The sequence below is a fragment of the Nocardioides sp. NPDC006303 genome, assembly GCF_040613175.1.
Classification (GTDB): Bacteria; Actinomycetota; Actinomycetes; order Propionibacteriales; family Nocardioidaceae; genus Nocardioides.
Map to the genome: position 1 here is coordinate 1 of NZ_JBEXRR010000018.1, position 110,231 is coordinate 110,231.

Genomic DNA, 110,231 nt, shown 5'->3' on the forward strand with positions numbered 1-110,231 from the left:
GTCAACACCCGCCTCCAGGTCGAACACTGCGTCTCCGAGGAAGTCACCGGCATCGACCTCGTCCGCGAGATGTTCCGCATCGCCGCCGGCGAAGAACTCGGCTATGACGACCCCGAGGTCCGCGGCCACTCCATCGAGTTCCGCATCAACGCCGAAGACGGCGGCAACAACTTCATGCCCGCCCCCGGCACCCTCACCCAATGGGCACCCCCGGCCGGCCCCGGCGTACGCCTCGACGGAGGCTATGAGAAGGGCGAGACCATCCCCGGCGCGTTCGACTCGTTGATCGCCAAGCTGATCGTCTCCGGCCGCGACCGCACCCAGGCCCTGGAGCGCTCCCGCCGTGCCCTGGAGGAGTTCCAGGTCGACGGGATGCCCACCGTGATCCCCTTCCACCAGGCGGTCGTCACCGACCCCGCCTACACCGCGGAGAACGGGTCCTTCGAGGTCTACACCACCTGGATCGAGACCGACTTCGACAACCAGATCACCCCCTACGCCGGCACCCACGGTGAGCCGGCCGAGGATGGCGAGCGGCAGACCGTGGTGGTCGAGGTCGGCGGCAAACGCCTCAACGTCTCCCTGCCCGCCGGACTCGGCGGGCTCGCGGTCGGTGGCGGTGCGGGTGCTGCGAAGAAGCCGAAGCGGTCGGCGAAGAAGGCCGGGGCTGCGGCCTCCGGCGACTCCGTGACCTCGCCGATGCAGGGCACCATCGTCAAGATCGCCGTCGAAGAAGGCCAAGACGTCACCGAGGGCGACGTCGTGGTGGTCATCGAAGCCATGAAGATGGAACAACCCCTCAAAGCCCACAAGAGCGGCACCATCACCGGCCTCAACGCCACCGTCGGCGAGACCGTCGCCAACGGCGCCGTCATCGCCGAGATCAAGTAGCTGAAGGGATCCATGATGACACCAGCGCCGGCAACTCTCCCCAGGCCTCAGTCACGTGGCGCCGTGGGCATGCAGTGGCTCGCGACGGCGCCTCAGACACAACCGCGGCACTCTCGCCACCGACTGCCGTGGGGCACGGTCCACATCCGAAGGAACGGCGCCCAACGAACGGCCTGCGGAGAACCGACAGCGCTCTGGTACACCTTCTGGGAGCTCCCCGTCGACATGACGTCTCCCGAGACGTGCCGTGCCTGTGCGCAACGTGCCGCCGGCGATCACAGGATCATGGGGGACGTCTGATGCGGATCATCATCATGGGCCCGCCCGGCGCTGGTAAGGGCACCCAGGCCAAGCACCTCGCCCAGCACTTCGGCATCCCGGCCATCTCCACCGGCGACATCTTCCGCGCCAACGTATCGCTGGCCACTCCACTCGGTCTGGAGGCCAAGCGCTACCTGGACGCCGGCGAGTACGTGCCGGACGAGGTCACCAACAACATGGTTCGCGACCGGATCGGCGAGCCCGACGCGACCAACGGCTTTCTTCTCGACGGCTATCCCCGCACGCTCGCACAGGTCGAGGAGCTCGACGGGATGATCAGCCCCACGGGCCACGACCTCGACGTCGTCATCAGCCTCGTCGTCGACGAGGACGAGGTGGTCGAGCGGCTGCTGCAGCGTGCCCGGATCGAGGGCCGCGCCGATGACACCGAGGACATCATCCGACGCCGTCAAGAGATCTACCTCGAGCAGACGGCGCCGCTCATCGACGCCTACCGCAACCGAGGCCTCATCGTCGAGGTCGACGGTCTCGGCGAGGTCGACGAGGTCACCGAGCGGATCCTCAGCGCCTGCGATTCAGCCGCAGACGCCATCTGCTGAGGCGCGAGCTGCGGCCGGGAGCTCGTGCAGCTCAGTGCCCAGCCAGATCCGCGCGGGCCGGCCACGGATTGGCGGCGCAGCCGTCCAGCCCCTTGGTCTGTTGCAGCATCACCGGGGCGGGCGCGGCGTTGCCCGGGCACTTCACGTGCGGGTAGCCGAGGGCGTGACCGGTCTCATGGTTGACCACGTACCGCCGGTAGTCCGCCAGGTTGTCTGCGTAGCTGTCGGCGCCGAAGTGCCACCGCCAAGCGTTGAGTACGACATCGCTGCCGTTGCGGCAGGACAGTCGACCATCGGTCTCGAGCGGCGCACACAGGGCGTCGGTGGTCTCGGGTGTGGCGAGAACGATCCGCAGGTCGGCGTGACCGTCGACGCGTACGAGCCGGTGCTTGGCCGCCCAGCCGCGCTTGTCTGCGAGCGTGGCCTGGATGAAGCGTGCGACCTCGTCGGTCGCGTAGGGCAGTCCCTCTTCCACCTCGACCCGGTACGTCGTCGCGTTCTCGATCGGGCTGGATGGGGCGTCGGCGATGTCGAATCTGCCCGGCCCGCGCTCGGGTATCGACACCGACGATGCGGGCGGCTCGCTCGGTCGGGGTACGCGACCCTCGACTGCGGCGACCTCGCCGTTGAGCCCCTTGGTCCCCGGCGTCGGAGACACAGCGGGCGAGGTGACATCCGAGGCGACCGCGACGCGCTCGGTGCTGTCGCTCGGATCGCCGTCCTCCGCCGTCGAGACCAGCGGGACAGCCACGGCCGTTCCGGTGAGGAGGACCGCGAGAACGGCGAAGCCGCCTGCCGTACGTCTTCGACCTCGGCGGCGAGGTGCAGCTCGGTGCTTACTCATCGGCTCGCCGCGACGGGGCAAAGCGCGCGCCGCGTGTCCACGCCGCCGTCCGAAGCTCCTGCACGACCCAGATTCTAGGTGCCCCGACTGCACACCGGGGCCGGTATCGACCCGGTCGCCGCACCCGCTAAAAGCGGGTGGCGAGGGTTGGGCGACCAGGCAGAGTAGTTCGTAGCACTCGCCGTACTCGACCCTCCACCGTCAGGAGACGTGAGATGGACACGACCACTGCGATCGCCCGCTTCGACGAAGTCCGGGCCGACACCGAACGCCTCGCCGCACCCCTCTCCCCCGAGGACCAGACCGTCCAGTCGATGCCGGACGTCTCGCCGACCAAGTGGCATCGCGCGCACGTGACCTGGTTCTTCGAGACCTTCGTGCTGGCGGAGAACGAGCCCGGCTTCACACCGTTCCAGGACAAGTACTGGTTCCTCTTCAACAGCTACTACGAGCAGGTCGGGCCGCGGTACGCGAGGCCGATGCGTGGCGTGATCAGCCGCCCCGGCGCGTACGAGGTCGGCGACTACCGGCGCAACGTCGACGACCGGGTCAGGGACCTGCTCGACCGCGTGGACGAGGGCACCTTCGCCAAGCTCGCCCCGACCATCGAGCTCGGCTTCCACCACGAGCAGCAGCACCAGGAGCTGCTGCTGATGGACATCAAGCACGTGCTGTCTCTCAACCCGCTGCAGCCGACGTACGCCGGGCGCCCGGTCGCGGGTGACGGGACCGACCGGCTGGGGTGGGTCGATCTCGACGGCGGTCTGGTCGAGATCGGGTCCGAGGGCGGTGGGTTCTGCTTCGACAACGAGCTGCCACGGCATCAGCAGTGGCTGGAGCCGTACCGGCTCGCCGATCGGTTGATCACCAATGGCGAATGGCTCGACTTCATGGCCGACGGTGGCTACCGACGCCCCGAGCTGTGGCTCTCGGACGGGTGGGCGCGGGTCAACGCCGAAAGCTGGGACGCGCCCTTCTACTGGCGCGAGCTCGACGGAGAGTGGTTCGAGCACACCCTGCACGGCACCTCACCGCTCGACCCGGGGCTGCCGGTCTGCCACCTGAGCCACTACGAGGCCGACGCGTACGCCACCTGGGCCGGCAAGCGCCTCCCGACCGAGGCCGAGTGGGAGCACGCCGCCCGGACGTACGAGGTGTCCGGCAACCTCGCCGACCGGGACAGCTTCCACCCGCGCGCGGCCGGCCCCGCGACCGGCGGTCTGCGACAGCTCTTCGGGGACTGCTGGGAGTGGACCTCCTCGGCCTACCTGCCCTACCCGGGCTTCCACCCCGCCGCCGGCGCGATCGGTGAGTACAACGGAAAGTTCATGTCGAGCCAGATGGTGCTCCGCGGCGGCTGCGCGCTCACCCCGCCGGGACACACCCGAGCCTCGTACCGCAACTTCTTCCCGCCTGGTGCGCGCTGGCCGGTCACCGGCCTCCGGCTCGCCGACGACGGGCGTCGTGCGTGACCTGGTCGGCTGCCGTCACCTGTGCCCATCGCGGCATCCTCGGACAGGGCCAGACACACGTCGACTGGGCCTGTGATCACGACTACTGCCCCGCTCCGCTGCGGCTCGGTCCATGGACCGCTGCGGTCAGCGGCACCATCGACAACTCGTGGACGCTCATCCTCGACAAGGCGCAGCAGGAAAGCCTGCCGATCGGCTCTGCCGTGGTCCAGGTCGCCAACGAGATAGCAGTCGGCGGCTACTCGGTTCTCCTCAGCGACGGGGAGGACCTCGCCCTGCTGACCGGCGACGAGGGCAGCCACCTGGTCGAGCCGGCGTCCTGGGAGTACGTCGTCAGCAGCCGTCCGCTGGCAGGCGCTCCGTCCACCCCGATCCCGCCGCGCACCATCGGCGTCCTCAGCCCGTGCGGGCCCACCTGGTGGCGGCTCGACCAACCTCATCACAACCCGAAGGAGAACCTCGCGTGACCCTCGACAGCAACGGCCAGACCAGCACCAGCACACCAGCCGGGAGCAGGCTCACCACCCTGTTGACAGCCGAGGACCTGCGCCAGAGCCTCGCGGAGGACGCACGCACCGGCTTGAGCGCGGCGCCGAAGTGGCTCCCACCGAAGTACTTCTACGACGAGCGTGGCTCGGAGCTGTTCGAGGAGATCACCCGGCTGCCCGAGTACTACCCGACCCGCACCGAACGGGCGCTGCTGACCGAGCATGCGCGGGAGATCGCCGAGGCCGCCGATGCCGAGGTGCTTCTCGAGCTCGGATCCGGCTCCTCGGAGAAGACCCGGCTCCTGCTCGACGCGCTGACCCAGACCGGCCGGCTGACGACGTACGTCCCGGTCGATGTCAGCGCCAGCGCGCTCACCCAGGCGATGGATGCGCTCGCCGAGGATCGGCCGGGGCTCGCGCTGCACGGTGTCGTCGCCGACTTCGACCAGCATCTCGGGCAGCTGCCGACCCCGGGACGCCGGCTGATCGCACTGCTCGGCAGCACGCTGGGCAACTACGACCGCCCGGGACGCGAACGGTTCCTGGGATCGGTCGCCGCCGCCATGCAGCCCGGGGAAGGTCTGCTGCTCGGGCTGGACCTGGTCAAGGACCCCGGGCAGCTGGTCGCCGCCTACGACGATTCCGCCGGGGTGACCGCCGAGTTCAACCTCAACGCTCTGCGCGTCCTCAACCAGAGCCTGGGCGCCGACTTCGACCTCGACGGGTTCCGGCACCTGGCGCGCTGGAACACCGACGAGGAACGGATCGAGATGCGACTCGTCGCCCAGGAACCCACCCGCGTGGAGCTGCGCGAGCTCGACCTCGACATCAAGTTCGACGAGGGTGAAGAGCTCCTCACCGAGCTGTCCTGCAAGTTCCGGCGAAGCATCGCCGCACTCGAGCTCACCGCGGCGGGATTCCGCGACCTTCGCTGGTGGACCGATCCGGAGGAGGCGTACGCGCTCGTCCTGGCCAAGCGCTGACGACGACGGTGCCCGGACTTGCAACCTGTACCCAGGTCCGGGTTTACCGTTGTCGGTATGGAGAGCTTGCTGACCACCGACGCGTGCACGATGCCGACCGCCGAGCGCCCGCTACGGCTGGCGGAGTTCGATGCCCTGTTCGCCACGTCGGTCCGCAGCGTTCGACGCCGCGGAAACGACGTACGCCTGCACCTCGCCGGCACGGAGGGTCTCCTCGAGCGGGTCCGCGACCTCGCCGCACGCGAGACCGCGTGCTGCTCGTTCTTCACCTTCACCATCGAGGGCACCGACCAGGACCTCACCTTCGACATCTCGGTGCCGTGCGCGCGCCAGGAGATCCTGGACGCCCTGGCCGAGCGAGCCGCGGAGCTCTCGTCGTGAGCCTGCGGATCAACGACGTCGCTCAGGCCGCCGGCGTCAACAAGGAGACGCTGCGCTACTACGAGCGCCGCGGGCTGATCGATCAGCCGGACCGAAGTCCGGGCGGGCATCGGCTCTATGACGAGCGGGCCGTACAGACTCTGCGGATCATCAAGGCAGCCCAACGGCTCGGGTTCACCCTCGACGAGGTGGCAGACCTGATCGAGGTCGGCCGGCGTCGAGGACGAGACTCCGGGCTCCAGGTGCGCGCTCGAGCCAAGCTCGTCGAGGTCGAGGCTCGGATGGCGGACCTCACCGCGATCCGAGACAACCTCCGCGCCGCCCTCGACGCTGGCTGCGACGACCTGCACGAGTGCGCGAGCAGCGACTGCTGCCCACTGCCGTTCGCAGAGATCACCACCAGATAGACCGAAGCGTCTCTCGGCTCAGGGCGTTTCGTCGTCCAGCAAGGGCTGCAACTGCGCCTGGATGGCCGCGGGCGTGGCCGAGGTGCGTAGGACGACCACTGCGGAGGATGGCTCGAGCCCTGAGGGCTGATAGCGCTCGAGGGCGACCCGCATCGCCTGGTCGAACTCGCTCTCGGGGTCGGAGGTCTGGTCCCGGAGCCAGCGTCGGAGCACGTAGTTGTGGGCGGTCACGAGGTCGGCAGCCAGCAGGTCGGCGCGAAGGTGTCCGTCGGGCAGGTGGGACATCCACTCCCGGAGCCAGCGCGCGAACAGCCGCTGGTACTGCTGGATGCCACCCGTCTCCCGGGCGCGGAGGGCGGGAACCGAGCCGACCAGGCGGTAGCGCGCTCGCGCCAGCTCCCCCTCGTCGAGGTAGTGACGCAGCACCACGCGCGCCGCCTCACTCAGCGCGAGCGCGCGCGTGGCCGGGGTCGCGGCGGCCAGGCGCTCGTCGATGCGACCGAGCAGCAGGTCGTGCTCAGGGAAGATCACGTCGTCCTTGGACCCGAACGCGCGGAAGAAGGTCGTACGCCCGACGCCGGCGCGACGCGCGATGTCCTCGGCGGTCGTCGCGTCGAAGCCGCGTTCCTCGAAGAGTTCGTACGCCGCGGCGACCAGGCGGTCCTTCGTCGTCGCTGATCGAGGCTTCTCGCTCATGACCTGAACCTACTTGTTGGTACGCCGTTCCGTCTATAAGGTACGGCGTACCAACAATAGGAGGCTGCACATGAACGGGTTCAACCGCGTCGGCGTCGTCGGCGCCGGACTGATGGGTGCCGGCATCGCCGAGGTCGCCGCGCGCGCCGGCAAGGACGTCGTCCTCATCGATGCCAACCCCGCGGCTGCCGAGGCCGGCCTCGACCGGCTGCGGGCCTCCCTCGAACGGGCCGAGCAGCGCGGCAAGATCAGCGACGCCGCCGAGGTGCTGGAGCGCATCACCGTCAGCAGCGACCTGGAAGCACTCGCCGACCGCGACCTGGTCATCGAGGCGATCGTCGAGGACGAAGCCGCCAAGACGGCGCTCTTCACCCGGCTCGACGCCATCGTCACCGACCCCGAGGCCGTCCTGGCCTCCAACACCTCGTCCATCCCGATCATGAAGCTCGCCGTCGCCACCGAGCGGCCAGGGCAGGTGATCGGGCTGCACTTCTTCAACCCCGTCCCCGTGCTCTCCCTGGTGGAGCTCGTGCCCAGCCTGCTGACCGCGCCGGAGACGACCGACCGGGTGCGTTCGTTCGTCGAGAACGACCTCGGCAAGCACCCCATCGACTCCCAGGACCGGGCGGGCTTCGTGGTCAACGCGCTGCTGATCCCGTTCGTGCTCTCCGCGATCCGGATGCTGGAGTCCGGGTTCGCGACCGCCGAGGACATCGACCAGGGCCTCGTACGCGGCGCGGCCCACCCCCAGGGACCGCTGGCACTCGCGGACCTCATCGGGCTGGACACGACCAAGGCCGTGGCCGAGTCGCTCTACGAGGAGTTCAAGGAGCCGCTCTACGCCCCGCCGCCGCTCCTCGCGCGCATGGTCGACGCCGGTCTGCTGGGCCGCAAGACCGGCCGCGGCTTCTACCACTACTGACCCAGGAGGCACCATGTCCGACGACTTTCCCTACCTCGAGCTCGCCGACCACCACCTCGACCTACGCGAGGCCGTGCGCGCGATCGCGGTGAACAAGATCGCTCCGTACGCCGCAGAGGTCGACGCAGCCGCCAGGTTCCCGACCGAGGCCTACGACGCGCTCGTCGCCTCCGGGCTGCACGCGGCCCACGTGCCCGAGGAGTACGGAGGCGAGGGCGCCGATGCCCTGGCGACCTGCATCATCATCGAGGAGATCGCCCGCGTGTGCGCCTCCTCCTCCCTGATCCCCGCGGTCAACAAGCTCGGCAGCCTCCCGCTCATCCTGGCCGGCTCCGAGAGCCTCAACCAGCGCTATCTCCCACCGCTCGCCGCAGGCACCTCGACGTTCTCCTACGCCCTCTCCGAGCGCGAGGCCGGCTCCGACACCGCCTCCATGAAGACCCGTGCCGTCCTCGACGGCGACCACTGGGTGCTGAGCGGCCAGAAGTCGTGGATCAGCAACGCCGGCATCTCCGACTACTACACGGTCCTCGCCGTCACCGATCCCAACGGCCGACGCGGATCCAACGTGAGCGCCTTCGTGGTGGAGAACAGCGACGAGGGTTTCACCATCGGCGCCCCCGAGAAGAAACTGGGCATCAAGGGCTCCCCCACCTGCGAGCTGATGTTCGACGCCGTCTACCTGCCCGGCGACCGCATCATCGGCGAACCCGGCACCGGCCTCCAGCTCGCCCTCCGCACCCTGGACCACACCCGCATCACCATCGCCGCCCAGGCCGTCGGCATCGCCCAGGGCGCCCTCGACCACGCCCTGGCCTACGTCCAGGAACGCCAGCAGTTCGGCAAGCACATCGCCGACTTCCAGGGGATCCAGTTCATGCTCGCCGACATGGCCATGAAGCTCGAGGCCGCCCGCCAGCTCGTCTACATCGCCGCCGCCAAGTCCCAGCGGCATGCCAGCGACCTGCCCTTCTTCGGGGCAGCCGCCAAGTGCTTCGCCAGCGACACCGCCATGGAGATCACCGTCGACGCCGTCCAGCTCCTCGGCGGAGCCGGCTACACCCAGGACTTCCCCCTCGAGCGCATGATGCGTGACGCCAAGATCACCCAGATCTACGAAGGCACCAACCAGATCCAGCGTCTCGTGATGGCCCGCCAGCTGCTCGGGACGCGGTAGCCGCGCATCGGTGCCGGCCTTGGTTCAGCTCGCCCAGCAGTCGTCCCACGTCTCGTACGTCCGGTCGTCAGCGTACGTCGTCGACCAGCGGGCTTCCTCGACCGTCTCGACCTTCTCGACCGTGCCGTAGTAGGTCGTCGGCTCGGCGGGAGGCGTGGGCGCCGGGTCCACCTGGACCGTGGCGTTCATGCAGGCGCTGGTGACGGCTCCGAGCAGAACCACGGGGGCGAGAGCTCGTACGCCAGACCACGTCGATGCTGTTCTCATGCTCACTCCTCAAACGGTAGGTCCGTACGCCGCCCCGGTGGGAGGCACTGTCAGGGCACCCCTGCCGCTCAGCCGAGCAGCGGGTCACCCTCGGGTGGCGCGTCGGTGCGCCCGGCCGAACGGTTCATGGCGTGGTCGGGGAGCCAGAGCACGAAGGTGCTCCCGGCTGTGCCGTGGCTGACCAGCACGAGCCGGCCCTCGTGGCTCTCGGCGATCTGGCGGGCGATGGAGAGGCCGAGGCCCGATCCGTCGGTGACCGCGTCGTCGCCGGACGTACCGTTCCCGCGGTAGAACCGGTCGAAGACGCGTTCCTGGTTCGCCTCGTCGATCCCCGGTCCCTCGTCGGCGACCGCGGCCCAGGCCCAGCCGTCTTGGCTGCCCATGCCGACCGTGAGGGTGGAGCCGGGCGGGGCGAGTCTCACCGCGTTGGACAGCAGGTTGGCCATGATGCGCTGCAGCGCGTCGGGGTCGCCGACGACGACCGGTCCACCATGGCTGCGCTCGACCACGCCGAGGCCGCGTGCCTCCGCCGGCAGCCGGTACTCCCGAACAGCAGCGGTGACGGCTCCGGCCAGGTCGACCTGACGGTCGGTGAAGGCCTCCGAACGGCTGCGGGCGATGGCCAGCAGGTCCTCGAGGAGGCGGCGCATCCGGCGAGTCGCCTGGAGCACGACCAGGCTGGCCTCGCGCCGTTCGGGGATCGTGGAGCGATCGTTGGCGAGGACCGCCTCGACGTTGGTGTGGATGAGGGAGACCGGATTGCGCAGCTCGTGAGAGACGTCCTCGACGAACCGGCGCTGGTCGGAGAACGCCCGGTCGAGGCGGGCGAGCATGGAGTCGATGGTGTCGGCGAGCGTACGCAGTTCGTCGTGCGGTCCGGTCGCGCCGATGCGCCGGGTGAGGTCGGAGGCGTTGATCTCCTGGGCGGTGCGGGTGATCGCGCCGACCGGCCGCAGCGCGCGCCCCGCCACCCACCACCCGATCGCCAGGCTGAGCACGAACATCACGATCAGCGCGATGATCGAGTAGTTGCGCAGCGTCTGGAGCGAGGCGTAGTTGACCGCCTCCTGGACATCGGCGAAGTCCGCGGCCTGGAACTCCTGCCCCGGCTTGTAGACGATGTGGCCGTCCTCGGTCTCGAACTTCTTGACCGTCACCGGGTCCAGCGGCGCCGCGCTGATGCTGCTGGAGAGCGCGAGGTAGACCCCGGCGAGGAGCAGCGCGGTCACCCCGAACAGGAGCGAGGAGTACGTCAGGGTCAGCCGCACCCGCACCGTACGGAGCCAGCGGGGCACCCGCATCAGCCGCCCCGAGCGCTCACTCATGCGGTCGCGCCCTGGTCCAGCTCGGGCAGGTCGCGCAGCCGGTAGCCGCGACCGACGACGGTCTCGAGCGCCGGAGCCTCCTCGCCGACGGTCAGTTTGCGGCGCAGGGTGCCGACGGTGACCCGCACGGTCTGGGTGAACGGGTCGGCGTTCTCGTCCCACACGTGCTCCAGGAGCTCCTCGGCCGAGACGATGTAGGCGGGCCGGGTCATCAGGTAGCGCAGGACCGAGAACTCCTTGAGGGTCAGACCGAGCTCCCGGTCACCGCGCCGGGCCAGCTGCCGGGCGGTGTCGAGCCGGATCGGTCCGTGCGTCAGCACAGCGGAGCCATCGCTGCTCGGCCGGCGCAGCAGCGCGCGCAGCCGCGCGGTCAGCTCGGCCAGCTCGAACGGCTTGGTCAGGTAGTCGTCAGCGCCCACGTCGAGGCCGCGGACCCGGTCGTCGAGACGGTTGCGGGCGGTGAGCATCAGGATCCGTGGGGCCTCCTCGCCGGGGATCTCCACCTCCCCCGTACGCAACGCCGCGGCGACCTCGAAGCCGCTGCCGTCGGGCAGGTTGATGTCCAGGACGACGAGGTCGTAGGCGTTCACGCCGAGCTTCTCCAGGGCGTCGGCGACCGACCCGGCCCCGTCGACGGCGTACCCCTCCCGCTGCAGCGCCACCCGCAGGGCGCTGACCAGGCCCGCCTGGTCCTCGACGATCAAGACCCTCACGCTCAAGAACGGTAGCGCGTAGCCAGGCGGGCGCCCATGCGTAGGACGTAATCGCTCGGTATCGGTTCCGCCCAGCTCTTTCGGATCGCTTTCGGTGCCGTTTCCGCTGGTTTTCGCCCTTCTTCGATGTGATCGGTGCTCAGCAGACCCATCCAGGACACAGCCAGCCAGGGAGGTCCCCCATGTGGGAGACAGAGCAGAAGCAGCCGATCACCGAGCCGATCCGGTCCGACATCGGGACCACTGCCGTCCTCGAGCGGGTGCTGTTCGAGGTCAAGCGCGTCGTCGTGGGCCAGGACCTGATGATCGAGCGGATGCTGGTCGGGCTGCTGGCCCGCGGCCATGTGCTGCTCGAGGGTGTGCCGGGCGTCGCCAAGACCCTGGCCGTACGCACCCTCGCCGACGTCGTCGGCGGCTCGTTCGCCCGGCTCCAGTTCACTCCGGACCTGATGCCCTCCGACATCGTCGGCACCCGGGTCTGGCGACCGTCGGCGGAGCAGTTCGACACCGAGCTGGGACCGGTCTTCGCCAACCTCGTCCTCGCCGACGAGATCAACCGGGCCCCGGCCAAGGTGCAGTCGGCGCTGCTGGAGGCGATGGCGGAGCGCCAGGTCAGCATCGGAGGCAACAGCCACCGTCTGCCCGACCCCTTCCTCGTCCTCGCCACCCAGAACCCGATCGAGAACGACGGCGTCTACCGGCTGCCCGAGGCCCAGCGCGACCGGTTCCTGCTGAAGGTCGACGTCGGCCACGTCGACGAGCTCGAGGAGATGACCATCATCCAGCGGATGGGCACGCAGCCGCCGCGCGCCGAGCAGATCCTCGACGCCACCGCGCTGCGACACCTGCAGTCACGAGCGGACCAGGTCTTCGTCCATCACACCGTCGCGCAGTACGCCGTCAAGCTCGTCATGGCGACGCGTACGCCGCATGCCTACGGGCTCCGCCACCTCGAGGGGCTGCTGGCCTACGGCGTCAGCGCCCGCGGCAGCCTCGGCCTCATCACCGCAGGTCGTGCCCTGGCGCTGCTGCGCGGGCGCGACTACGTGCTGCCGGGCGATGTGGCCGACCTGGCCGGCGACATCCTGGCCCACCGGCTGGTGCTCACCTTCGACGCCGAGGCCGACGGGGTCGACCCCCGCGCCGTCGTGGACGCCGTCCTCGCCGTCGTCCCGCAACCGCGGGCGACGCCGAGCGACGACGACTCCGAGACCGCCGAGACGACGCCCGATGCGGAGCTGGCCTCGTGAACGCGACACGACGTTCGCCCGACGGCGCCTTCCGGAGGCTGGACCTGACCGTCCAGCGCCGGGTGAGCGGGCTGCTCCAGGGCGAGACGGCCGGGCTGCGGCTCGGGCCGGGCAGCGACGCCGAGGAGCTGGTCCCCTACTCCCCCGGCCACGACGTACGCCGCATCGATTGGAACGCCACCGCCCGCCTGGGCGATCCGCACGTCTGGCTCACCCAGGCCGAGCACGAGCTCGAGACCTGGGTCCTGGTCGACCGCACGCCCAGCATGGCCTTCGGGACCGCGCTCGCCGAGAAGGTGGAGGTCGCCGAGGCGACCGTCTCCGCGATCGGCATCGTGGCCGACGGTCCCGGCAACCGGGTCGGTCTCGGGATCCTCGATGCCGGTGGCGTACGTTGGCGCCCGCCGACCACCGGGCGCCGGGTCGCCCGCCGGCTGCTGACCACGGAGCCACCCTCGCCGCGTACGTCCGAGGCGGCGACCGCCGGCCCCACCTTCGCCGCAGCGCTGGTCGAGCTCGGCCGGCGCGCCCGGATCCCGGGGCTGCGGGTGATCGTGTCCGACCTGCTGCCCGCGGACGGGATCTGGGAGCGGTCCTTCGACTGGGAGCCGCCGCTGCGGCGGCTCACCGCGCGCCACGACGTGATCGTCGTCGAGATCGTCGACCCTCGCGAGCTCGACCTGCCCGCCGTCGGTCACGTCACGATCCTCGACCCAGAGACCGGCCGTCAGCACGAGGTCGACACCTCCGACCCGCGGCTGCGGGCGGCGTACGCGGAGGCGATGAGGTCGCTGCGCGAGCACAACGCGGAGGCTCTCCGGGCCGCCGGTGCGGACCACCTCCGGGTCTCCACCGACGACGACTGGGCACGCCTGCTCATCCGCCTGCTGCGCCGCCGGGCACGGCATCCCCGACCGGCCCGCTCACGCGCGGCCACGGCCACCCACTGATCGGAAGGAGCCCTCGATGAGACTCACCCAGCCCCTGTTCCTGCTCGCGCTGGTCCCGGTCGCCCTGCTCGCCATCGGCTACCTGGTGATGCAGCGCCGCCGGATCAAGTACGCCCTCCGGTTCGCCACCGCGCCCATGCTCGAGCGCCTCGTCCCCCACCGTCCACGCTGGCGCCGCCACCTCGCCGCCGGCCTGGTCGTCGGTGCCCTGGCCCTGCTGGCGGTCGCCACCACCCAGCCGCAGGTCCGGGCACAGGTGCCGTACGAACGCGCCACGATCCTGGTCGCCATCGACACCTCCGCCTCGATGTCGGCCGAGGACATGCCACCCAACCGTCTCGAGGCCGCCAAGGCAGCCGCCGTCGACTTCATCGAGCAGCTGCCACCGCGCTACAACGTCGGGCTCGTCAGCTTCTCGAGCAGTGCCCGCGTCGTCTCCAGCCCGACCACCGACCATGCCCTGGTCACCCGGAGCGTCGAAGGTCTCGGCCCACCCGACGGAGGCACCGCCATCGGCGAGGCCGTCTACTCCTCGGTCAACGACCTGCGGCAGATCCTGGACGAGGCCGCCGCAGGCGGTCCGTCCGCCTCACCCTCGCCCGACGGCTCCGAGGACTCCGAGGACGGCACCGACGAGAGCGGGTCCCCGGCCCACCTCGTACTCCTCTCCGACGGCGGCAACTCCGCAGGTCGCAACCCGGTGGCCGCGGCCGAGGCCGCCAGTGAGGCGGGGCTGCCGGTCTCGACGATCGCCTACGGGACGGAGGGATCCAGCGCCGCACTGCCCGGCGGACAGTCGGTCGAGGTCCGCGAAGACACGCTGCGCGAGCTCGCCGACACCACCGGCGGCGAGTTCTACCGCGCCTCCAGTGCCGACGAGCTGCGCGAGGTCTACGACGACATCGGCACCCTCGTCGGCTACCACCTCGAATACCGCGAGATCACGGTCTGGATCGTCATCGGCGCCATGGTCCTCGCCTTCGTCGCCGCCGCGCTCTCCCTGCGCTGGTTCGCCCGGCTCATCTAGCCACCCCGAAATCCAGGACTGGAAGGCACTCTCGTGAACGACACCGCATCGCCGGGGCCCGGCCTCGGCCGACCCACCGGACCCCAGCAGTGGACCGTCTCGGCGCCGCCCGCCCGCGCCCTCCGCCCGCTCCAGCCCCCGCCACCACCCCCGATCCGACCAGTCGCACCCCCGCCGGCACCACCGTCCGCGCCGAGCCCGACCCCCCTGTCGGCGCCCCCTCCGGCGCGACGTGTGGTGCGTGACCGCTACGGCAGGGTGCGGCTGGTCGCCCCACCACGCTCCCCCGACGATGCCCCTCCACAGGGCCGGTCGACCGGTGCTCACCCGGAGCCGCCCGCCGCGCTGGCCAAGCGACCGCGACGTACCCGCACCGTTACGCTTACCCTCGCGGCGGCCGTCGTCGCGGGCGCGGCGACCAGCGGCGCGATCACCCTCATCGCTCCCGACCGCGAGCCCGGCGCAGGCACCATCGCCGCGCCGGCCCCAGACCCCCAGGGAGGGGCGCCGACCAACGCCACCGAGGCCGCCGCCCAGCGCATCCTGCCCAGCGTGGTGCAGGTCCGGGCCGGCCGCGGCACCGGGTCCGGGGTCGCCATCGACGGCGTCGGCCACGTGGTCACCAACGCCCACGTGGTCCAGGGCTCCGACTCGGTGAGCCTCGTGCTCGCCGACGGCAGCACCACCTCGGGCCGCGTCATCGGCAGCGACGAGCGCAACGACATCGCGGTGATCGCCACCAGCCCCAATGCCGTACGCGCCGCCACCATCGGTCAGAGCGGCAACCTCCGGATCGGACAGCCCGTGATCGCCGTCGGCTCACCGCTCGGCCTCAACGGCACCGTCACCTCCGGCATCGTCAGCTCACCCCACCGCTCCTCCGGATCGAGGCCCGAGATGATCCAGACCGACGCCGCCATCAACCCCGGCAACTCCGGCGGCCCGCTGGTCGACCTCCAGGGCCGCGTCGTCGGGATCAACACCTCCATCGCCACCCTCGGCGGCCCCAGCGGCAACATCGGCATCGGCTTCGCCGTCCCCATCGACCGCGTACGCACCGTCGCCCAGGACCTGATCAGCCAGGGCTAAGCGCGAAGGCGGGACTAACCGCACAGGAGCGTCGTCTCCGCGGCGCTGTGTGGAGTCTCATCAGCCGGGCCAGACGGACTGCGGCCTCCGGCACGCTCTGCTCCGACGCCGGCCGCGACCACGAGCCCGATCCCGAATACCGCGATGAGGTTGGGCACCTGATGGAGAGCGACGAACCCGATCACCAGCGCGAGCGCCGGCTCGAGCGCCATGAGCGTGCCGAAGGCACCGGCGGTGAGGCGACGTAGCGCCAGCATCTCCAGGGCGAAAGGCACCACCGGCACCAGAAGGGCCAGCCCCAGGCCGGCGAGCACCAGCTCCGGGGTGAGCTTTCCCACGATGCCAGGTCCGACCACGACGGTGGCGACCACCGCCGCGACCGGCATGGAGATCGCGAGCCCACCGATGCCGCTGACCGCATCGCCGATTCGCTGGGTCAGCAAGATGTAGGACGCCCAGCACGCGGCCGCACCCAGGGCGAAGGCGACACCCACCACGTCCACGGCGCCATCCCACGGCTGGGTCAGGCACAGCACGCCACCGGCGGCCACAAGGGCCCACGCCCGGGCGATGCCGCGGCTGCGGAGGACGGCCACCCCGAGCGGCCCCAGGAACTCCAGCGCGGCGGCCGTGCCGAGCGGTAGCCGGGTCAGAGCCGCCATGAACAGCAGGGTCAGGCCGGAGGTAACCACGCCGAGAGCGACACCGGCCAGGAGCGTCTCGCGTCCGAACGACGAGAGACGCGGCCGGACGAGGACGAGAAGCAGCAGAGCCGCCCAGGACAGGCGCAGCCAGGCGACGCCCGTCGGGCCGAGCTGGTCGATCAGGCCCACAGATGCCGCGAGCCCCAGTTGTACGCAGAGCATTGCCGCCATTGCCATGGAGGTGCCGGTACGAGCGGAGCGTGGAGCTGTGGTGGTCATGCCGTCCAGTCGACCCGATGAGATACGTTCGTGTCCACGTGACATTGCTGGACATTACGTTCATGAATCCGAAACGATAGGTCCTGTGGACGTACGTCGGCTCCGGATGTTGCTCGAACTCTCTCGCCTCGGCTCGATGCACGAGGTCGCCGCCGAGATCGGCACCAGTACGTCCAGCGTGTCCCAGGCCATCGCGGCGCTCGCACGGGACGTCGGCACAGACCTCATCGAGCCGGATGGCCGGCGCGTACGCCTCACTCCGGCGGGCCATCGTCTTGCCGAACACGCCGTCACCATCCTGGCGGCAGTCGATGCCGCTCGTCTCGACCTCGACCCGGACGCGGAGCCGGTCGGCGTGCTCAGGGTGGCTGGCTTCGCGACCGCGATCCGGCGCTCCCTCATGCCCGCGATCGACGGTCTCCGGCACGCTCACCCCGGACTCGAGGTGCGGGTGCACGAGCACGAGCCGCCCGAGGCACTGGCACTGCTCGCGCGCGACGACATCGATCTCGCTCTTGTCTATGACTACAACGTCGCCCCGGCCTCCTGGCGCAGCGACCACGACACGGTGGCGCTGTGGGAGGTCGAGTGGGGCCTTGGAGTGCCGGCGCACGAGCCGCGTGCTCCGCTTGCGACCTACGCCGACCGAGACTGGATCGTGAACTCGCGCCACACCGCCGACGAGGAGGTGCTGCGCACGCTGGCGTCGATGGCGGGATTCACGCCCCGAGTCGTCCACCGAGTCGACGCCCTCGAGCTCGTGGACGACCTCATCCTCGCCGGTCACGGACTCGCGTTGTTGCCGCGCGGACGCACCTCCCGGCGGGGCGTCACGGTGCGGCCCTTGACCGACCCCAGAGTGCGACTGCGCGCTTATGCCGTGACTCGCCGAGGTCGCGACCGGTGGCCACCTCTACGTGCGGTCCTGAATCGACTGCCCCACGTCTGACCGGATCTGGCAACGCCACGCCTCATCTCAGCCACACCCGGTTGCCGATCACCGCGGCCAGCTCGTCGGTGCGCTCATCTGTCCATCCCTGGGGCGGCAGGATCTCCGCCCAGGCATGCACCGGTGCGGTGCCGAACTGATGGCCCTGCCCGCGCGGCACCGAGTTGGCCGAGAACTGGTCGACTCCGAGCTGCAGCATCGTCACGCCAGGGATCCAGCGTACGTTCGGGGAGACGCCGCGGCCGCGTTCCTCCTCCAGCCAGTCGGGGCGGTCCAGCGCCAGCGACGGCGACCACCAGGTGATGGGGTCGTTCGCGTGCTGGAGATACCCGATCCGGGTGCCGTCCCAGGCCCCGGGCAGGTCCCACTCCTCGGGCTGGTCGGCGAAGCGTACGATCTCGCCGTCGTCCAGGATCGGCAGCACCTGCGGGGTGCCCGGCTCGCGTTCCTCGGTGAACCGGCTCCAGAGCCGGTTGTCGGCGGTCGGGCCCACGAACAGGGCGCCATCGGTGCGGGTCGCGAGATCCTGCGCTCCGCTGAAGGCGGCCTCGCCGCCGAAGCTGCCCAGGCTCTCCCCGCTCACCACCAGCAGCGGACGTTCTGCCTCGGGGATCTCCAGCCAGCGACCGTAGACGGCGTCGAAGAGCGCCAGGCCGGCATCCTGCGCACGCTGGCGGTCCAGGACGAAGGACATCCAGCTCGGGAGGTAGGAGTACTGCAGGCTGACCGTCGCCGTGTCGCCACCCCACATGAACTCCAGCGCCTGGGCCTGGTTCTCGTTGACCCAGCCTCTGCCCGTGCCGGTCACCACATTGATCACCGCGCGGTCGAAGCCACCGAGCGCGTCGAGCTCGGCCACCGCGGCCTGAGCCTCGTCGCGGATGTCGACGCCTTCAGGACCGGCCCCGATGTAGGCGCGCACCGGCTGCCGGGCAGGCTCCCGGGTGAACGCGCCGATGTCCGCGGCGGTCGGCGCGCTCGCGATGAAGACCCGTCCCTGGCGGCCCAGGTCATCCCATGCCTGGGACGAGGCCGGGCCGGCCGTGAGCTCGGGCTCCGTGGGCGCGGGTACGTCGGTCCTGAACTCCTCGTTGATCGTGGCGAAGCTCGAGTCGAGCGCTCCCAACAGCCGGCTGCCGCCGACCCCGATGGCCAGCTCGTAGATCAGGACTGCAGCGATCAGGCCGCCGATCACGGTCGATGCGGCGGCGGGAAGGAAGCGGCCGACGAACCGGCCGATCGAGCCGCCCAGCGCCCTGATCCCCCGTGACAGTCCGAGCAGCAGCGCGAACAGGACCGCGGTGATCAGCACGGTGAGCACGAGGTGCCAGAAGCCCACCCGGTCTACACCGACCAGGTCGCGTACCTCGTTCTCCCACCGCAACGACAGCCCCAGCACGATCAGGGTGCCGACGACGGCGATGCCGGCGAGAACCCGCCAGGCGATCACCCGTGCCCGGCCGGTCAACCGGCCACCGCAACTGCGGACCAGCCATCCCGCCAATGCGCCCGCGCCGTAGCCGGCCAGCATGCACAGCGCGGTGAGCAGCGCCTGGAAGAGCGCTGTCCGCGGCATCAGTGACGGCGTCAGCGACGCCCAGGAAAGCACCACCGTGCCGGCCGTCGCCGCGAACGGCGCTCGCAGCTGCCTTCGCAACCGCTTCCGCAGCACGTCGACCGCGTCACTTCTCGGGATGAACCATCGCATCGACCGCGACGGTCACGGCCAGGATGAGGGCTGCGTCCTCGCCGGGTGCGACCTCGACACCGTAGGTGTCCCGGACGCGGAACCACTTCTTGGACACCTCGGCGATCTTGCGTCCGTCGGCCTCGATGTCGTACTCGTGGTCGACGATGTTGCCCTGCACCGTCCAGTCCTCACCCTGCTCGCGGTCGACCTTCCAGCGGTCACGCAGGGGCGAGATGAGCGCCTTGTGCACGAGGGCGAGCTTCTCGCCGTCGGCGTCCTCGATCGCCATCGAGTCCCGGATGTGCAGGACCCTGGTCTGGATGCGGCAGATCTTGTTGCCGTGGGCATCCTCGAGATCGAACGTGTCGCGCAGCCTCAACGCCTTGCCGTCGACGCGGAAAATGCGGTCGCCGTCCTCGTTCTCGATCCAGTAGTCGTCACCGATGGAGATCATCTTCTGGCGCATCTGGAAGCGGTGGGCGCTCCCGCCGCGCCCGAAGGCCTCGCGTTCCTCTTGGCGCTTCTCGCGTCGGTCTCGAAAGCCCATCATTGTCTCCCTTCACAGGACCATCCCAGCGTCGTCGCAGGCGAAGCGGGGCGGATCACACGTTCCGGGTGAGGTGGCCGGATCGGATCGGACATCAGATCAAGGGCATGAGTTCTGACTCTGCCACCACCGAGGCCCCCGCTGCAGCGAAGATGAGTCTCCCCACCCTGACCGCGATGGTCGTGGGTGGGATGGTCGGCGCCGGGGTCTTCTCCCTGCCGGCCCGGTTCGGGGTCGCCACCGGCATCCTCGGCTCGCTGATCGCCTGGGCGATCGCGGGCGCCGGGATGCTCATGCTGGCCTTCGTCTTCCAGAGCCTCGCGATCCGCAAGCCCGAGCTCGACTCCGGTGTCTTCATCTACGCCAAGGCCGGCTTCGGCGACTACGCGGGCTTCAACTCCGCGATCGGCTTCTGGGCGAGCTCCATCGCCGGCAACACCTTCTACTGGGTCTTCATCGGCGCCACCATCGGCGCCTTCTTCGACGGGTTCGGTGACGGCGACACGGTGCTCGCGGTTGCGCTCTCGACCGTGGGCGTGTGGCTCTTCCACTATCTGATCGCGCGCGGCGTCCGGGACGCAGCGGTGATCAACCGGATCGTCACGATCTTCAAGGTCCTGCCGATCCTGGTGTTCATCGTGGTCCTCTTCATCTCCTTCGACGCCGGAGTCTTCGCCGACAACTGGGTCGCCACCGGCTACGGCGATCTCGGTAGCCTCGACGAGCAGATCCGCAACACGATGCTGATCACCACCTTCGTCTTCATCGGCATCGAAGGGGCCAGCGTCTACTCCCGGTACGCCAAGAAGCGCGAGGACGTCGGGAAGGCGACCGTGCTGGGCTTCCTCAGCGTGCTGTCGATCTTCGCGCTGGTCACCCTCTCCAGCTACTCCGTCGTCCCACAGCCGGAGCTGGCCGCCACCCGGCAGCCGTCGATGGTCGGGGTCTTCGAGTCGGTGGTCGGCGACTGGGGCGAGGTGTTCATCAGCGTCGCGGTGATCGTGTCCGTCCTGGGCGCCTACCTCGCCTGGACGCTGATGGCCGCGGAGGTCATGTTCGTCCCGGCCCGCGCCGACGACATGCCCGCCTTCCTGGGCCAGGAGAACCGCAACGGCACCCCGATCACCGCGCTCGTGGTGACGTCGCTGGGCGTCCAGGCGCTCCTCGCCCTCACACTGTTCGTCAACGACGCGCTCAACTTCATGCTCGATCTCGCCACCAGCCTGGCGATCCTGCCCTACCTGCTCGCCGCGGCGTACGCACTCAAGCTCGGCCTGACCGGCGAGGCGTACGAAGGGGTGCCGGCGCGCGTACGTCGCAAGGAGACGATCGTGGCCGGCATCGCGACGGCGTACACGTTCTTCCTCTTCGACGCCGCTGGGCTGAAGTTCGTGCTGCTGATGACGCTGATCCTCGCGCCGGCGTCGCTGCTGTACATCAAGGCACGCAGCGAGCATGGCAAGCGGATCTTCAGTCCCACCGAGATCGCGCTGTTCGGCGCGATCCTCATCGGAGCGGCGCTCGCCGTCTTCGGCCTGTGGTCCGGCCGGATCTCCCTCTGACCTCCCGTCCCCAACAGAAAGGCATCTCATGTCCGAGCAGGAGCCCGCGTACGGCGTCCACTCCGAGGTCGGCAGGCTCAGGAAGGTGCTCGTCTGCGCACCCGGCCTGGCCCACCGCCGGCTCACCCCCAGCAACAACGACGAACTGCTCTTCGACGACGTGATGTGGGTCGAGAACGCCCAACGCGACCACGCCGACTTCGTGAACAAGCTGACCCAGCGTGGTGTCGAGGTCGTCGAGCTGCACGACCTGCTGGCGCAGACGCTCGCGGTCGCCGGCGCCAAGGACTGGATCCTCGACCGCAAGATCGTGCCGAACCAGGTCGGTCTCGGACTGGTCGACGACACCCGCACCTACCTCGAGTCGGTCTCGGACCGGCAGCTGGCGGAGTTCCTCATCGGCGGTCTCGCGACCAACGACCTGCCCGGCGACTTCCGCTCCGACTACGTCGGCCTCGCCCGGGAGTCGACCGGTGCCCGCGAGTACCTGATGCCGCCGCTGCCGAACACGCTCTACACCCGGGACACGACCTGCTGGCTGTACGGCGGACTGACCATGAACCCGCTCTACTGGCCGGCGCGCAAGGACGAGACGCTCCTCTACAAGGCGATCTACCAGCACCATCCCGACTACGTCGGCTCGACCGTGTGGTGGGGCGACCCCGAGCAGGAGTGGAAGCAGGCCAGCTTCGAGGGCGGCGACGTGATGCCGGTCGGCAACGGGGTGGTGCTCGTCGGCATGAGCGAGCGCACCTCCCGCCAGGCGATCACCCAGGTCGCCAAGGCCCTCTTCGAGCAGGGAGCCGCGGAGAAGGTGATCGTCGCCGGGATGCCGAAGCTGCGCGCCGCGATGCACCTCGACACCGTGTTCACGTTCGTCGATCGCGACATCGTCACGCTCTATCCGACGATCATGGACGCCGTACACACCTTCACCCTGGTGCCGTCCGACAAGGCGCCCGGGGTCGAGGTGATCGACCACGGCGACGCGGCCTTCGTCGACGTCGTGGCGCAGGCGCTCGGGCTGCCCGAGATCCGGGTGATCGACACCGGCGGGGACGTCTACCAGTCCGAGCGACAGCAGTGGGACAGCGGCAACAACGCGGTCGCGCTCGAGCCCGGCGTGGTGTTCACCTACGACCGCAACACGCTCACCAACACGCTGCTGCGCAAGGCCGGGGTCGAGGTCATCACCATCGTGGGCGCCGAGCTCGGCCGGGGCCGCGGTGGCGGACACTGCATGACCTGCCCGATCAGCCGCGATCCCGTCGAGTTCTGAGTCATCGCGGCCGCGCAGTGAGCACACCGGAAGACCCCGACGTCAGCGACGCCCGCCCCGGACGTCGCGCCTGGATCACCCGAATCGTCCTGCTGGTCGTGGCCGCGCTCAGCACCGTCACCGTCGTACGCCTGGTCGGTCGGGTGGACTGGGAGGCTGCCCGGGACGCGCTGACGCACCTCAGCTGGTGGCATGCCATCGTGCTGTTTGTCGTCGTACTGGCTCGTCAGATCCTGCTGGCGATGCCACTGAGGTTCTTCATCCGCGGCGTGACCTTCTACCGGGCCACCATCAACGACCTCGGCGCGACGCTCATGTATCTCATCGCACCACCACCGGCCGACATCGCGCTCCGGGTCGCGATGTTCAAGTCGTGGGGCGTCAGCCCCGCCAAAGGCCTCGCCGGCACGGTGATGAACTCGCTGACGTTCTACGTTGCGAGATTCTCCGCCCCGCTCGTCGGGTTCGTCCTGCTGCTCGCCATCGGCGAGTCCCCGTCGTTCCGGTGGCTCGAGCTGCTCAGCATCGCGATCGCGGTCGCCGTCCTCGTGACCGTTCTCATGGTCGTACGCAGCGACGGGCTCGCGCGCGCCGTCGGAACCCGCGCCGGACGGATCGTCCGCCGGTTCCGGAAGTCGGTCGACCCCGATCGCTGGGCCGACGTGTGTCAGAACTTCCGTGCCGACATCGCCGAGCGGTTCCACAGCGGGTTCCCCCTGGCGGTGCTCTCTCAGGCCGGCATGATGGTCGTCGACCTCGCGGCGCTCGTACTGTGCCTGCGCTTCGTCGGGGTCACGGCGAACGAGGTGGGCGTCGTCTGGATCGCGATCGCCTACCTGTTCGCCTTTCCGTTCACCGTGTTCCCCCTCTGGGGGATCGGCATCGTCGACGCCCTCATCCTCGCCGCCCTGGTCGAAGCCGGTGGCCTCGAGGTCGAGGCGGCGGCCGTGGCCGGGCTGATGGTGTGGCGGGTGTTCACCGTGGCCGTGCCGGTGCTGCTCGGTGCCGTCGCCGTCGGGGTGTGGCGGCGCGAGGTCGCCGTGGCCGATGCCTCCCCGGGTGCCCCCACGCGTTCCGGGTGAGGCGGAGAGACTGCTACTTCTTGAACTTGTCCTTGACGTCCTCGACGGTGTTCTTGGCCGAGGCCTTGGTCTGATCCATCTTCCCCTCGGCCTGGAGGGAGTGGTCGTTCGTCGTCTTCCCAGCAACCACCTTGGCCTTGCCGAGAGCCTGCTTGGCGGCGTTCTTGGCCTTGTTGATCATGCTCATCGTCGGTCTCCTTCGGTTGTGTCGTAATAGATGGTGAGGGGTTCAGGGGCGCGGTCAGCGCACGCGCACGTTGTACTGTCGCCGAGGTTTGCCGCGCCGGGGCAGATCGCGGCGGCGTCGGTGATCGACGCGGTCGAGACGACGGGGTCGATCCGTCCACGCAGCAGGATCACCGGTCGTGACCGGATGGTGACGACCGCTCCGGTGACGCCGGTGAGGGCAGTCATGTTCCCGAGCCTACCCCCGGAGGTATCGGCGATCGAGCTCTCCTGGGCGATGGCGGTTGCCTCTCCCCCTGGGGGAGGCCCGAGGATGGCCGCATGAGCGACCCACTGATGTCCATCGGGACGTTCTCGCGCGCCGCCAGCCTGTCCATCAAGACGCTGCGCGCCTATCACGCCCAAGGCCTGCTCACCCCGGCCGCCGTGGATCCGGAGACCGGCTTCCGTCGGTACGCCGCCGGGCAGCTCGCGGACGCAGCCGTGATCCGTCGGCTCCGCGCGCTGGAGGTTCCGCTGGCCGACGTCGCCACGATCCTGAGAGCGCGTGACCCGGAGGTCACCGCGGCGACCCTCGCCCGCCATGCCGACCAGATGCGCGAGCGCGCGCGACGGGTCGAGCAGATCGTCCACGACCTGCACGCGGCGCCGCCGGAGTCCTGGACCCCGCCGCGTCTCGCCGAGCTCCCCGCGATGCGCGCGGTCGCGGTGACCGGCGTCGTCCACGACGGCGCCTACGACGACTTCCTGGAGGCGGCGTACGCGCGCCTGGAGCAGGCCTGCCGGGACGCGGGTGTCGAGGTCACCGGCCCGTCGTCAGCCTTGTACGACGCGGAGTTCCTCGACGACGCCGAGCAAGAGGTCACCGCGTACTTCCCCGTGGACGTGGACGTCGCCCCCGCTGGCACGACCCTGCTGCACCTGCCCCCGGTCACCGCCGCGGTCGTCACCCACGCCGGGGACCACGAGACCCTCCCCGACACCTACGGGCTCCTCGGCGCCTGGGTCGCCCACCACGGCACCCCGACCGGGCAGCCGCTCCGGGAGGCGTACGTCGCCAACGTCTCCGACGGCGTACCGCCGTCGGCCTATCGGACCGACATCGTCTGGCCGCTCACCCCTCGAAAGGACACTCCATGACACTGACCCTTGCCGCGATCAGCTTCGACTGCTCCGACGCGCTGCGTACCGCCACGTTCTGGGCCGCCGCGCTGGACCGGAGGCTCGACGAGGGCAGCACCGACGAGTTCAGCTCCATCGGCCTGAAGCAGCCCACGCCCGGCGCAGCGGCATGGCTGTTCGCACGCGTTCCCGAACCGCGCCGGGCGAAGAACCGCGCTCACCCCGACCTCATCGCAGAGGATCGGCCCTCGGAGGTCGCTCGCCTGGTCGAGCTCGGCGCCACGGTCGTCGACGAGCACGACGAGTTCGGCATCCAGTGGACGGTTCTGCGCGACGTCGAGGGCAACGAGTTCTGCGTCGCCACCGCGCACTGAATACCACCCCTCGTATCAGGGCCTGCTGCTACCGCTCCTCGATAGTGAGGCTTCGGCTGTCGTTCTGGAAGGTCCGGAACCTGGAGCCCACAGGGGGAATGATCATGAACAACGAAGATCTGTTCATGGCACAGTCAGAGGCGGTGCCGGACGAGCTCTCGGCCGTGGCCGACTCGAAGGCATCGGCCGAGGAGGACTTGCTCGGCCGGGAGAACGTGGTCGGCGTCGGGGTCGGCCTCAAGATCACGAACGGCGAGCAGACAGAGACACCGAGCGTGATGGTGCTGGTCAGCCAGAAGATGCCGACCGAGCTGATCAGCAGTGCGGACACCATCCCGGACACGGTCGACGGCAAGCCGACCGACGTCATCGAGGTCGGGCACCTGTTCGCCGGCGGGAGCCAGCAGCTCATGGAGACCCAGGAGGTCGACGCCCAGACCTTGGCGACCCGGATCCGTCCGGCTCGACCGGGATTCAGCGTCGGGCACTACAAGATCACCGCGGGGACGATCGGCGCGGGCGCGTACGACCTGCGTACGTTTCCGGGGATCCCGCCGCGCTACTACATCCTGAGCAACAACCACGTGCTCGCGAACTCCAACGACGCCAGTATCGGCGACCCGATCCTGCAGCCCGGCCCGTTCGACGGTGGAACGGCGCCGGCGGACGTGATCGGCCGGCTGGCCCGGTTCGTGCCGATCAGGTTCGACGGCACCTGCAACTCCGTGGACGCCGCGGTCGCGGAGGTTCCGTTCCACGTGATCGACCGCGACATCTACTGGAACGGCTACCCGGCCACGGCTGCCAAGGCGGCGACCGTCGGGATGCTCCTCAAGAAGACCGGCCGCACCACGAACTTCACCACCGGCCGGGTCACCGCCATCGCGGCGACCGTGAACGTCAACTACGGCGGCGGCAAGGTCGCGAAGTTCTGCAACCAGATCATCACCACCAACATGTCGGCCGGCGGCGACTCCGGCTCGATGGTGCTCGACCTGCAGAACAACCCGGTCGGGCTGCTCTTCGCGGGATCGAGCGTGGCGACGATCCTCAACCCGATCGCGCTGGTCCAGCTCGCCCTTCAGGTGCGTGTCTGGCCGTGATCGGCTGAAGGGCCCCGGAGATGCCGTCAGCCCTCGGTTCTGAAGGCGTCTCCGGTCTCCACCCGCACCGGCAGGCCCTCGCACTCCTGCGGCAAGGACCGCACCGCGGCCGAGGCCGGGTCGAGGGCGTAGACCACCACCGCCGGTCCCCCATCCTCGGCGGCACCGATCGCGACACCCGCGATGCCCTCCCCGATCCACTTCTCGGCAACCGTCAGCGCTCGCCGTGACCGCTCATCGAGGGATGGGATCTCGGCATACAGGTCGTCGTCGGCGCTCATACGCCCAGGCTACGCCGCTATCCGGCGCCGCATCGGCAAGGGCGGATACCGCCCGTCCTGGTCCCAATCCGGGTCGGGCAACGCAGGGTCGAAGGTCCCGTCTACCCCAATATGGGGTAGGTGAAGAGAATTCCCTCAACCCGCTGAGACAGCCCCGGGAGACGCTCCTCTCACAGGCCTCGCCGGGGCGGCCCACGCGCCGCACTTGCTCCTCGGTTTCAAGAGGTCCGCACAATCCACCCGAGATCGGCCCAGGCCGACCGCGACAGGCATCTCTGTCCGCCCGCCCGGTCTCGGGTACCTCAGCCCTGCCTGCTCACCCCTGGCACGGACCACAGCGCCCCATGAAGGAACCAACCCATGAACATGCACAACTCCACCAAGATCGGCCTCGCGGCTGTAGCCGTTGCCGGAGTCGCCACGGTCGCGGCAGCCTCTGGGGCTCAGGCCGCGCAGGACTGCAAGACGACCACCGTGACCTCCCAGGTCAAGGTCGCCGACGAGAAGGAGACCACCACCGTCACGCCTGCGGTCACGCACGTGGAGCACACCGATGCGCTGTCCCACGAGGAGTCCCGCTTCTCGAAGATGGTCAAGGGTGAGAGCCACGAGGCTGTCACCGAGGACCAGTTCCGCAACTCGGTCTACGCCCGGACCTACACGCCCGGCACCGACGCGGTGACCAACACCATCGAGCACCCGGCCGAGACCCACACGGTCGTGCACCCGGCCCAGACGCACACGGTCGAGCACCCGGCCCAGACGCACACGGTCGAGCACCCGGCCGAGACCCACACGGTTGTGCACCCGGCCGAGACCCACACGGTCGAGCACCCGGCCGAGACGCACGTCGTCCACCACGAAGCGGTCACCCACGAGGAGACTCGCGTCCAGAACCGTGGCTACGCCTACAGGCAGAAGGAGACCGGCAAGGTCCGCTACCTGAACACGCCTGACTGGAACGGCGAGGACGAGCACGGCGACAAGGGCTGGGTCCGCTTCGCCGGGGGCGACCTGACCGAGACCGTCACCGTCGTGGACCAGGAGGCGTGGGACGAGACGGTCGTCGACAAGGAGGCCTGGACCGAGACCGTCGTCGACAAGGCGGCCTGGACCGAGACCATCGTCGACAAGGAGGCCTGGACCGAGACCATCGTCGACAAGGAGGCCTGGACCGAGACCATCGTGGACAAGGAGGCCTGGACCGAGACCGTCGTCGACAAGGCGGCCTGGACCGAGACCATCGTGGTCGAAGAGGCCACTCCTGCCGTCTTCGGCGCGTGGCAGTGGGACCACTTCACCACCTGGACCACCACGTCGGGCACCCCGGCCGATGAGGACGCTCAGGATGGCGACGACAACCCGCTGAACCTGTCCCAGATCGGCGAGCAGTACGAGCAGACCGTGATCACGAAGGAGGCCTACACCGACCCCGACGTCACGCTCTACTTCGTCGAGGACGGTGAGCCGACCACGAACCTGGCCGACGCATCCTGGACCGCCGAGGAGCCTGAGGGTTGGGACCTGGTCGACACCCGCACGGTGGAGGACAGCCCGGCATCGGACGTCACCGTGGTGGACTCGCCTGCCTCTTCGGTCACGGTCGTCATCCCGCCTGTCTACGAGACCAAGACCAACAAGTCGGAGAAGTGCGCGGCGGTCGTCAAGGACGCCAGCACCAAGGGCGCCAGCACCAAGGCCGCCAGCACCAAGGCCGACTCCGAGGTCCCGACCCGGATCGATGCCGGTCTGGCTGGAAACCTGCCGAACACGGGCGGTCCGAACGGAGTGCTCCTCGCCGTCGGCGGGCTGCTCGCCGGCATCGGCGGCATCGGGGCCTTCCTCACCCGTCGCCGGAAGAACGCCTGACATCGCTCGCCGTTCCGACCCGGCGGGGACCGGGTGGTGGTCACATTCGATGGAAAGTTCCTCGACTACCACTGGTGAGGACCCCTCGCGGCCGGGTGGCCGCTGTTCCGGGCGAACGAATTTTCGTTCGCCTGGAACACCCTTCGGACGCGTACGTCGAAGAGATCAGTGCGCGCCGGCCATCAGCCGCCGGATGGGCCGGTTGCCGATGAGCAGGACGCCGACGACGACCGATGCGAGTCCGATCAGCGGCACCGTGTGCTCACCGCTCGGCATCAGCAGGAAGACCCAGAACGCGATGCGTCAAGATCACCCCGTGCCCGCAATCGCCGACCTCGTGTCGAGGATCACCTCCGTCACCACTCGCCGCCGGCGGGATCTCTGCTGTCCGGACCTCGCCGAGCACCTCGAGTTCGACTGTCACCTCCACCGGGACCCACTCGATTGCGCCGATGCCGTCGTCTTCCGCGACGACAGCGGCAGGATCGGCCTCCCAATCCATGACGGCGGATCCAGCTATATCGCCATTCAGCACTGTCCTTGGTGCGGGAGCCGGCTCTTGAGGCAGCCGGTGGCAAGACCGTCCACCTCAGATCGACGGCATGTCCGCGAGATCAGCTGCCGTGTTCACAGTCCCGAACAACTGCGCCAGATTCTGGAACGGGTCTCAGACTGGGACGGCAGCGACTTCACGGAGATCGAATGGCGCTCCTTCCTTGAAGGCATGGAAGGAGCGGACAATGATCGGGAGTTCAAATACCCGATGGGCGGCTGGTTCGACCTCACGGCGTACGTCGCCACGCCGCCCGATGCTGGACACAGCCGGCTTCGATTCGTCGGCGAGATCGACGACATCCTTGCCGCTCGAATCGAGACGCTGATCGAAGTCCTGGGATGACTCCCCCACTTCGGCATCTCCTGGAAACGATCGGGACCGAAGTTGCGTACCGCTGGACTTCGACCCGCTGGACGTTGCGCGCGTTCCGCCTGCGTGCGACAGGCCGCCATGGCGCGTTCCAGCACCCAGCCCGCACTCCAGTTGCACGAGTACGCCGAAATCCTTCAGCGCCACCACATGGTCATCAACGAGATCTCCGGCAACACTCCGGTCGACGAACTCATCGTGATCGCGACAGACTGGGGGCCCACGTGATCTCGCCGCAGGATGGACGAGGCGACGGCTACCTTCCTCATGGCCTTGGAAGAAGTTCAGCGACCCTGACGATGGCTTCACCAACTACTTCTGGGTCGCATCCCGACTCAGCCGTGCGCAGTTAGATGCCGTCCTCATCGCGGTCACCGACGACGAGGGCCGAGCAATCGTGATCGACATGACGACCACCTGGCTCTACGCCCCTTACGACGGCGGAGCTGATGCGCATCTTCCGACGACTCGTGCGCGCGACGCACTGCAGGATCTACATCCCGACTGGCTCCCTCCAGCGTTCTGAGGCATGCGCTCACGACCACACATCTCGCCCGGACTGCATCGACGGCATGCAACGAAGCCTGGCCTGTGAGCACATTGAGATTGTGGCGCTGGGCCGGGGACAAGCATCATCGGCTCATGCCGGATCTTCGCTGGGACGAGGTCAAGGACGTCTTTGATCCAAAGCTGATGGGAGCTCTCCCAGACCTCTTCGTTCCTGACACGACTGTCGATGATTGGCAGGCCCTCTTGAACTTGGTGACCACGAGCGGTTGGACGTGGAAGTACGAATCGGGCGACACAGAAGAGCCGTTGCCCTCTGCCGATATCGTGCTCGCGCGACCGTCTGACGCAGAGGCGGCCTACCTCAGGGTCTGGCCAGTCCCCGGTGTGCTTGCGATCTTCCGGTTCACGTCTGTGCACGAGATAGATTTCGACGTCGACCTCCGCGAACTCGAAGGCCAGGACGGGGTCGACAGCCTCTGTTCGTTCATCCGTGTAATCGGGCGCGGCCTCGGCAAACCGGTTCTGATGACGAACGAGGGAGGTAGCGAAGAGCATCCGGTTCTTGGCTATGACCCGGTGAAGGACAAAGTGACAATGCTCGCCGACGACTCGGCGGTCGACCCATGAGGCGTTTGACACAGCCAGAGGCCATCGTTCAACTGGAGTGGCTCGCAGATCAGCCGGAAGACGAGCGCATGACGGGCTATTCTCCCGCCAGCTGGGAAGCCGAGACCTGGGTCCTACATTCGATGTACGAGAGTCCCGATCTGCACGGCCTCGGCACTCACGACGACGTACGTCGACGTGCCCTTGAAGGTGGCGAGGCGACACCGGACATCGTCGGGGGCATCAATCTGGATGACGTCACCACGTCGACTGGCACGCCACTTGGTTTCAGCACAAAACCGGGACCTCCTTGGCAGCGGCTGACGTGGTCTTCTTACCTCTCCCGATTCCCAGAGTTCGGCCCGAACCGCTCGTATCCGCCATGCTTCCGATGGTTCCCCGCTGGAAGTTGGCCTGCCGCTATCGAGCCCCCGACGGAAGGATCGCTGGACGAGGACGCACTCCACGCCCTGATAGCGATCCTGGCCGATGCACCTAGCATCACCCCCGAACCTTGGTGTTTCGCGTTCTACGCGGCACTGCCGGCGAGTGACTTCGACGACCTGCACATCTGGCAAGTCCGTATCAACGAGATTCCTTCTTTGCTCAGCGTGTACGGCGGCGACTACGAGTTCACTCCAACGAATCTTTGGTCCCCGGATCGGTCGTGGTTCATCTGGACGGACTACGACCTTCAGGCGACCAGGATCAGTGGCCGCCGAGAACTCGTTGAGCAGGTCGAACAGCACCCGACGCTCGAGTCGACAACCTGGCCCTAATGGCACGTTGACTTTGGGATCTAACCGATATCGCGATAGCGAATGCGGCTGATTCCTTGGAGCTCTCGGGAGAGGCCATCAGCCAGTAGCATGCCGTCGGCAGCGAAACCTTGCGGATCGGACATCTTGGAACGCGACGGATCGCTCCTGTTCAGGCTTGCGTCGTATCGCGCAGCCCACGCATTCAGTTGCTGGACCAAGCGCCTCGTGATCGGGAGCGACTCAGGATCGATGTTCCGCCCTGTCTCGTCATCCCAGGTCGGCCAGCAGTCGTAGTCGGACATCACGCGGATTGCGGCTGGGACATCGAGCGGGTGGTGCCGGTGCCAGACGGTCAGGATCTTCTGAGCGAGCGCCGTGTACTTGGAGGGGCTGCCGGCCAGGTCAGCGTCGAACCAGCGCACGAACTCTTGGTGGACCAACTCACGGAGTTGGTCGAGGTCGTTGACCTCTGGAAGCCGTAGCGCGATCGACTGCGCCTCCGCTGCGTACTCGTCGGTGTTGGTCTCGAAGTTGAGACCGATCGGATCTGCCTCGAAGAGCACAGCCGTGAGTTCATCGACGAGAAGTTCCCGACCGTCGAGTGCAGCAAGTCGGTGCTCCCGTGCCGCTCGCACCTCCGCGGCCACCCGTTCCCATTCCGCGTCTCCGTTGGGCGATGCCTCCGGTCTCCGCCACCAACGCGCCATGAAGAAGCAGCCTGCCATCCAAGGCCCATCGCCGCACGCCGGCCGCGGAAACCGACCCCGCAGATCTCAGGGCAGTCCAGCGGCCGGCGGCGCGCAGGCGAACAGGATCAGTGCACGCCCGCCATCAGCCGCCGGATGGGCCGGTTGCCGATGAGCAGCAGGACGCCGACGACGACGGAGGCGAGCCCGACCCACCAGAAGAAGCCGGTGTCGTCGTTGACGTCGTAGAACTCGGCGAGCCGGCCGGACATGGCGGTGCCGAGGGCGACGGAGAGGAAGAACAGCGCCATCATCTGGGTGCGGAAGCGCTCGGGGGCGAGCTTGGTAGCAAGCGAGAGACCGACCGGGGAGAGCAGCAGCTCGGCGAGGGTGAAGAGCAGCAGGATGAACGCGAGGCCGATCAGCGGCACGGTGTGCTCACCGCTCGGCATCAGCAGGAAGACCCAGAAGGCGATTCCCATCAGGATCGTGCCGATGGCGAACTTCACCGGCGTCGACGGCTGACGGGAGCCGAGCTTGGTCCACAGAGCCGCGAAGACGCCGGAGAGCAGGATGATGAAGACCGGGTTGATCGAGTTGACCCAGGAGACCGGCATCTCCCAGCCGAAGATGTCTCGGTCCAGGCGCTGGTCGGAGTAGACCACCATGACCGTGAACTGCTGCTGGTAGAGCGACCAGAAGACCGCGGAGGCGACGAAGAGGGGCACCATCGCCCACACCCGGCTCCGCTCGATGGCGGTGACCTGGCTGCTGAGCAGGATGACGGCGAAGAGCGCGACCGCAGCAACAGCGCTGATGCCGATCACGATGTTGGCCAGTCGAGGCGCGGTGATGACACCGGTCACGCAGAGCACGACGATCGCCGCCACGGCGGCGACGGCGATGGCGATCCAGCGCCCACGCTCGGCCGCGGGAAGCGGGTTGGGGACCACGCGGCTCTCGGCGGGAAGCCTGCTGCGGCCCAGGGCGTACTGAATCAGACCGAAGATCATGCCGATCGCGGCCAGCCCGAAGCCGACGTGGAAGCCCCACTGCTTCTGCAGCAGCCCGGTCAGCAGCGGACCGACCAGCGCGCCCAGGTTGATGCCCAGGTAGAAGAGAGAGAAGCCGGCGTCGCGGCGCTCATCGTCGGCGGCGTACAGGGTGCCGACCAGGGACGAGGCGTTCGCCTTCACCCCGCCCGAGCCGAGCGCGATCAGCACCAGCCCGACCCCGACTCCGGCGATGCCGGGGATCAGGGCGAGGCCGAGGTGACCGAAGACGACCAGCCAGGCGGAGGCGAAGAGCGTACGCTCCGCGCCGAGCAGGCGGTCGGCGATCCAGGCCGCGATGATCGTGGACAGGTAGACCGCACCGCCGTACGCACCGACGATCCCGAGCGCGACCGTCTCGCTGATCCCGAGGCCGCCCTCGGCCACGGAGTAGTAGAGGTATATCGCCAGGATGCCCTGCATGCCGTAGAAGCTGAACCGCTCCCACAGCTCGACACCGAACAGGTTGGCCAGTACGCGCGGCTGGCCCAGGAAAGACCGGTCGCCGGCTTCGCCCGCGACGGTCTCACTTTTAGCTTGACTCATTACTTCAGGTTCACAAGTCTCCGCTCCCCCGCCCAAATCGCGAACGGCCGATAACCGCCGGATGTGACCACTACCACGCGAGCTGACCGTCCTTGTCCTGGAGCGTTCCGGTGGGGACGTCGAGATCCAGGGTGGCGAGGCGTACGACGGTCTTGGCGCTCTCCGCGGGCGACTGGGCGATGTCCTCGATGCCGAAGCCGGCGGTCATGTCGGTGGCCGTGGGGCCAGGCTCGACGGCGTTGAACCTGATGTCGGTGTTCGACTTGGCGTACTGGACGGTCAGCATGGTCGCGGCGGCCTTGGACGCGGCGTACAGCGGCAGGAACATCCCGTGCTCGACCCGGCCGGGGGTGGTGTTGGCCCAGAACGAGCCGAGGCTGCTGGACACGTTGACCACCCGCGGGTTCTCCGAGCGGCGCAGCAGCGGCAGAGCGGCCTCGGTGACTCGGACGATCCCGACCGCGTTGATGTCGAAGACCCGCAGTGCGGTCGGGCCGTCGAGCGGGTCGGCGACGAGGACGCCGGCGTTGTTCACGAGTACGTCGAGGCGACCCTCGGCCGCCTCGATGGTGGCCAGCGCGGCGGTGACCGAGGCGTCGTCGGTGACATCGAGCTGTACGAAGCGCGCGCCGATCTCGGCGGCCGCCTTCTCGCCTCGCTCGGCGTCTCGTGCGCCGAGGTAGACGTCGTAGCCGGCCTCGGTGAGCTGGCGGGCGGTCTCGAAGCCGATGCCCTTGTTGGCGCCGGTGATGAGTGCGACGGTCATTCCCGTTGTTCCTTTCGTAGGACGGCCCGATCGGACCGTCTTCGACGCTAGGCGCGCCGGCGACCGCCGCCCAGAGTCCTGGTCAGACCGGGGTCTGACAGGACCCCCGCTGTCCGCTCGGGGCCGACCTAGGCTGGAGACATGAGGCTGCACCCATGAGTGAGGTGACGAACCCGCTGGGCGCTTTCCTGCAGGCCAGGCGGGCGCTGGTGACGCCGGAGTCGGCGGGGATCCCGGCCGCGGGCGTACGTCGCGTCCCCGGGCTGCGCCGCGAGGAGGTCGCGATGCTGGCCGGTATCAGCGCGGACTACTACCTGCGCCTGGAGCGCGGCCGCGACCGCAACCCGTCGGCGCAGGTGCTCGGTTCGATCGCACGCGTGCTCCAGCTGGACGACGACCACACCGCCCACATGATGTCGTTGGTCGCCGAGGCACCCCGCCGCCAGCGCCGGCGCCGGCGCAAGGAGACCGTCCCGCCCGGCGCGCTGAAGCTGCTCGACTCGATGGTGCAGCCCGCGTTCATCGAGGGGCACTACTTCGACATCCTGGCGGCCAACGCTCTTGCTCGTGCGCTCTCGCCGCGGCTCGCGGCCGGCGGCAACCAGCTGCGGGACCAGTTCCTCGACCCGGACCAGCAGTCGTTCCACCCGGAGTGGGAGTCGATGACGGAGTGCTTCGTCGGCAACCTGCGCCAGGCGGTGGGCACCGACATCGACGATCCTCGTTTCATCGAGCTGATCGGCGAGCTCTCCCTGGCCAGCCCACGATTTCGACAGCTCTGGGCACGCCATGACGTACGCGCCCAGACCGGCGCCCCGATCAAGATGCTCCACCCGCAGGTCGGCGAGCTCACCCTCAACCGGGAGCGGCTGGCGATCAGCGGCACCGACGACCTGATGCTCGTCGTCTACCACCCCGACGCCGGTTCATCGGACGCGGACAAGCTGGCTCTGCTGGCGTCCGCGGGACTGCCCACACGGCCCGTTGCGTCGGAGGCTCGACTGGCCTGACCGGCTATGACGGTCGGGGCAGCAAACCGGCGTCGCGATGCTCGACCAGCTCGGTGCGCTCGCGGGCGATGCGGTCCATGCCCCAGCGGCCGAGCGGCCCGAGCGCGGCGTTGAGGGTGCGGCCGTGCTCGGTCAGCGAGTACTCCACCCGCGGCGGCACCTCGGCATAGACCTCGCGGTGCACCAGGCCGTCCTGCTCCATCTCACGCAGGTGCTGGGTCAGCATCTTCTCGCTGACCCCGGGCAGGCCGCGGCGCAACTCGGCGAAGCGGCGTACGCCATAGTTGTCGAGCTCCCACAGGATCAGCCCCTTCCACTTGCCGCTGACCACGTCGAGCGCGGCGTCGATGCCGCAGATGTAGGGACCGCTTCGGGCCGGCTTCGTCACGGGAATGCTCCTCACTCACCTTTTGGTAAGTACCCCAGTAAATAGTGGGTACTCCCGCCATCGTACGTAAAGGCCGAGGATTGTCTTCATGAATCAACCTCTCACCGCCGTCACCGTCATCGGCCTCGGCCCCATGGGTCAGGCGATGGTCCACAGCCTGCTCGCGGCCGGGCATCCTGTCACCGTATGGAACCGCACGGCTTCGCGAGCCGACGATGTCGTCGCCGCGGGCGCACAGCTTGCCGACTCGCCGGCGAAGGCCGTCGCCGCCAGCGACCTGGTCATCCTCAGCCTGACCGACTATCAGGCGATGTACGACGTGCTCGGCCCAGCCACCGACGAGCTGAAGGGCCGTACGGTCGTCAACCTCAGCTCGGAGTCGCCGGACGGGACGCGTCGCGGTGCTACGTGGGCCGCCTCGCATGGAGCCGGGTTCCTCACCGGTGGCGTGATGGTCCCGGCCCCGATGGTCGGGACGCCCGATGCGTACATCTATGTCAGTGGTCCGGCCGATGTCCTGTCGCAGCACGAAGATGCGCTGGGTCGGATCGGCTCCGTCCGCTACCTGGGCGAGGATCCGGGGCTCGCGCAGCTGATGTACCAGGCCAACCTGGACATCTTCCTGACCTCCCTCTCCTCCCTGCTCCACGCCGTGGCGCTGCTCGAGACGGGTGGCATCAAGCCGTCCGCCGCTATCCCGGAGCTGATGCAGACCCTCGCCGGCATCCCGCCGATGCTGGCCGCCGGCGAGGACCTCGGCGCCCAACTCGAGGCCGGCCAGCACCCCGGCCACCTGAGCACCGTCACGATGATGGGCGCCACCGCCGACCACCTCGTCGAGGCCAGCGAGGCAGCTGGCATCGACGTCGACCTCCCCCGCGCCGTCCAGGCCCACTACACCTGGGCCCGCTCCCGCGGCCACGGCGGGGAGAACTGGTCGCGCATCATCGACGCCATCAGGCCGTACGCCTGAGGTGAGCTGTCGCCGGGGCGGCCTACCGCAAGGAGGCCGCCCCGGCACAAGCCTGCCGAGAAGTCACGTACGTCGGCCGAGACGTCACACCCGGTCACTCCTCCACCGCGAGTGTCGTCGGCCGGGGCCGCAGGCGGCCTCAGCCCGTGAGGATACGGAGCGCGGCTTGACCGTCGGTCTGTCGATCTGCGGGAAGGGCTCTCCATGCTCGCGCGTTGTCAGGCATCGCTTTCGCGAGCGCCGCCAGGCGCGCCCGGTCCGACCCGGCGAAGTGTTCTCGCTCTGCGTAGGGATCCTCGATCACCGACAACAGGAGCGCCGCATCCTGGAGATGGCGCTCCTTGTCACGTGGGTCGGCCTGGTACGCGGCCGCCTTGAGGATCAGCGCACCGAATGGGGACGGCACGCTTACCGTCGTCGTTCGCCCTGGTGTGATCTGCAGGCGCGCGTTGATGGTTCGCCGCAGTGCTTGTGTCCCGCCTTGGATCGCCATCATGTTCTTGCCGCGCAGTTTCTCAATCACGCGGGGTGCGGCATGGTCGGCCACCAGAACGTCGACGACATCCGTTGCGCTGGCGACGAGATCCACCCGCGACGTGCCTCGGACAAAGCGGTGGGCAATGGTGCTTCGCTCATCGATCGACGGAGCGAACGCGTAGCCGATCGACTCCAACGCGTTCGCCGCTTCGGCAGCGATGCCACGGGTCGTCTCCACATGCAGCACGAGGTCCACGTCGTTCGTCGGCCGTAGCGCGTCGACACCTCGGTGGATGGCGTGGAGCTGCGCCATCAGACCGCCGACGAGCGTCCACTTCTCGTGCGTCAGCACCGCCTCGATCTCGGCGACGTTAGGCCACGGTGCGCCCCAACCACCACCGGGACTCGGCACCTCGATGGTGGTGCGTTCAGCCATGGAAGTCCTCCAGCGCACGGTCGAGCGTGTCAAGGCCGGCCCGCCGTTCGCGTACGTCGAGGGACTCAGCCAGATCCATTGCCGCGAGCAGGATGCCCCGCCCCGAAAGGTCGCGCACCATGTCGAGGCTCATGGTTGTAGCGCGGAGCGTGACACGACCGTCCTCGTCCCGAATCAAACCATGCCGCGACACCACGCCAGCGACGTCTTCGGCCGAGAGGTAGCCATCAATGTCGTTTGTGTCCGCGAGACCAAGCCGGCCCGCCACATCGACCGGATAAACCAGTTCCGCCAGGAGGTACTTCCCGGCGCTGGAATGAGCACGGTATCGAGTTACAACAGCCCTCTCACGGGCGCGCTCGACCAGCTCAACGGCGGAGAGCTCGCGAAGTCGCGCCCTGAGGCGGGACCGCTGCCGCTCCCCCATCCATTCGGCGCCCGCTCCAGACAAGATCGCCACCGCGCCCCATGCCGTGGCCTCCGACCATGCGCGACGCGAGCCACCCCGAACGGTGGCGACCCGTTCAACCGAGGTTTCGTCCACGAGACCGCGCGCGACCTGGCGAAGAGCTCCGCTCGCGACGAGCTGCTGCACCCGCCGCGTGGACACGCCCAGCCGCTCAGCGGCATCGGACACACCCAGGAAGCTCATGACAGATAGTTTCGCATATGCGAAGCTATCTGACCATCTTCCCGCGAGGAGGCCGCCCCGGCGGCAGTTAGGAATGAGCCGTGAGCCAGTCGATCACGTCGGCGGTGATCGCATCGCGGTTGGTCTCGTTGAAGATCTCGTGGCGCGCCCCGGGGTAGAGAGTCACCGTCACATCCTTCACTCCGGCCTCGCGATAACGCTCCCCCAGCAGCTCGACCAGGGCGCCACCTCCGGCTAGCGGGTCGGCGTCGCCGGAGACGACGAGAATCGGCAGATCGGAGCGGATCCCACTGATGGCTGACGGGTCGGCCAGACGCTCGGCGCCGGCGAACAGCTGAGGCACGGCGGTGTCGGGCAGATCGAACCCGGACAGCGGGTCTGCGACGTACGCATCGACCTCGGCCTCATCGCGCGAGAGCCACTCATACCCGGTCCGGTGCTCGAACCCGGCGTTGAACGCCTCCAGCCCGACCGGACCCTCGGCGCTCGAGAGCGCACCAGCGAGTACGTCGAGGGCGGTCGAGCCTGACAGCACCACACCGTCGTACAGGTCGGACCGGTCCAAGAGCACCGTCTGCGCCGCAAAGGACCCCATCGAGTGCGCAACCAGGAACACCGGGATCCCGGAGAAGTCATCGCGCAGCGAGGCACCCATGCCCGCGACGTCGGCCACCAGCGCCTCGAAGTCGAAGTGACCGAGCTGGTCGGCCGACACGACGGACCCGCCGTGACCGCGGTGGTCGACCGCCCGCACGACGAACCCAGCCGCGACGAGAGCCCGAGCGAGCCGGTCGTAACGCTGCCCGTGCTCGGCGATGCCGTGGGCGATCTGGACAACGCCCCGCGGCGCGGACAGCTCCTCTCCCCACGTCCGGATTGCGAGCGCAGTGCCGTCGGTCGGCGAGACGAATGTGGCTGTGGTGGGCATGGAGCCTCCTGATGACGGGGGGCCTATGTTGCCAGTCCTACGGCGATCCCGGCAGGTCATCAGGAGACAGGCGCCGGGCATGGCGTTGCTCGCCCCGTGCGAACGACGTCTCACAGATCCAGTCCTCGACATCCGAGCCCAGCTGCCCGAGCGCATCGAGCAGCGCGGACGGATCCTGAAGGTCCTCCGAGCGCCCCAACCGCCACGCTGCTCCCTCGTTCGTAGGCTGGTACTCGACGTGCACCCACACGTACTCGTGCCCATCGTCGGGGTAGGACCAGGGCGGCTCTCCCGGTTCCCAGAGCGAGCTCTCGAACTCCGTGCCGATCAAGACGTGCACGATGACCGCGGGGATCTCGTGTTCGACCAGCGCGCTCTGAACGAGCGGCCGAACGACCTGGTCACGAAGCTTGCTCACGAACGAAGTCCGGCTCATCCGCGATCAGCGCGATCGCTCGACAACAGCCGCGTGAAACGTGCCGCCGCCTTGTTTCCAGCCCCGACACCGATCGAGATCCGCCCCTCGTCGGCTTCCGATGTTCACCCGAAGGCGTACGAAGCCAGCTCACCGCGCGAGCCGACGAACTCCCCGAACATCCGGCGGTCCGTACCGTGCTCGGTCTCCCGCTCGACGAACCGGCCCTCTTCTACTCTCACCTTCACGCCGCAAGCCTAGTGATCGCGCGCCTGGCCGACGGGCGATCACCCCGTGCCCGTCGATCTCATCTAGGAGGGACTCCGTATGCGACACCCATCCCCAACAGAGGGGATGTACATCCCCAATTCGACGCAAGGTAAACACGCCGTCGATCTGCTGAGCGCGTGACTTTCTTGGAGGAACCTGAGCCAAGCGCCGGGCAGGAGAGGCTCTACGCCGAGGATCTCGCCGACGACGGCTATGTATGGGACCTCACGCGGGTATGGGCACATCAGCCGGAGGCGAAGGAACAGCTCATGAGGCTGTTCGATGCCACGGCCGATGCCGCGGCGCTGACACCGCGCGACAAGGCTGTGATCGTGCTCGCCCAGGCGGCGGAGATCGGCGACTCCTACTGTGCCGTCGCCTGGGGCAAACGTCTGACCGACTGGGCCGACCCGCAGACCGTGATCGCCGCACTCACCGCCAACGACGAACCGTTCAGCGAACGCGAACAGGCACTGGCCGCCTGGGCACGCACCGTCGCCCGCTCCCCCGGCAGCAGCACACCGCAAGACATCCAACGCCTGCGCGACATGGGTTTCAGCGAGCCACAGATCGTGGCCCTGACCATTTACGCAGGGTTGCGCACCGCCTTTTCCAGCATCGACAGCGCCCTAGGCGCCCGCCCAGATATCGCCCTCGCGGAGGCCCTCGATCCGGCCGTGCGCACGGTCATCACCTGGGGACGTGCGCCAGGGTGACGGGGATGGTCAGGCCGCTCCACACCGCCCAGATAGACACGGCATCCGCTCAAGACACGTCCTCGCCACAAAGTTGTCGCAGCACATCGGACTGGTATAGGCATCCATGGCTCGGAAGACCCGCTGACGTGGCATCGCCCCGCAACTTGGCTGACGGGGCACAGGCAATCTACGCAGCCCCGACTCGGGCTTCGAGGTGGCCTGCTTCGCTGTCTGTCAGTGGCCGTCGTTGGCGCACCAGTCGCGGACGTACGGCGACGGGTCGCGCTCGACTCCGAGCCAGCTAGTCGAAGACGTGTGACCCAGCCGGACGACGCGGACACCGGGGCCGTCGTACTTCTTACTTATTCGCCGAAGACCCATCGTGGAGGTGAACGACGTGCTGGTCGGCCTGTGCTTGCTGAACGCGTCACGACCCAAAACGAAGTCGGCAGTGGCCTTGCCGATGCACATGACGACTTCGATACCGAGGCTCTTGATGACGTGCTCGTGGAACGGCCAGCACTCCTCCTTCCACTGCTGCATCAGTTCTGCGCGGTGGTGATCGGCGCGCAGACTGCGAGCGAAGAACAAGTTCGACGCCGGAACCAGATTCGGGTCATACCCGAGGTTGCCGAGGACGTGCCGAACGCTGGCCTGCATGGATGTTCCCCAGCGGGGCTCGTTGACCGGATTGCCCTCCGTCACGTATGCCGAGTACCGGTCGTGCTGAAGAATCGTCTCGGTGTCATCCATGACGGTGCCGGGATCGTTTGCGTCGCCACCTGGGTTGTAGCCGATCAGATAAATGCGCGACGGCTTGGCCCACGCCGCGCGTCCTGAGTAGAATGCGCGGCCGCTGCGTTCGCGCTGCGACTCCGGAATCAGGTCGATCAACTCGGAAAGCAATTGGTCGGACAAGGTAACTCCTTCGGTTGGTTCAGCCGGAGACACGTCAACTTCGCCCAGATTGTCGCTGGATGGCCTGCACGGCGATCACTTCGCGGCTACCCCGCTTCCACGAGGCGAACTCGCTTCGCCCGGGCGCCTTTCGACGTTTGGCCGGGTTCAAAAACGCACATCGCGCCCTCGAACATGGCCTCCCAATCTGCGCGATCACGGAGGTCACTGACGTGGAAAAAGTACCTCGCTGCATCGGCGGCCTTCACGAAGCCGAAGCCCTTCTCAACGACAAGCGCATCAATCACGCCCGTCTTTCGTTTCGATGGGGTAGCACCGCCCTGGCTCAGCACTGAATCGATCCGGATAGAGAACTGTGCGGCCTGCTTGGCCGCATAGTCGACGCTGAGTTCCGCGAGGTTGCGAGCAGTGTCCGCCAAGGCGACCAACCGATCAGCCGCCTCACCGTCGACCAACCGCTTGTCAACGCTCTCGGCAAGCTCGACTGCTGGCTCCACGAACTCGACGGCCTCGTCGAACTGCTGCGCAACTATCAGTTGCGCGACGGCCGATTGCGTAGCTCGGAACGCGAGAACGCATGCCGCCTTCCGGTGAAAACTGCTGGCCGTCCTCATCGATGCAACGCTGGAACTCGCTGAAACAGCGGCACCTTCGTCTCCGAGGCAGTGATGCGCCCATGCGATTTGAGCAGCGACCTCCGGGCTTTTCGGCTCGATCCGTGCGGCGCGCTGTAACAAGTCCAGAGCTCCCTGCGGGTCCCCAACGTCGTTCAGTAGGAACTCTCCGAAATGAAACAACATCACCGGCGAATCCGGCGCAAGTTCAAGTGCTCGATCATATGCCGCGTGAGCTGCACCTTGATCGCGACTAAGCGTTCGGACAAAGGCCTCAACTCGCCAGGCCTCGTAGTAACTCGGCGCAAGCAACTGCGCCTCGACACACTGGTCTAGGGCAGCGCCAGGGTCACTAAAGGCCACCGCGATGGCAGTTCGCAATAGCCCCGCAGCATGGAAGTCTCCCGAACCCCGCACGTGGACACTGGTCGAGGCGAAAGGCGAAGCCGTGTTTGCGGCTGCCATCTCAATCCCGAGGTCGCGAAGTTCCTCGCTTCTGTTGAGGAGCCAGGTGCGTTCCTCAACAGCCACAGGATGGTGCTTGTCAAGATACTGTCGAGCAAACTCGGATAGTTCGTATCCGGTGTCAAGTGTATCGCCGGACATCTGGTTAGACATCCGGGTGAAGTTTGTCGTCAAGAGTTCAAGCAGCGCGGACTGGGTCTGTGATGCAGTGAAGTCGTTTAGGAAAGCCAGTTCTGCTTGATTCTTTGCTCCAGCAAGAACCTGCATCGACCGCAGAGCAGACGTGGCGTCGTCCGAGAGGTAGTCATAGACGTTCGACATGCAATAGTCGAGCAGTAGTTCATTGTTGCCGAGAAGATCCTCCGGACGCTTTCCCGCTTGCACCCCTGCCACAAACCATCGAATGTAGGCTGGATGTCCTGCCATCTTTCGGGCCAGTGACTCGATTGAGGATTGCCCGAGAGAGACCAACTGACGGACATCGCGAATCCGTGCAAGCGCACGTAGGAGACGAGTCGATTCATCGTCAGTCAGCGGCGCGAGTTGCACGGGATTTTCAATTCCCAAACCGATTCGGCTGGTCACTATTACCTTGCTGCCCATCGGTAGTTCGAGCAGGAACTCGCGCAGTCGACCGTCCAGCACTGTCTCAAGGTTGTCGAGCAGTAGGAGAATTCGAAAATTCTCCATGTAGGCAAGCACTTCAGCGATCGGATCCATCGCCTCGACACCTGACAACTCAAGCGCAGCAGTCCCAATGAGGCCTAACGACGTTTCGATCGCGCCGTTGATCCGTCGGATTTCGTTCGGCGTCAGAATAGTCGCTTTGGCGGTGACCCATACGAAGGCGTCGAAGGGCTGGGTAGGATCCTCCAGCAGTTCGTATGCAGCCTTGAGCGCGATCGAGGTCTTTCCGATTCCGCCATCACCGAGGATCGAGACGACGGGGTATGCCCCCTTGATCGCCTTCATGATCCGTCGAAGTTCCGCTTGCCTGCCAAAGAACCCCGTCTCGTCGAAGTCAGGAACCGGGAGGTTGTGCTGCGGACCGGTCTCGGGGTCCGCTGGCAGGTCGATGGTCAACCCAAGCACAAACGATGGATCCGAATTCAAGCGATCGAGGACGGACGACAACTCCTCCCAAAGTCCGCCGGATGAGGCGGCAAGCGCCTTCGTTGCGTCCACGAGGAAGGACGAGTCGTCAATCTCCATCGGCCTCGTGTGAGCGACACGATTGCGGATGGCGATCGTACGCCCCACCGATGGACCAAGACCCTTGAGGCTGGCCTGAAATGCTGGGGGCAGTTCCTTTGAAGCGGAAGCCAGCAGCTCGAAACTCTCGCCGAAATCCAAGTACGCCAGCAATCCTGGGAGGTCTGCCGTCTCCGGGAGACCGTCCTTGACTCGGCGACCGTTCGCTCTCGTGACCCGGTCTGCTGGTATCAGATCCTCTGCTGCCCGGTCACCTAGGTAATCCTGAATCGCGGAACGCATGTCCTGCTCCATGGCGGCGAGCAGAGCGAAGCAGGTCAGCCTCGTGGCGCTAAAGCTCATCATCTACTCCATCTCAACGGAGCAAGGCCCGCCCAAGGCAACCGAGGACGGTGGTCTGGGGCCTCGAGACGGAGGCGGTCCGCCGTTATTCTTTACCATGGCGCGAACCGTAGGTTTCGGCACATCAAGCAACCTTCGAATCCGGGGGTCTGTCCCCTAGATCAGGTACGTCATTGCACCGACGTTCGACTCCGAGCGCAATGGGATGTTTAACCTTTGAATGCACCCGCGTCACTGCGCCGCCTATGACACAGGTGGTGTGGAAGGATCCCGATGCATGATTCGGGCGGTGGTGTTCGATGTCGGCGAGTGCCTGGTTGACGAGACCCGCGAGTACGGGACTTGGGCGGACTGGTTGGGGGTGCCGCGGCATACGTTCTCGGCGGTGTTCGGTGCGGTGATCGCTTGCGGGATGGACTACCGCGAGGCGTTCCAGGTGTTCCAGCCTGGGTTCGATCTGACTGAGGAGCGACGGAGGCGGGAGGAAGCGGGAAAGGCCGAGCGGTTCGGAGAGGATGACATCTATCCCGATGTCCGACCTGCTTTGAAGGCCTTGGCCAACGACGGGTTGTGGTTGGCATTGGCCGGGAACCAAACGGTGAGCGCGGGGCGGACCCTGCGGAGGCTGGACTTTCCGGTGGACATGGTCGCAACCTCCGACGACTGGGGCGTGAGCAAGCCGGATCTGAGGTTCTTCGAGCACGTCATCGAGGCCGTTCCGTACGCAGCGGAGGAGATCCTCTACGTCGGTGACCGGCTCGACAACGACATCCGGCCGGCCGCTGAGTCCGGGCTGGCGACGGCGCTGATCCGACGAGGGCCGTGGGGCGTGATCCAGGAACACGACCCGGAGGCGGACGACATCGCAACGCTCCGGATCTCCTCGCTCACCGAGCTTCCCAAGTGGATCGCGACCCTCAACGAGGGTTGACTAGAGGGCCGCTAAGTTAATCGTCATGGCCGAGCGCAGCGCGACCCAGTGGATCATCCATGGCGAAGAGATCGTCGACGACAAGCTGAAAATGGTGCTCAGCCGGGCGAGCATTGAACTCCCGGACGGGACTCTCTTCGATCAGTGGGTGATGCGGATCCCCGCGGCAGTTCTGGTGCTCATGGTCGATGACTCCGAGCGCGTGCTGATGATGTGGCGGCATCGGTTCATCCAGGACCAGTGGGTGTGGGAGCTGCCGGGTGGCTACCTCGACGACGGCGAAGAGCTGCACGTCGCTGCGCTGCGTGAGGCCGAGGAAGAGACCGGTTGGAGGCCACGCACGATCGAGAAGTTCCTCGAGTTCCAGCCGTTGGTCGGGACCGTGGACCAGCCGAACATCATCTACCTCGCGCGAGGAGCCACGGACACCGGCGGGGCTCCCGATGTGAACGAGACCGACACGGTCCGCTGGATCCCCCTGGACGAGATCGAGGGGTTGATCGCCGAGGGCAAGATCATCGGGGCTGGCTCGGTCGCGCCGTTGTACAAGTTGCTGCTGGCTCGCGCCGAGGGGAAGCTTCGGGCTCAGGAGGCCTGAGCAGGCGCCAGGAGATGCATGAACTCCTGAACCGTCGTCAGCCCCGCGTGAGGTGCGAGCCTGCTGGCGAGGTCGCGCAGGTAGTCGCGCGACCGCTCTGACTTCAGATCGACCGCTGCCTTCGCGGCGTCGACGGCGATCTCGGCGGCTTGCTCGACCTCGCCTGCCTGATGGTGAGCGCGGGCCAGGAGCGCCAGGTTGAACTGGCGGCCCCTGGCATAGGCACTGTCCATGTCCAAGGAGCGTTGCGCGAACGGTAGCGCGAGGTCTCCGCGGCCAAGCGCTGTGAAGCATTGGCCGAACTTCGCCGCCAGGTACGACTGGTCGAAGTAGCCCAGCCACTGAGGCGTGGCACTGTTCTCAGCCTTGTCGAAGGCACGTTCGGCACGGTCGAGAGCGACGGCACTCGCCGCCTGGTCACCGAGAACGGCATGTCCCTGCGCCTCCAAGACCGCCGCCTCCGCAGCGAGGGCTCCGATACTCGAATCTGTAGCAGCGCGTTCGGCAGCACGGGCAAGGTCGACCGCTTCCATCCCGTTTCGGAGATAGGCCGCCTGATGGCTCATCGCGGCGAGGATCTCCGCCCCGAGCGGACGGTCGTCCGCGGCAGCTGCCATCCGAAGCGCCTGGATGAGATAGCGCTGCGCCGTAGCGTGCCGGCCGATGTCGTAGGAGGTCCACGCCGCCAGCTGTGTCACTTGGGCCGCGACCGAGAGGAGGCGACTGCCCACCGCACGGTCGTAGCGTCCTTGGAGCAGGGCAGCGACGTCGGTGCTGAGGAAGCGTACGACGGCATCACGGACCTGGCCGCCACCGAACCTGTTGTCCACCTCGCGGAAGGCTCGCAGCATCTGGTGCACAAGCTCGACATCCGGTGTGCCGACGACTCGGGCGCCTGTGCCGACGGGGTCTGCGGCTGGCGGGGCGGTGAGCCATCTGAACGCTGGGATCGTGTACGCCGAGGCGCTGAAGCCTGCTCCCAGGAGGAAGTCACGGCGGTTCACGTCTTGCTGCCACATCGTCATCGCCTCGCCCAAGCTCAAGGACCAGTCGGGGTGGAAGTCGAGACCGTTGGTGGCGTGCCCGACCAAGGCGGGCGAGGTCGCCGACGCTCCAGGTCGAGCGAAGAGAGCCTGCTCGGCTCGGGACAGGTGGGTGAGGTCCAGGGCGTCGACCAGGTCCGCAGGAACACAGCCGTGACCGAAGGCGACCGCGAGACCGGCGAGCGCCTCGGGTGTCGGCTTGGTGCCGCCATAGGGCCAGTTCTCCCATTCGGAGATGCGGCTCTCGGTGACCGCGAGGCCCGGGTTGGCGACGCGGAACTCCTGGGCCAGACGCCATTGCGGCCAATCCAACGCGTATCGCCACGCGAGGCGTGGCCGCAGCCCGAACCGGTCCGCCATCCCAGCAGCCACCGCTGGCACCGAGAGTCCGGCGGCGAGCAACTCGTCGCGCACCCGGTCCCGCGATGCCTTCGCGCTTCGCGCAGCCATGTCCACCTCCCGAGCGCTGGCCGCCACCACTTCGTCCCTTGCACCTGGATGGAGGCTACCCGGGGTCAGCTCCATCGGGCGGCCCCAGAAGTCGCGGAAGGCAGATCTTCCATCGCCTGGAAGTTTCTGCGGAAGGTTCCGGAGAGAGCAGGGTCTTTAGGCCCGGTCCGAGTCAAGACTCGACTCATCCGGGCGGACGGATGGCCCTCGAAGCCACTTTCCGCCCGGACTCCAGCCACATCGGAAGCGACAGAGAGACTCGGATGTCATCGCTCAGCAAGGTCCGACCAGGCAGACCACGACTCATCCCGGACATCGGCGTGGGTACACCGCGCGAGCAAGTCTTGGAGGCGGCCGCACGCTTGTTCACGAGCAAGGGGTTCGCCGCGACCTCGACCCGTGAGATCGCCGAGACGGTCGGCATCCGGCAGGCATCGCTCTACTACCACTTCGCAGGCAAGGACGAGATCCTCGAAGCGCTGCTTGCCACGACGGTGAGGCCGACCCAGATGGTGGTCGAGGAGATCGTTGCCCTTGTCCCACCCGAACGCGTCGAGACCGCTCTGTGTCTGCTCGCACTGATCGACATCGACACCCTCGCGCAGGTGCCGCACAACGTGGGCGTTCTGTACCAACTGCCTGACGTCGTTTCGGCGACCAACCTCGACTACGCCAGCTTCCGTCAGGCCCACGGCGAGCTTGCTGAGGCGTACGCCGATCTCGGGTCCCGGGTTGCTGCCCGACACGGAGTGACCACCTCTCCCCCGGTGCTTGGCTCGATGTTGATCCAGCAGGTGGAGGGCGTCATCACCCTGCGTACTGACGGCAACGACGTCGACGGCGACCGCGCCATCGAGATCGCTGCCGGCTGCCTTCGTCTGTGCGGCTGCGATCCGACTGAGGTCAACGACGCCGTACGACGAGCGGCAGACATCCAGTCCCGCAACTCGCTGCATGATCGACGATCAGGCACGTGGCCGGAGTTGGACTGACAACTCCTGGAGAGTGCGGTCGAGGTCCTCGAGGATCTCGGGCCAGGTGGTCTCGCTCGATGGGTCGCTGTGGGCGAAGGTGCCGGCGAGCTCGAGGGTGATGTAGCCATGGATGAGGCTGGACATCAGGCGGACGGCGTACGTCTCGTTGGTCTTGGCGATGCCGTAGCTGCGGACGACGGCGAGGGCGAGGTCGGCGTTGCGGCGGCCGGCGGTGATGGCGGCAGTGACCGAGTTCGGGTCGTCTGCTGCCGGATCGGAGACGGGTGGGATGCGCTGGCGGGTGGTGGCGTCGTAGCGGCCGGGTGAGCGGCGGGCGAAGTCGCGGATGGCGTCGGCGTACGCGACGAGGAGGTCGCGGCCCTCCCCCGCGGCCATCGCGGTGCTCGTGGTGTCGGCGAGCTCGTCGAGGACGCACGCGGTGACGGCGGTGCGGAGGTCGGTGGCTCCGGAGATGTGGGAGTAGAGCGTCGGCGACCTGACTCCGAGATGCCGCGCGAGGACCGAGATCGTGACGGCGTCGAAGCCCAGCTCGTCGGCCAGGTCGGCGGCGGCCGCGATCACGGCGCTCCGGTTCAGCCCCGGACGGCCCATCAACAATCTCCCCAATAACGAATTGCCTAACTGTTGTAGGAAACCTAGCATGGTTGGCATGAAGCCGCTGACCGAGACCGACGTACGCGCATCGTTCGTCAACCTCACCAAGGGTGCGACCAAGCGTCTCAACCTCCCCGCTGACCTGGCCGAACGGCCGTGGGAAGACCTCGACTACCTCGGCTGGCAGGACCCGAAGGCGCCGCAGAACCACTACCTCGTCACCGAGCACGAGGGCCGGCTCTGCGGCATTGCCCTCCGCGCCTCGCGAGAGTCGCGAGGGCCGCGGAAGACGATGTGCGCGCTGTGTGCAACGGTCGGTGACGTCGCGCTGCTGGTCGCCTCCCGCGCCGGCCGCTCCGGGCAGGATGGCAACTCCGTCGGCACCTACATCTGCGCCGACCTCGACTGCTCCCTCAAGGCGCGCAACAAGCGCAAGCTCGACACCCCGGTCATCCACGAGACCCTCAGCGCCGAGCAGAAGGTCGATCGGCTGGTCGGCAACCTCGACTCGTTCGTCGCGCGGGTGCTCCGGCCTGCCTGACAGGCTCACCCCGAGCGTGTTCAGCTCTTTGGGTGTCGAGTGGCCCTGCTGGTCGAGCCGCCGGAGCCGCTAGGCGTAGGCGTGTCGAGCGTTGTATCGAGCTTGTCGAGATGACCAACACAGTCCCCTGTCGCGCTGGATGGGACTGTGTTGGTCTCGACACGCTCGGCCGCGGGCGGCCTCGCGGCTCGACCAGCGGGGCGATCAAGGCCGCGCGGTTCGACCACCGAGGGGCTCAGCACTCGATGACGTTGACCGCGAGACCGCCGCGGGAGGTCTCCTTGTACTTGACCTTCATGTCGGCGCCGGTCTCGCGCATGGTCTTCAGCGCCTTGTCGAGGCTGACCTTGTGGGAGCCGTTGCCGTTGAGGGCGAGGCGGGCGGCGTTGATGGCCTTCACGCTGGCTATGGCGTTGCGTTCGATGCACGGGATCTGCACCAGCCCGCCGACCGGGTCGCAGGTGAGGCCGAGGTTGTGCTCGATGCCGACCTCGGCGGCGTTCTCCACCTGCTCCGGGGTGCCGCCCAGCACCTCGCAGAGCGCACCGGCGGCCATCGCGCAGGCCGAGCCGACCTCGCCCTGACAGCCGACCTCGGCGCCGGAGATCGAGGCGTTCGTCTTGCACAGGATCCCGATGGCGGCCGCGGTGAGCAGGAACCGGACGATGCCGTCCTCGATCGCGGCCTCGTCGAGCCCGGCGGCCGGCGCCACGAAACGTACCCAGTAGTGCAGGACGGCGGGCACGATGCCAGCCGCGCCGTTGGTGGGAGCGGTGACGACCCGGCCGCCCGAGGCGTTCTCCTCGTTCACCGCCAGGGCGAACAGGTTGACCCAGTCCATGACCCGGAACGGGTCCTGGGCGCCGGCTCCGGACGCCAGGTCGCGGTAGAGCAGCGGTGCCCGGCGCGGGACCCGCAGACCCCCAGGAAGTACGCCGTCGCTGACCGGATCACGGTCGCAGCCGGCCTGCACGCAGTCGGCCATGACCCGCCAGATCTCCAGGAGACCGGCGCGGACCTCGTCGTGCGTACGCCAGGTCAGCTCGTTGGCGCGCATGAGGTCGGAGACCCGGAACCCTTCGCGCTCGCAGGTGCTGAGCAGGTCGGCACCGGTGGTGAAGGGGAACCGGACGCTCGAGTGGTCGGGCACGATCCGGGCTGCGCCGGACGCGTGCTCGTCGATGACGAAGCCGCCACCGACGGAGTAGTAGGTCCGCTCTCGGCTCACCTGCCCTGAGGCGTCGTAGGCGCTGAACACCATGCCGTTGGGGTGGCCCGGCAGGCTCTTGCGTCGATGCATCACCAGGTCGGTCTGGCTATCGAAGCGGATCGGCCGGTGACCGCCCAGCGACAGCTCCCCGCGCTCGCGGATGGCCGCCACCCGCCCGGACGAGGCCCGCGTGTCGACGGTCGCCGGCTCCTCCCCCTCGAGGCCGAGCAGCACCGCGCCCTCCGAGCCGTGCCCGTGCCCAGTCGCGCCGAGCGACCCGAACAGCTCGGCCTTCACCCGCGTGACCGCCTCCAGATGTCCGTCCTCGACCAGGCCGTCGACGAAGATCTTCGCGGCCCGCATCGGTCCGACGGTGTGCGAGGAGGACGGCCCGATCCCGATCGAATACAGGTCGAAGGTGCTCAAGGTCATCGCCACGACCTGGGTCGAGACGCCGCTGAGGTCAGCGGTCACGACGGTTCACTCCTCGATCAGAGCGTCGTACGCCGCGGCGTCGAGCAGCTCGGGAGCGCCCGAGACACGCATCTCGAAGAGCCAGCCGGCGCCGAACGGGTCGCTGTTGATCAGCGCGGGATCCTCGACGACGGCCGAGTTGATCTCGAGGATCTCGCCGTCGGCGGGCGCGAAGAGGTCGCTGACGGACTTCGTCGACTCCAGCTCACCGCAGCTCTCTCCCTCGGTGATCTTGCTGCCCACCTCGGGCAGCTCGACGAAGACGATGTCGCCCAGCGCCTCGGTGGCGAAGGCGGTGACACCGACGCGCGCGAGGTCGCCGCGGGTCTCGATCCACTCGTGCTCGGCGGTGTACGACAGGTGGGACGGGTTGCTCATGGCGGTGCTCATTTCTTGGAGTAGAAGGGAAGGTCGACGATCTCGGCGTCCTCGCGGCTGCCGCGCACGTCGACGTGGACCTTGGTGCCGGCAGCAGCGAGGTCAGGCCTGACGTACGCCATCGCGATGGGACGTCCGAGAGTCGGCGACGGGGATCCGCTGGTGACGGTGCCGATCTCGTCGCCGGTGGCAGGGTCCACGACGGCGTAGCCGGCGCGCGGGGAGCGGCGCCCGGCGGCGACCAGGCCGACGAGTACGCTGCGCGGGCCCTCGTCGCGGCGTACGGCCAGGGCTGCATCGCCGACGAAGCCGTCGGGCTTGTCGAAGGAGACGACCCGGCCGAGGCCGGCCTCGAAGGGCGTCGTCTCGCGGCTCAGCTCGTGACCGTAGAGCGGCATGCCGGCCTCGAGCCGGAGGGTGTCGCGACAGGCGAGCCCGGCAGGCACCAGCCCGAGCGGCGTACCGGCCTCGGTGATCGCCGCCCAGACAGCAGCGGCCAACGAGGGCGAACAGTAGATCTCGAAGCCGTCCTCCCCGGTGTAGCCGGTGCGCGCGAGCAGGACCTCGACCCCGGCGACCGTGCCGGCGTCGATGGCGTAGTACTTCAGGGAAGGTACGTCCAGGTCGGTCAGGGCCGCGACGATCGCCGCCGAGGCGGGCCCCTGGACCGCGATCAGCGCCCAGTCCGCGGAGGCGTCGCGGACCACGGCGTCGTACCCCTCGGCACGCTCGACCAGAGCCGGAGCGACCACATGGACGTTGCTCGCGTTGGCGACGACCAGGTAGCGCTCCTGCTCGAGACGGTAGACGACCAGGTCGTCGATGATGCCGCCGTCCTCGGCGCAGACCATCGAGTAGCGGGCACGGCCGATGCCGATCTTCGACGGCCGACCGACCAGGGCGCGGTCGAGTGCGCGTCCCGCCTCGGGGCCGGTCACCTCGATCTCGCCCATGTGGGACAGGTCGAAGAGGCCCGCGGTGGTGCGTACGGCATGGTGCTCGGCGGTCTCCGAGCCGTAGCGGACCGGCATGTTCCAGCCGGCGAAGTCGGTGAACGAGGCGCCGAGCGCCTGGTGGATCTCATGCAGAGGGGTAGGGACGGGTGAGGTCATTGTGCGGGAGGCTCCCTGCTGATGGGTGCCGTCAACCGCGGCACCCGTGGACGGGTGACCTCCCCGCTCTGTCATCGCTACCTGAGAGCTTCACCGCCCGAAGGCGATTTGCACCGTGGGTGCAGGATCCAGCGGATCCTGTCTTTCCAGAGGTCGCCTCACCACAGCGGTCATTGGGCCTGAGAGATTCTGGGGAGGTTTGCTCCTTCGGCGCCTCACCCGGGATGGGCAAGGACTCTCCCGCTGCGGTTCAAGTGGCGGATGTGAAGTTGTGCGGCAAACCTAGGTCTGCCCACCTCGGCCGTCAAGATCTGACGACCTACGATGGCCCGATGCCACCGACCAGCGCCAGCACCCGGGTCCCCGTGGTCATCCTCACCGGCCATCTCGGGTCGGGCAAGACCACGCTGCTCAACCATCTGCTGCGCCAGCCCGGCGCACGGGTGGGCGTGGTCGTCAACGACTTCGGTGACATCAACGTCGACGCCGGCCTCGTCACCGGGCAGGTCGACGAGCCGGCCTCGATCGCGGGCGGCTGCCTCTGCTGCCTGCCCGACGCCGGCGGCCTCGACGACGCGCTGGAGAAGCTGACCCACCCGCGGCTCGCGCTCGACGTCGTCATCGTCGAGGCCAGCGGGATCGCCGAGCCCGGGACGCTGGCCCGGCTGGTTCGGTTCAGCGGCGTCGAGCGGGTACGCCGCGGTGGGCTCATCGAGGTCGTCGACGCCTCGGCGTACTTCGACACTCTCGATGACGGCCGGGGCCCCGCGCCGGTCCGGTTCGCGGCCGCCTCCCTGGTCGTGATCAACAAGACCGACCTGGTGCCGGCTGATGACCGGGACGCGGTCCTGGCGCGCATCGAGCAGCGCGTGCGGGAGCACAACCCCGAGGTCCATGTGGCGTACGCCGTGGGTGGCCGGATCGACCCCCGGCTCGTCTACGACGCCGCGGTGCCCGAGGACCCGCCCGACGAGCTCCCGATCGCCGCGCTGCTGCGCGAGGCGGCCGCCTCGCACGAGGCTCATCAGCACGCCCGGGCGGTCACCGTGACGACCCCGGGCACCATCGAGCCGGCTCGACTGGTCGACCTGCTCGAGGAGCCTCCGGCGACGGCGTACCGGGTCAAGGGGACCATCGCGGTCGCGACCGGCCAGGGACCGCGCAGCTACCACGTGAACCTGGTCGGCCGCAGCGCCCATGTCGCCGCGGCCAGGCAGACACAAGACGCGACGAGCGAGCTCGTTGCCATCGGCCTCGATCTCGAGACCGACTCAGTCCGGCTGGACCTCACCCACGCCCTCGCCCCGGCCGAACGACCGAGCACCGAAGGTCTTCGCCGGCTACGCCAGCTGGTCCGGGTCAGTCTCTGACACCGAGCTCCATCCTCGGACCCGGTGGACGATCGCCGTCTTCGGGTGGAATCCGGAGGGCGGCCCGATCTCGAAGAGGTCGATCATCAGGAACAGCGGGTAGGTCGGAGCCTGGGGAAGACGTCGTACGACGAGGCCTTCGCAGCCGATGACGGTCTCCTGCCCGTCCCAGATCGCCGTCCAGGTGTGGGCCCGGGTCACATCGAACGGGACGGTGACCTCTGCCATGTCGGTGGTCAGGCGTGGGTCGTGGTGCGCCTTGACCCCGGAACGGGCGACCGTGGTCGCGCCGATCGCGTCCGCATCGATCTCGAAGATGCAGATCTCTCCGGAATCCTCACCGGCGAGATGCTCGGTGCCGATCAGCCATGCCGCGAGCATGCAGCCGTCGTCCCGGCCGGCGGCGACGGTCACGTCGACGCGACCGCGAGCAGGCGCGAACAGGAGCCGTTGCGGCGTCTCGGTCCGGACCAGGAGTCCGTCCTCCCGGTGACGGTGCGTTCCGCGTGCGGAGCCGACCGGACCGGAGTACGCGCCGGTCTGCAGGTTCGAGACCCTCAGGGGCGCGTCCTCGGGTCGCCAGTCGAGCTGGTCGGCCTCGATCCGCAGCTCGAGCGCACCCTGGACAAGCCGGTAGCGAGCCTCGGACCGCTCCGGCGTCGTCCAGTGCGGCAGATAGTGCGGGATCCACCACTGCTCGGACAGTCCGCCGGAGAAGTCTTCGTCGAGATCCGGCCGCCGGGCCGGCTGCAGAGGCAGCTCATCGTGCGGCGAGACCATGCTCGATGGTCTCACCCCGACGAGCAGAGCTCACCCGGCTCGGCGGACGATCCGTTCCATGTCGGTGATGATCACCGAACGAGACTCCAGCCGTACCCATCCCTTGGCCGCGAAGTCGGCGAGCGCCTTGTTGACCGTCTCCCGAGCCGCGCCGACGAGCTGCGCGAGCTCCTCCTGGGTCAGGTCGTGGCGTACGTGGAGGCCCTCCTCGGTCTGCTCCCCGAACCTCTCGGCGAGGTCGAGCAGAGCCTTCGCCACCCGGCGGGGCGCGTCAGCGAAGACCAGGTCACCGATCACGTCGTTGGCCCGGCGCAGGCGACCCGACAGCAGGGCGAGCAGCCCACGGGTCACGCTCGGGCGCCCGTCGAGCAGGCGCAGCAGGTCGTCGTGCGACAGCGAGGCGAGCTCGACCTGGTCGGTGACGGCCGTGACCGTGGAGGAGCGCCTACCGGGGTCGAAGAGCGACAGCTCGCCGAACACCTGGCCCGGCCCGAGGATCGCCAGCAGGCTGTCCTGCCCGTTGGCCGCGGCACGGCTCAGCTTCACCTTGCCGTCCACGACCGCGTAGAGCCGGTCGGCGGCGTCGCCCTCGTGGAACAACACCTCGCCGCGCCTGAGGCGTGTCTGATCCATCATCGCGAGCATCGCCGTCATCGACTCGTCGTCCAGCTCGCTGAAAAGCGGTGCGTGCCGAAGCACGTCTTGATCCATTACCCAGCCGCTCCTGTCATCCTTTTACCGAAGACATCAGCCTAGCCAGATCCGGGCCTTTGACAGCGGATGTGTGTCCCGCATCGCAGGCGCTTGGAGTGCGTTCTTCGCCACACTCGGCTCCCTCACACATGAGCATGCGATCAGGCGGGCCGCGGAGCGGCGGTGGTTCGACGTACCACCAGCTGGGTGTCCACCGTGACAGACAGCGCAGTGTCTTCCTCCTGCCGAAGCAGGCCGAGGAGCATCTGGGCGGTCAGCACGCCCTGCAGACGGGCGTCCTGCTTGATCGTGGTCAGGTGCAGGAGGGCGGCGTGTGGATGGTCGTCGATGCCGATGATGGAGATGTCTTCGGGAATCCGCAGACCGGCGTCCCGGATGGTGCGCATCGCACCGAAGGCGACTTCGTCGGAGTGGGCATAGACGGCGGTCGGGAGCTCAGCCACAGAGAGCAGCTGGGCCATCGCCGCAGCGCCCTGCTCGCCGCCCCAATCGGTGGTGACCACCAGCGATGGGTCGGGCTTGATCCCCGCGTCGGCCAGAGCGAGATGGTAGGCACGGCTTCGCCCGGAGGGTTGGCGGGGCTGGTCGGGGTCGATCGCCTCGATCATCGCGACCCGCTTGTGGCCGAGCCCGAGGAGATGTCCCATCGCCTGCCCGCCGGCTCTGAGGTCGTCGATGCAGACGTGCGGATACACCTCGTGCTGGCCGCCTGCGGCGACGACCTGGACGCCGAGCATCAGCTCGAGGCTTCGGCGCTCAGCCTCCTCGACGGGGAAGCCCACGACGATGACGGCGTCGACCTTCCGCCGGGCGGGCAGGCGCTCGAAGAAGGACGTGCGGTCCTCCAGGTTGCCGACGTGATAGAGCAGCACATCGAACTGGGACTCGCGCAGCACCGACTCGATGCCTTCGAGGATCGCACCGAAGAACCAGCGCGAGAGATGCGGCGCCACGACCGCGACCCGACCCGTGGAGCCCTTCTTGAGCCTCGAGGCGTCGGGGGAAACGACGTAGGCATGCTTCTTCGCGACGTCCAGCACCTTCTGCCGCGTCGCAGGAGAGACGTTGGGCATGCCGCTGAGCGCTCGTGAGGCGGTCCCGAGGCCCACCCCCGCTATCCGGGCGATGTCGGCCAACGTCAGCTCGCGTGGCTGCTCAGAGTCCATGTCGAGCATGGTACGTGATCCGCTGGCAACGTTTCCACCCAACTGGGCGGGTTGCGTTCACGCTCCGCACTCGGGCCTTGACAAGTCCTGGTGACCGGGATCACAGTTGTGACTGGAAACGATTCCAGGCCATGCAGACAGGAGTAGACATGAGGCTGATGCGCAGACTTAGAGCCCTGGGGGCGACAGCTGCGATCGTCGCGGTGGCGTCGGTGTCGGCGTGCGCCGGGCCAGGTGGCGAGGCGCCTGCGACGGATGCGAGTCCGACGAACGTACGAACCGACGTCGGCGAGCAGGAAGCGACAGTCACGCTCTTCACCGCGGCCGGGCTCGAGGACTACCAGCAGGCGCTGGCCGACGCCTTCATGAAGAAGCATCCGGCCATCACGGTGGAACTCCAGGTCGAGGCCGACAACAACTACAACACCGTGCTGCCCAGACTGCTCGCGTCGGACAGCCCGCCGGACCTCGCTCTCGTCGGCGACCTGAGCGGCGCGGTCCGTGACGGGCTCGTCACCAACCTGGATGCCTACGACGCCGCGTACGGGTGGAGCGAGAAGGTGCCGGCCAGCGTGCTGGACGCCGGACGCGTCCAGGGTGGCGAGATCGGCTCGGGCTCCCTCTATGTCGGTGGCGGTGCCGCCGGTCCGCTGGCCGGGGTGTTCTACAACCGGGATCTTGCCGAGAAGGTGGGGATGACGAAGATCCCGCAGACCCTCGACGAGTGGGAGGCCGTGATGGCGACGGCCAAGTCGATGGGAATCACGCCGATCGTCGCGTCCAACGCCGACGGTCTCATCGGGCACCTGTACAACCTGCTGCTGGGCGACTACATGGGGGCGCAGTCGGTTCTCGACGTAGCGTGGCGCAAGCCCGGTGCCTCTCTCGACACCACGGAGGCGACCGAGGCCACCGCCCGCCTGCAGAAGTGGGCGGACGCCGGCTACTTCAACACCGACGCCAACGCGATCAACCAGGACGCCTCCTACGGCCGGTTCGCCGCTGGCGAGGGACTGTTCATGGTCCAGGGCACCTGGATGACGCAGTCGCTGCCGAAATCCTTCGATGGCAAGTACGGCGTCTTCCCGATCCCGCCCGTCGAGGCCGGCGGTCCGCCCATCAGCATGACCGCCAACACGCTGGCGTTCTCCATCGCGGCCCGCTCGGACCACAAGGACTCGGCCGCCCTGTTCCTGGACTTCCTCACCTCGCCCGAGGCCGCCGCGGTCGCAACCGACAACGGTTACCCGGCAGCGAACGCGACCGATCAGGACCCGCTGACGCTGGACGCCGACGTCGAGAGCCAGGTCCAGGCCGGGTACGCCGCCGTCACCGCGTCCGACGGGTTCTTCACCTGGATCCAGAACTCCGTCCCTGCGGTGAACACCGACCTGCCAGCGCAGCTACAGCTGCTGATCAGCGGCAAGGCCGAGCCCGAGGACGTGGTCGAGCACCTTCAGAAGTCCTACCAGAGCGGCTTGTAGGAATGATGATGACCGACGTCAGCACATCCATCCCGCCAACGCCGTCGCCGACGATCTCCGAGCCGGGAAGACGGCCCCTCTCCCGCCGGCGGATCCGGTCAGCGGCCCGGCGCTGGAGCGGCTGGCTCTTCGCGCTGCCCGCCCTGGCCTTCTACGGATTCTTCAATCTCCGCGCGGTCGCCCAGTCGGTCTGGTACTCGCTCTACGACTGGAACGGCATCGGTCCGTCCACCTGGGTCGGCCTGGACAACTACGTCGCCATCCTCACCGACCCCGAGCTGCTCGAACCGTTGCTCCACGCGCTCGTGCTGATCCTGTTCTTCACGGTCCTCCCGGTGTGCTTCGGCCTGGTGGCGGCCGCGACGATGCAGTCGATCCAGGGCCGGTTCACCGGGGCGTTGGCGCGCACCGTGTTGTTCCTCCCCCAGATCATCCCCGGTGCCGCGGCGGGCGTGGCCTGGACCTGGATGTACGCCGACAACGGCGTCGTCAACCAGGTCCTGCGCCTGATCGGCCTCGGCGGATTCACCCGTGCCTGGCTGGGCGACTTCGACTGGGCACTGGTGGCGGTCGGGTTCATCGGCACCTGGCTGTCGACCGGTTTCTGCACGCTGCTGCTGATGTCGGGCGTGGGCAAGATCGGATCCCACCTGTACGAAGCAGCACGTCTGGACGGAGCCGGCGCGGTCGCACGCTTCCGCCACATCACCGTGCCCGGTCTCAAGCAGGAGATCGGGGTGTGCACGACGGTGACGATCATCAGCGCGCTCGCCAGCTTCGACGTGGTCTACCTGGCAACCCATGGCGGCCCCGGCGGCGCCACCATGGTCCCGGGGGTCAAGGTCTACGACCTCGCCTTCAGCGAGAGCCGGCTCGGTGACGCCTCCGCCCTCGCCGTGGTCCTGGCGCTGCTCATCATCGCCATCATCCTGCCGCTCCAACGTCTCTTCCGAGAGGACTGACCCGTGGCCGTCGTATCGCCGTCCGTAGTCCGCGCACCTGCCCTGCGTCGCCGGGGACCCGGAATCGCACTGATCCTCATCGCAGGCGTCTACTCCATCGTCCCGCTGGTCAGCATGCTCTCGGCGGCTCTGGCGCCGCAGGGAACGATCCCCGACGGTCTGTCCTGGCCGACCGATCCGCAGTGGCACAACTTCATCGATGCCTGGACCGTCGCCAACGTCACCACGCTGCTGAAGTCCAGTGTTCTCATCGTTCTCGGCGTGGTCCCGCTCTCCGTGCTCATCGCGACCATGGCGGCGTACGCCATCGCCGTGCTCAGGATCCCGTTGGGCCGGGCGTTCTACCTCCTCCTGCTGCTCACGCTCACCCTCCCCTACGAGATCGTGATCGTGCCGCTCTACCAACAGGTCAACCAGCTGGGTCTGCTCGACAGTCAGCTCGGCCTCATCCTGCCTCTGGTAGGTCTCAACATGCCGTTCGCCGTGTTCTGGATGCGCGCGCACTTCGTGAACGCCCCGGCGGAGCTGACCGAGGCCGCCTCGCTCGACGGCGCCGGGCCGTGGCGAGCACTGACACATGTCCACCTGCCACTGGCCACGCCGGCCGTGACCTCACTGGTGCTGCTGATGTTCCTGTCGACCTGGAACACCTTCCTGCTCGCTCTGGTCCTGGTCAACGACCCCGAAAAGCGCACGATGGCCGGCGCCCTGCAGGCGTTCCAGTCGAAGTACAGCACCGACATCGTGCTGCTCAACGCCGGCGCCCTGCTCCTGATGGCGCCCACGATCATCGTCTTCCTGCTGCTCCAGGGCCAGTTCACCAAGGCCCTCCTCCAGGGAGCCACCAAGGGATGACGTTCCACCACCTCAACCACGCAAGGACCACTGCCATGACCTCCGACTGGTGGGCTGATGCCGCCGTGTACCAGATCTATCCCCGAAGCTTCGCCGACTCCGGCGACGACGGCCTCGGCGACCTCCGTGGCGTCACGTCCCGCGTCCCCTACCTGAGCTCGCTCGGCATCGACGCGGTCTGGCTGAGCCCGTTCTACCCCTCGGCTCTTGCCGACGGCGGCTACGACGTGGACGACTACCGCGACGTGGATCCGCGACTGGGCACCCTGGACGACTTCGACGAGATGGTGGCCGCGCTCCACAGCGCGGGCATCAGGGTGATCGTCGACCTCGTCCCCAACCACACCTCCGACAGGCATGCCTGGTTCACCGAGGCCCTGGCCGCACCCAAGGGCTCGCCGGCTCGTGACCGGTACGTCTTCCGCGACGGCACTGGCCCGGACGGGGCCAGCCCGCCGTCGGACTGGCAGTCGATCTTCGGCGGGTCCGCCTGGGCTCAGGCCCCGGACGGGCAGTGGTACCTGCACATGTTCGCGCCCGAACAGCCCGACCTGAACTGGGACAACCCCGAGGTCCGTGCCGACTTCCTCACCACGCTGCGGTTCTGGGCCGACCGTGGGGTCGACGGGTTCCGTATCGACGTCGCTCATGGCCTCACGAAAGACCTGACCGAGCCGTACACGCCCACGGCGGAGCTCCCCGACCTGGCCGATGCTGACGGCTCCCACCCGCTGTGGGACCGCGACGAGGTCCACGACATCTACGCCGAGTGGCGCCGCGTCTTCGACGAGTACGACCCGCCGCGGATGGCTGTGGCCGAGGCCTGCGTGGCGCCGTCGCGTAGGCACCGGTATGTAGGCGTCGACGGGCTCCACCAGGCCTTCAACTTCGATCTCCTCGAGGCCGCCTGGGACGCCGAGGAGTTCCGCGCCCGCATCGACCGGCAGGTCGCCGACACCGAGAGCGCCGGCACCTCCGCCACCTGGGTCCTGTCCAACCACGACGTCGTACGGCACGCGACTCGTTACGGCCTGCCCGGGGCCGAGGACAACCCGCGAGAGACGGCCGCCGCTTGGTTGCTCAGCGACGGCACCGAGCCTGCGCTCGACCGTGATCTCGGGCTCCGGCGCGCCAGGGCTGCCACCCTGCTCACCTTGGCCCTGCCCGGCTCCGTCTACCTCTACCAGGGCGAAGAGCTCGGGCTCCACGAGGTCGGCGACCTCCCGACGGAGCTCATCCACGATCCCGAGTTCCGCAGGTCAGGTGGCACACGGAAGGGTCGGGACGGCTGCCGTGTGCCGATTCCTTGGACCAGCGATGGGCCGTCGTTCGGGTTCTCGCGCGGGACTCCACATCTGCCACAGCCCGAGTGGTTCGCCGACTACTCGGTCGCCGCCGAGGAGGCCGACCCCCACTCCACCCTCGAGATATACCGACGCGCGTTGGCGCTCCGGTCGAAGCTGCGAGGTCGTGGCTTCGCGTGGCACGACGAGACCCGACCTCAGGTGCTCCACTTCGTCCGGCCCGAAGGCTGGGACTGCATCACCAACTTCGGTTCAGAGCCGGTGCAGCTGCCCGAAGGAACGATCCTCTTCGCCAGCGCACCGATCGACGCTCACCAGCTGCCGCCGAACACGACCGTGTGGTTCCTCAGCGGCGAGACACCGACCTGATCGATACGGGCCGGGAAGTGTCGGGGGTCCGGCGTGGTTGAGGCTGTTGTGAAGCTCTCCATGCTGGACCGGTCCCGCACGCGGGTGGGGTACGCCGAGGGCGCTGCGCTGACCCACACGATCGAGCGCGCGGTGGCTGCCGAGCGGCTCGGCTACCACCGGTTCTGGGTCGCCGAGCACCACGCGGTGCCCGGGATCGCGTCGGGGTCCCCGCCGGTGCTGATCGGTGCGCTCGGCGCGCACACCTCCACGATCAGGCTCGGGTCGGGCGGGGTAATGCTGCCGCACCACCAGCCGCTGGTCGTCGCCGAGCAGTTCCTCATGCTCGACGCGCTCTATCCCGGCCGGATCGACCTCGGCCTGGGACGTACGTTGGGCTTCACCGCGCCCGTACGCCGCGCCCTGCGGCAGGATCTCGACGATCCGGACACGTTCGCCGAGGACATCGCGGAACTCCGCGACTATCTCGACCGCACCGCGGCCGTCACCGCCCGGCCGGCCGCCGCCCACCAGATCCCGATGTTCGTGCTCGCGACTGGGAAGGGCGTCGCGCTCGCTGCTCGGCTCGGGCTGCCGGTCGTCGTGGGCGGTCCGGTGCTCTACAGCCCGCGGCTGAACGAGGTCTTGGGGGCGTACCGGAAAGACTTCCGGCCCTCCCCACGGGCGCAGGAGCCTTCAGTGATCGTCTCCGTCGACGTGCTGGTCGCCGACACCGACGCCGAGGCCGCCGAGCTCGCTCTGCCGGAGGCGTGGGCGATGGCCAGGTCGCGGCAGACCGGTGAGTTCGGCCCGCTCGAGCCGGTCGCGGCGATCCGGGACCAGCCCTGGTCGAACCAGGTGCGCGAACGGGTCGAGGCGCATCTGGCGCGTACGACCGCGGGATCGGCCGAGACCGTCCGGCGTCGTCTCGACCAGCTGGCCGAGGCCACCGGAGCCGACGAGCTCCTCGCCTTCACCTCCACCTACGACCGCGACGCCCAGCTCGCGTCCGACGCGGCGCTCGGCGGGATCATGACCGGGACGACGAGCCGGAGCTAGTGGTCAGGGTGTGGGCCGTCTCCAGGAGGAGGCGGCCGAGCTCGGCCTGGCGCGGGGGTGCGAGGCGGGCCTCGATGCCGGTGATGCTGAGCGCTCCATAGGGCTGGCCATGGGCGTCGAAGACGGCGGCGCCGAGGCCCCAGCTGCCGACCACGATGAGGCCCGGGTTGACCGCGAAGCCGCGCTCGCGGGTCGCGGCGACGCGTTCGCGCAGGGCGCCGGCGGAGTGCTGCTCGCCGTAGGCGCCGACGAGGTCGGTGCGGGCCAGGTAGGCCTCGCGCCGCGACTCCGGGAGGAAGGCGAGGATCGCCAGGCCGGCCGAGGCGACGCCGAGCGGGAACCGGATGCCTTCGTGGAGCACGTGGGAGCGGATCGGGAAGCTGCCGTCCTCGCGGAGTACGCAGACGGTCTCGTCGCCACGGCGGATCGAGAAGAAGGCGCTCTCCCCCGTCTCCCGGGCGATGCGCAGCACGGCCGCCCGGGCTGCCGGGGTGATGTCGTGGCGGGTGGTCGCGGCGGCACCGAGCAGGAAGCACTCCGGGCCGAGGTGCCAGGTGCCGGTGTCGTTGTCGCGCTCGACCAGGCCCTCCTCCTGAAGCGCGCTGAGCAGCCGGTGGGCGGTCGGGCGCGGGATCGCGGCTGTCGTCGCGAGATGGGTGGTCGTCGCGCCCTCCGGCTCGCGCGCGGCGAGCAGTCGCAGCAGGTGCGCGCTGCGGCGGATCACGCTGGGCTGTCGCGCTCCGGGGCCGGGTTCCATGGGACGTACGATAGGCGACGTCCACTCAGTGAACGCATCTGCGGCAGCGGGGTCGGTCAACGAAAGATCGAGCGTGAACTCGCGCTCATCTATTGACCGGACGGCCGACCCACCCTTGACTGATCATCATGGACAAGGTCATCTCCTCAGCCGCCGAGGCGGTCGCGGACATCCCGAACGGAGCGACCCTCACGGTCGGCGGTTTCGGGCTGTGCGGCATCCCGTCGGTGCTCATCAATGCTCTGCTCGAGGCCGGTGTGACCGACCTCGAGGTCGTCTCCAACAACGCCGGCGTCGACGACTGGGGGCTGGGCCTGCTGCTCGGCGCCGGACGCCTGCGGCGGGTCGTCGCCTCGTACGTCGGTGAGAACAAGGAGTTCGCGCGGCAGTACCTCTCCGGCGACCTCGAGGTCGAACTGACCCCGCAGGGCACGCTCGCTGAGCGGATGCGCGCCGGCGGCTCCGGCATCGCCGCGTTCTACACCCGCACGGGCGTCGGCACGCAGGTGGCGCAGGGCGGGCTGCCGTGGAAGTACGACGACGCCGGCAACGTCATCAAGACCTCGCCCGAGAAGCCGGTGATGACCTTCGAGACACCTGACGGCGAGAAGGAGTTCGTCCTGGAGGAGGCCATCGTCGCCGACTTCGGCATCATTCGCGCGTGGAAGGGCGACCGCCACGGCAACCTGCTCTTCAAGGACTCCGCCCGCAACTTCAACCCGCTGGCCGCGATGGCCGGACAGATCACGATCGCGGAGGTCGAGGAGCTCGTCGAGCCCGGCGAGATCCCGCCGAACGACGTCCACCTCCCCGGGGTCTACGTCCACCGCGTGCTCCCCCTGACCCCCGAACAGGCCGCCGACAAGCGCATCGAGAAGAGGACGGTCCGCTGACATGGCATGGACACGTGAAGAGATGGCCGCCCGCGCCGCCGCGGAGCTTTCCGACGGCGACTACGTCAACCTCGGCATCGGGCTGCCGACGCTGGTGCCCAACTACGTCCCCGACGACGTCGAGCTGGTGCTGCAGAGCGAGAACGGCATCCTCGGAACCGGCGCCTACCCGACCGAGGACGCCGTCGACCCGGACCTGATCAACGCCGGCAAGGAGACGGTCACCGTACGCAAGGGGGCGAGCTTCTTCGACTCCGCCACCAGCTTCGGGATGATCCGCTCCGGCAAGATCGACGCCGCCATCCTCGGCGCCATGCAGGTCTCCGCGGCCGGCGACCTGGCGAACTGGATGATCCCCGGCAAGATGGTCAAGGGCATGGGCGGCGCGATGGACCTCGTGCACGGCGCCAAGAAGGTCGTCGTGCTGATGGAGCACGTCGCCCGCGACGGCTCCTACAAGATCGTCAACGAGTGCTCGCTGCCCTACACCGGCCTCGGCGTCGTACAGCGCATCATCACCGACCTCTGCGTCCTCGACATCACCCCCGAGGGCCTGCGCCTCGTAGAGCTCGCACCGGGCGTCACGCTCGGTGAGGTGGAAGAGAAGACCGAGCCGCCCGTCCTCCGCTGACGGCGAGAGGTCAGTTTCTGACTGCGAGAGGTCGAATTTTGACGCCGAGGCGTCGCGTACGTCGGTCGAGATGGCACTGGTGTGACATCTCGGGCGGCGGGCGTGACGCCTCGGCTGTCGTGCCTGACGCTTCGTCCGGCGTACGTGACGTCTCGACGCCAAAAACTGACTTCTCGCGCTCAATAACTGACGTCTCGGCGTCAGGTTCTGACTTCTCGGGGTGTCTGCGACAATGTGCGGCGTGGAATTGAGGGTGGTGCGGCCTACGCGTGGGAGCGTGTGGCTGGCGCTGCTCGCGGCCATCGAGATCACCACCGGATCGAGCCTGGCCCACTTGGCCGGCGGCGGGGAGCTGCCGGACGCGTTGTGGCTGGTGGCGACCGGGTTCGCCGCCTTCGGTGCCGGGGTCGTCGTGCTTCAGCGACGGGTCGGGATCGTCTTGGGGGCGCTGCTCGCCGGCGCGGCGCAACTGGGGATGCACGAGGCGTTCGAGGCGTACGCGGCCCCTGCCGCCCACATGCACAACAGCGGCTCGGGCGACACCTCGATGCTGGTCGCGCACACCGCGGCAGCCGTGCTCACCGTCGCAGTGTGGCTGCTGCACCGCCGGGCCTGGCAGGTCATCTCCCGGGCGCTCACCACGACCCGGAACCCGATCCCGTTCCGGCTGCCGGTCCAGGCGCAGCCGGTCGTGCCGCGCACCGGGCTGTGGACGTACGTCGCTGCCGGACGGGGTCCGCCGGTCCTCGCCTGAGGACCCGACCCCATCAGCAGACACTCCACAGAAAGCAACAACCCATGTCTCGACGTACCCTCACGCGCCTCGGCGCGCCCGCCGCCGCTGCTGCGGCCGTCATCTTCCTCGTCGCCGCTCCGGCCTCCGCGCACGTCACGGTCACCCCGACCGAGACGGCGGCCGGCGCGTACACCGTGCTGACCTTCAGCAACGGCCACGGCTGCGAAGGCTCGCCGACCAAGCAGGTCACGATCCAGGTTCCCGAGGGGATCAACGACGTGACGCCCACGCGGCAGCCGTTCTACGACGTCAAGGTCGTCACCGAGAAGCTCGCCGAGCCGATCGAGGACGCCCACGGCAACAAGATCACCGAGCGCGACTCCACCGTCGTCTATACCGCCAAGACGCCGCTGCCCGACGGTCAGCGCGACGCCTTCGAGGTCTCCCTGCAGCTGCCCGAGAAGGAGGGCACGCTCGCCTTCCCGGTCATCCAGACCTGCGTGAAGGGTGAGACCGCGTGGGTCGAGGAGGCTCCCGAGGGCGCCACCGAGGAGCCGGAGAACCCGGCGCCGTCCTTCGAGGTCACCGCGGCCGAGTCCGAGGACGGTCACGGTCACGGTGCCGAGGAGTCGGCCGAGAAGGCCGAGCCGGTCGCCGCGGATATCGAGGACGGCGATGACAGCAACCTGTGGGGTGCTGTCGGTGCCGGCGCCGGCATCCTCGGCCTGATCGCGGGCACGACCGCCCTCGCGCTGGGGCGTCGTAAGGCGTGAGTGCTCCCCTGACGCGCCGGCCGGGCCTCGACCGGCCGGGTCGGCGCGCCGTGGGGCGGTTGCTGGTGGTGCTCGCTGCCGCTGCGTACGCCGTCCTGCTCGGCATCTCCCCCGCCCAGGCGCACGCCAGCCTCATCGGGACCAATCCCGAGGAAGGTGCGGTCCTGGAGCAGGCGCCGGAGACGATCACCTTCACCTTCGACGAGGCGGTGACGCTGCCTCCGGCGGGCGTGACGGTCTACGACGCGAAGGGCGAGGAGGTCACCTCCGAGGCGACCGCGAGCGGCACTGAGATGGAGGTCGCGCTCGCGGAGGCGAGCAGCCTCGGCGACGGCACCTACGTGGTCGCCTGGCGCGCGGTGTCGGCCGACGGTCACCCGATCTCGGGCTCGCTGACCTTCGCGGTCGGCGCCCCGAGCCTCAGCGTCGCCCCGCCCCCGTCCACGGAGCCGTCCAGGGCGACGGCGGTGATCCACGGGGCGCTCCAGTTCCTCCAGTACGCAGCACTGCTGCTGGTCGTGGGGCTGGTCTGGTTCCGCGCGGTGATCGTAGGCGAGCACCGGATCCCGGACCGCGCCACTGCGCGCGTGCAGCGTGTCGAGGTCCTCGCCGGCATGGTCGCGGTGATCGCGCTGGTTGCGCTGGCCCCGGCCAGCGGCGCGCTGCAGAGCGAGAGCGGCCCAGGGGCGATCCTCACCTTCGACGCCTGGTCACCGGCCTCGGTCGGCAAGGAGTGGCTCAGCGCACTGGTGGGGATCGTGGGCATCGCGGCCGCGCTCGCACTGCGCGAACGGCCCCGGCTGGCCGCGGCCGCGGGACTGGTCGCGATCTGCTCCCCGGCGCTGGTGGGCCACTCCCGGGCGGTCGTACCCGCCTGGCTGGTCACCGCCACCGACGTCATCCACCTCATCGCCGGCGCGCTCTGGCTCGGCGGCCTCGTCGGGCTCGCGCTGACCCTGCCGCTGATCACCCGGCGCGGCACGGTCGCGGCCGAGATCGTCACCCGGTTCTCCACCCTCGCCGCCGCGTCCCTGGCCGCCCTCGCGGTCTCGGGCGTGCTGATGGGCTGGCGGATCCTGGGCTCGTGGGACAACCTGCTCAACAGCACGTACGGCACCCTGCTGATGACCAAGATCGCCCTGGTCGTCGCGGTGGCGGTGATGGCGGCCGGCAACCGGCTGCTGGTCCTCCCCCGCGTCCGTCAGGCGGCCGGCCACGACGACACCGTCGAGGCCGGCTCGATGCTGCGCCGGGCCGTACTGATGGAGACGGGCGTGCTCGTCGTCGTCCTCGGCGTCACCGGCTTCCTGGTCGACCAGCCGCCGCAGGCCGGCGCCGGCTCGACCGGGACCGGCACCGCCACGGTCGCGCAGACCAACACCCAGGCAGCGGAGCTCGGCGACGACCACCGCGTCTACGCGACGCTGACCCCGGCCGGTCCGGGTCCGAACGTGCTCCGGCTGCAGATCCAGGACGCCGCCGGCGAGCCCGTCGAGGCGGCGGCTGTCCCGACCGCCAAGATGAGGTCAGGCGACGTCGACCTGGGCAGCCTGGCCCTGAAGACGGTCGCTGCCGGCACCTGGGAGGCGGACGTCGTACTGCCCAAGGGCGGCGTCTGGGAGGCGACCGTCGGACTGCGTCTGGGTGAGTTCGAGAGCCCGCTGGGGCTGGTGAAGTTCACCGTCGGACAGTGACTCTCAGACGGTGACCGGGAGCCGGAGCGTGTGGATCATCCCGTCGACACGTACCTGCACGAAGAAGACGTAGTCACCCGCCTTCGGCGGCTTCACATGGATGCCGAGGCGGGTGCCGTCCTCGCCGTTCTCGGGTCCGCCGAGCGGGTGCAGGTGGATCACCTCGCCCGTCTCGCGGCTGAACGCGGTCACGTGCGCGTAGACCCCGAGATAGGTGCCGAGGTTGACCGGCTTGCCGGCCGGGTCGGAGATCAGGACACCGATCTCCTGGTCGATCCCGGGCTTCGGGGTCTCCTCCAGCGCAGCGATCACGGTGCCGTCGTCGGAGCCGGGTACGTCCACCTCGGATGCCCCCGCGACCTTCGCCGTCGTGCCGAGCATCGCCTGCTCCCCCTTGCCGTCTGGGGTCTTGGCGGCGAACTCGACGACCACCCGGTAGTTGCCGCCCGCAGGCAGCGTCAGGTCGCCCGACCACTCCCCGGGCTCGCCCTGGGTCGGGTGCAGGTGGCGGAAGACCTCCAGGTCGTCGCGTACGACGTAAAGGTGGAGGTCCTTGGTCTGCTCCTCGATGTAGTCCGTGACAGGGTCGCCGTCCTTGGTGATCGTGAAGCTCACCTTCCCCGGGGTGCCAGCCTCGGCGGGCAGGCGGACGTCACCGAGCGTGTAGCCGCCCGCGGTCGCGGAGGTGCCGTCGGCGCCCTTGATAGCGGTCACCACCGTCGCGACGTTGGCCGACCCGCTGGGGTTCGAGGTCGAGTCGGCGGCCTCCGGTTCACCGCCGCAGGCGATCAGGGTGATCGCGAGGCCGAGGGTCAGGACGACAGCAGCAATTCCGACACGCACGGAGCCAAGGGTGTCATGGTTCTGGTCAGAACCCGACACCAGGATTGAGAATCCCCAGCGGGTCCAGGGCCGCCTTGATCCGATGCTGCAAGTCGATGGAGTCGGCGCCGATCTCCGGCTCGAGCCACTTGCGCTTGAGCCGGCCGACACCGTGCTCGCCGGTCGTGGTGCCACCGAGCTCGATGGCGAGGGCGAAGATCTCGTCACCGGCGAGGGTCTCGGCCGGCGGCATCACCCCCGGGACGTCGTCCGGCGACGGGTCCCAGCCGATGACCGGGTGGAGGTTGCCGTCGCCGGCGTGGGCGAGCGTGTAGGTGCGTACGCCGTGCCGGTCGGAGATCTCGGAGATCCGGTCGACCGCCTCGGCGAGCCGGGACCGGGGCACGCAGATGTCCTCGATGAACCAGGACCCCTCCGCCTCGATCGCGGGCAGGACCTGGCGACGCGTCTCGACCAGCCGGTCGGAGGACTCCTCGTCGACGCCCTGCTCGATCCAGGTCGCCTCCTTGCCGAGGATCGCCGCGATGGCCTCGATCTCCGTCGCCGCCGCGGGCCCGTCGGCCTGGGCGATGACCAACGCATCGCCGCGTTCGGCATACCTGGTGCCTGCGAACCGGTCGACCGCCTCGAGACAGCGCCGGTCGATGAACTCCAGCATCGAGGGCAGTCGCCGGGCGGCGGCGATCTCGGCGCAGGCGCGAGCGGCCGCGGCCACCGAGGCGTACGCAGCCGACGCCGTCAGCGTGGAGACCGGCCGTGGCTTGAGCCGCAGGGTCGCGCCGACGACGATGCCAAGGGTGCCCTCGGAGCCGACGAAGAGGGCGGTGAGGTCGAGGCCAGCGACGCCCTTCATGGTGCGGCGGCCGGTGTGGATCAGGTTGCCGTCGGCGAGGACGACGTCGAGGCCGAGGACCGCCTCCCGGGTGACGCCGTACTTCACGCACCGCAGCCCGCCGGCGTTGGTCGCGACGTTGCCGCCGATCGAGCAGATCGCCGCCGAGGCCGGGTCGGGTGCGTACCGCAGCCCCACCTCCGCCGCCGCCGCGTCCAACCGCGCGTTGAGCACGCCCGGCTCGACGACCGCGATCTCGTCGACCGGGTCGAGCTCGAGGATCCGGTCCATCGCGGACAGATCGACGACGAGGTGGCCGGTGCCGGCCACCGCTCCCCCGGCCAGCCCGGTGCCCGCACCGCGCGGGACCACCGGCACCCGGTGCGCCGAGGCGACCCGCATCGCCGCCTGAACGTCAGCGATGCTGTGAGCCCTCACCACCGCCAGCGGCAGGCCGGCGGCGACCGATCCGGACCGGTCGGTCGAGGCCGCCAGCAGCGAGATGTCGTCGGTCACCACCTCCGGGACCTGGGAGGCGAGGTCGTTCACCAGGGAAATCTGTGCCGCCGTCGTCATCCCTCCATTGTGTCGCCTGGCCGACTCCTCTGGCGGCCGATTGCCAACCCCATCCACGATACCGATACGCTTCACCTCGAGGGGAGTACCTCACCAAGCTCATTCCGGTCAGTACGTCGGTGCCGACACCGTCCCGGAATGACACCTCGATCTCGGGGTGAGGGAGACCTCAGACGTTCATCGACACGCCTGAGGAACCTGCATGCTCGATACCATTGCCACGCCCACCCTGTGGGCCGTGACCATCGCCGCCGTCGTGGCGCTGATCGCCCTCGACTTCGTCCTGACCCGCAAGCCCCACGAGGTCTCCATGAAGGAGGCCATCGGCTGGTCGGCCTTCTACATCGCGCTTCCGCTCGCCTTCGGCGTCTGGGTCTGGAACGCCCACGGAAGCCAGACCGGCTTCGAGTACTACACCGGCTACATCGTCGAGAAGTCGCTCAGCGTCGACAACCTGTTCGTCTTCATGCTGCTGCTCGCGGCCTTCGCGGTACCACGCCACCTGCAGCAGAAGGTCCTGCTCTTCGGCATCGTCGGCGCGCTCGTGCTACGCGGCATCTTCATCGCGCTGGGCGCCGCGGCGCTCTCCCAGTGGGACATCGTCTTCCTGATCTTCGGCGCGATCCTGCTGATCACCGCCGCGAAGATCTTCTCCGAGGCGCTCCGGGGCCACGACCAGAAGGTCGACCCCGACGAGATGCTCGCCGTACGCATCGGCCGCAAGATCGGCCTGAAGCCGATGGCCATCGTGGTGCTCGCCATCTTCGCCACCGACATCGTCTTCGCCGTCGACTCGGTGCCGGCGGTCTACGGCATCACCGGCGACCCCTACCTGGTCTTCGCCACCAACGCGTTCGCTCTGCTCGGCCTGCGGGCCCTCTACTTCGTGCTCGAGGGTGCCCTGTCCAAGCTGGTCCACCTCTCCTACGGTCTGGCCGCGATCCTCGCCTTCATCGGCGTCAAGCTCGGCCTGCACTGGGCCCACGGCATCTGGGACAGCGTCCCCGTCGTCCCGACCTGGCTCTCGCTGGTGATCATCGTCGGCATCCTCGCCGTCACCGTCACCACCAGCCTGATCGCCTCCGCGCGGACGCAGGCCCGTGAGGAGAACGAGGCCCTGGAGGAGACGAACGCGTAAGCGACCGTGTTGGTCTCGACACGCTCGGCCGCGGGCGGCCTCACGGCTCGACCAGCGAAGGGACCGGCGGCTCGACCGACGGGGCGACCCCGTCGGTCGAGCCGGACTCGTGAGGAACGAACGAGTCCGTGTCGAGACCAACACATTCCTAGCCGCGGTCAGTCCAGCGCGAGTCCCTCCGCCGGGCTGACCTTGGTGGCCCGCTTGGACGGCGCCACGCAGGAGACCAGGCCGGCCAGGCCTGCGGCCGCGACCACCGCCACCAGCTGCAGCACCGGCAGCTGGAAGGTGGCGTCGGGCATGATGTCGCCGACCAGGATCTCGCTGCCGCCCCAGGCGAAGAAGACGCCCAGCGCGGTGCCGACGAGGGCTGCCACGGCCGAGAGCAGCACCGCTTCGGCGGCCAGCGTCCGCCGCAGCTGGCGCTTGGTCAGGCCCAGCGCGCGCAGCAGCGCGTGCTCGCGACCGCGTTCGAGCACCGAGAGGCCCAACGTGTTGGCGATGCCGGCCAGCGCGATCAGCACCGAGATCGCCAGGAGCCCGATCACCGCCCAGGTGAACACGTCCAGCTGCAGCTCGACCCACGCGCGCTGACCCTTGCCGTTGGTGAGCTCGGCGTCGGGGGCGATCACCCCGATCGCGCCCGCCAGGTCCTCCGGGTCGGCACCCGCGTCGGCACGGACCCAGACGGCGTACGTCTGCGGGTCCTCGGTCAGCGTCCGCAGCGTGGCCGCGGAGATCTGCGGGGCCCCGTCGATCTCGCGTACGTCCAGGGTCACCGTCGCGGTCCGGTCGCCGACGACCAGCGTGACCTTCTCCCCCGAAGCCTCGAACTCGTCCTCCACGAAGGCCGCGGCGGCCACCGGGGAGATCACCATCGTGCCGGGCTTGACGGTCATGTCCCGCAGGGCGATGTCTCCGCCCGGTGGTGCGATGACCGGCAGCGGAACGGGCTTGCCGTCGGTCTGCACCGATGCCATCGCCCCCGGTACGGCGACCGCGTCCGCGACGCCCGGGACCGCCTTCGCGTCCCCGGCCACCGAGTCCTCCAGCGGCTTGGACTCGGCCTGGAGCGCGATGTCGATCGGGTGCTGCTTCGCCATCTCGTCCAGGGTCGCGCCGCGGATGGTCGCCATCCCGGTGAGCACGCCGGTGGTGAGGGTGACGCCGACGAGCAGCGATGCCGCGGTGGCGGCGGTGCGCTTCGGGTTGCGCCCGGCGTTGGCCGCGGCGAGCTTCGCCGGAGAGCCAGCGACCACAGCCAGCGCAGACCCGGCCAGGCGCACCAGGCCCGGCACCAGCGCGGGGCCGAGGAGCATCACGCCGATGAAGGTGACCCCGCAGCCGAGCAGCACGATCAGCATCCCGGTCTGCGCGTCGTCCCAGCCGACGGCCACGAAGATCGTCGCGATGCCGGCGAGTGCCACGACCAGACCGAGCCCGATCCGGAACAGCCCGGCGCCGCGTACGTCGAAGCCCTCCTGCGGCCGCAGCGCGGCCAGCGGGCTCAGCCGCATCAGCCGGCGCGTCGGCAGCCAGGAAGCGACCAGCGTGGTGAGCACCCCGAGGACGAACGCGCCCACGAGCCACGGCCACTCGAACGAGACGTCACCCAGCGGCGCGGTCTCGGCGAGCTGACGCACCAGCGCGACGATCCCCCAGCCGAGCAGGACGCCGACCACCAGTCCGAGCAACGAGGCGAGAAGTCCGAGGGCGAGCGCCTCGCGGCGTACCGATCGCAGGACCTGACGCTTCGTCGCGCCCATCGCACGCAGCAGCGCGAAGTCGCGCATCCGCTGGGCGAACAGGATCGAGAAGGTGTTGGTGATGACCAGCACGGAGACGAACAGCGCGATGAAGGCGAAGATCAGGACCATGTACGCGACGATGTTGACCTCCTTGTTGAGCTGGGTCTGCAGCTCGGTGAGGTAGTCGTCGGTGTTCAGCCAGCCGTCGTCCGTGTCGCCGGTCCCGGCGGTCATGACGGCCTGGACGTACTGGTCCTCCCAGCCCTGCAGCTCGGGCCCGGTGACGTAGACCGGCGAGGACCACATCGACGGGGCGTCCACCAGGCCGACGACGGTCGTCTCCACCGCGGTCTTGCCGCTGCCGACCTTCAGCGTGTCGCCGATGGCGACCTTGTTGGTCTTGGCGGCGTTGGCGTCGACCACGGCCTCGCCTGCGCGGGTCGGGAACCGGCCCTCCTCGAGGTCCTGCCACTGCCAGCGCTTCTCGGTGGAGACCGCGCCGACCATGATGTCCTGGCCGAGCATGGTCTCGTCGGTGCGGACCGGCTGCATCGAGAGGGCCAGTGCCCAGCCGCCCTTCTCGACGTACTTGTCGGTGACCTCGTCGGACGGGAGGTCGACCGCGCCCACCGCGTTCTGGAACGGCGCGTCGATGCCCGCGAACAGGCCCGACTTCGTCGCCGAGGTGAGGGCGTTGGTCACCACGATCAGCGCGACCGCGGCGACGACCGCCACGACTGCCGCGGCGTACCGGCGGGCGTATGTCCGCAGAGATGCGAACAGCACCGTCCGCATCAGCGCGTCACCCCTTCGATGTGACCATCCATCACGGTGACGATCTCGTCGGCGTACGCCGCGGCGGAGGCCTCGTGGGTCACCATGACCACGGTCTGACCGAGCTCGCGGACGCTGCGGCGCAGGTGGTCGAGCACCTCAGCAGACGTCTCGGAGTCGAGGTTTCCGGTGGGCTCGTCGGCGAAGAGGATCGCGGGCTGGGTGACCAGCGCACGAGCGATGGCCACGCGCTGCTGCTGGCCGCCGGAGAGCTCGGAGGGCTTGTGGCCCAGGCGCTGGCCGATCCCGAGAGTGTCGGCGATCATCTGCGCGCGGGCGCGGGTCTCGTCGGTCACCCGCTTGCCGGCCAGCTCCAGCGGCAGCTGGATGTTCTGCCCGGCGGTGAGCATCGGCAGCAGGTTGAACGCCTGGAAGACGAAGCCGATGTTCTCCCGGCGGAAGATGGTCAGCTGGTCGTCGTTGAGGTTCTGCAGCGGCTGGCCCGCGACCGTCACCTCACCGCCGGTCGGACGGTCGAGCCCGGCCAGGCAGTGCATCAGCGTCGACTTGCCCGAGCCGCTCGGGCCCATGATCGCGGTGAACGCGCCGCTGCGGATCTCCAGGTCGACCCCGCGCAGGGCGTGCACCTCGGTCGCACCCTTGCCGTAGGTCTTGGTCAGGCCCACCGCTCGGGCGGCGGCCGTCATCGTGGGAACAGAGGTCTGTGTCATGCCACCGACCCTCTCGTCGCGAGGCGTCAGCCCGCATCGGGCTGGAGGCTGATCCCGGCGTACGACCTGGGGTGGATCGGCAAGGGTCGGCTCAGGGTCATCCCCGAATGAGGCTCACTCCATCGGCCAGCCGGTAGGGGTTGGTCGCGACCAGGGCGCCGATGGAGCGGCGGAGCCGGGAGACCTCGGCGCGCACGGTGACGATGTGCTCGGCGTCGCCGAAGACGGCCTCACTGAGCCCGCGGGCGGTGAGCCCGGCGGGGCCGGCCCGGTCGACGAGGGTGAGGATCTCGACGTGACGCCGGGTCAGGGTGGTGCGCCACCGGCCTGACTCCGAGACGACCTCGAGGGTGCCGTCGGGGTCGAGCCGGGCCGTCAGGGTGCCTGAGGAGCCGGAGGAGGTCGGCCGGACCAGCCAGCCGCGCTCGCCGACCCGCTCGGGCAGGCACAGCCCCAGGCCTGGGACGGTCAGCATCTTGTCCTGCCGGGGCGCCGCGATCCGGTCGCGGGCGGCCATCCCCGCGTGGTGGGCGACCCAGCCGTCGTCGTCGACGACCAGCAGCGGACCCTCGATGCCGGAGACGACGTGGTCGGTCTCGCGGCGCAGCCGCTCTAGCCACTCCTGATGACGGCGCCACAGCGACATCTCGGCCAGGCGCACCGCGCTCTCGACCAGGGCGCCGATCGCCGGGTGCAGGGTCAGGGCGGGCCCGCTGACGTCGACGACGCCGAGCAGGGCTCCGGTGCGGGGGTCGTGGATCGGGGCGGCCGTGCAGTACCACGGATGCTGGGCCTGCTCGAAGTGCTCCGCGGAGAAGAGCTCGACCGGCGCCGCCTCGGCCAGCGCGGTGCCGATGGCGTTGGTGCCGACCGCGCGCTCGGTCCACAGGGCGCCCTCGACGAAGCCGAGCTGGTCGGCGATCTTGAGCACCCGCGCCGAGCCCGCCCGCCACAGCACCACGCCCTCGGCGTCGGTGACCACCATCAGATACGTCGCCGCATCCGCGGCCGAGGTCAGCACCGCCCGCAGGTCGTCGATCACCATCGCCAGCGGCGAGCGGGCTCTCCTGGTCGCGCACTCGGCTGCCGACGGCGTACGCCTGCCGTTGCTGCTCCCGGGCTCCAGGCCCATGCTCATCACGCGGCGCCAGGAGCGCTCGACCAGGATCCGGGGTGTGCTCGGTGGGCGGGTGCCGGACAGGACGGCGTCGTGGACGCGTACGAGATCACGGGCGAGACGCGGCAGGTCGGCTCCCGCCGGGACTGCTCCGGTCGCTGTCATCTGGCGTCCACCTCCGACTCCGAGGGTAGGTCCTCGCTGTGACCGGCGCCACATGCAATCGGCTGCAACCCTTTCTCCGGCGCCCGCGCGGCGGTGTGCTGGAGGCATGACGCAGACACTCGAACCCCTGACCCCGGCCGTCCAGAGCGGCCCGGCGCAGACCTGGCTCGCCGACTTCGAGGCCGCCCTGAAGGAACGCGACATCCCCCGGGCCGCCGGCCTCTTCGCCACGAAGAGTTTCTGGCGCGACCTGGTCGCCTTCTCCTGGAACATCACCACCGTCGAGGACCCTGCCGGGGTCGCCGACCTGCTCGGGAGCACCCTGGACCGCGTCGACCCCTCCGGCTTCGCGCTCGAGGAGCCGGAGGCGACCGCGGACGGGGTGACCACCGCCTGGTTCACCTTCGAGACCGCGATCGGTCGCGGCCGCGGACTGCTCCGCCTCAAGGTCGAGGACAGCCCAGAAGGTGGGCAGAGCCCGAAGGCGTGGACGTTCCTGACCACGCTCTACGAGCTCAAGGGACACGAGGAGCCCCGCGGCGTACGTCGCCCGAAGGGTGCCGAGCACGGCGTCAACCGTGACCGGGTGACCTGGGCCGAGAAGCGGCAGGCCGAGGCGGAGACGCTCGGCCTGACCGAGCAGCCGTACGCGGTGGTCATCGGTGGCGGGCAGGGCGGCATCGCGCTCGGGGCGCGGCTGCGCCAGCTCGGGGTGCCGGCTCTCGTCATCGACCGCTACGAGCGGCCCGGGGACCAGTGGCGCGGCCGCTACAAGTCGCTGTGCCTGCACGACCCGGTCTGGTACGACCACCTGCCCTACCTGAAGTTCCCCGACAACTGGCCCGTCTTCGCGCCCAAGGACAAGATCGGCGACTGGCTGGAGTCGTACGTCAAGGTGATGGAGGTGCCCTACTGGTCCTCGACCACGGCCACCAGCGCCTCCTACGACGAGGCGGCCGGCGAGTGGACGGTCACCGTCTCGCGCGGCGGGGAGGAGATCACGCTCCACCCGAAGCAGCTCATCATGGCCACCGGGATGTCCGGGAAGCCGAACATCCCCGACCTGCCGGGCATGGACGTCTTCCAGGGCGAGCAGCACCACTCCTCCAAGCACCCGGGGCCGGACGCGTACGAGGGCAAGCGGGTCGTCGTGATCGGGTCCAACAACTCCGCCTTCGACATCTGCGGGGCGCTGTTCGAGCATGGCGCCGACGTCACGATGGTGCAGCGGTCCTCGACCCACATCGTGAAGAGCGACACGCTGATGGACATCGGCCTCGGCGACCTCTACTCCGAGCGCGCGCTCGCCTCCGGGATGACCACGGAGAAGGCCGACCTGGTCTTCGCCTCGCTTCCCTACCGGATCATGCACGAGTTCCAGATCCCGCTCTACCAGCAGATGGCCGAGCGCGACGCCGACTTCTATCAGCGTCTGGAGAACGCCGGGTTCCGGCACGACTGGGGCGACGACGGCTCCGGGCTGTTCATGAAGTACCTGCGCCGCGGCTCCGGCTACTACATCGACGTCGGCTCGGCCGAGCTGGTCGCCAACGGCGACGTGAAGCTCGCCCAAGGGCAGGTCTCCCACCTGACCTCGTCGGCCGTCGTACTCGAGGACGGCACCGAGCTCCCCGCCGAACTGGTCGTGTACGCCACCGGCTACGGCTCCATGAACGGTTGGGCCGCCGACCTGATCAGCCAGGAGGTCGCCGATCGCGTCGGCAAGTGCTGGGGCCTGGGCTCCGACACGACCAAGGACCCCGGCCCGTGGGAGGGGGAGCAGCGCAACATGTGGAAGCCGACCCAGCAGGAGGCGCTGTGGTTCCACGGCGGCAACCTGCACCAGTCGCGCCACTACTCGCTCTATCTCGCCCTGCAGCTCAAGGCGCGCTTCGAGGGGATCGAGACGCCGGTCTACAACCTGGCGCCGGTGCACCACCTCGCCTAAGGGCCTTCGGGGTCAGCGGCCGACCAGGCCGGTCTCGTAGGCCAGCACCACCAGCTGGACGCGGTCACGCGAGCCGGTCTTGGCCAGCAGCCGGCCGACGTGGGTCTTCACGGTGGCCTCGGCGACCACGAAGGTCTCGGCGATCTCGGTGTTGGACAGGCCGCGGCCGACCAGCGTGAGCACCTCGCGCTCCCGCTCGGTCAGCACCTCCAGCCGCCCCTCGATCGCCGGCCCGGCGGTGGCGGGCGCGGAGGCGGCGAAGTGCTCCAGCAGGCGCCGGGTGGTGCTGGGCGCGACGACCGAGTCGCCGGCGTGCACGGTGCGGATCGCGGTGAGCAGGTCCTCGGGGCGGGCGTCCTTGAGCAGGAACGCCGCGGCGCCCGCCCGGATCGCGGCGAAGGCGTACTCGTCGAGGTCGAAGGTGGTCAGCACGATCACCCGGGGTGCGCCCGCGCGCCCGGCGATCAGACCGGTCGCCTCGACGCCGTCCATGCGGGGCATGCGTACGTCCATCAGGACCACGTCGGCCTCGGTCCGGCCCAGCGCGGCGACGGCCTCCTGGCCGTCGCCCGCCTCGCCGACGACGCTGAGGTCGGGCTGGGAGTCGATGAGCATCTTGAAGCCGGCACGGACGAGCTCCTGGTCGTCCACGAGAAAGACTCTGATCGTCACAGGGGCATCCTCGCGTAGACACGGAAGCCGCCGCCGGATGCCGGGCCGGTCTCGAGGGTGCCGTTGTGGGCGGAGATGCGCTCTTGCATCCCGACCAGGCCGAGGCCGCCCGACTGCGCGGTGGCGTCCGCGGCCGCGCCACGGCCGTCGTCGGTGACCTCGATCGTGAGGCTGCCGTCGCCGGCCGTCACGGTGACTCTCGCCGCGGCGCCCGGACCGGCGTGCTTGCGTACGTTGCTGAGCGACTCCTGCACCACCCGGAAGGCGGTCAGCGCGACGCCCTCCGGCACGGCGAGACGGGGCTCGGGAAGGTTCGCGGCCAGCTCCATCCCGCCGGCCCGGGTCTCCTCGACGAGCGTCGCGATGTCGCCCAGCCGTGGCTGCGGACGGGTCAGCGTGTCCCCGTCGCGCAGCAGACCGAGCAGCTGCCGCATCTCGGCCAGCGCCTCACGGGCGGTCTGCGCGACGGTCTCCAGGGCCTTGGGGGCGAGGGCCGGGTCCTGCTCGGCGGCATAGCGCGCGCCGTCGGCCTGGACCACGATCACGCTCAGCCCATGAGCCACCACGTCGTGCATCTCGCGCGCGATCCGCGCCCGCTCCTGGGTCGCCCCGAGCTCGGCACGCTGCTCGGCCTCGCGGCGCAGCTGCTCGTTGCGCTGGATCAGCGAGTCGACGTACGCCGTTCGCGTGCGCGCCAGCGCGCCCAGCGCCCAGGCGGCCACGGGGAAGGTGGCGAGCGAGAGCACGACCGGGACGTAGGTGCTCCAGTTGATCTCGTCCTGGGGCTGGTTGTTGGAGGCGGCGTCGACGGCGCCCAGCCAGTCGTAGGCGCCGAGGACGGACCCGAAGAGGCCCACGGCGAGTGCGGCCAAGCCCCAGCGTGGCCTTGCATAGCGGGCCACTGAGTAGACCGCGATCGGGAAGGAGACCTGGGAGACGAGCGGGTAGTCGAGGAGGAGCACCTGCAGCGCGCACGCGGAGGCCACGACGGCGTAGACGATCACCGGATGCCGGCGGCGCCACAGCAGCGGCACCAGCTGGATCACCACGAGCACCAGGTCGACGACATGGTTGGCGCTGGAGACGTCCTGGGCCGCGCCGCCGCTCAGCAGGGCCTGGATCGCGTAGAACGGAATGATCAGGAACAGGGTGCCGGCCAGCAAGACGTCGAACCACCATCGCCCCCGCGGGCCGAGCCGCCAGGGCCGTACCAACTCCTCCACGCCCCCACCGTAGAGGAGCCGACGCGGCCACGACGTCAGCCCAGGGACGGATGTGCTCCTCAGACCCGGGGCGGACTAGAATCCAGAGGCTGGCGATGGATACTCGCCGTCTGAGGTGCTTGGGAGGGCTCGTGGAGGCAGTGCGCTACGTCGCGATCGGCGACTCGTTCACGGAAGGAGTCGGCGACGAGACTCCTGACGGTCACGTACGCGGCTGGGCCGATCTGGTCGCCCAGGGCTGGGCCGCTTCGGGCGTCCCGGTGGAGTATGCGAACCTCGCCATCCGCGGGCGTCTGATCCGCCCGATCGTCGAGGAGCAGCTCCCCGCCGCTCTCGCGCTCAAGCCGACCCACCTCTCCTTCAACGGCGGCGGCAACGACATGCTCCGCCCGAAGGCCGACGCGAACGCGATCGCGGACTTCCTCCGACCCGTGCTCGAGGCCTGCGACGCCAACGGGATCAAGCTGATCCTGCTCTCCGGCGCCAACCCCTCGGCCCGGCTCCCGCTCGGCAAGGTCTTCCAGCGTCGCGGCGACGAGCTCGTCGGGCTCGTCGAGCAGCGGATCGCCCACCGCGACGACGTCGTACGCGCCTACAACTGGCCCGACACCACCCTCACCGACGGCCGCTTCTGGTCCGAGGACCGCCTCCACATGAACGCTCGTGGCCACCACCGCGTCGCCGCCCGTGTCCTCGACTCGCTCGGCGTCGAGGTCCCCGAGGGCTGGTGGGACCTCGACTTCGAGGCCGCGGCCGGCAAGAAGGGTCTGGCCTACTACCGCGAGTTCGTCGGCCCCTGGATCCACCGCCGCCTCACCGGACGCTCCTCCGGCGACGGCCGTACCGCCAAGTTCCCCTCCTGGACCGCGATCACCAGCTGAAGCCGAAGCGTCACCCGCGCCGGCCGAAGCGTCACGTACGTCGGCCGAGTGTGCAGCGTCGTGCCAACTCGGCCGGCGCCGGTGACTTCTCGGCCGACAGAAGCGACGCTTCAGCGGGAGCGAGCCGTCAGGACCAGTGGCGGCGGATGACGGCGGTGACGTCGAAGGGGTCGGCGCCGCGTTGGGCGGCCAGTACGCCGGCGCCCTCGGGTGAGCCGGTGTAGAGCAGGCCGGAGCCGCCGACCCAGTGCTCCCAGGCGGCGAGGAACGACTTCGCGTCGGCGGCTCGACGGCCGAGGGCGGTGGGGACCGCGTGCCAGGCCTCGGCGTTCGCGGCGTGCCTGCCCGAGACGCCCAGCCACACCCTCTCGAGGGCGTTCAGGTCGCCCACGATCGGGCGGGAGACGAGGTAGCGGGGCGCGGCGATCGGCGCCAGCGCCTCCTCGAGCGAAGCGGCGAAGAGCGCCGACTCCTCCTCGGGGACCCCGGCCAGATGTACGCGGTAGCTGCCGTCGGTGTCCACCGCGATCTCGAGCCCGGCGGCACCGACCGAGGTCTGTCCGGTCGCGTTCAGTGCGTCGGCGACCGCTGCGCCGACCGCGCCGACGCTCGGGCGTCGGCGGAGCTGGGAGGCGATCCGGGTGCCGTCTCGATAGACGTACGCGGCCCACAGCGCCCACAATCCACCGGCCACGCCGCCGACCGCTCCCGCGATCCCGGCGCCGAGAACGAGCGTCAGGACGAGCCCGATGCTCAGCAGCACCGCGGGCGCGAGGACTGGCTTGGCCGGCAGCCGCCACTCCGGCACCCGTCCATCCAGCAGCCGGAACCCAGGTGGCCGGGGAGCGAGCACCATCCCCGACGGCACGCGCAACGCACCCGCCCGGCGCAGCCGGATCCTGACGGTGCGGCCGGCGACGTCGGCGTACGGCTCCCCGATCCGCCACCGCTCCCGGATCGCGGTGCGGTCCTCAGAACGCGCGACCATGCGGGCGTTGACCTCGTCGAAGTCGGACTCGGGCGGGGCGGCGTACGGGGAGAAGGACTCGTCGATGTGGCCGACGCCGTCGACGACGGAGCCGTCTTCGTCGGCGCCGAAGAAGCCGGTGTGCTTGCGGACCAGGCGCTTCCAGTCGTTGTCGCCGCGCGGGTGCTCCTCCTCGACGCAGACGACCGTCCAGTTGACCGCGACCTTGTCGGGCCGAGCGGGATCCGTACGCAGCGAGCGCCCGCGCAGCTGCACGACCGCGGTCGTGGTCGTGGCCGCGGTGAGGTCGACGATCCCGGTCACCGACCGGGCGTCCCAGCCCTCCCCGAGCAGCCCGCGCGTGCCGACCAAGACCCGGCAGCCGCCGGCCTCGAAGAACCGGGTCACGTGCCCCACCCACTGTCGGCTCCCCCAGCGCCCGGCGAGCGTGGCGTACGCCTCCCCCGGCTCGATCTCCAGGCCCTCGGCCAGAGCGGGGTCCGTCTCGGCGATGTGCGCGACCAGCGCGGCAAGGGTCGCCGCGGGTCCGGCAACGGTCGCGCCGGTGACCAGCAAGACGTCATCGTGGGACCCGCACAGCGTCGCGAGCACCGCCCGCGCGGAGCCGGACTGCTCGGCGATCACCCCACGCAGGTCGACCGGCAGCGTGGCCGAGGCCCGCTCGTGGTCGGTGATGACCAGCAGCCGCAGCGAGTCACCGTGCGCCAGACGCTCGTGGTCCACGATGGCCGCGGTCGCCGTCGTCTTCGCCTCCGAGCGCGCCAGCACCCGGTCGACGGGCGAGCGCCCGGCCCGGATGCCACGCCGGGTCAGCGAGTAGCCGACCGCCGGCAGCGCCTGCTTGATCGCGGCCAGCGCCTCCTGGTCGGCCTCCGCGTCGGAGGCGGCCAGATGTCCGCGTACCCAGTCACCGATCAGGGCCACCCAGTCCTCGGCCGACGGGTCGCGACGGTGCGCCTCGGTCAGGGTCGCCCCCTCGGGCAGCGCGAGCAGTCCACGATGATGAACCCGCAGGGCCGCCGTGGCCAGATCGGGCCACGCCTTCGCGAGCTCGGCCCAGGACGGAGCTCCGGCCGGCCGCGACACGTACCGCCGGTCCAGCCAGGTCAGGAACGGCACACTGCCCAGATCGGCCGAGGTCAGCGCGGTGAGCAGCTCCTCGAACCGCTCCGCGCTCCCCCGCAGCCATTCCCGCTCGGCGGGCGTGGGGGCGGTCAGCCAGACCAGGTCCGCGAACGGCGCCAGGTCGCCCTCGCGCACCACGGCCGGGATCGAGGTCGAGAAGACGATCTCCCCGAACAGCAGCCCGACCAGTGCGGACTCCTCCTTCGTCAGCGCCTCGGGCGGAGTCGCGGTCAGCCCCAGCACCCGCGCGTCCGGCAGCAGCAGCAGGATCTCGCCGAGCAGCTCGCCCCAGACCTCGAGCAGATGGTGGCACTCGTCCAGCACGAGCAGCAGCGGCCCGGCCGTACGCAGCGCGGAGACCAGCGCCCGGCCGTTGTCGTGCAGCCTGGCCAGATGGCTCTCCCCGGTCTCCGCCTCGTCGTCGGGGTCGCCGAAGACCGCGACCGACTGGTAGGTCAGCGAGGTCAGCGGCGCGTCCAGATCTCGCGACGAGGACGCCGTGAGACCCAGCGCAGCCGCCTGGCGCAGCCACTGCCCCTGGATGGCCGTGTTGGGGCTGAGTACGACGACCTTCGCCCCGTCCGCGATCGCATCGCGTGCGGTTTCCAGACCGACGAGCGTCTTCCCCGCCCCCGGCGGCAGCACGACCCACGCCCGCGAACGCCCCGCGTCCCAGGCCGCGCCCAGGGCGGAGAGCGCCCGCTGCTGATGGACACGGAGCTTCACTCCGCGAAGCCTAGTCAGCGCCGAGAAGTCGCCCGCGTCGGCCGAGGCGTCAGGTACGTCGGCCGAGCGGGCATCACCGTGCCCACTCGGCCGACCTGAGTGACGTCTCGGCCGACGTGAGTGAGGCCTCGACCGCTAGGCCGCGGTGGCGAAGGCCGCCTCGGACTCCGGGTTGCGGGCGACGGAACGCCGGGCGAGGGTGAACGCGACGGCGCCGAGGACAGAGGTGACCACCATGGTGATCGCCAGCGGGACCGCGGTGTGCTCACCGGCGACGGCGCCGAGCGGGGAGGCGAGACCGCCGCCGAGGAACATGATCCCGCCCATCAGCGCCGAGCCGGCGCCGACCGAGGGACGGGCCTGCTCGATGGCCAGGGCGCCGGTGTTGCCCATGATCAGGCCGACGCAGGTGGTGACGACCAGGATCGGCAGAAGGATGAGCGCCTTCGGCACCGGCAGCAGCGCGACGACGAGCACGAACATCGCGCCGATGGCGAGCACCGGCTGCGCCGAGCGGACGATCTGCGCCGGGTGCACCTGCCGCTTGGCCAGCCGCGCCGAGAAGAGCCCCGCGACCGTCAGGAAGGCGGCGTTGACCGCGAACCCGATGCCGTAGACCGCCGCCGACGTGCCGATCACCGACTGGTAGAGGAACGAGGAGGAGGAGACGTACGTCATCAGGGTGGCGAACGTGAGCGACTGCGTCAGCGTGTAGCCGAGGAAGGCGGGCTTGGCGAGGAGACGGCCGAGGTCGGCGTACTCGACCCGGCTGGTCCGGCGCTCGGCCGGCAGGCTCTCCCGGATCACCAGCAGCACGCAGACGACCTGCGCGACGGCGATCGCGGCCACGATGCCGAGCACCCCGCGCCACGGCACGAACCCGGCGATGGCGCCGCCGATCACCGGGGCCAAGATCGGCGCGATGCCGCTGATCGACATCATGATCGACATCGCCCGCGCGGCGGCGAAGCCGTGGAGTACGTCGGCCACGATCGCCCGCGCCATCACGATCCCCGCCGCGGCGGCGAGCGCCTGGAGGAAGCGGGCCGCGATCAACAGCTCCACGGTGGGCGCCAGGGCGGCCAGCACACCGGCCGCCGCGGCCACGACCGAACCGATCAGCAGCGGCTTGAGCCGCCCGAAGCGGTCGGAGATCGGCCCCCAGGCGATCTGTCCGAGCGCGAGCCCGATCAGGAAGGCGGTGAGGGTCAGCTGCACGTTGCTCGCCGCGGCACCGAGGTCGGTGCCGATCTGCGGGAAGGAGGGCAGGTAGAAGTCGATCGCAAGCGGCGCGGATGCCGAGAGCAGGGCGAGTGCGAGCAAGAGCCGCGGCGGGACTGACGTCACCGAGTGAACCTCCGGAGAGTTTGGTTGAAGAAGACAACCAACCGAACGTCGTAGTCCCGCCCGGCATTCCTCACCAGAGCGTGACGGACCTCTCGAAGATCCCGGTCAGGTCCTCCGCCGACGGCTGCTTCGGCGCGGTGGCGAGCAGCCGCTGCTGCTTGAGCGCACCCTCGACCAGGTCGGGGATGTCGCCGGCGACGTAGCCGACCTCGCCGATCCCGGCCGGGATCCCGATGTCCCGCATCAGGTCGCTGAGCACCCGGGGCAGTACGTCACGCGGCTCCTCCTTCGACTCGTCGAAGCCGGGCGCCAGCAGTCGGGCCGCACGCAGGTGCCGCTCGGGAGCGGCGTCGAAGGTGTAGCGGAAGGCCTCCGGAGCGGTCAGCGAGACGGCCATCCCGTGCGGCACCAGCGCCTCTTCGCCGGGGTAGTCCTTGGGGTGGAAGTCGCGCACCCGTCCGGCGATCGGGTAGGCGCAGGCGTGCGGGATGTGTACGCCGGCGTTCCCGAAGCCCAGACCCGCGAAGGTCGCCGCGAACGCCATGTCACCGCGCGCGAGGGTGTCGTCGCCGTGCGCGACCGCCTGCCGGAACGAGCCCGCCAGCAGCGACAGCCCCTTCTCCGACCACATGTCGGAGATCGGGTTGGCACCGCAGTAGGGCACCCGCTGGGCCGGCTCCTTGCGATCGTAGGACGTGTAGGGACGGGCCGTGTAACTCTCCAGCGCGTGGCACAGGATGTCCATCCCGGACGCGGCGGTCACCCCGGCGGGCTGGGTCATCATCAGGTCGGGGTCGACGACGGCCAGCGTCGGACGCAGGCGCGCGTGCGAGATCCCGGTCTTCACCTTGAGCGAGAGCACGTCGAGCACGCACACGGTCGTCGACTCCGCGCCGGTCCCGGTGGTGGTCGGCACCGCGACCAGCGGCAGCAGCGGGTTGGCCGGCGCGAGTCCGCGACCCACCGGCGCGTTGAGGTAGTCCATCAGGTCGCCGTCGTTGGTGGTCAGCAGGTTGACCGCCTTCGCGGTGTCGATGCTCGACCCGCCCCCGACCGCCACGATCGCGTCGAACGGCCCGTGCTCGCGGGCGAACTCGACCGCCTCGCGCATGCTCTCGTCGGTCGGCTCGACGTGGACGCCGTCGAAGACGACGGCAGTGACGTCGTACGCCTTCATCTGCTCGGCCACGCGCTGCGGCAGCCCGGTCGCGGAGATGCCGGGATCGGTCACCACAAGGGCGCGCCGGGCGCCCAGCGACGCCAGGTCGTAGCCGATCTCGGCCGATGCGCCGGTGCCGAACTTGAGCTGCGGGGAGCCATAGGTGAACACGGTCTCGGGTGTTGCGTGCGTCATGAGCGCACGATATCCACCGACTCCCATTCGCATCATTGTGCGGAGTGCCCAAACGTCTCGTGAGACTCCCGTGGTCTTAAGTCATGTATTTCACTAGACTTTATTCAGATCAAGCCGACGCTGTCAGAGGAGACCACGCATGACCATCACCGAAGCATCCCCCGTCAACGAGCTGACCGTCCACAAGGTCGGTGGCCGGATCGGCGCCCGCATCGACGGTGTCGCCCTCTCCGGCGACCTCCCCGCCGAGACGATCGCCGAGATCCGGTCCGCGATCCTGGAGAACAAGGTCGTCTTCTTCCGCGGCCAGGACCATCTAGGCGACCGCGCGCAGATCGCGTTCGGCGAGCGCCTGGGGCCGCTGACGACCGCCCATCCGACCGTGAACACCGGCAGCGCCCGCGTCCTGACCCTGAAGGCCAACCGCGGCATGGCCGCCAACTCCTGGCACACCGACGTCACCTTCGTCGACCGGCCTCCGGCGTTCTCGATCCTGCGCGGGGCGGAGATCCCCGAGTACGGCGGCAACACCGTCTGGGCCAACACCGTCACCGCCTACGAGCGGCTCCACCCCCAGCTCAAGGCGCTGGTCGACAACCTGTGGGCGGTCCACTCCAACGACTACGACTACGTACGCCCCGACACGCCTGCGTCCACCGACGACGTGGCGGCGCGCAGGCGCGAGGAGTTCGTCTCGACGCTCTACCGGACCGAGCACCCCGCGGTCCGGATCCACCCCGAGACCGGCGAGCGCGCGCTCGTCCTGGGCCACTTCGTCAAGCACTTCACCGGCCTGAACCAGAAGGAGAGCGCGATCCTCTTCAACCTCCTCCAAGACAGGGTCACCGCCCTGGAGAACACCGTCAGGTGGCACTGGCAGCAGGGCGACGTCGCGATCTGGGACAACCGCGCCACCCAGCACTACGCCGTCGCCGACTTCGACGAGCTGCCGCGCGAGGTGCGGCGTATCACCGTCCAGGGTGACGTGCCCGTCTCCATCGAGGGCGAGCACAGCCGGGTGATCGAGGGCTCCGCCGAGGTCTACAACCGCCTCGACGAGCTGATCTCCTGATCTTCGACCGACGTACGTCCGGGAGGTCAGTCGAGCGTGAAGCTGACCTTCCGGGCGACGACGTCGGCCGTCTCCAGCCGCACCTCGACCTCCTCGCCGAGCGGGAGGGCCGTCGCGCCGGTGACCCGGGCCTCGATGGCAGGCTCCTCGACGGTGATCGAGCCCTTCTGCTTGTCCTCGTCGTCGATCTCGACCACCACCGCGGTGAAGGTCTCTCCGACCCGCTTGGACAGCACCCCGGCCTCGACGAGGTCGACGACGCCGCGCTCGTAGGCACCGCTGTTGCGCGAGGAGGCACGCATCGTCTCCGGGAGGGTGGTGAACGCAGCAGTCACCCAGTCCGGGACCGGCTGGTCCGCGCAGAGCGCCAGGCAGACCTCGCCGGCGTAGCGGTCGATCAGCCGGCGCAGCGGCGCCGTCACGTGCATGTACTCGTTCGCCAGCGCCGAGTGCTCGGTCAGCGCGGGCAGCTCGCCGTTGAACGAGGCGTACCCGCTCCCGCGCAGCAGCCGGGTGCACGCGATCGCCATCGCGGCGTGCTTGCCGTTCTTGCCGTCGAGCGAGCGGATGAAGTCGGGGTAGAGCATCTCCGCGGGCCACTCCAGCCCGAGTGCCCGAGCGGTGCGGTGCAGCCGCTGGACGTCTCGGGGGTCGGGTTCGGGGAGGGTCCTGAGGAGCCCGATGCGGGCGTAGACCATCAGGTCTGCCGCCCCGAAGCCGGTGAGCAGCGAGATCTGGGCGTTCCAGTCCTCGACGGGGAGCAGGTCGCGGTACTCCAGCGACCACTGATCACCCTGGACCGAGATCTCCTGGTCGCGCAGCGGCAGGTTGACCCCGCCGCGGGCCGCCTCGAGAGCGATCCGCTTCTCGCCGATCTCCTTCAGCAGCTGGAGCGACTGGGCGTAGTCGGTGTCGCCGAACCCGTCACCGTCGAACATCTTCTGCACGCCCTCATAGGAGAGCTTGGCCCGCGACCTGACCAGCGCGCGCTCGACGAAAGTGTCGGTCCCCTCGCCGGTCGCATCGAGCTTGTGGGTCCACAGCAAGGCGGGACGTACCTGGTCCGGGAGCAGCGAGGCGGCGTCCTCGGAGAGCACCTTGGGGTGGAGCGGGATCTTCGCATCAGCGGCGTAGAGCGTCTCGCCGCGCTTGTTGGCCTCCAGGTCGACCGGGTCGCCAGGCGCCACGAAGGCGGCCACGTCGGCGATCGCGTAGTGCACCACGTAGGCGTCCCCGTCGCGCTCCAGGTGGAGCGCCTGGTCGAGGTCCATCGACGTCTCGGGATCGATCGTCACGAACGGCAGGTCGGTACGGTCCAGCTCCGGGAGTCTGGGGTTGGCCGCGGCGGCGGCCGCCGCTTCCTCGACCTCAGGCGGGAACTCGGCAGTCACCCCCAGCTCGGCCTGGAGCGCGGCGATCCCGTCACGGAGCGTGGTGGCGGCGACACCGTTGTCGGCACTGGCGACCCGGATGATGCGTGCGGAGCCCATGGCCAGAACTGTAGTGGCTACTTCTTCTTCGAGTCCTTGTACTTCCTGTGCAGCGCGGCGGCATCCTTGCCGAACGCCTTCGGGTTGCCCTTGAAGGCGCCGAACTGGTCCCACAGACGCTTCGTGGACCCGTTGTACGCCTTCGCCGACCGGTTGATCTTGGCCACGGCCCGGCGCTGGGAGGAGGTCAGGGACCGTCTCGCCCGGAGGTGCTCCGAGCGCGCCCGGGCCTTCTTCGAGACGTCCTGGATCAGCCAGAACAGCCCGACGATGATGATCACGACCAAGAAGCCGCCGAGGTTGGGCCCGGCGGTGGACTCGGCGGCCAGAACGATCATGACTGGAACGTAAGCTCGCGCGTTCCCCCAGGTCACGGGCGCTTTGAAAGATACCCAATCCTCGATTCGGCCATCCTGGTCCCGGGCGGCACGATAGTCCCGTGCTGATCCTGCTGCCGCCCTCGGAGGGCAAGACCGCGGCCGTACGCGGCAACCCGCTCGCGCTCGACGACCTCCGCCTCCCGGGGCTCAACCCGGCCCGCGCCAAGGTCATCGACGCGCTCGTCGAGCTCTGCACCACGCGCCCGGACGAGGCCGTCGACATCCTCGGCATCCCGAAGACCCAGCCTGAGCTCGTCACCCTGAACGCCGGGCTGAGCGATGCCCCCACTGCGCGCGCCGACCGGATCTACACCGGCGTCCTCTACGACGCCCTCTCCCCCGCGACCCTGTCCCCGGCCGCCAAGCGCCGCGCGACCAGCCGGGTCATGGTGACCAGCTCCGTGTTCGGCCTCGTCGGCCTCGCCGACCGCATCCCTGCGTACCGTCTTTCGGGCGACACCACCCTCCCCGGCATCGGCGGCGTCCAGGCCCACTGGCGCGCCCACCTCGGCGCCGGCATCGCCGAGGCCCTCGGCGACGGCCTGCTCGTGGACCTCCGGTCCGGGACGTACGCCGCCTTCTGGCGCCCCGACGAGGTCGCCGCCCGCACCGCCACCGTCCGCGTCCTCCACGAGCACAACGGCCAGCGCAAGGTCGTCAGCCACTTCAACAAGGCCACCAAGGGCCGCCTCGTCCGAGCCCTCCTGGAGTCCGGCGCCAACCCCCGCACCCCCGCCAAGCTCGCCGACGCCTTCCGCGACCTCGGCTGGACCGTCGAGACCGCCCCCGCCACCAAGACCGGCACCCAGCTCGACATCATCGTCGCCGAGATCTGACCCCGCGCCGAGTCGGCCGTGACCTCGCTCGCTGTCGCGGCAAGCGGTTGCGATAGCGACTGTGTTGGTCTCGACACGCCTCCGCCTAGCGGCTCCGGCGGCTCGACCAACGGTCGCCCCGCTGGTCGAGCCGCGAGCGCCAGCGAGCGTGTCGAGACCAACACAGTCGTCTCCGCGAAACTGTCGGTGGTCGCGCCCAGAATCGGGACATGCCTTACATGTACATTCTCCGCTGCCGCGATCACATGCTCTACGTCGGAAGCACCTTCGACCTGGAGAAACGCATCGCCGAGCACAACGCTGGCCTCGGCGCCGAGTTCACGGTTCGGCGTCTACCGGTCGCCCTTGCGTACGCCGAAGAACATCAGACGATGGTCGATGCCTACCGACGTGAGAAACAGGTCCAAGGCTGGAGCCGGGCCAAGCGCGAGGCCCTGATAGTCGGGGACCTCGACCGGCTGCACGACCTCGCTCGCCGTCGTGGCAAACGGTCGCCATAAGGACTGTGTTGGTCTCGACACGCCTCCGCCTAGCGGCTCCGGCGGCTCGACCAGCGGTTTCTTCGTCGGTCGAGCCGCGAGCGCCAGCGAGCGTGTCGAGACCAACACGGTCACCCGCCGCGTCAGAAGAGGCCAGAGGCGAAGGGGTCGCGGGAGACGGGGAGGCCGTTGAAGAGGCGCATGGAGGCGCGGTCGTCGGCGAAGAAGGAGACGACGGTGACGGAGGCGGGTGAGAGCTCCATGCTGAAGACTCCGCCGATCGGGGCGCCCAGGGCGTGGGCGACGATCAGCTTGATCGGCGAGACGTGCGAGGTGACCACGACGGTCTCGCCGGCGTGGGCCTCGAGGACCCGCGAGAGGCCGTCGAGCACGCGGGCCTGAGCGGAGTCGAAGGACTCACCGCCCGGGGGCGCGACCTCGGTGGCCCCCATCCACGCCTTCATGTCGTCGGGGAACCGTTGGGCGACCTCACCGAAGGTGAGCCCCTCCCACTCCCCGAACTCGATCTCGGCGAAGGCGGGCTCCTCGACCAGCCGGGCGCCGAGCGCACCGGCGACGAGCTCACCGGTCTCGACGGTGCGCAGGACCGGCGAGGTCACGACGGTCGAGACCGAGGACGCGAGCGGCTTGAGCCACTCCGAGGTGAGCATCACCTGCTCGCGACCCTCCTGGGTCAGCGGCGGGTTGTCACCGCCGAGGCCCCCGGAGAACGCCTTGGCGGCGGTGTGCTTGGTGACCCCGTGGCGTACGAGAACCAGCGTCGTCGCGGCCGCGCCGGCTCCCCAGCCCCGCGCGGTCTTCTCGCTCACAGCCCCGACTCAGCGGTGCGGACCAGGATGCGGGAGCACTCCTCGCAGCGGACGACCTCGTCGGCGGCGAGGCCGCGGATGCGGGAGATCTCGGCGGGGTCGAGCTGGAGGTTGCAGCCACCGCAGCGGCGGGCACGCAGCTCGGCGGCACCGACACCCATCTTCTCGCTCAGCCGCGAGTAGAGGGCGAGCAGGTCATCGGGGATGCCCTCGAGCGCGGGCGCCCGCTCCTCGGCGACCGCGGCGAGCTCGCCGTCGATCTTCGAGGTCTCGACGTCGACGGAGTCGACGGCGACCGCGAGCTTCTCGTTGATCTCGGCGAGCTCGGCCTCGAGCCGGGTCACGCTCGCCTGAGCCTCCTCGAGCTGCTCCATGACCTCGAGCTCCTCGTCCTCGAGCACCGAGATCCGGCGGTCGAGGGTGGCCAGCTCGTGCTGCATGCGCTCGAGGTCCTTGGCGCTGCTGATCGCCCCGGAGTCCATCCGCTCCTGGTCGCGCCGGCGGCGGGTCTTGACCGCCTCGACATCGGCGTCGGCCTTCTTCTGCACCCGCTCGAGGTCGTCGCGCGTGATCCGGGCGTCGCGTACGGCATCGTCGGTGGTCTTCTTCGATGCCTGCAGCTCCGCCACGACGGCGGTCTGCGGCAGATGCGCACGGCGGTGGCGCAGCTGGAGCGCACGCGAGTCCAGCTCACACACGTCGAGCAGCTTCACCTGGGCGAACGGGTCGGCTTTCAGCGGATTCTCCTCAGTTGTTCACACACGATTTTCTTACAGACGCAGCGTCCACGGGTCGGTGACGATCTGGCTGACCCGAGTCTCCACCGTATCTCCCAAAGCCTCGTTCAGTCGCCTCGCCAGGACAGGCAGCCAGGTCCACTCCGCCGCCCAGTGCGGGATGTCGATCAGCGCACCACCTTTCTCGAGGAACTCCGAGGCCGGATGGTGGCGCAGATCGCTGGTCACATAGACGTCGTACGCAGCCACCTGGTCGAGCAGGAAGTCGCCCGCGCCGCCGCACAACGCCACCGAGGAGACCGGCCGATCGAGGTCGCCGGCGACCCGGATCCCGGCCGCGGTCGCGGGCAGCGCCGCCGCCACGGACTCGGCGAAGTCACCGAGCGTGGTCGGTTCCACGGTCCCGGCCCGGCCCGTCCCGACATCGTCGGTGAGCCCCGGCACCAGCGGCCGCAGCGAGCTCAGCCCGAGCGCCAGCGCCAGCGACTCCGAGACGCCGCCGAGGGCCTGGTCGGCGTTGGTGTGCGCGGTGAGCAGCGCGCACCGCGCGGAGACCAGCGTCGAGAGCGTACGCCCTTTGGGGGTCGTCGCGGCGAAGCCGTGCACACCCTTCAGGAACAGCGGATGATGGACCACGACCAGGTCCGCACCCCACGCGGCCGCCTCCTCGGCGACCGGCAGGGTCGGGTCGACGGCGAGGAGCACCTTCGAGACGGGCTGCGAGGGCTCTCCCCAGACCAGCCCGACAGCATCCCATTCGTCGGCGGTCGCGGGCGGGTACCAGTCGTCCAGCAACGAGGTGACGGTGGACAGAGTGGGCGGGGTCGGCATGGGGTAAACCCTAGATCCCGAGACCGGGGCCGCACTCAGCGGCGGCGACGTACACGAAATCAAGTTCGTAACCGTTCTTTTACAACTGATTCCGTACTTTTCCCCGGATCCTGTGGTGGAATGCAGCGCTAAGTGAACAATCGACTGGAGCAGCGATGACCACGACAGCTACCCCGGACCAACCCTCCGGCTCGGTAACCATCACCGGCCTGACCAAGACCTATGGCCAGGCCACGGCGGTCGACGGCCTGGACCTGGAGATCCGGGCCGGCGAGTTCATCTCGCTGCTCGGCCCTTCGGGCTGCGGCAAGACCACGACGCTACGCATGATCGCCGGGTTCGAGAAGCCCGACTCCGGCAGCATCATCATCGGCGGCAAGGACGTGGTCAGGCTCGCGCCCTACCAGCGCGACGTGAACACGGTCTTCCAGGCGTACGCGCTGTTTCCGCACAAGTCCGTCGCGGAGAACGTCGCCTACGGCCTGCAGCAGCGCAAGACACCCAGGGCGGAGGTCCGCGAGCGGGTCGTCGAGGCGCTGCGGATGGTGCGCATGCTCGACTTCGCCGACCGCGGACCGGCCCAGCTCTCCGGCGGCCAGCAGCAGCGGGTGGCACTCGCCCGGGCGCTGGTCAACCGCCCTGGCGTCCTCCTCCTCGACGAGCCGCTGGGCGCCCTGGACCGCCAACTGCGCGAGGAGATGCAGCTCGAGCTCAAGCTCCTCCAGTCCCGCCTCGGGATCACCTTCGTCTTCGTCACCCACGACCAGCACGAGGCGCTCGCGATGAGCGACCGGATCGCGATCATGCGCGCCGGGCGGATCGAGCAGCTCGCCGACGCCGAGACCGTCTACAACCAGCCCGCCAGCGCGTACGTCGCCGGCTTCGTCGGGCAGCAGAACTTCCTGCGCGGCGAGGTCAGCGCCGACGGCACCACCGTCGAGACCCCCTTCGTGGTGATCGAGGGTCCCGCGAAGCCCGACGGGAAGCCCGGCGAGGCCCACCAGGCGGCGATCCGGCCCGAGATGATCTCGATCGAGCCCCGGGCCGAGTCCGGGACGGTGACGGCGGGCCTCAACTCCGTCTCCGGCGAGGTCCTCCAGGTCTCCCCCCTCGGCGAGGTGATCCAGTACCTCGTCAAGGTCACCGATGGGCTCAGCCTGCTGATCCGCCGCCCCACCCACGGCGCCGCCCGGCTCTCCCCCGGCGACCCGGTCCTCTGCGGCTGGGCCGCCGAGGACGTACGTCTCTTCCCCCTCGACACTCCGCTCGACCCGTCCACCGCTAGGAGCCCACAGTGAACAAGCCTGTCAACAAGAGTGGCAACGTACGCATCCTGGCCAGCCATGCCGGCGCGCGAGCGATCCGCCAAGAGCTCTCGCGGCGCCACTTCCTGAGCCTGGCCGCTCTCGCCGGTGCCGGCGTCGCGCTGAGCGCCTGTGGCTCGGACGGCGGTGGCGGGGCGTCCAGCGCGGTCGAGCCCGGCGGCGGCGCGACCGGCGGGCCGGTGGAGAAGTCGCTGTCGATCTACACCTGGGGCGACTACGACGCCCCCGAGGTGATCGACGCCTTCAGCAAGACCGGCCCGAAGGTGACCCTCGACTCCTACGGCTCCAACGAGGAGCTGATCTCGAAGCTGGTCGCGGCCGAGGGCACCAGCGGCTACGACATCGTCGTGCCGACCGGGGTCTACATCCCGCAGCTGATCGAGAACGAGATCATCGTCCCGCTCAACAAGGACCTGATCCCCAACATGGCCAAGGTGGACCCGCAGTTCCTCGGCCAGGACTGGGACCCGGAGAACGAGTACTCGGTGTGCAAGTGCTGGGGCACCACCGGGTTCGTCTACGACACCACCGTGATCAAGCGCGATCTGGCGACGTGGGACGACTTCATCGACGCGATGCAGAACGAGGCCTCGGGCAAGACCTCGCTGCTCGACGACCCGCAGGGTGTCGCGGGCCTCTACTTCTGGGCCAACGACATCGACTGGAACACCGAGGACATGGCCGACTACGACGCCTACGAGGCCGAGGCGGTCGAGAAGTGGGCACCGCACATCGCCGGCTTCGACTCCTACCCGGCCACCGGCGCGATGCAGCAGAACACCTTCGCGCTGATGCAGAACTGGAACGGCGACTCCCGCCTCGGGATCCTCGAGCACAAGCAGCCCGACCGCTGGAAGTGGGTCCTGCCCGGCCCGACGACCGAGCTGTGGATGGACAACTGGTGCATCGCGGCCGGTGCGCCCCACCCCGAGGCCGCGCACGCGTTCCTCGACTACGTGCTTGAGCCGGAGAACTCGTTCCTGGAGATGGACTACATCGGCTACAACACCGGCGCGCTGGGCATCGAGGAGATGGCCGCCGAGCGCGGTGTCGAGCTGCCCGAGATGATCTTCTTCACCGACGAGCAGCTCGCCACCATGAAGAACGGCGCCGTCAACGAGGCTCAGGACCGGCGTACGGAGGTCTACGACAAGCTGAAGGCCGCCGCCAGTGCGTAAGCATCTCCCCGGTTTCGTCCTCGCCGTCCCCGCGTGGCTGTGGCTGACGGTCTTCTTCGTGGTGCCGTTCCTGCAGATCGCCTGGTTCAGCTTCGGGGAGAAGCCCGGGATGTTCGGCACCCACAGCAACGCGGTGATGTCGCTGGACCGCTACGCCGAGGCGTTCAGCCCGACCTTCTTCACGATCTTCCGGGCGACGCTGTGGATGAGCGTGCTCGGCACCGTCGCCTGTCTGCTGATCGCGCTGCCGGCGGCGTACTTCATGGCGGTGAAGGTCCCCGCACACCGCCGCGGGCTGCTGGTCGCCCTGGTGATGGTCCCCTACTGGACCTCGTTCCTGATCCGGACGATCGGCTGGAAGGTGATCCTGTCGTCGGAGGGCGCCCTGGCCGGGTTCCTGACCGACGTCGGCCTGGTCGCGGACCCGCACGACCTGCTCAACACCCGCGGCGCGGTGCTGCTCGGGCTGATCTACAACTATCTGCCGCTGATGATCCTGCCGATGTACGTCGCCTTCGACCGCGTCGACAGCGCCCTCGGTGAGGCGTCCAAGGATCTCGGCGCCGACCGGATTCGGACGTTCTTCCAGGTCACCCTGCCGTTGGCGCGGCCCGGGATCATCGCCGGCATCGTCCTGGTCTTCATCCCGATGATGGGCGACTACGTCACCCCGGCGGTCCTCGGCGGCGCGAAGGGCACGATGGTCGGCTCCCTGATCGCCAGCCAGTTCCTGACCGCGCAGAACTGGGCGCTGGGCTCGGCCATGGCGGTCGTCCTCATCCTGCTCACCATGCTCATCGTCGTCCTGGCCATCACGCTGATGTGGGCCGTGGGATGGCTCCTGCACAGGCGCAGCAAGCTGGTCATCGGAACCGTCCCGCCTCCGGACACGAGGCTGCACACCAAGGAGGTGGTGACGGCATGAGCAGACCCTCCGGCACCAATCTCGCGCTCGGCGCGTGGACCACGCTCGTCTTCCTCTTCCTGTTCGCCCCGATCATCGTGATCGGCATCTACTCCTTCAACGGCGGCCGACTGCTCACGGCCTGGGACGGCTTCAGCCTGGAGCCGTTCACCGCGATCATCGAGCGCCCGACCGTACGCCACACCGTCGCCGTCTCGCTGCAGACCGCCGTGGTCGCCGCCCTCCTGGCGAGCGTGCTCGGCACCCTGGCCGGGATGGCGATGGCTCGGTTCCCGGGCCGCTGGGCAGGCCCGTTCACGCTGCTGTTGCTGCTGGTCTCGGTGACGCCCGAGATCGTCGACGGCATCGCGCTGCTCCCCTGGTTCGTGACGCTCGGGCAGGACTGGTCGCTGCTGCCGTTCAACAACGGCTACGTACGCCTCGTGGTCGGCCACTCGCTCTTCGCGACAGCGGTCGTCACCTACATCGTCCGGGCCCGCCTGGTCGGTCTGGACGCGTCGCTGGAGGAGGCCTCGGCGGACCTCTATGCGCGGCCGGTGGCGACGTTCTTCAAGGTCACGATCCCGCTCGTCGGGCCGGCGGTGCTCGCTGGTGGGCTGCTGGCCTTCACGCTGAGCCTCGACAACACGGTGATCTCCTCGTTCATCAACGTCTCCGGCACGACCTCATGGCCGGTCTACGTGCTCTCCTCGGTCCGCTCCGGTCTCAAGCCCGAGATCGCCGCGGTCTCCACGATCCTGCTGGTCCTCACGCTCCTGGTCCTCGGCCTGGTGGCGCTCGTGCTCAAGCGCTCGGGCTCCTCGGTCACCGACACCATGGCCGTCAACTGATGGGCGGTGACGCCCTCCCGGCGGACCTGCTGCTGCGCGGTGGTCGCGTGCTGCGCGAGGGCCGCTGGGAGGATACGGCTCTCGCCGTCCGGGACGGGCGGATCGTGGCCATCGGCGATGAGCTCGACGCTCTGGCCGGCCCTGAGACGGTGGTCGAGGAGCTCGACGGCCGGTGGGTCCTGCCCGCCTTCCACGACTCCCACGTGCACCCGATCCAGGCCGGGCTGGAGATGAACCAGTGCGACCTGACCGGTCTCTCGACCCTCGAGGGCTACCTGGACGCCATCGGGTCCTACGCCGCGGCCGACCCGGGGCGTGCGTGGGTCACCGGCGGTGGCTGGTCGATGGACTCCTTCCCGGGCGGGGTGCCGAGCGCCGAGCCCCTCGACCGGCTCCTTCCCGACCGGCCGGTCTTCCTGCCCAACCGCGACCACCACTCCGCCTGGGTGAACAGCCGCGCGCTCGAGCTCGCCGGCATCGATGCCAGCACGCCCGATCCCGCCGACGGGCGCATCGAGCGCGACTCCGCCGGCCGGCCCACCGGTGCGCTGCACGAGGGTGCGATGGCGCTGGTCGGCTCGCTGGTCCCCGCCCCGACCCCACGCGACCTGACCGAGGCGCTGCTCACCGCACAGCGTCACCTCCACTCCGTCGGCATCGTCGGCTGGCAGGACGCGCTGGTCGGCGCCGGCCTCGGCATGCCGGACTCGCTGCCGACCTACCTCGCGGCGCGCGACTCCGGAGCGCTCACCGCGAAGGTCGTCCTCGCCCAGTGGTGGGACCGCGACCGCGGCCTGGAGCAGCTGCCCGAGCTGATCTCGCGCCGCGCCCTTGCGGCTCAGGCCGGGCTGGACGCGGCCAGCGTGAAGCTGATGCAGGACGGCGTCTGCGAGACGCACACGGCCGCCATGCTCGACCCCTACCTCGACTCCCACGGCCATCTCACCGACAACCGTGGGCTCTCCTTCATCCCGGCCGAGGCACTGGCGACGTACGTCGCGGCGCTGGACGCCAACGGGTTCCAGGCGCACATCCACGCGCTCGGGGACCGCGCGGTCCGCGACAGCCTGGACGCGATCGAGCACGCGCGGGCGCTCAACGGGGCCAGCGGTCTGCGCCACCATCTGGCCCACGTCCAGGTCGTCGACGCGGCCGACGTCCCGCGGTTCGCCGAGCTCGAGGTCACCGCCAACATCCAGCCGCTGTGGGCGTGCCGGGACGAGGCGGTGGAGGTGCTGACCCTGCCGTTCCTGGCACCGGCCGCGCGCAAGCAGCAGTACGTGTTCGGGTCGCTGCTGCGTACGGGTGCCCGGATCGCGTGCGGCAGCGACTGGCCCGTCTCCGACCCGGCGCCGCTGCTCGGCATGCACGTCGCCGTCAACCGCCGCTCCCCCGACCAGCCCGCCGACGCCGTCCCGCTGCTGCCCGAGGAGGCGCTGACGGTCGCCGAGGCCCTCGCCGGCTACACCACCGGCACCGCCTACCTGAACCGTCTCGAGGGGTCCACGGGCCGGATCGAGACCGGGTACGCGGCCGACCTGGTCGTCGTCGACCACGACATCCTCGGCGAGGACACGACCGTGCTCGGCCGGACCCGGGTGACGAACACCTACGTCGACGGTCGCGAGGTCCATCGGCGCTGAGCGCGTGCAAGACTCGTCGGCATGATCATCTTCGGGCTCAAGACCTACACGCGACTGCTGGCCACGCTCTCGCTGGTCTGCCCCCACTGCCGCCAGCAGGCAGCCCAGCGCCTGTTCGAGGTCGTCAACAAGTTCACGCTCTTCTTCATCCCGCTCTTCCCCGTCAGCAAGTCGCGCCGGATGGACTGCACCTACTGCGGCTACGCCTCGAAGCTGTCCAAGGAGCAGGCGGACCAGCTCCAGTCCGCCCCGCGTCCGAGCCTCGGCTGATCCTCCGCGGCTTTCACAGGGACCCCACAGCCGGGGCAGGAGGTCCTCACGGATCCGGACGTCAGAGTCAGGTCAACGCATCAGACAGACGTCAAGGAGAACCGAATGAGCCGCGTACCCGAACCCGAGAACACCTCTGAAGGCCCCGCCTATGAGGGCCGCCTGCTGGCCCGCCCCGAGGAGGAGGTGGTCGACCAGGGTGTCGGCTTCGACATCTCGACGCTGCTGACCCGCCGCCGGGTCCTCGGGCTCGTCGGGGTCGGTGTCGGGGCGGCCGCCCTGGCCGCCTGCGGGGCGAGCTCGTCCGGCTCCTCCAGCACCTCCACGGGCGGCTCCGCCGCCAACACCTCCACGACCGCCGACGGCGAGATCCCGCAGGAGACCAACGGCCCCTACCCGGCCGACGGGACCAACGGCACCAACGTGCTGACCGAGTCCGGGATCGTACGCAGCGACATCACCTCCAGCCTCGACGGCGGCACCACGGTCGACGGTGTGCCGCTCGAGTTCACCTTCACGGTGACCGACATGGCCAACGACAACGTGCCCTTCGAGGGAGTCGCGGTCTACCTGTGGCAGTGCGACGCGCAGGGCCTCTACTCGATGTACTCCGAGGGTGTCGAGGACGAGACGTACCTCCGCGGTGTCCAGGTCGCCGACGCGAACGGCCAGGTGACCTTCAAGACGATCGTCCCGGGCTGCTACGACGGCCGCTGGACGCACATGCACTTCGAGGTCTACCCCGACGCCGACTCCGCCACGACCGGCGAGAACGCTATCGCGACCTCGCAGGTCGCCTTCCCGGAGAAGATGCTGAACAAGGTCTACCAGGACGACGCCTACGAGGGCTCGGCCGAGAACCTGACCAAGGTAAGCCTCGAGAACGACAACGTCTTCAGCGACGGCTACGACCTCGAGATGGGCACGTTCACCGGCAGCCCGAGCGCCGGCTACCAGGGCTCGCTCGCCGTCGCCGTCGACACCACCACCGAGGCCTCGATGGGCGGCGCGCCCGGTGGCGGCGGCGAGGGCGGCGCTCCGCCCGAGCCCCCGACCGAGTAACTCGTCCAGACGATCCCCGCCGAGTCGGCGCTACTGTCCCAGGCTCGCGTGACACCCACACCCGGGTGGCCACGCGGCCTGCGCCCTACCCTGATCGGGTGAACGACGCCCAGAAGCCGAAGGATCCGGCCGGCGACGCCGCGGCCCGCGGGACGCGTCGACGGGAGCGAACCCGCGCCCGGGTGATCGACGCCGCCGAGCAGTTGTTGTCGCGGCACGCCCCTGAGGAGATCCGGGTCGATGACGTCGCCGCCCTGGCGGGGATCTCTCCGGCCTCGGTCTATGTGCACTTCGGCACCAAGGACGGGCTGATGGCAGCCGTCACCGAGCGAGTGCTGACGGTGGCCACCGAGACCCTCCGCTCGGCCTACGCGGCGCGGACGACACCGCTCGAGCGCTTCGCCGGCGTCGGGTCGGCCTACCTGAAGCTGCTGCTGGAGCACCCGACGGTTGTGAAGTACCTGATGGTCACCGGCGAACGAGGCCCCCGGTCGGCGGTGGAGGACCAGGTCGTCGAGCGGTTCAGCGAGCTGCGGGGCGAGTTCGAGCAGAGCATCCGCGATGCGGTGGACTCCGGCGCGATCCGGAAGGTGGATCCGGAGCTGTTGTCCTACTTCCTCTTCGGATCCTGGAACGGGGTGGCCGCGCTGGCATTGCGCCGGGACGCATTGGCGCTGGAGCCCGAGCGCGTCGAGCTGGCCGTGATCGAAGCCGGCCTGGTCTTGCTCGAGGGTCTGATCCAGGCTCCGCCTCCGGCCTGACGGACAGCGGGTCTTGGCGGAACGGGTCGAAACGAGTTAACTGGAGTCCGACTCCAAATAACTGCTCCGAAAGCGACCGGTGATGACGCAGACTGCGACACCCCCCACTCCGGGCCACGAGGTCTACGTCGACACCTGGGACGCTGTGGTGGTGGGCGCCGGGCCGGGCGGCCTCACCTGCGGGGCCTACCTCGCAGCCAACGGCAAGCGGGTCCTGGTGCTCGAGGCCAACCAGGTCGTCGGCGGCAGCACCCAGGTCTTCCGTCGCGCAGGCAACAAGTTCGAGTTCGACGTCGGCACCCACTACGTCGGCGAGTGCGGCCCCGGCGGCCGGATGCAGACCGCGCTGTCCGGCCTCGCGCTGACCGAGCGGATCAAGTGGCTGCGCCAGCGACCCGAGGGCCACTGCCAGGTGATGATCCCTGGCACCACCTTCCAGACGCCGACCGGCTGGGACACGTACCTCGACCGGCTCATCGCGGCCTTCCCCAGCGAGGAGGCCGGGCTGCGCCGCTGCGTACGGATCATGCGGATCATCTCCGCCGGGGAGCAGCCGCGGCTGCACTTCTACCACCTGCTGCGCTGGGGTATCCGGCCGATCACGAAGCTGATGGACGCCTGCGGACTGAGCGCCGACGCGCAGGCCGTGATCCTCGCAGAGAACGGCGACTACACCTGGCCGCCCTACCGCACGCCCACCGCCATGCACGCCGGCTTCCTCCACCACTACCTCCAGGCCGGCGCCTACTACCCGCGCGGCGGCGGGCAGGTCATCGGCGCCCACCTCACCGACGTGATCAGCACGCACGGTGGCCGGGTGCGCACCAAGGCCCGCGTCGAGAGGATCCTCATCGAGGACGGACGGGCGGTCGGCGTACGCCTGGCCGACGGCGAGGAGATCCGCGCCGAGGTCGTCGTCTCCGCCGCGGACTTCAAGAAGACCTGGGCCGACCTGGTCGGCGACGAGCACCTGACCCGCCGCCTGCGGCGCCGGCTCAAGGACCTCGAGATGACGCTGCCGATGTTCGCGGTCTACGTCGCCCTCGACGTCGACCTGCGCGAACGCGGCACACCGCCGTTGGCGTGGGTGTGGCCCACCAACGACGTCGACGGCTACTACCGCGAGGTCGAGGCGGGCCGCTGTCCCGAGCAGATGCCCGTCGGGATCAGCTGCCCCACCGCCAAGGACCCCGAGGGTACGCACTCGGCGCCGGCGGGGTACTCCACGCTCGAGCTGGTCAGCTGGGCGCCGAAGGATCGCGAGTTCTGGAACGTCTCCGAGGACCCCGCCGACGGAGCGTCGTACGGCCGTGACGAGCGCTACCTCCAGCTCAAGGAGCAGCTCACCCAGCGGGTGCTCGACACCGCCGAGCTGATGATCCCGGACATCCGCGAGCGGATGGTCTTCTGCGAGGCCTCCACGCCGATCACCCAGGAGCGCTTCACGTCGACCAGCGACGGCTCCTGCTACGGCATCGCGCCGCTGATCAAGAACCTCGGCCCCTTCCGGCCGCGGGTCACCACCCACATCCCCGGGCTGTTCCTCACCGGCGGCAGCACCGAGCACATGTTCGGCATCAACGCCACGATCTGGGGCGGCATGGGCACCGCCGGTGCCGTGCTCGGTCGCGACCTCGTTACCGAGGTACGCGACGGCGCGGTCTTCGTGGACGAGGCCGACCTGACCCCGATCACCGACGACTTCGACCCGCTCCTGGCCTCGAAGCCGGGCTCGGTGATCCGTCGGGCCGCCCGACGTCGCCCCAGGGCGACGGCCTGAGCGACCCCCCAGATCCTCTAGTTGACCTTGCGCTCGCGGTCGCCCCAGTAGGGCTCGCGGAGCTTGAACTTCTGCAGCTTGCCGGTGGCCGTACGCGCCAGGGAGTCGCGGAACTCGACGACCGTCGGCGCCTTGTAGCCCGCGGCTCGTTCCTTGCTCCAGGCGATCAGCTCCTCCTGGGTCGCTTCCGCGCCCTCGGCGAGGACGACGAGGGCCAGGATGGTCTCACCCCACTTCTCGCTGGGGATGCCGATGACGGCGACCTCGGCGACAGAAGGGTGCAGGAAGAGCACGTCCTCCACCTCCGCGCTCGAGACGTTCTCGCCGCCGGTGATGATGACGTCCTTGATGCGGTCGGAGATGGTGAGGTAGCCGTCGTCGCCGAGGCTGCCGCCGTCGCCGGTGTGGAACCAGCCGTCGGCCAGCGCCTTCTCGGTCTCCTCCGGCTTCTCCCAGTAGCCCTCGAGCACGACGTTGGAGCGGGCCAGGACCTCCTTGTCGGGCGAGATGTCGAGGCTCACCCCGATCGCGGGCGCGCCGGCGCGGGTCAGCTTCGCGGCGCGCTCCATCGGGTCGAGATCGTCCCACTCGGCGCGGGTGCGGTTGATGGTCAGCAGCGGGGAGGTCTCGGTGAGGCCGTAGATCTGGATGAACTCCCAGCCGAGCTCCTCCTGGACGCGGACGACCGTCTTCGTGGGCGGCGGCGCACCGGCCATGATGATCCGGACCCTGTCCCGTCCGGGGATCTCGCCCTCGGTGGCCTGCCACTGCGGGAGCGCGTCGAGCACGGCGGCCGCCACCGCGGGGGCGGCGCACATGTAGGTGACTCCGTGGTCGCGTACGCGGCGCAGGATCTCCATCCCGTCGACCTTGCGCAGCACGATGTGCTTGATGCCGAGCCCGGTCGCCGCGAACGGCATCCCCCAGCCGTTGGCGTGGAACATCGGCAGCGTGTGCAGGTAGACGTCGCGGTCGTTGCAGCCCGCGTGCAGCGCGAAGGTCAGCGCGTTGGTCCAGATGTTGCGGTGGGTGATCTGGACGCCCTTGGGCCGGGCAGTGGTGCCGGAGGTGTAGTTGATCGCCGCGGTCGCGTTCTCGTCCGGCTCCCAAGCCTTGGGCTCGACACCCTCCGCGGCGTAGAGGTTGGCGTCGTCTCCGAGCACGAACCGATGCTTCGCGGTCACGTCCTTCAGCGCCTCGTCGACCTCGGGGTCGACCCAGAGCACCGAGGCACCGGACTGCTCCACGATGTAGGAGACCTCGTCGGGGCGGAGGCGGAAGTTGACGGGCACCAAGATGCGGCCGTAGCCGGAGACGCCGTAGAACGCGGTCAGCAGTCGCGCCGAGTTGTGGGAGACGATCGCGACCCGTTCCCCCACCCCGATGCCGAGCTCGTCGAGCCTCGCCGCCATCCGCTTCGCGAGCGACTTCATCTCGGCGTACGTCACCTCCCCGAGGGAGGCCGCCGGCTGGTCGGGCTCGTCGATGATGCCCACCCGCTCGCCGTAGACGGATGCGGCACGGTCGATGAAGTCGTTGACGCTGAACGGGACGAACACGGGCGTTACCTCCAGGTGCAAGTGGTGACCCGGATCACTGTATCGATGAGAGGTCTCTCATGGACCCCCACATCGGACAGGTGGTCAGGCACTATCGGAGGGTCATGTCCCGCACCCTGAAACTCGTCCTCCCCCTGGTCGTCCTGGTGGCGGTCGGCGTCTACCTCGCCGGCTCCTTCGCCGGAGCCTCCGACAACGACCCGCCGCCGCGCGAGCCCGTCGTGCTGCCCTCGGAGTCAGTCTCGCCCTCCTCGCCCGGATCTCCGGGATCCTCCTCGAGCACGGATCCCTCGGGTGTCCCGGTCGTCACCCCTGGTCCCGTCGACGATGATGATGACGACGACGATGACCGCGACGACCGCCATGACGACGACTGACCCTCAGCCACCCGGGGCCACACCGCCTCCGCGGCGCCGGGGGCTGTCCGTGCGCGCCCGGATCACCGCCTCGGTCGCTCTGCTGGTCACCCTCGCCCTGGCCGGCGCCGGGCTCATCGTCTACGCGGTCGAGCTCAGCCGGGTCGACGCCGCGACCACACGCGAGATGGAGCAGGAGCTCGACGAGTTCTCCAGGCTGCGCACCGAGGGCATCGACCCCGAGACCAGGGCGCCGTACGACGTGGAGGGCCTGCTGCGGACGTTCCTGAGCCGCAACGTGCCCGACGACGACGAGCTCCTCGTCGCCTGGGTCGACGGCCGGCCACGTGCGCAGTTCCCCGAGGACCCGCTGGTCACCTCGCCACGGTTCCACAGCGCCGTACGCGACGTGGTCCGCGACGGTGGGACGACCTATCTCGACACCGCGGACGGCGAGGTACGCATCACCAGCCAGCCGGTGCGGCAGGACAACGCCCGGGGCACCACCGAGGGCGCCCTGCTGGTCGTCTCCTACCTCGACGAGGACCGTGCCGAGCTGCGCAGCACGATGCGCACCTACACGATCGTGGCCGCCCTCCTCGCTCTGCTCGTCACCGTGGTCGCGGCCTGGCAGTCCGGACGGCTGCTGGCCCCGCTGACCAGGCTCCGGCAGGCGACCGGAGCGGTCAACGCCAGCGACCTCTCCGCCCGGCTGCCCGAGTCGGGCAACGACGACATCTCGGCCCTGACCAGGAACTTCAACGACATGTTGGCCCGTCTGGAGCAGGCGTTCACCGACCAGCGCCAGTTCCTCGACGACGCCGGCCACGAGCTGCGTACGCCGCTGACGATCATCGGCGGCCACCTCGAGCTCCTCGACGAGTCCGACCCGGCCGAGGTCGAGCAGACCCGGCGGCTGGCGCTCGACGAGGTCGACCGGATGAGCCGTCTGGTCGGCGACCTGATCCTGCTGGCCAAGCACGACCGGCCCGACTTCCTCACCCTCGAGCAGGTCGACGTCGACACCCTCACCGAGGACATCCTGGCCAAGGCCAGCGCCCTCGCCGACCGCGACTGGCACCTCGACGCGGCGACTCCCGGCACCTGGCGCCTGGACCCGCAGCGGGTCACCCAGGCGATGCTGCAGCTGTGCGACAACGCCGCCGGACACACCGCGCCCGGCGACCGGATCGCGGTCGGCTCGGCGACCGTCGACGGCACCCTGCGACTCTGGGTGCGCGACACCGGACCGGGAGTGCCCGCCGAGGACCGGGACCGGATCTTCGAGCGGTTCGCGCGCGGCGCCGAGACCGGATCCGGCGACCGGCCGGGACTCGGGCTCGGCCTCGCCATCGTCTCCGCCATCGCCACCGCCCACGGTGGCACCGTGGGCGTCGAGGACGCGACACCCTCCGGCGCCCACTTCACGATCACCCTGCCCGCACGCACCGAAGGAGAGGCATGGCCCGCATCCTGATCGTCGAGGACGAGGACCGCATCGCGGCCTTCCTCGCCAAGGGCCTGAGCGCCGACGGCCACCAGGTCAGCACCGTCGCCGACGGCCTCGAAGGGCTCGAGGAGGCGCTCAGCGGCGCCTTCGACCTGATGGTGCTCGACATCGGTCTCCCGACCATCGACGGCTTCGAAGTGCTCGACCAGCTGCGTGCCCAAGGGTCCCGGATGCCGGTCGTGGTGCTGACCGCCCGCGACTCGGTGCACGACACCGTCTCCGCGCTCGAGGGCGGAGCCGACGACTACCTGGCCAAGCCCTTCCGCTTCGCTGAGCTGCGGGCCCGGATCAACGTACGCCTGCGGCAGCAGGACAACACCGACGCCGAGGTGGGCGAGCTCCGCTCCGGCTCGGTGGGCCTGGACCTGCGTACGCGGCGGCTGCGGGTTGACGGTCGCGAGAGCGACCTCTCAGCGCGTGAGTTCGCGCTCGCGGAGGTGCTGCTGCGGCATCCGGGGCAGGTCCTCTCCCGCGCGCAGCTGCTCGACCTGGCCTGGGGCATGGACTTCGACCCGGGCTCCAACGTCGTCGACGTCTACGTCGGCTACCTGCGCAAGAAGCTGGGCTCGGCCCGGGTCGAGACCGTACGCGGCATGGGCTACCGCTTCCAGCCCTGATCTCGACGCCAGGAACGGCTGAGGGCCCGGCGAGTGCCGGGCCCTCAGCTGCAGGGGATGGGAAAAGGGTCAGTGGATCCGCAGGCCGCCCAGCGAGGCCCGCGGAAGGCGCTCGAGCGCGGGCGAGACAGCCTCGGCGATCTCCGCCGGGGCCGGCCGGTCACCGGCGGCCGGGGCGAGGCACGCCTCGATGACCTTGACGACCTCGGGCGGCGTCCGCCTGGGGAGGTCGCCGGGCCCGGAGACGAGCTGCGGGTAGCGCTCGGTGCGGTCCGCGGCCGACGGGTCGCCATGGGGGAACGGCCGCTCGCCGGTGACGGCGTGGAAGAGGGTCGCGCCCAGGGCCCACACGTCGCTGGCCGGGCCGACCTCGCCGCGCTCGCCGGGCAGGCACTGCTCGGGCGCCATGTAGGCGTCGGTGCCGATCTCGTGGCGCAGCGCGGCGGCCGCGGGGACAGGCCGGGCCACGGAGAGGTCGATGAGCCGGGCCGGCGAGCCCATGATCAGGTTGCTCGGCTTGACGTCGAGGTGCACCCAGCCGGAGCGCCGCAGGTAGTGCAGCGCCGAGGCGAGGTCGAGCGCCAGCGGCAGGTACTGCTGCTCCGGGAGGCGCCCGTGACGGCGGATCAGCGTCGAGAGCCGGGGGCCCTCGACGTGCTCCATCACGACGTACGGGCGCTCGCCGTCGAGGTCCTCGCGCAGGCCGCGGACGAGGACCGGATGACGCAGCTGCGTCAGTGCGTCGGTCTCGCGCCGCAGCGCGTTGCGGCTGGTCTCGCTCTCGATCAGGTTCGGTCGCAGGACCTTGGCGACGACCGGCCCGTAGGTGATCTCGTCGAAGGCCAGGAAGGCCTCGTACGACGAGCCGCCCCCGAGCAGCCGCATCGCGGTCAGCTCGGGGGTGATCGCGTCACCCTGGACCAGGCCCCAGGTGTCGGTCATCTTCGACTCAGCCCTGGGTCCGGTCGTTGGTGTTGTCGTCCGTGTCGTTCTTGGTGTTGTCGTTCTTGGTGTTGTCGTCCTTGGTGTTGTTGTCCTTGGTCTGGTCGTCGCGGGTGACCTTGTCGCGGGTGTTGTCCCGGGTGTTGTCCTTGGTCGCCCGGGTCACGCCGGTGCCGTTGGTCGCGGTGTCGTTGCCGGCGGCGTCGCGGGTGACGTCGTCGGCGTCGTTGTCGTCGTCATCGTCGACGGTGTTCACCTGGGTGTTGGACTTCTCCTCACGCTTGGCATAGCCGTCGTCATCGACAGCGGCAGCGCTCTGGTAGCTGAACACAGCGGCCGCGACCACGCCGACCAGGCCGGTACCGAGGATCATCGGAAGCTTCTTCATCATTCGTCCCTTCAGGTTCTGCCCCGGGTGTTCCCGGCGCCATGCAAGAACCATCTCGACCCGCGGTGAGGTGATCGTGAGATGACCATGAGAGCTCTCTCATCCGCGAGCCGGTTCGGGTCCTGGGGCCGGTGGTGATAGGAACGTCCCGTGCAAAGCAGCGAGCGGCGCGAGATCGCGATCAAGGTCGGTGTGCTGCTGCTGGTCGGGGTGCTGATCTCGGTGGCCGGCTACGGCTACTCCCGCTCGCGCTTCCGCGAGCACGCCACCGAGCAGTCCGAGACGGCCGCCAGCCGGTTCGCGCGGACCACGAGCTGGACCACGGTCGAGGCGAAGCCGGAGCTGGTGGCGCAGTGGGCGAAGGCCTGCCCCTCGGTACAGACCCCGCCCACCGAGAAGACGGCCGACGCGCGCGGCCACCTGGAGAAGGTACGCATCACCTCCACCGACCTCACCAAGACGGGCGCCACGGTCGAACTGACCCCCGACGGCGGCCGGTCCGTGTTCACCCTCGTGGTCACCCGCTCCGGCGAGGGCAAGGACGAGGAGTGGCACGTCACCGAGGTCACCTGCAAGGCCAGTTGATCGAGCGCGTGTCACATCCCCTGCCGGTGGGTACCACACCGATATGGACACTGCTGGATTCACCAACCTGTTGACCCGACCCGGGCCGTACGCCACCGTGCTGGCCGATGTCAGCCAGGACTCGGAGAACGCGGCCCACGCCAAGGAGCTGCGGGTGCGCGCCGCCTGTGAGGAGCTCTCCGCCCAGGGCGCTCCCCCGGGCGTCGTCGCCCAGGTCTCCGACCGCTTGGAGGCGAACGTACGCCAGCCGGCCCCGCTCGCACGGGTCGTCGTCGCGACGCCCGAGGGGATCGCCTACGACGAGGTCGCCGTTGCCGCGGTCCCCCACCCGGTCGCGACCTGGGACATGCTGCCCGACCTCGGCTCCTGGATCGCTGCGCGCGAGACGTCGATGCCGTTCGTGCTGGTCCTGGCCGACCACACCGGTGGCGAGATCTCGCTGTGGGACTCGGGACTGCCGCAGCCCACGAGCACGACCACCGTGGAGGGCGACGAGCTCGAGCACGTCCATAAGGTCCACGACAACGTCGGGTGGGCGGCGTTCCGCATGCAGCAGACCACCGACAACGTCTGGCGTCACAACGCCGACAAGGTCGCCGAGGAGGTGACCAGGCTGGTCCGCGACCACGGCCACGAGCTCGTGCTCGTCGGCGGCGACCCGACCACGGTGGGCAGACTGCGCGAGAAGCTCGCCGGCCAACCTGTCGAGGTCGTCGAGCTGGCGAGCGGACAGCGTGCCGAGGACGGCGGCGGCCAGGCCCGCGACGACGCGATCCGTAGCGCTCTGATGGACCTTGTCGTACGCCATCGCACGGCACTGGTCCGGCGGCTCGAGGAAGCCTGGGGCAGGGGCGAACGCGCGGCCACCGGTGTACGCGACGTCGCCGACGCCTTCGTCACCGGCCGCGTCGAGACCCTGCTGATCGACCCCGGCGCGCTGGCCGGCCGCATGCTCGACCCGGCGGATCATCCCGGCCTCACCTTCGGAGAGGCCCCGGTCTCCGGCCCGGTCGAGGCCGGCGAGGCGCTCATCGCCGCCGCGGTCCTGACCGACGCGGAGGTGTACGTCCTGCCCGCCAGCCTGCTCGGCGACGCCCCTGTGGCAGCGCTGCTCCGCTGGGCCTGACCGGGCTCAGCAACACATCAGCGGCGCCATGCCCTGATCCGGTCCGGCTCGGGGTCGGGTGACTCCGTGGCCGCCCAGACCTTGCGCCACTCGGCGATCTCCTCGCCGGCGGGGTCGGGCGTGCCCTCCTCGGCAGCGCGGCGCATCGAGGCGTACCAGTCCGTGGCGTCCTCATCCAGCAGTCTCGCCACCGCCGTCCGGATCCGGGGCGCGAACTCACGGATCGACTCGCCCTCAGCCGGACGGAGCGGCTCCCCGAAGCGTACGGTCAGCTGGCGGCGGCCCCCGGCCTTGTCCTT

At 69.2% G+C, this 110,231-nt stretch carries 113 protein-coding genes and 1 riboswitch (1 of these 114 running past the window's edge); of the genes, 63 read left to right on the forward strand and 50 right to left on the reverse strand.

Annotation, left to right across the window (positions count from 1 at the left end):
- Together ABZY89_RS15295 and ABZY89_RS15300 are read left to right on the forward strand one after the other, a co-directional pair.
- Positions 1–891, forward strand: an 891-nt coding sequence (locus ABZY89_RS15295) for a biotin/lipoyl-containing protein (protein ID WP_355228444.1), incomplete at its 5' end; no start/stop codon positions are given.
- A 299-nt stretch (positions 892–1,190) separates the two neighbouring features.
- Complete coding sequence (locus ABZY89_RS15300) at positions 1,191–1,772, forward strand: adenylate kinase (protein WP_355228445.1); 582 nt, start codon at positions 1,191–1,193, stop codon at positions 1,770–1,772.
- Between the two features lie 31 nt (positions 1,773–1,803).
- On the opposite strand, the gene ABZY89_RS15305 is transcribed toward ABZY89_RS15300, so the two are convergent.
- The gene (locus ABZY89_RS15305) at positions 1,804–2,616 is read right to left on the reverse strand and encodes a DUF3152 domain-containing protein (protein WP_355228447.1); all 813 of its coding nucleotides are present in this window, start codon (positions 2,614–2,616) and stop codon (positions 1,804–1,806) included.
- Positions 2,617–2,831: 215 nt separating this feature from the next.
- On the opposite strand from ABZY89_RS15305, the gene egtB reads away from it, so the two are divergent.
- From egtB to ABZY89_RS15330, 5 genes are read left to right on the forward strand one after another with little or no spacing between them, the layout of a single operon-like run.
- Positions 2,832–4,088 (forward strand): ergothioneine biosynthesis protein EgtB, encoded by a 1,257-nt coding sequence (gene egtB / locus ABZY89_RS15310; RefSeq protein ID WP_355228448.1) that lies wholly within the window; start codon positions 2,832–2,834, stop codon positions 4,086–4,088.
- Positions 4,085–4,555, forward strand: coding sequence for a hypothetical protein (locus ABZY89_RS15315; protein WP_355228450.1), 471 nt, complete (start codon positions 4,085–4,087; stop codon positions 4,553–4,555). Before egtB ends, ABZY89_RS15315 begins: the two co-directional genes overlap by 4 nt.
- A complete protein-coding gene (egtD, locus tag ABZY89_RS15320) occupies positions 4,552–5,559 on the forward strand; it encodes an L-histidine N(alpha)-methyltransferase (protein WP_355228451.1) in 1,008 nt (335 codons plus the stop codon). The genes ABZY89_RS15315 and egtD overlap by 4 nt, the downstream gene beginning before the upstream one ends.
- Before the next feature lie 57 nt (positions 5,560–5,616).
- Positions 5,617–5,940 carry a hypothetical protein gene (locus tag ABZY89_RS15325; protein ID WP_355228453.1) on the forward strand — a complete coding sequence of 108 codons (324 nt, stop codon included), beginning with the start codon at positions 5,617–5,619 and terminating at the stop codon, positions 5,938–5,940.
- A complete protein-coding gene (locus tag ABZY89_RS15330; protein ID WP_355228454.1) occupies positions 5,937–6,347 on the forward strand; it encodes a MerR family transcriptional regulator in 411 nt (136 codons plus the stop codon). The genes ABZY89_RS15325 and ABZY89_RS15330 overlap by 4 nt, the downstream gene beginning before the upstream one ends.
- An 18-nt stretch (positions 6,348–6,365) precedes the next feature.
- Here ABZY89_RS15330 and ABZY89_RS15335 read toward each other — a convergent pair whose 3' ends face one another.
- Positions 6,366–7,043, reverse strand: a complete 678-nt coding sequence (locus ABZY89_RS15335; RefSeq protein WP_355228456.1) for a TetR family transcriptional regulator — start codon at positions 7,041–7,043, stop codon at positions 6,366–6,368.
- Between the two features lie 70 nt (positions 7,044–7,113).
- Between ABZY89_RS15335 and ABZY89_RS15340 the strand changes: the two genes are divergently transcribed.
- Positions 7,114–7,965 (forward strand): 3-hydroxybutyryl-CoA dehydrogenase, encoded by an 852-nt coding sequence (locus ABZY89_RS15340; protein WP_355228458.1) that lies wholly within the window; start codon positions 7,114–7,116, stop codon positions 7,963–7,965.
- A 13-nt stretch (positions 7,966–7,978) separates the two neighbouring features.
- Positions 7,979–9,142 (forward strand): acyl-CoA dehydrogenase family protein, encoded by a 1,164-nt coding sequence (locus ABZY89_RS15345; protein WP_355228459.1) that lies wholly within the window; start codon positions 7,979–7,981, stop codon positions 9,140–9,142.
- 24 nt (positions 9,143–9,166) lie between these two features.
- On the opposite strand, the gene ABZY89_RS15350 is transcribed toward ABZY89_RS15345, so the two are convergent.
- The 3 genes from ABZY89_RS15350 to ABZY89_RS15360 form a co-directional block, all read right to left on the reverse strand.
- Positions 9,167–9,409, reverse strand: coding sequence for a hypothetical protein (locus tag ABZY89_RS15350; protein WP_355228461.1), 243 nt, complete (start codon positions 9,407–9,409; stop codon positions 9,167–9,169).
- Positions 9,410–9,477: 68 nt separating this feature from the next.
- Positions 9,478–10,734 carry a HAMP domain-containing sensor histidine kinase gene (locus ABZY89_RS15355; RefSeq protein WP_355228463.1) on the reverse strand — a complete coding sequence of 419 codons (1,257 nt, stop codon included), beginning with the start codon at positions 10,732–10,734 and terminating at the stop codon, positions 9,478–9,480.
- Positions 10,731–11,447 (reverse strand): response regulator transcription factor, encoded by a 717-nt coding sequence (locus ABZY89_RS15360; RefSeq protein WP_355228464.1) that lies wholly within the window; start codon positions 11,445–11,447, stop codon positions 10,731–10,733. Before ABZY89_RS15360 ends, ABZY89_RS15355 begins: the two co-directional genes overlap by 4 nt.
- A 182-nt stretch (positions 11,448–11,629) precedes the next feature.
- On the opposite strand from ABZY89_RS15360, the gene ABZY89_RS15365 reads away from it, so the two are divergent.
- The 4 genes from ABZY89_RS15365 (at position 11,630) to ABZY89_RS15380 (ending at position 15,763) form a co-directional block, all read left to right on the forward strand.
- Positions 11,630–12,697 (forward strand): AAA family ATPase, encoded by a 1,068-nt coding sequence (locus tag ABZY89_RS15365; RefSeq protein WP_355228465.1) that lies wholly within the window; start codon positions 11,630–11,632, stop codon positions 12,695–12,697.
- The gene (locus ABZY89_RS15370; RefSeq protein WP_355228467.1) at positions 12,694–13,647 is read left to right on the forward strand and encodes a DUF58 domain-containing protein; all 954 of its coding nucleotides are present in this window, start codon (positions 12,694–12,696) and stop codon (positions 13,645–13,647) included. The genes ABZY89_RS15365 and ABZY89_RS15370 overlap by 4 nt, the downstream gene beginning before the upstream one ends.
- 16 nt (positions 13,648–13,663) lie before the next feature.
- Positions 13,664–14,674: a VWA domain-containing protein gene (locus tag ABZY89_RS15375; RefSeq protein WP_355228469.1), complete on the forward strand. Its 1,011-nt coding sequence runs from the start codon at positions 13,664–13,666 to the stop codon at positions 14,672–14,674.
- 237 nt (positions 14,675–14,911) lie between these two features.
- Entirely contained in the window at positions 14,912–15,763 is an 852-nt protein-coding gene (locus ABZY89_RS15380; protein ID WP_355228470.1) for a trypsin-like peptidase domain-containing protein, read from the forward strand.
- Positions 15,764–15,777: 14 nt separating this feature from the next.
- On the opposite strand, the gene ABZY89_RS15385 is transcribed toward ABZY89_RS15380, so the two are convergent.
- Positions 15,778–16,686, reverse strand: coding sequence for an EamA family transporter (locus tag ABZY89_RS15385; protein WP_355228472.1), 909 nt, complete (start codon positions 16,684–16,686; stop codon positions 15,778–15,780).
- Between the two features lie 106 nt (positions 16,687–16,792).
- On the opposite strand from ABZY89_RS15385, the gene ABZY89_RS15390 reads away from it, so the two are divergent.
- Positions 16,793–17,635, forward strand: coding sequence for a LysR substrate-binding domain-containing protein (locus ABZY89_RS15390; protein ID WP_355228655.1), 843 nt, complete (start codon positions 16,793–16,795; stop codon positions 17,633–17,635).
- A gap of 22 nt (positions 17,636–17,657) precedes the next feature.
- On the opposite strand, the gene ABZY89_RS15395 is transcribed toward ABZY89_RS15390, so the two are convergent.
- Both ABZY89_RS15395 and ABZY89_RS15400 read right to left on the reverse strand, forming a co-directional pair.
- Positions 17,658–19,343 carry an alpha/beta-hydrolase family protein gene (locus tag ABZY89_RS15395; RefSeq protein WP_355228474.1) on the reverse strand — a complete coding sequence of 562 codons (1,686 nt, stop codon included), beginning with the start codon at positions 19,341–19,343 and terminating at the stop codon, positions 17,658–17,660.
- Positions 19,318–19,872, reverse strand: coding sequence for an LURP-one-related family protein (locus tag ABZY89_RS15400; RefSeq protein WP_355228476.1), 555 nt, complete (start codon positions 19,870–19,872; stop codon positions 19,318–19,320). Before ABZY89_RS15400 ends, ABZY89_RS15395 begins: the two co-directional genes overlap by 26 nt.
- 107 nt (positions 19,873–19,979) lie before the next feature.
- Between ABZY89_RS15400 and ABZY89_RS15405 the strand changes: the two genes are divergently transcribed.
- The 3 genes from ABZY89_RS15405 to ABZY89_RS15415 are packed head-to-tail and all read left to right on the forward strand — an operon-like array spanning position 19,980 to position 23,795.
- A complete protein-coding gene (locus tag ABZY89_RS15405; protein ID WP_355228478.1) occupies positions 19,980–21,434 on the forward strand; it encodes a basic amino acid/polyamine antiporter in 1,455 nt (484 codons plus the stop codon).
- Positions 21,435–21,462: 28 nt separating this feature from the next.
- Entirely contained in the window at positions 21,463–22,713 is a 1,251-nt protein-coding gene (locus ABZY89_RS15410; RefSeq protein WP_355228480.1) for an arginine deiminase, read from the forward strand.
- A gap of 17 nt (positions 22,714–22,730) precedes the next feature.
- Positions 22,731–23,795, forward strand: coding sequence for a lysylphosphatidylglycerol synthase domain-containing protein (locus tag ABZY89_RS15415; RefSeq protein ID WP_355228481.1), 1,065 nt, complete (start codon positions 22,731–22,733; stop codon positions 23,793–23,795).
- 13 nt (positions 23,796–23,808) lie between these two features.
- On the opposite strand, the gene ABZY89_RS15420 is transcribed toward ABZY89_RS15415, so the two are convergent.
- Both ABZY89_RS15420 and ABZY89_RS15425 read right to left on the reverse strand, forming a co-directional pair.
- On the reverse strand, positions 23,809–23,982 hold the full coding sequence (locus ABZY89_RS15420) for a CsbD family protein (RefSeq protein WP_355228483.1): 174 nt from the start codon (positions 23,980–23,982) through the stop codon (positions 23,809–23,811).
- Positions 23,979–24,209, reverse strand: coding sequence for a hypothetical protein (locus ABZY89_RS15425; protein ID WP_355228485.1), 231 nt, complete (start codon positions 24,207–24,209; stop codon positions 23,979–23,981). Before ABZY89_RS15425 ends, ABZY89_RS15420 begins: the two co-directional genes overlap by 4 nt.
- Positions 24,210–24,302: 93 nt before the next feature.
- Between ABZY89_RS15425 and ABZY89_RS15430 the strand changes: the two genes are divergently transcribed.
- The 3 genes from ABZY89_RS15430 (at position 24,303) to ABZY89_RS15440 (ending at position 26,580) form a co-directional block, all read left to right on the forward strand.
- Positions 24,303–25,121: a MerR family transcriptional regulator gene (locus ABZY89_RS15430; RefSeq protein WP_355228487.1), complete on the forward strand. Its 819-nt coding sequence runs from the start codon at positions 24,303–24,305 to the stop codon at positions 25,119–25,121.
- Positions 25,118–25,477 (forward strand): VOC family protein, encoded by a 360-nt coding sequence (locus ABZY89_RS15435; protein WP_355228489.1) that lies wholly within the window; start codon positions 25,118–25,120, stop codon positions 25,475–25,477. Before ABZY89_RS15430 ends, ABZY89_RS15435 begins: the two co-directional genes overlap by 4 nt.
- A gap of 125 nt (positions 25,478–25,602) precedes the next feature.
- Complete coding sequence (locus ABZY89_RS15440) at positions 25,603–26,580, forward strand: serine protease (RefSeq protein WP_355228490.1); 978 nt, start codon at positions 25,603–25,605, stop codon at positions 26,578–26,580.
- Positions 26,581–26,606: 26 nt separating this feature from the next.
- On the opposite strand, the gene ABZY89_RS15445 is transcribed toward ABZY89_RS15440, so the two are convergent.
- Complete coding sequence (locus ABZY89_RS15445) at positions 26,607–26,861, reverse strand: hypothetical protein (RefSeq protein WP_355228492.1); 255 nt, start codon at positions 26,859–26,861, stop codon at positions 26,607–26,609.
- 360 nt (positions 26,862–27,221) lie between these two features.
- Between ABZY89_RS15445 and ABZY89_RS15450 the strand changes: the two genes are divergently transcribed.
- The 5 genes from ABZY89_RS15450 (at position 27,222) to ABZY89_RS15470 (ending at position 31,550) form a co-directional block, all read left to right on the forward strand.
- The gene (locus ABZY89_RS15450; RefSeq protein ID WP_355228493.1) at positions 27,222–28,730 is read left to right on the forward strand and encodes an LPXTG cell wall anchor domain-containing protein; all 1,509 of its coding nucleotides are present in this window, start codon (positions 27,222–27,224) and stop codon (positions 28,728–28,730) included.
- A 316-nt stretch (positions 28,731–29,046) separates the two neighbouring features.
- The gene (locus ABZY89_RS15455) at positions 29,047–29,628 is read left to right on the forward strand and encodes a hypothetical protein (RefSeq protein WP_355228495.1); all 582 of its coding nucleotides are present in this window, start codon (positions 29,047–29,049) and stop codon (positions 29,626–29,628) included.
- 108 nt (positions 29,629–29,736) lie between these two features.
- Positions 29,737–29,883: a hypothetical protein gene (locus ABZY89_RS15460; protein WP_355228497.1), complete on the forward strand. Its 147-nt coding sequence runs from the start codon at positions 29,737–29,739 to the stop codon at positions 29,881–29,883.
- Positions 29,884–30,297: 414 nt separating this feature from the next.
- Positions 30,298–30,792, forward strand: a complete 495-nt coding sequence (locus ABZY89_RS15465) for a hypothetical protein (protein ID WP_355228499.1) — start codon at positions 30,298–30,300, stop codon at positions 30,790–30,792.
- Positions 30,789–31,550, forward strand: coding sequence for a hypothetical protein (locus ABZY89_RS15470; RefSeq protein WP_355228500.1), 762 nt, complete (start codon positions 30,789–30,791; stop codon positions 31,548–31,550). Before ABZY89_RS15465 ends, ABZY89_RS15470 begins: the two co-directional genes overlap by 4 nt.
- Positions 31,551–31,570: 20 nt before the next feature.
- Here ABZY89_RS15470 and ABZY89_RS15475 read toward each other — a convergent pair whose 3' ends face one another.
- The 3 genes from ABZY89_RS15475 to ABZY89_RS15485 form a co-directional block, all read right to left on the reverse strand.
- The gene (locus tag ABZY89_RS15475; RefSeq protein ID WP_355228502.1) at positions 31,571–32,239 is read right to left on the reverse strand and encodes a hypothetical protein; all 669 of its coding nucleotides are present in this window, start codon (positions 32,237–32,239) and stop codon (positions 31,571–31,573) included.
- A gap of 107 nt (positions 32,240–32,346) precedes the next feature.
- Positions 32,347–33,816 (reverse strand): oligopeptide:H+ symporter, encoded by a 1,470-nt coding sequence (locus ABZY89_RS15480; protein ID WP_355228503.1) that lies wholly within the window; start codon positions 33,814–33,816, stop codon positions 32,347–32,349.
- 70 nt (positions 33,817–33,886) lie between these two features.
- A complete protein-coding gene (locus ABZY89_RS15485; protein WP_355228505.1) occupies positions 33,887–34,582 on the reverse strand; it encodes an SDR family NAD(P)-dependent oxidoreductase in 696 nt (231 codons plus the stop codon).
- Between the two features lie 155 nt (positions 34,583–34,737).
- On the opposite strand from ABZY89_RS15485, the gene ABZY89_RS15490 reads away from it, so the two are divergent.
- A complete protein-coding gene (locus ABZY89_RS15490) occupies positions 34,738–35,592 on the forward strand; it encodes a helix-turn-helix transcriptional regulator (RefSeq protein WP_355228506.1) in 855 nt (284 codons plus the stop codon).
- A gap of 4 nt (positions 35,593–35,596) precedes the next feature.
- On the opposite strand, the gene ABZY89_RS15495 is transcribed toward ABZY89_RS15490, so the two are convergent.
- A complete protein-coding gene (locus ABZY89_RS15495; protein ID WP_355228508.1) occupies positions 35,597–35,980 on the reverse strand; it encodes a helix-turn-helix domain-containing protein in 384 nt (127 codons plus the stop codon).
- 88 nt (positions 35,981–36,068) lie between these two features.
- Here ABZY89_RS15495 and ABZY89_RS15500 point away from each other — a divergent pair, with 88 nt between their 5' ends.
- Positions 36,069–36,953 (forward strand): NAD(P)-binding domain-containing protein, encoded by an 885-nt coding sequence (locus tag ABZY89_RS15500; protein ID WP_355228510.1) that lies wholly within the window; start codon positions 36,069–36,071, stop codon positions 36,951–36,953.
- Positions 36,954–37,092: 139 nt separating this feature from the next.
- Here the strand turns inward: ABZY89_RS15500 and ABZY89_RS15505 are convergent, their stop codons facing one another.
- From ABZY89_RS15505 to ABZY89_RS15525, 5 genes are all read right to left on the reverse strand, one after another.
- The gene (locus ABZY89_RS15505) at positions 37,093–37,866 is read right to left on the reverse strand and encodes a hypothetical protein (protein WP_355228512.1); all 774 of its coding nucleotides are present in this window, start codon (positions 37,864–37,866) and stop codon (positions 37,093–37,095) included.
- On the reverse strand, positions 37,859–38,518 hold the full coding sequence (locus tag ABZY89_RS15510) for a hypothetical protein (protein WP_355228514.1): 660 nt from the start codon (positions 38,516–38,518) through the stop codon (positions 37,859–37,861). Before ABZY89_RS15510 ends, ABZY89_RS15505 begins: the two co-directional genes overlap by 8 nt.
- Before the next feature lie 67 nt (positions 38,519–38,585).
- On the reverse strand, positions 38,586–39,446 hold the full coding sequence (locus ABZY89_RS15515) for an alpha/beta hydrolase (protein WP_355228516.1): 861 nt from the start codon (positions 39,444–39,446) through the stop codon (positions 38,586–38,588).
- Positions 39,447–39,483: 37 nt separating this feature from the next.
- On the reverse strand, positions 39,484–39,864 hold the full coding sequence (locus tag ABZY89_RS15520; RefSeq protein ID WP_355228518.1) for a hypothetical protein: 381 nt from the start codon (positions 39,862–39,864) through the stop codon (positions 39,484–39,486).
- A 122-nt stretch (positions 39,865–39,986) separates the two neighbouring features.
- On the reverse strand, positions 39,987–40,109 hold the full coding sequence (locus ABZY89_RS15525; protein WP_355228520.1) for a hypothetical protein: 123 nt from the start codon (positions 40,107–40,109) through the stop codon (positions 39,987–39,989).
- A gap of 159 nt (positions 40,110–40,268) precedes the next feature.
- On the opposite strand from ABZY89_RS15525, the gene ABZY89_RS15530 reads away from it, so the two are divergent.
- On the forward strand, positions 40,269–40,847 hold the full coding sequence (locus ABZY89_RS15530) for a hypothetical protein (protein ID WP_355228522.1): 579 nt from the start codon (positions 40,269–40,271) through the stop codon (positions 40,845–40,847).
- Positions 40,848–41,063: 216 nt separating this feature from the next.
- Here the strand turns inward: ABZY89_RS15530 and ABZY89_RS15535 are convergent, their stop codons facing one another.
- Both ABZY89_RS15535 and ABZY89_RS15540 read right to left on the reverse strand, forming a co-directional pair.
- A complete protein-coding gene (locus tag ABZY89_RS15535; RefSeq protein WP_355228524.1) occupies positions 41,064–41,747 on the reverse strand; it encodes a hypothetical protein in 684 nt (227 codons plus the stop codon).
- A gap of 86 nt (positions 41,748–41,833) precedes the next feature.
- Positions 41,834–44,380: an NB-ARC domain-containing protein gene (locus ABZY89_RS15540; protein WP_355228526.1), complete on the reverse strand. Its 2,547-nt coding sequence runs from the start codon at positions 44,378–44,380 to the stop codon at positions 41,834–41,836.
- A 277-nt stretch (positions 44,381–44,657) separates the two neighbouring features.
- Here ABZY89_RS15540 and ABZY89_RS15545 point away from each other — a divergent pair, with 277 nt between their 5' ends.
- Both ABZY89_RS15545 and ABZY89_RS15550 read left to right on the forward strand, forming a co-directional pair.
- The gene (locus ABZY89_RS15545) at positions 44,658–45,311 is read left to right on the forward strand and encodes an HAD family hydrolase (RefSeq protein ID WP_355228528.1); all 654 of its coding nucleotides are present in this window, start codon (positions 44,658–44,660) and stop codon (positions 45,309–45,311) included.
- A 25-nt stretch (positions 45,312–45,336) separates the two neighbouring features.
- Entirely contained in the window at positions 45,337–45,909 is a 573-nt protein-coding gene (locus tag ABZY89_RS15550; RefSeq protein WP_355228530.1) for an NUDIX hydrolase, read from the forward strand.
- Here the strand turns inward: ABZY89_RS15550 and ABZY89_RS15555 are convergent.
- Positions 45,897–47,402, reverse strand: coding sequence for a hypothetical protein (locus ABZY89_RS15555; RefSeq protein ID WP_355228532.1), 1,506 nt, complete (start codon positions 47,400–47,402; stop codon positions 45,897–45,899). The two genes, ABZY89_RS15550 and ABZY89_RS15555, sit on opposite strands and share 13 nt — an antisense overlap.
- Positions 47,403–47,665: 263 nt before the next feature.
- Here ABZY89_RS15555 and ABZY89_RS15560 point away from each other — a divergent pair, with 263 nt between their 5' ends.
- Positions 47,666–48,394 (forward strand): TetR/AcrR family transcriptional regulator, encoded by a 729-nt coding sequence (locus ABZY89_RS15560; protein WP_355228534.1) that lies wholly within the window; start codon positions 47,666–47,668, stop codon positions 48,392–48,394.
- Here ABZY89_RS15560 and ABZY89_RS15565 read toward each other — a convergent pair.
- Positions 48,368–48,988, reverse strand: coding sequence for a WHG domain-containing protein (locus ABZY89_RS15565; RefSeq protein WP_355228536.1), 621 nt, complete (start codon positions 48,986–48,988; stop codon positions 48,368–48,370). The two genes, ABZY89_RS15560 and ABZY89_RS15565, sit on opposite strands and share 27 nt — an antisense overlap.
- A gap of 58 nt (positions 48,989–49,046) precedes the next feature.
- Between ABZY89_RS15565 and ABZY89_RS15570 the strand changes: the two genes are divergently transcribed.
- Complete coding sequence (locus tag ABZY89_RS15570; protein ID WP_355228537.1) at positions 49,047–49,532, forward strand: FBP domain-containing protein; 486 nt, start codon at positions 49,047–49,049, stop codon at positions 49,530–49,532.
- 235 nt (positions 49,533–49,767) lie between these two features.
- Here the strand turns inward: ABZY89_RS15570 and ABZY89_RS15575 are convergent, their stop codons facing one another.
- Genes ABZY89_RS15575 through gcvT form a run of 3 tightly spaced genes read right to left on the reverse strand, consistent with a single transcriptional unit; the run spans position 49,768 to position 52,706 of the window.
- Positions 49,768–51,174, reverse strand: a complete 1,407-nt coding sequence (locus ABZY89_RS15575) for an L-serine ammonia-lyase (protein ID WP_355228657.1) — start codon at positions 51,172–51,174, stop codon at positions 49,768–49,770.
- Between the two features lie 48 nt (positions 51,175–51,222).
- A complete protein-coding gene (gene gcvH / locus ABZY89_RS15580) occupies positions 51,223–51,594 on the reverse strand; it encodes a glycine cleavage system protein GcvH (RefSeq protein WP_355228659.1) in 372 nt (123 codons plus the stop codon).
- An 8-nt stretch (positions 51,595–51,602) separates the two neighbouring features.
- Positions 51,603–52,706, reverse strand: coding sequence for a glycine cleavage system aminomethyltransferase GcvT (gene gcvT, locus ABZY89_RS15585; RefSeq protein ID WP_355228539.1), 1,104 nt, complete (start codon positions 52,704–52,706; stop codon positions 51,603–51,605).
- A 157-nt stretch (positions 52,707–52,863) separates the two neighbouring features.
- Positions 52,864–52,959: riboswitch (glycine riboswitch) on the reverse strand.
- 79 nt (positions 52,960–53,038) lie between these two features.
- On the opposite strand from gcvT, the gene ABZY89_RS15590 reads away from it, so the two are divergent.
- Positions 53,039–54,076: a GTP-binding protein gene (locus ABZY89_RS15590; protein ID WP_355228541.1), complete on the forward strand. Its 1,038-nt coding sequence runs from the start codon at positions 53,039–53,041 to the stop codon at positions 54,074–54,076.
- Here ABZY89_RS15590 and ABZY89_RS15595 read toward each other — a convergent pair.
- The 3 genes from ABZY89_RS15595 to ABZY89_RS15605 all read right to left on the reverse strand — a co-directional run bounded on the left by ABZY89_RS15595 (position 54,047) and on the right by ABZY89_RS15605 (position 56,736).
- Positions 54,047–54,871: a hypothetical protein gene (locus ABZY89_RS15595; RefSeq protein WP_355228543.1), complete on the reverse strand. Its 825-nt coding sequence runs from the start codon at positions 54,869–54,871 to the stop codon at positions 54,047–54,049. The two genes, ABZY89_RS15590 and ABZY89_RS15595, sit on opposite strands and share 30 nt — an antisense overlap.
- 15 nt (positions 54,872–54,886) lie before the next feature.
- A complete protein-coding gene (locus ABZY89_RS15600; RefSeq protein WP_355228545.1) occupies positions 54,887–55,567 on the reverse strand; it encodes a Crp/Fnr family transcriptional regulator in 681 nt (226 codons plus the stop codon).
- 143 nt (positions 55,568–55,710) lie between these two features.
- Positions 55,711–56,736, reverse strand: coding sequence for a LacI family DNA-binding transcriptional regulator (locus tag ABZY89_RS15605; protein ID WP_355228547.1), 1,026 nt, complete (start codon positions 56,734–56,736; stop codon positions 55,711–55,713).
- A 158-nt stretch (positions 56,737–56,894) separates the two neighbouring features.
- Between ABZY89_RS15605 and ABZY89_RS15610 the strand changes: the two genes are divergently transcribed.
- From ABZY89_RS15610 to ABZY89_RS15630, 5 genes are read left to right on the forward strand one after another with little or no spacing between them, the layout of a single operon-like run.
- A complete protein-coding gene (locus ABZY89_RS15610) occupies positions 56,895–58,220 on the forward strand; it encodes an extracellular solute-binding protein (protein ID WP_355228549.1) in 1,326 nt (441 codons plus the stop codon).
- 8 nt (positions 58,221–58,228) lie between these two features.
- Entirely contained in the window at positions 58,229–59,182 is a 954-nt protein-coding gene (locus ABZY89_RS15615; RefSeq protein WP_355228551.1) for a sugar ABC transporter permease, read from the forward strand.
- Between the two features lie 3 nt (positions 59,183–59,185).
- Positions 59,186–60,037, forward strand: coding sequence for a carbohydrate ABC transporter permease (locus ABZY89_RS15620; RefSeq protein WP_355228552.1), 852 nt, complete (start codon positions 59,186–59,188; stop codon positions 60,035–60,037).
- A gap of 35 nt (positions 60,038–60,072) precedes the next feature.
- Positions 60,073–61,710 carry a glycoside hydrolase family 13 protein gene (locus tag ABZY89_RS15625; RefSeq protein ID WP_355228554.1) on the forward strand — a complete coding sequence of 546 codons (1,638 nt, stop codon included), beginning with the start codon at positions 60,073–60,075 and terminating at the stop codon, positions 61,708–61,710.
- A 33-nt stretch (positions 61,711–61,743) separates the two neighbouring features.
- Positions 61,744–62,748, forward strand: a complete 1,005-nt coding sequence (locus ABZY89_RS15630; protein WP_355228556.1) for an LLM class flavin-dependent oxidoreductase — start codon at positions 61,744–61,746, stop codon at positions 62,746–62,748.
- Here ABZY89_RS15630 and ABZY89_RS15635 read toward each other — a convergent pair.
- Positions 62,720–63,505, reverse strand: a complete 786-nt coding sequence (locus tag ABZY89_RS15635; protein ID WP_355228558.1) for an IclR family transcriptional regulator — start codon at positions 63,503–63,505, stop codon at positions 62,720–62,722. The two genes, ABZY89_RS15630 and ABZY89_RS15635, sit on opposite strands and share 29 nt — an antisense overlap.
- 128 nt (positions 63,506–63,633) lie before the next feature.
- Between ABZY89_RS15635 and ABZY89_RS15640 the strand changes: the two genes are divergently transcribed.
- The 5 genes from ABZY89_RS15640 to ABZY89_RS15660 all read left to right on the forward strand — a co-directional run bounded on the left by ABZY89_RS15640 (position 63,634) and on the right by ABZY89_RS15660 (position 68,232).
- Entirely contained in the window at positions 63,634–64,398 is a 765-nt protein-coding gene (locus tag ABZY89_RS15640; RefSeq protein ID WP_355228560.1) for a CoA transferase subunit A, read from the forward strand.
- Position 64,399: 1 nt separating this feature from the next.
- The gene (locus ABZY89_RS15645) at positions 64,400–65,029 is read left to right on the forward strand and encodes a 3-oxoacid CoA-transferase subunit B (RefSeq protein WP_355228562.1); all 630 of its coding nucleotides are present in this window, start codon (positions 64,400–64,402) and stop codon (positions 65,027–65,029) included.
- A gap of 253 nt (positions 65,030–65,282) precedes the next feature.
- The gene (locus ABZY89_RS15650; RefSeq protein ID WP_355228564.1) at positions 65,283–65,783 is read left to right on the forward strand and encodes a cell division protein FtsQ; all 501 of its coding nucleotides are present in this window, start codon (positions 65,283–65,285) and stop codon (positions 65,781–65,783) included.
- 44 nt (positions 65,784–65,827) lie between these two features.
- On the forward strand, positions 65,828–66,538 hold the full coding sequence (locus tag ABZY89_RS15655; protein WP_355228566.1) for a YcnI family protein: 711 nt from the start codon (positions 65,828–65,830) through the stop codon (positions 66,536–66,538).
- Positions 66,535–68,232, forward strand: coding sequence for a copper resistance protein CopC (locus tag ABZY89_RS15660; protein WP_355228568.1), 1,698 nt, complete (start codon positions 66,535–66,537; stop codon positions 68,230–68,232). Before ABZY89_RS15655 ends, ABZY89_RS15660 begins: the two co-directional genes overlap by 4 nt.
- A gap of 3 nt (positions 68,233–68,235) precedes the next feature.
- Here ABZY89_RS15660 and ABZY89_RS15665 read toward each other — a convergent pair whose 3' ends face one another.
- Together ABZY89_RS15665 and ABZY89_RS15670 are read right to left on the reverse strand one after the other, a co-directional pair.
- Complete coding sequence (locus ABZY89_RS15665; RefSeq protein WP_355228570.1) at positions 68,236–69,075, reverse strand: hypothetical protein; 840 nt, start codon at positions 69,073–69,075, stop codon at positions 68,236–68,238.
- A gap of 25 nt (positions 69,076–69,100) precedes the next feature.
- Positions 69,101–70,483, reverse strand: a complete 1,383-nt coding sequence (locus tag ABZY89_RS15670; RefSeq protein ID WP_355228572.1) for an FAD-linked oxidase C-terminal domain-containing protein — start codon at positions 70,481–70,483, stop codon at positions 69,101–69,103.
- Positions 70,484–70,685: 202 nt separating this feature from the next.
- Here ABZY89_RS15670 and ABZY89_RS15675 point away from each other — a divergent pair, with 202 nt between their 5' ends.
- On the forward strand, positions 70,686–71,621 hold the full coding sequence (locus ABZY89_RS15675) for a TerC family protein (RefSeq protein WP_355228574.1): 936 nt from the start codon (positions 70,686–70,688) through the stop codon (positions 71,619–71,621).
- 158 nt (positions 71,622–71,779) lie between these two features.
- Here the strand turns inward: ABZY89_RS15675 and ABZY89_RS15680 are convergent, their stop codons facing one another.
- From ABZY89_RS15680 to ABZY89_RS15690, 3 genes are all read right to left on the reverse strand, one after another.
- The gene (locus tag ABZY89_RS15680) at positions 71,780–74,164 is read right to left on the reverse strand and encodes an FtsX-like permease family protein (protein ID WP_355228576.1); all 2,385 of its coding nucleotides are present in this window, start codon (positions 74,162–74,164) and stop codon (positions 71,780–71,782) included.
- On the reverse strand, positions 74,164–74,874 hold the full coding sequence (locus ABZY89_RS15685) for an ABC transporter ATP-binding protein (RefSeq protein WP_355228577.1): 711 nt from the start codon (positions 74,872–74,874) through the stop codon (positions 74,164–74,166). Before ABZY89_RS15685 ends, ABZY89_RS15680 begins: the two co-directional genes overlap by 1 nt.
- A 97-nt stretch (positions 74,875–74,971) precedes the next feature.
- A complete protein-coding gene (locus ABZY89_RS15690; protein ID WP_355228579.1) occupies positions 74,972–76,156 on the reverse strand; it encodes a GAF domain-containing protein in 1,185 nt (394 codons plus the stop codon).
- Between the two features lie 106 nt (positions 76,157–76,262).
- Here ABZY89_RS15690 and ABZY89_RS15695 point away from each other — a divergent pair, with 106 nt between their 5' ends.
- A complete protein-coding gene (locus ABZY89_RS15695; protein WP_355228581.1) occupies positions 76,263–78,104 on the forward strand; it encodes an NAD(P)/FAD-dependent oxidoreductase in 1,842 nt (613 codons plus the stop codon).
- 12 nt (positions 78,105–78,116) lie between these two features.
- Here ABZY89_RS15695 and ABZY89_RS15700 read toward each other — a convergent pair whose 3' ends face one another.
- A complete protein-coding gene (locus ABZY89_RS15700) occupies positions 78,117–78,776 on the reverse strand; it encodes a response regulator transcription factor (protein ID WP_355228583.1) in 660 nt (219 codons plus the stop codon).
- The gene (locus ABZY89_RS15705) at positions 78,773–79,999 is read right to left on the reverse strand and encodes a sensor histidine kinase (RefSeq protein ID WP_355228584.1); all 1,227 of its coding nucleotides are present in this window, start codon (positions 79,997–79,999) and stop codon (positions 78,773–78,775) included. Before ABZY89_RS15705 ends, ABZY89_RS15700 begins: the two co-directional genes overlap by 4 nt.
- A 131-nt stretch (positions 80,000–80,130) precedes the next feature.
- Here ABZY89_RS15705 and ABZY89_RS15710 point away from each other — a divergent pair, with 131 nt between their 5' ends.
- The gene (locus ABZY89_RS15710) at positions 80,131–80,880 is read left to right on the forward strand and encodes an SGNH/GDSL hydrolase family protein (protein ID WP_355228586.1); all 750 of its coding nucleotides are present in this window, start codon (positions 80,131–80,133) and stop codon (positions 80,878–80,880) included.
- 127 nt (positions 80,881–81,007) lie between these two features.
- On the opposite strand, the gene ABZY89_RS15715 is transcribed toward ABZY89_RS15710, so the two are convergent.
- From ABZY89_RS15715 to ABZY89_RS15725, 3 genes are all read right to left on the reverse strand, one after another.
- Positions 81,008–83,719, reverse strand: coding sequence for a DEAD/DEAH box helicase family protein (locus ABZY89_RS15715; RefSeq protein ID WP_355228588.1), 2,712 nt, complete (start codon positions 83,717–83,719; stop codon positions 81,008–81,010).
- 135 nt (positions 83,720–83,854) lie between these two features.
- Positions 83,855–85,066 carry a multidrug effflux MFS transporter gene (locus ABZY89_RS15720; RefSeq protein ID WP_355228589.1) on the reverse strand — a complete coding sequence of 404 codons (1,212 nt, stop codon included), beginning with the start codon at positions 85,064–85,066 and terminating at the stop codon, positions 83,855–83,857.
- Positions 85,067–85,136: 70 nt separating this feature from the next.
- Positions 85,137–86,420, reverse strand: a complete 1,284-nt coding sequence (locus ABZY89_RS15725) for a hydroxyacid-oxoacid transhydrogenase (protein ID WP_355228591.1) — start codon at positions 86,418–86,420, stop codon at positions 85,137–85,139.
- A 139-nt stretch (positions 86,421–86,559) separates the two neighbouring features.
- Here ABZY89_RS15725 and ABZY89_RS15730 point away from each other — a divergent pair, with 139 nt between their 5' ends.
- Positions 86,560–87,492 carry a TauD/TfdA family dioxygenase gene (locus tag ABZY89_RS15730; protein WP_355228593.1) on the forward strand — a complete coding sequence of 311 codons (933 nt, stop codon included), beginning with the start codon at positions 86,560–86,562 and terminating at the stop codon, positions 87,490–87,492.
- Between the two features lie 26 nt (positions 87,493–87,518).
- Here ABZY89_RS15730 and ABZY89_RS15735 read toward each other — a convergent pair whose 3' ends face one another.
- Together ABZY89_RS15735 and ABZY89_RS15740 are read right to left on the reverse strand one after the other, a co-directional pair.
- Positions 87,519–88,982 (reverse strand): RNB domain-containing ribonuclease, encoded by a 1,464-nt coding sequence (locus ABZY89_RS15735; RefSeq protein ID WP_355228595.1) that lies wholly within the window; start codon positions 88,980–88,982, stop codon positions 87,519–87,521.
- A gap of 17 nt (positions 88,983–88,999) precedes the next feature.
- Positions 89,000–89,320 carry a hypothetical protein gene (locus ABZY89_RS15740; protein ID WP_355228597.1) on the reverse strand — a complete coding sequence of 107 codons (321 nt, stop codon included), beginning with the start codon at positions 89,318–89,320 and terminating at the stop codon, positions 89,000–89,002.
- Between the two features lie 101 nt (positions 89,321–89,421).
- Here ABZY89_RS15740 and yaaA point away from each other — a divergent pair, with 101 nt between their 5' ends.
- Complete coding sequence (gene yaaA, locus ABZY89_RS15745) at positions 89,422–90,198, forward strand: peroxide stress protein YaaA (protein WP_355228599.1); 777 nt, start codon at positions 89,422–89,424, stop codon at positions 90,196–90,198.
- A gap of 209 nt (positions 90,199–90,407) precedes the next feature.
- Positions 90,408–90,698, forward strand: a complete 291-nt coding sequence (locus ABZY89_RS15750; RefSeq protein ID WP_355228601.1) for a GIY-YIG nuclease family protein — start codon at positions 90,408–90,410, stop codon at positions 90,696–90,698.
- 122 nt (positions 90,699–90,820) lie between these two features.
- Here ABZY89_RS15750 and ABZY89_RS15755 read toward each other — a convergent pair whose 3' ends face one another.
- Genes ABZY89_RS15755 through ABZY89_RS15765 form a run of 3 tightly spaced genes read right to left on the reverse strand, consistent with a single transcriptional unit; the run spans position 90,821 to position 93,075 of the window.
- Positions 90,821–91,507 (reverse strand): histidine phosphatase family protein, encoded by a 687-nt coding sequence (locus ABZY89_RS15755; protein ID WP_355228603.1) that lies wholly within the window; start codon positions 91,505–91,507, stop codon positions 90,821–90,823.
- Positions 91,504–92,220 (reverse strand): C4-type zinc ribbon domain-containing protein, encoded by a 717-nt coding sequence (locus ABZY89_RS15760; protein ID WP_355228605.1) that lies wholly within the window; start codon positions 92,218–92,220, stop codon positions 91,504–91,506. Before ABZY89_RS15760 ends, ABZY89_RS15755 begins: the two co-directional genes overlap by 4 nt.
- 57 nt (positions 92,221–92,277) lie before the next feature.
- Positions 92,278–93,075 (reverse strand): Nif3-like dinuclear metal center hexameric protein, encoded by a 798-nt coding sequence (locus ABZY89_RS15765; RefSeq protein WP_355228607.1) that lies wholly within the window; start codon positions 93,073–93,075, stop codon positions 92,278–92,280.
- Positions 93,076–93,230: 155 nt separating this feature from the next.
- On the opposite strand from ABZY89_RS15765, the gene ABZY89_RS15770 reads away from it, so the two are divergent.
- The 9 genes from ABZY89_RS15770 (at position 93,231) to ABZY89_RS15810 (ending at position 102,849) form a co-directional block, all read left to right on the forward strand.
- On the forward strand, positions 93,231–94,373 hold the full coding sequence (locus ABZY89_RS15770) for an ABC transporter ATP-binding protein (protein WP_355228609.1): 1,143 nt from the start codon (positions 93,231–93,233) through the stop codon (positions 94,371–94,373).
- Entirely contained in the window at positions 94,370–95,578 is a 1,209-nt protein-coding gene (locus ABZY89_RS15775; protein ID WP_355228611.1) for a spermidine/putrescine ABC transporter substrate-binding protein, read from the forward strand. The genes ABZY89_RS15770 and ABZY89_RS15775 overlap by 4 nt, the downstream gene beginning before the upstream one ends.
- Positions 95,571–96,503 (forward strand): ABC transporter permease, encoded by a 933-nt coding sequence (locus ABZY89_RS15780; protein WP_355228613.1) that lies wholly within the window; start codon positions 95,571–95,573, stop codon positions 96,501–96,503. The genes ABZY89_RS15775 and ABZY89_RS15780 overlap by 8 nt, the downstream gene beginning before the upstream one ends.
- The gene (locus ABZY89_RS15785) at positions 96,500–97,333 is read left to right on the forward strand and encodes an ABC transporter permease (protein WP_355228615.1); all 834 of its coding nucleotides are present in this window, start codon (positions 96,500–96,502) and stop codon (positions 97,331–97,333) included. The genes ABZY89_RS15780 and ABZY89_RS15785 overlap by 4 nt, the downstream gene beginning before the upstream one ends.
- Positions 97,333–98,976, forward strand: coding sequence for an amidohydrolase (locus tag ABZY89_RS15790; RefSeq protein WP_355228617.1), 1,644 nt, complete (start codon positions 97,333–97,335; stop codon positions 98,974–98,976). Before ABZY89_RS15785 ends, ABZY89_RS15790 begins: the two co-directional genes overlap by 1 nt.
- A 21-nt stretch (positions 98,977–98,997) precedes the next feature.
- On the forward strand, positions 98,998–99,246 hold the full coding sequence (locus ABZY89_RS15795) for a zinc-ribbon domain-containing protein (protein WP_355228619.1): 249 nt from the start codon (positions 98,998–99,000) through the stop codon (positions 99,244–99,246).
- Between the two features lie 105 nt (positions 99,247–99,351).
- Positions 99,352–100,308 carry an intradiol ring-cleavage dioxygenase gene (locus ABZY89_RS15800; RefSeq protein WP_355228620.1) on the forward strand — a complete coding sequence of 319 codons (957 nt, stop codon included), beginning with the start codon at positions 99,352–99,354 and terminating at the stop codon, positions 100,306–100,308.
- Positions 100,309–100,406: 98 nt separating this feature from the next.
- Positions 100,407–101,069, forward strand: coding sequence for a TetR/AcrR family transcriptional regulator (locus ABZY89_RS15805; protein WP_355228621.1), 663 nt, complete (start codon positions 100,407–100,409; stop codon positions 101,067–101,069).
- 82 nt (positions 101,070–101,151) lie between these two features.
- Complete coding sequence (locus ABZY89_RS15810) at positions 101,152–102,849, forward strand: NAD(P)/FAD-dependent oxidoreductase (protein ID WP_355228623.1); 1,698 nt, start codon at positions 101,152–101,154, stop codon at positions 102,847–102,849.
- 17 nt (positions 102,850–102,866) lie between these two features.
- Here ABZY89_RS15810 and ABZY89_RS15815 read toward each other — a convergent pair whose 3' ends face one another.
- Positions 102,867–104,408, reverse strand: a complete 1,542-nt coding sequence (locus tag ABZY89_RS15815) for an AMP-binding protein (protein ID WP_355228625.1) — start codon at positions 104,406–104,408, stop codon at positions 102,867–102,869.
- Positions 104,409–104,512: 104 nt separating this feature from the next.
- Between ABZY89_RS15815 and ABZY89_RS15820 the strand changes: the two genes are divergently transcribed.
- From ABZY89_RS15820 to ABZY89_RS15830, 3 genes are read left to right on the forward strand one after another with little or no spacing between them, the layout of a single operon-like run.
- Entirely contained in the window at positions 104,513–104,785 is a 273-nt protein-coding gene (locus ABZY89_RS15820; RefSeq protein WP_355228627.1) for a hypothetical protein, read from the forward strand.
- 49 nt (positions 104,786–104,834) lie between these two features.
- The gene (locus tag ABZY89_RS15825) at positions 104,835–106,241 is read left to right on the forward strand and encodes a HAMP domain-containing sensor histidine kinase (protein WP_355228629.1); all 1,407 of its coding nucleotides are present in this window, start codon (positions 104,835–104,837) and stop codon (positions 106,239–106,241) included.
- Entirely contained in the window at positions 106,226–106,891 is a 666-nt protein-coding gene (locus ABZY89_RS15830; protein ID WP_350666096.1) for a response regulator transcription factor, read from the forward strand. The genes ABZY89_RS15825 and ABZY89_RS15830 overlap by 16 nt, the downstream gene beginning before the upstream one ends.
- A gap of 69 nt (positions 106,892–106,960) precedes the next feature.
- Here the strand turns inward: ABZY89_RS15830 and ABZY89_RS15835 are convergent, their stop codons facing one another.
- Both ABZY89_RS15835 and ABZY89_RS15840 read right to left on the reverse strand, forming a co-directional pair.
- Entirely contained in the window at positions 106,961–107,833 is an 873-nt protein-coding gene (locus tag ABZY89_RS15835) for a serine/threonine-protein kinase (protein WP_355228631.1), read from the reverse strand.
- Positions 107,834–107,840: 7 nt separating this feature from the next.
- Positions 107,841–108,206: a hypothetical protein gene (locus tag ABZY89_RS15840; RefSeq protein WP_355228633.1), complete on the reverse strand. Its 366-nt coding sequence runs from the start codon at positions 108,204–108,206 to the stop codon at positions 107,841–107,843.
- Between the two features lie 165 nt (positions 108,207–108,371).
- On the opposite strand from ABZY89_RS15840, the gene ABZY89_RS15845 reads away from it, so the two are divergent.
- Positions 108,372–108,806, forward strand: coding sequence for a hypothetical protein (locus tag ABZY89_RS15845; RefSeq protein WP_355228635.1), 435 nt, complete (start codon positions 108,372–108,374; stop codon positions 108,804–108,806).
- A 43-nt stretch (positions 108,807–108,849) separates the two neighbouring features.
- Positions 108,850–109,932, forward strand: coding sequence for a Vms1/Ankzf1 family peptidyl-tRNA hydrolase (locus ABZY89_RS15850; RefSeq protein WP_355228636.1), 1,083 nt, complete (start codon positions 108,850–108,852; stop codon positions 109,930–109,932).
- A gap of 17 nt (positions 109,933–109,949) precedes the next feature.
- Here the strand turns inward: ABZY89_RS15850 and ABZY89_RS15855 are convergent, their stop codons facing one another.
- Positions 109,950–110,231, reverse strand: partial view of a lysophospholipid acyltransferase family protein gene (locus ABZY89_RS15855; RefSeq protein ID WP_355228637.1) — the 3' portion only. 648 nt of this gene lie beyond the right edge of the window; only the last 282 of its 930 coding nucleotides appear in the window; the start codon falls outside the window, past its right edge — the gene reads right to left on this strand; the stop codon is at positions 109,950–109,952.

What these genes read in the sequence shown, in the direction of transcription:
- ABZY89_RS15350 (WP_355228461.1), bottom strand. Translation starts at nt 9,409, where the DNA reads ATGAGAACAGCATCGACGTGGTCTGGCGTACGAGCTCTCGCCCCCGTG.
- ABZY89_RS15375 (WP_355228469.1), top strand. Translation starts at nt 13,664, where the DNA reads ATGAGACTCACCCAGCCCCTGTTCCTGCTCGCGCTGGTCCCGGTCGCC.
- ABZY89_RS15550 (WP_355228530.1), top strand. Translation starts at nt 45,337, where the DNA reads ATGGCCGAGCGCAGCGCGACCCAGTGGATCATCCATGGCGAAGAGATC.
- ABZY89_RS15610 (WP_355228549.1), top strand. Translation starts at nt 56,895, where the DNA reads ATGCGCAGACTTAGAGCCCTGGGGGCGACAGCTGCGATCGTCGCGGTG.
- ABZY89_RS15795 (WP_355228619.1), top strand. Translation starts at nt 98,998, where the DNA reads ATGATCATCTTCGGGCTCAAGACCTACACGCGACTGCTGGCCACGCTC.
- egtB (WP_355228448.1), top strand. Translation starts at nt 2,832, where the DNA reads ATGGACACGACCACTGCGATCGCCCGCTTCGACGAAGTCCGGGCCGAC.
- ABZY89_RS15450 (WP_355228493.1), top strand. Translation starts at nt 27,222, where the DNA reads ATGAACATGCACAACTCCACCAAGATCGGCCTCGCGGCTGTAGCCGTT.
- ABZY89_RS15420 (WP_355228483.1), bottom strand. Translation starts at nt 23,982, where the DNA reads ATGAGCATGATCAACAAGGCCAAGAACGCCGCCAAGCAGGCTCTCGGC.
- ABZY89_RS15385 (WP_355228472.1), bottom strand. Translation starts at nt 16,686, where the DNA reads ATGACCACCACAGCTCCACGCTCCGCTCGTACCGGCACCTCCATGGCA.
- ABZY89_RS15465 (WP_355228499.1), top strand. Translation starts at nt 30,298, where the DNA reads ATGCCGGATCTTCGCTGGGACGAGGTCAAGGACGTCTTTGATCCAAAG.
- ABZY89_RS15830 (WP_350666096.1), top strand. Translation starts at nt 106,226, where the DNA reads ATGGCCCGCATCCTGATCGTCGAGGACGAGGACCGCATCGCGGCCTTC.
- ABZY89_RS15475 (WP_355228502.1), bottom strand. Translation starts at nt 32,239, where the DNA reads ATGGCGCGTTGGTGGCGGAGACCGGAGGCATCGCCCAACGGAGACGCG.
- ABZY89_RS15345 (WP_355228459.1), top strand. Translation starts at nt 7,979, where the DNA reads ATGTCCGACGACTTTCCCTACCTCGAGCTCGCCGACCACCACCTCGAC.
- ABZY89_RS15300 (WP_355228445.1), top strand. Translation starts at nt 1,191, where the DNA reads ATGCGGATCATCATCATGGGCCCGCCCGGCGCTGGTAAGGGCACCCAG.
- ABZY89_RS15685 (WP_355228577.1), bottom strand. Translation starts at nt 74,874, where the DNA reads ATGACACAGACCTCTGTTCCCACGATGACGGCCGCCGCCCGAGCGGTG.
- ABZY89_RS15305 (WP_355228447.1), bottom strand. Translation starts at nt 2,616, where the DNA reads ATGAGTAAGCACCGAGCTGCACCTCGCCGCCGAGGTCGAAGACGTACG.
- ABZY89_RS15470 (WP_355228500.1), top strand. Translation starts at nt 30,789, where the DNA reads ATGAGGCGTTTGACACAGCCAGAGGCCATCGTTCAACTGGAGTGGCTC.
- ABZY89_RS15555 (WP_355228532.1), bottom strand. Translation starts at nt 47,402, where the DNA reads ATGGCTGCGCGAAGCGCGAAGGCATCGCGGGACCGGGTGCGCGACGAG.
- gcvH (WP_355228659.1), bottom strand. Translation starts at nt 51,594, where the DNA reads ATGAGCAACCCGTCCCACCTGTCGTACACCGCCGAGCACGAGTGGATC.
- ABZY89_RS15645 (WP_355228562.1), top strand. Translation starts at nt 64,400, where the DNA reads ATGGCATGGACACGTGAAGAGATGGCCGCCCGCGCCGCCGCGGAGCTT.
- ABZY89_RS15405 (WP_355228478.1), top strand. Translation starts at nt 19,980, where the DNA reads ATGAGTTCTGACTCTGCCACCACCGAGGCCCCCGCTGCAGCGAAGATG.
- ABZY89_RS15655 (WP_355228566.1), top strand. Translation starts at nt 65,828, where the DNA reads ATGTCTCGACGTACCCTCACGCGCCTCGGCGCGCCCGCCGCCGCTGCT.
- ABZY89_RS15435 (WP_355228489.1), top strand. Translation starts at nt 25,118, where the DNA reads ATGACACTGACCCTTGCCGCGATCAGCTTCGACTGCTCCGACGCGCTG.
- ABZY89_RS15790 (WP_355228617.1), top strand. Translation starts at nt 97,333, where the DNA reads ATGGGCGGTGACGCCCTCCCGGCGGACCTGCTGCTGCGCGGTGGTCGC.
- ABZY89_RS15565 (WP_355228536.1), bottom strand. Translation starts at nt 48,988, where the DNA reads ATGGGCCGTCCGGGGCTGAACCGGAGCGCCGTGATCGCGGCCGCCGCC.
- ABZY89_RS15510 (WP_355228514.1), bottom strand. Translation starts at nt 38,518, where the DNA reads ATGAGCTTCCTGGGTGTGTCCGATGCCGCTGAGCGGCTGGGCGTGTCC.
- ABZY89_RS15785 (WP_355228615.1), top strand. Translation starts at nt 96,500, where the DNA reads ATGAGCAGACCCTCCGGCACCAATCTCGCGCTCGGCGCGTGGACCACG.
- ABZY89_RS15740 (WP_355228597.1), bottom strand. Translation starts at nt 89,320, where the DNA reads ATGATCGTTCTGGCCGCCGAGTCCACCGCCGGGCCCAACCTCGGCGGC.
- ABZY89_RS15850 (WP_355228636.1), top strand. Translation starts at nt 108,850, where the DNA reads ATGGACACTGCTGGATTCACCAACCTGTTGACCCGACCCGGGCCGTAC.
- ABZY89_RS15355 (WP_355228463.1), bottom strand. Translation starts at nt 10,734, where the DNA reads ATGAGTGAGCGCTCGGGGCGGCTGATGCGGGTGCCCCGCTGGCTCCGT.
- ABZY89_RS15410 (WP_355228480.1), top strand. Translation starts at nt 21,463, where the DNA reads ATGTCCGAGCAGGAGCCCGCGTACGGCGTCCACTCCGAGGTCGGCAGG.
- ABZY89_RS15485 (WP_355228505.1), bottom strand. Translation starts at nt 34,582, where the DNA reads ATGACCGTCGCACTCATCACCGGCGCCAACAAGGGCATCGGCTTCGAG.
- ABZY89_RS15615 (WP_355228551.1), top strand. Translation starts at nt 58,229, where the DNA reads ATGACCGACGTCAGCACATCCATCCCGCCAACGCCGTCGCCGACGATC.
- ABZY89_RS15460 (WP_355228497.1), top strand. Translation starts at nt 29,737, where the DNA reads ATGGCGCGTTCCAGCACCCAGCCCGCACTCCAGTTGCACGAGTACGCC.
- ABZY89_RS15590 (WP_355228541.1), top strand. Translation starts at nt 53,039, where the DNA reads ATGCCACCGACCAGCGCCAGCACCCGGGTCCCCGTGGTCATCCTCACC.
- ABZY89_RS15540 (WP_355228526.1), bottom strand. Translation starts at nt 44,380, where the DNA reads ATGAGCTTTAGCGCCACGAGGCTGACCTGCTTCGCTCTGCTCGCCGCC.
- ABZY89_RS15770 (WP_355228609.1), top strand. Translation starts at nt 93,231, where the DNA reads ATGACCACGACAGCTACCCCGGACCAACCCTCCGGCTCGGTAACCATC.
- ABZY89_RS15695 (WP_355228581.1), top strand. Translation starts at nt 76,263, where the DNA reads ATGACGCAGACACTCGAACCCCTGACCCCGGCCGTCCAGAGCGGCCCG.
- ABZY89_RS15325 (WP_355228453.1), top strand. Translation starts at nt 5,617, where the DNA reads ATGGAGAGCTTGCTGACCACCGACGCGTGCACGATGCCGACCGCCGAG.
- ABZY89_RS15445 (WP_355228492.1), bottom strand. Translation starts at nt 26,861, where the DNA reads ATGAGCGCCGACGACGACCTGTATGCCGAGATCCCATCCCTCGATGAG.
- ABZY89_RS15640 (WP_355228560.1), top strand. Translation starts at nt 63,634, where the DNA reads ATGGACAAGGTCATCTCCTCAGCCGCCGAGGCGGTCGCGGACATCCCG.
- ABZY89_RS15390 (WP_355228655.1), top strand. Translation starts at nt 16,793, where the DNA reads ATGTTGCTCGAACTCTCTCGCCTCGGCTCGATGCACGAGGTCGCCGCC.
- ABZY89_RS15400 (WP_355228476.1), bottom strand. Translation starts at nt 19,872, where the DNA reads ATGGGCTTTCGAGACCGACGCGAGAAGCGCCAAGAGGAACGCGAGGCC.
- ABZY89_RS15560 (WP_355228534.1), top strand. Translation starts at nt 47,666, where the DNA reads ATGTCATCGCTCAGCAAGGTCCGACCAGGCAGACCACGACTCATCCCG.
- ABZY89_RS15840 (WP_355228633.1), bottom strand. Translation starts at nt 108,206, where the DNA reads ATGATCCTCGGTACCGGCCTGGTCGGCGTGGTCGCGGCCGCTGTGTTC.
- ABZY89_RS15605 (WP_355228547.1), bottom strand. Translation starts at nt 56,736, where the DNA reads ATGGACTCTGAGCAGCCACGCGAGCTGACGTTGGCCGACATCGCCCGG.
- ABZY89_RS15635 (WP_355228558.1), bottom strand. Translation starts at nt 63,505, where the DNA reads ATGGAACCCGGCCCCGGAGCGCGACAGCCCAGCGTGATCCGCCGCAGC.
- ABZY89_RS15835 (WP_355228631.1), bottom strand. Translation starts at nt 107,833, where the DNA reads ATGACCGACACCTGGGGCCTGGTCCAGGGTGACGCGATCACCCCCGAG.
- ABZY89_RS15735 (WP_355228595.1), bottom strand. Translation starts at nt 88,982, where the DNA reads ATGGGCTCCGCACGCATCATCCGGGTCGCCAGTGCCGACAACGGTGTC.
- ABZY89_RS15425 (WP_355228485.1), bottom strand. Translation starts at nt 24,209, where the DNA reads ATGACTGCCCTCACCGGCGTCACCGGAGCGGTCGTCACCATCCGGTCA.
- ABZY89_RS15335 (WP_355228456.1), bottom strand. Translation starts at nt 7,043, where the DNA reads ATGAGCGAGAAGCCTCGATCAGCGACGACGAAGGACCGCCTGGTCGCC.
- ABZY89_RS15600 (WP_355228545.1), bottom strand. Translation starts at nt 55,567, where the DNA reads ATGGATCAAGACGTGCTTCGGCACGCACCGCTTTTCAGCGAGCTGGAC.
- ABZY89_RS15430 (WP_355228487.1), top strand. Translation starts at nt 24,303, where the DNA reads ATGAGCGACCCACTGATGTCCATCGGGACGTTCTCGCGCGCCGCCAGC.
- ABZY89_RS15340 (WP_355228458.1), top strand. Translation starts at nt 7,114, where the DNA reads ATGAACGGGTTCAACCGCGTCGGCGTCGTCGGCGCCGGACTGATGGGT.
- ABZY89_RS15545 (WP_355228528.1), top strand. Translation starts at nt 44,658, where the DNA reads ATGATTCGGGCGGTGGTGTTCGATGTCGGCGAGTGCCTGGTTGACGAG.
- ABZY89_RS15750 (WP_355228601.1), top strand. Translation starts at nt 90,408, where the DNA reads ATGCCTTACATGTACATTCTCCGCTGCCGCGATCACATGCTCTACGTC.
- ABZY89_RS15680 (WP_355228576.1), bottom strand. Translation starts at nt 74,164, where the DNA reads ATGCGGACGGTGCTGTTCGCATCTCTGCGGACATACGCCCGCCGGTAC.
- ABZY89_RS15570 (WP_355228537.1), top strand. Translation starts at nt 49,047, where the DNA reads ATGAAGCCGCTGACCGAGACCGACGTACGCGCATCGTTCGTCAACCTC.
- ABZY89_RS15395 (WP_355228474.1), bottom strand. Translation starts at nt 19,343, where the DNA reads ATGCGATGGTTCATCCCGAGAAGTGACGCGGTCGACGTGCTGCGGAAG.
- ABZY89_RS15365 (WP_355228465.1), top strand. Translation starts at nt 11,630, where the DNA reads ATGTGGGAGACAGAGCAGAAGCAGCCGATCACCGAGCCGATCCGGTCC.
- ABZY89_RS15490 (WP_355228506.1), top strand. Translation starts at nt 34,738, where the DNA reads ATGAGTGAGGTGACGAACCCGCTGGGCGCTTTCCTGCAGGCCAGGCGG.
- ABZY89_RS15575 (WP_355228657.1), bottom strand. Translation starts at nt 51,174, where the DNA reads ATGACCTTGAGCACCTTCGACCTGTATTCGATCGGGATCGGGCCGTCC.
- ABZY89_RS15730 (WP_355228593.1), top strand. Translation starts at nt 86,560, where the DNA reads ATGACCATCACCGAAGCATCCCCCGTCAACGAGCTGACCGTCCACAAG.
- ABZY89_RS15765 (WP_355228607.1), bottom strand. Translation starts at nt 93,075, where the DNA reads ATGCCGACCCCGCCCACTCTGTCCACCGTCACCTCGTTGCTGGACGAC.
- ABZY89_RS15810 (WP_355228623.1), top strand. Translation starts at nt 101,152, where the DNA reads ATGACGCAGACTGCGACACCCCCCACTCCGGGCCACGAGGTCTACGTC.
- ABZY89_RS15725 (WP_355228591.1), bottom strand. Translation starts at nt 86,420, where the DNA reads ATGACGCACGCAACACCCGAGACCGTGTTCACCTATGGCTCCCCGCAG.
- ABZY89_RS15515 (WP_355228516.1), bottom strand. Translation starts at nt 39,446, where the DNA reads ATGCCCACCACAGCCACATTCGTCTCGCCGACCGACGGCACTGCGCTC.
- ABZY89_RS15690 (WP_355228579.1), bottom strand. Translation starts at nt 76,156, where the DNA reads ATGACAGCGACCGGAGCAGTCCCGGCGGGAGCCGACCTGCCGCGTCTC.
- ABZY89_RS15480 (WP_355228503.1), bottom strand. Translation starts at nt 33,816, where the DNA reads ATGAGTCAAGCTAAAAGTGAGACCGTCGCGGGCGAAGCCGGCGACCGG.
- ABZY89_RS15505 (WP_355228512.1), bottom strand. Translation starts at nt 37,866, where the DNA reads ATGGCTGAACGCACCACCATCGAGGTGCCGAGTCCCGGTGGTGGTTGG.
- ABZY89_RS15820 (WP_355228627.1), top strand. Translation starts at nt 104,513, where the DNA reads ATGTCCCGCACCCTGAAACTCGTCCTCCCCCTGGTCGTCCTGGTGGCG.
- ABZY89_RS15500 (WP_355228510.1), top strand. Translation starts at nt 36,069, where the DNA reads ATGAATCAACCTCTCACCGCCGTCACCGTCATCGGCCTCGGCCCCATG.
- ABZY89_RS15670 (WP_355228572.1), bottom strand. Translation starts at nt 70,483, where the DNA reads ATGACGACGGCGGCACAGATTTCCCTGGTGAACGACCTCGCCTCCCAG.
- gcvT (WP_355228539.1), bottom strand. Translation starts at nt 52,706, where the DNA reads ATGACCTCACCCGTCCCTACCCCTCTGCATGAGATCCACCAGGCGCTC.
- ABZY89_RS15800 (WP_355228620.1), top strand. Translation starts at nt 99,352, where the DNA reads ATGAGCCGCGTACCCGAACCCGAGAACACCTCTGAAGGCCCCGCCTAT.
- ABZY89_RS15675 (WP_355228574.1), top strand. Translation starts at nt 70,686, where the DNA reads ATGCTCGATACCATTGCCACGCCCACCCTGTGGGCCGTGACCATCGCC.
- ABZY89_RS15625 (WP_355228554.1), top strand. Translation starts at nt 60,073, where the DNA reads ATGACCTCCGACTGGTGGGCTGATGCCGCCGTGTACCAGATCTATCCC.
- ABZY89_RS15440 (WP_355228490.1), top strand. Translation starts at nt 25,603, where the DNA reads ATGGCACAGTCAGAGGCGGTGCCGGACGAGCTCTCGGCCGTGGCCGAC.